Source organism: Propioniferax innocua (assembly GCF_006716235.1).
Classification (GTDB): Bacteria; Actinomycetota; Actinomycetes; order Propionibacteriales; family Propionibacteriaceae; genus Propioniferax; species Propioniferax innocua.
Window position 1 is genome coordinate 460,650 of sequence record NZ_VFOR01000001.1, and the last position, 115,343, is coordinate 575,992.

At 65.5% G+C, this 115,343-nt stretch carries 105 protein-coding genes, 3 tRNA genes and 1 pseudogene (1 of these 109 only partly in view); 59 read left to right on the forward strand and 50 right to left on the reverse strand.

The window, feature by feature from the left end; genetic code table 11:
* Positions 1-584 carry the 3' end of a S9 family peptidase gene (locus FB460_RS02105; RefSeq protein ID WP_142092463.1) on the forward strand. Its footprint begins 1,552 nt before the window's first position, so the window shows 584 of its 2,136 coding nt (coding positions 1,553-2,136); its start codon lies off the left edge, out of view; the stop codon is at positions 582-584.
* A gap of 235 nt (positions 585-819) precedes the next feature.
* The gene (locus FB460_RS02110; protein WP_142092464.1) at positions 820-1,803 is read left to right on the forward strand and encodes a sigma-70 family RNA polymerase sigma factor; all 984 of its coding nucleotides are present in this window, start codon (positions 820-822) and stop codon (positions 1,801-1,803) included.
* Between the two features lie 82 nt (positions 1,804-1,885).
* Here FB460_RS02110 and FB460_RS02115 read toward each other — a convergent pair whose 3' ends face one another.
* The 6 genes from FB460_RS02115 to FB460_RS02140 all read right to left on the reverse strand — a co-directional run bounded on the left by FB460_RS02115 (position 1,886) and on the right by FB460_RS02140 (position 10,485).
* Positions 1,886-2,749: an acyl-CoA thioesterase gene (locus FB460_RS02115; RefSeq protein ID WP_142092465.1), complete on the reverse strand. Its 864-nt coding sequence runs from the start codon at positions 2,747-2,749 to the stop codon at positions 1,886-1,888.
* Positions 2,749-3,648, reverse strand: coding sequence for a PAC2 family protein (locus tag FB460_RS02120; protein WP_142092466.1), 900 nt, complete (start codon positions 3,646-3,648; stop codon positions 2,749-2,751). Before FB460_RS02120 ends, FB460_RS02115 begins: the two co-directional genes overlap by 1 nt.
* A gap of 496 nt (positions 3,649-4,144) precedes the next feature.
* Entirely contained in the window at positions 4,145-8,008 is a 3,864-nt protein-coding gene (hrpA, locus tag FB460_RS02125) for an ATP-dependent RNA helicase HrpA (protein ID WP_142092467.1), read from the reverse strand.
* Between the two features lie 81 nt (positions 8,009-8,089).
* A complete protein-coding gene (locus FB460_RS02130; protein WP_142092468.1) occupies positions 8,090-8,962 on the reverse strand; it encodes a universal stress protein in 873 nt (290 codons plus the stop codon).
* A 129-nt stretch (positions 8,963-9,091) separates the two neighbouring features.
* Entirely contained in the window at positions 9,092-9,496 is a 405-nt protein-coding gene (locus FB460_RS02135; protein ID WP_170209915.1) for a pyridoxamine 5'-phosphate oxidase family protein, read from the reverse strand.
* A 56-nt stretch (positions 9,497-9,552) separates the two neighbouring features.
* Positions 9,553-10,485 (reverse strand): T3SS (YopN, CesT) and YbjN peptide-binding chaperone 1, encoded by a 933-nt coding sequence (locus FB460_RS02140; RefSeq protein ID WP_142093304.1) that lies wholly within the window; start codon positions 10,483-10,485, stop codon positions 9,553-9,555.
* A gap of 129 nt (positions 10,486-10,614) precedes the next feature.
* Between FB460_RS02140 and FB460_RS02145 the strand changes: the two genes are divergently transcribed.
* Complete coding sequence (locus FB460_RS02145; protein WP_142092470.1) at positions 10,615-11,778, forward strand: proline-rich domain-containing protein; 1,164 nt, start codon at positions 10,615-10,617, stop codon at positions 11,776-11,778.
* 113 nt (positions 11,779-11,891) lie between these two features.
* On the opposite strand, the gene tpiA is transcribed toward FB460_RS02145, so the two are convergent.
* The 7 genes from tpiA to uvrC form a co-directional block, all read right to left on the reverse strand.
* The gene (gene tpiA / locus FB460_RS02150; protein WP_142092471.1) at positions 11,892-12,683 is read right to left on the reverse strand and encodes a triose-phosphate isomerase; all 792 of its coding nucleotides are present in this window, start codon (positions 12,681-12,683) and stop codon (positions 11,892-11,894) included.
* A 3-nt stretch (positions 12,684-12,686) separates the two neighbouring features.
* Entirely contained in the window at positions 12,687-13,895 is a 1,209-nt protein-coding gene (locus FB460_RS02155; RefSeq protein WP_142092472.1) for a phosphoglycerate kinase, read from the reverse strand.
* A gap of 146 nt (positions 13,896-14,041) precedes the next feature.
* Complete coding sequence (gap, locus tag FB460_RS02160; RefSeq protein WP_142092473.1) at positions 14,042-15,046, reverse strand: type I glyceraldehyde-3-phosphate dehydrogenase; 1,005 nt, start codon at positions 15,044-15,046, stop codon at positions 14,042-14,044.
* A 128-nt stretch (positions 15,047-15,174) separates the two neighbouring features.
* Entirely contained in the window at positions 15,175-16,155 is a 981-nt protein-coding gene (gene whiA, locus FB460_RS02165; protein WP_142092474.1) for a DNA-binding protein WhiA, read from the reverse strand.
* Between the two features lie 13 nt (positions 16,156-16,168).
* Positions 16,169-17,131: a gluconeogenesis factor YvcK family protein gene (locus FB460_RS02170; RefSeq protein ID WP_246044206.1), complete on the reverse strand. Its 963-nt coding sequence runs from the start codon at positions 17,129-17,131 to the stop codon at positions 16,169-16,171.
* A complete protein-coding gene (gene rapZ / locus FB460_RS02175; protein ID WP_281281818.1) occupies positions 17,128-18,021 on the reverse strand; it encodes an RNase adapter RapZ in 894 nt (297 codons plus the stop codon). Before rapZ ends, FB460_RS02170 begins: the two co-directional genes overlap by 4 nt.
* A 77-nt stretch (positions 18,022-18,098) precedes the next feature.
* Complete coding sequence (uvrC, locus tag FB460_RS02180) at positions 18,099-20,087, reverse strand: excinuclease ABC subunit UvrC (protein ID WP_142092475.1); 1,989 nt, start codon at positions 20,085-20,087, stop codon at positions 18,099-18,101.
* A gap of 115 nt (positions 20,088-20,202) precedes the next feature.
* Here uvrC and FB460_RS02185 point away from each other — a divergent pair, with 115 nt between their 5' ends.
* From FB460_RS02185 to FB460_RS02205, 5 genes are all read left to right on the forward strand, one after another.
* Positions 20,203-20,385 carry a hypothetical protein gene (locus tag FB460_RS02185; protein ID WP_142092476.1) on the forward strand — a complete coding sequence of 61 codons (183 nt, stop codon included), beginning with the start codon at positions 20,203-20,205 and terminating at the stop codon, positions 20,383-20,385.
* 8 nt (positions 20,386-20,393) lie between these two features.
* Positions 20,394-21,026 carry a 2'-5' RNA ligase family protein gene (locus tag FB460_RS02190; protein ID WP_142092477.1) on the forward strand — a complete coding sequence of 211 codons (633 nt, stop codon included), beginning with the start codon at positions 20,394-20,396 and terminating at the stop codon, positions 21,024-21,026.
* Positions 21,023-22,147 (forward strand): class I SAM-dependent methyltransferase, encoded by a 1,125-nt coding sequence (locus tag FB460_RS02195; RefSeq protein WP_142092478.1) that lies wholly within the window; start codon positions 21,023-21,025, stop codon positions 22,145-22,147. The genes FB460_RS02190 and FB460_RS02195 overlap by 4 nt, the downstream gene beginning before the upstream one ends.
* The gene (locus FB460_RS02200) at positions 22,144-22,704 is read left to right on the forward strand and encodes a 2'-5' RNA ligase family protein (RefSeq protein WP_170209916.1); all 561 of its coding nucleotides are present in this window, start codon (positions 22,144-22,146) and stop codon (positions 22,702-22,704) included. Before FB460_RS02195 ends, FB460_RS02200 begins: the two co-directional genes overlap by 4 nt.
* An 81-nt stretch (positions 22,705-22,785) precedes the next feature.
* A complete protein-coding gene (locus FB460_RS02205; protein WP_142092480.1) occupies positions 22,786-23,223 on the forward strand; it encodes a Rieske (2Fe-2S) protein in 438 nt (145 codons plus the stop codon).
* A gap of 12 nt (positions 23,224-23,235) precedes the next feature.
* Here FB460_RS02205 and uvrA read toward each other — a convergent pair whose 3' ends face one another.
* Positions 23,236-26,274 (reverse strand): excinuclease ABC subunit UvrA, encoded by a 3,039-nt coding sequence (gene uvrA, locus FB460_RS02210; protein WP_142092481.1) that lies wholly within the window; start codon positions 26,272-26,274, stop codon positions 23,236-23,238.
* A 243-nt stretch (positions 26,275-26,517) separates the two neighbouring features.
* On the opposite strand from uvrA, the gene FB460_RS02215 reads away from it, so the two are divergent.
* Complete coding sequence (locus FB460_RS02215) at positions 26,518-27,138, forward strand: MBL fold metallo-hydrolase (RefSeq protein ID WP_142092482.1); 621 nt, start codon at positions 26,518-26,520, stop codon at positions 27,136-27,138.
* Positions 27,139-27,155: 17 nt separating this feature from the next.
* Here the strand turns inward: FB460_RS02215 and FB460_RS02220 are convergent, their stop codons facing one another.
* From FB460_RS02220 to rpsA, 5 genes are all read right to left on the reverse strand, one after another.
* Positions 27,156-28,385 carry an MFS transporter gene (locus FB460_RS02220; RefSeq protein ID WP_142092483.1) on the reverse strand — a complete coding sequence of 410 codons (1,230 nt, stop codon included), beginning with the start codon at positions 28,383-28,385 and terminating at the stop codon, positions 27,156-27,158.
* Positions 28,382-30,454 (reverse strand): excinuclease ABC subunit UvrB, encoded by a 2,073-nt coding sequence (gene uvrB, locus FB460_RS02225; RefSeq protein ID WP_142092484.1) that lies wholly within the window; start codon positions 30,452-30,454, stop codon positions 28,382-28,384. The genes FB460_RS02220 and uvrB overlap by 4 nt, the downstream gene beginning before the upstream one ends.
* A gap of 92 nt (positions 30,455-30,546) precedes the next feature.
* Positions 30,547-31,470, reverse strand: a complete 924-nt coding sequence (locus FB460_RS13125; protein WP_211345792.1) for a hypothetical protein — start codon at positions 31,468-31,470, stop codon at positions 30,547-30,549.
* A complete protein-coding gene (locus tag FB460_RS02240; protein ID WP_142092486.1) occupies positions 31,467-32,591 on the reverse strand; it encodes a PrsW family intramembrane metalloprotease in 1,125 nt (374 codons plus the stop codon). The genes FB460_RS13125 and FB460_RS02240 overlap by 4 nt, the downstream gene beginning before the upstream one ends.
* Positions 32,592-32,858: 267 nt before the next feature.
* Positions 32,859-34,319 carry a 30S ribosomal protein S1 gene (gene rpsA / locus FB460_RS02245; RefSeq protein ID WP_142092487.1) on the reverse strand — a complete coding sequence of 487 codons (1,461 nt, stop codon included), beginning with the start codon at positions 34,317-34,319 and terminating at the stop codon, positions 32,859-32,861.
* A gap of 305 nt (positions 34,320-34,624) precedes the next feature.
* On the opposite strand from rpsA, the gene FB460_RS02250 reads away from it, so the two are divergent.
* From FB460_RS02250 to FB460_RS02260, 3 genes are read left to right on the forward strand one after another with little or no spacing between them, the layout of a single operon-like run.
* Complete coding sequence (locus tag FB460_RS02250) at positions 34,625-35,068, forward strand: YbaB/EbfC family nucleoid-associated protein (RefSeq protein WP_142092488.1); 444 nt, start codon at positions 34,625-34,627, stop codon at positions 35,066-35,068.
* 16 nt (positions 35,069-35,084) lie between these two features.
* Positions 35,085-35,936, forward strand: a complete 852-nt coding sequence (locus FB460_RS13130; RefSeq protein WP_211345793.1) for a transglycosylase SLT domain-containing protein — start codon at positions 35,085-35,087, stop codon at positions 35,934-35,936.
* Between the two features lie 45 nt (positions 35,937-35,981).
* On the forward strand, positions 35,982-37,187 hold the full coding sequence (locus FB460_RS02260; RefSeq protein WP_142092489.1) for a C40 family peptidase: 1,206 nt from the start codon (positions 35,982-35,984) through the stop codon (positions 37,185-37,187).
* A 3-nt stretch (positions 37,188-37,190) separates the two neighbouring features.
* Here FB460_RS02260 and FB460_RS02265 read toward each other — a convergent pair whose 3' ends face one another.
* Positions 37,191-37,853 (reverse strand): TetR/AcrR family transcriptional regulator, encoded by a 663-nt coding sequence (locus tag FB460_RS02265; protein WP_170209917.1) that lies wholly within the window; start codon positions 37,851-37,853, stop codon positions 37,191-37,193.
* 133 nt (positions 37,854-37,986) lie between these two features.
* Here FB460_RS02265 and FB460_RS02270 point away from each other — a divergent pair, with 133 nt between their 5' ends.
* From FB460_RS02270 to FB460_RS02285, 4 genes are read left to right on the forward strand one after another with little or no spacing between them, the layout of a single operon-like run.
* Entirely contained in the window at positions 37,987-39,282 is a 1,296-nt protein-coding gene (locus FB460_RS02270) for an acetyl-CoA C-acetyltransferase (RefSeq protein WP_211345794.1), read from the forward strand.
* 1 nt (position 39,283) lies between these two features.
* Entirely contained in the window at positions 39,284-40,609 is a 1,326-nt protein-coding gene (locus FB460_RS02275) for a 3-oxoacyl-ACP reductase (RefSeq protein WP_142092491.1), read from the forward strand.
* A 1-nt stretch (position 40,610) separates the two neighbouring features.
* The gene (locus FB460_RS02280; RefSeq protein WP_142092492.1) at positions 40,611-41,477 is read left to right on the forward strand and encodes a MaoC/PaaZ C-terminal domain-containing protein; all 867 of its coding nucleotides are present in this window, start codon (positions 40,611-40,613) and stop codon (positions 41,475-41,477) included.
* Between the two features lie 58 nt (positions 41,478-41,535).
* Positions 41,536-41,856 carry a hypothetical protein gene (locus FB460_RS02285; RefSeq protein ID WP_142092493.1) on the forward strand — a complete coding sequence of 107 codons (321 nt, stop codon included), beginning with the start codon at positions 41,536-41,538 and terminating at the stop codon, positions 41,854-41,856.
* Positions 41,857-41,888: 32 nt separating this feature from the next.
* On the opposite strand, the gene polA is transcribed toward FB460_RS02285, so the two are convergent.
* Positions 41,889-44,630: a DNA polymerase I gene (gene polA, locus FB460_RS02290; protein WP_211345871.1), complete on the reverse strand. Its 2,742-nt coding sequence runs from the start codon at positions 44,628-44,630 to the stop codon at positions 41,889-41,891.
* Between the two features lie 80 nt (positions 44,631-44,710).
* Here polA and FB460_RS02295 point away from each other — a divergent pair, with 80 nt between their 5' ends.
* Positions 44,711-45,130, forward strand: coding sequence for a PaaI family thioesterase (locus tag FB460_RS02295; protein ID WP_142092495.1), 420 nt, complete (start codon positions 44,711-44,713; stop codon positions 45,128-45,130).
* 3 nt (positions 45,131-45,133) lie between these two features.
* Here the strand turns inward: FB460_RS02295 and FB460_RS02300 are convergent, their stop codons facing one another.
* Entirely contained in the window at positions 45,134-45,703 is a 570-nt protein-coding gene (locus FB460_RS02300; protein ID WP_246044279.1) for an ANTAR domain-containing response regulator, read from the reverse strand.
* Between the two features lie 279 nt (positions 45,704-45,982).
* On the opposite strand from FB460_RS02300, the gene FB460_RS12995 reads away from it, so the two are divergent.
* The 3 genes from FB460_RS12995 to FB460_RS02310 all read left to right on the forward strand — a co-directional run bounded on the left by FB460_RS12995 (position 45,983) and on the right by FB460_RS02310 (position 47,228).
* Positions 45,983-46,150, forward strand: a complete 168-nt coding sequence (locus FB460_RS12995) for a hypothetical protein (RefSeq protein WP_170209918.1) — start codon at positions 45,983-45,985, stop codon at positions 46,148-46,150.
* 202 nt (positions 46,151-46,352) lie between these two features.
* A tRNA-Val gene (locus FB460_RS02305) sits at positions 46,353-46,429 on the forward strand.
* A 184-nt stretch (positions 46,430-46,613) separates the two neighbouring features.
* Positions 46,614-47,228, forward strand: a complete 615-nt coding sequence (locus FB460_RS02310; RefSeq protein WP_211345795.1) for a CueP family metal-binding protein — start codon at positions 46,614-46,616, stop codon at positions 47,226-47,228.
* 1 nt (position 47,229) lies between these two features.
* On the opposite strand, the gene FB460_RS02315 is transcribed toward FB460_RS02310, so the two are convergent.
* The 4 genes from FB460_RS02315 to FB460_RS02330 form a co-directional block, all read right to left on the reverse strand.
* Positions 47,230-47,835 (reverse strand): response regulator transcription factor, encoded by a 606-nt coding sequence (locus FB460_RS02315; protein WP_142092496.1) that lies wholly within the window; start codon positions 47,833-47,835, stop codon positions 47,230-47,232.
* 68 nt (positions 47,836-47,903) lie between these two features.
* Positions 47,904-49,028 carry a sensor histidine kinase gene (locus FB460_RS02320; RefSeq protein WP_142092497.1) on the reverse strand — a complete coding sequence of 375 codons (1,125 nt, stop codon included), beginning with the start codon at positions 49,026-49,028 and terminating at the stop codon, positions 47,904-47,906.
* A 27-nt stretch (positions 49,029-49,055) separates the two neighbouring features.
* The gene (locus FB460_RS02325; RefSeq protein WP_142092498.1) at positions 49,056-50,066 is read right to left on the reverse strand and encodes a CPBP family intramembrane glutamic endopeptidase; all 1,011 of its coding nucleotides are present in this window, start codon (positions 50,064-50,066) and stop codon (positions 49,056-49,058) included.
* A gap of 103 nt (positions 50,067-50,169) precedes the next feature.
* Positions 50,170-50,574 (reverse strand): DUF3052 domain-containing protein, encoded by a 405-nt coding sequence (locus FB460_RS02330; protein ID WP_246044207.1) that lies wholly within the window; start codon positions 50,572-50,574, stop codon positions 50,170-50,172.
* A gap of 219 nt (positions 50,575-50,793) precedes the next feature.
* On the opposite strand from FB460_RS02330, the gene aceE reads away from it, so the two are divergent.
* The 9 genes from aceE to FB460_RS02375 all read left to right on the forward strand — a co-directional run bounded on the left by aceE (position 50,794) and on the right by FB460_RS02375 (position 61,960).
* Positions 50,794-53,562 (forward strand): pyruvate dehydrogenase (acetyl-transferring), homodimeric type, encoded by a 2,769-nt coding sequence (gene aceE / locus FB460_RS02335; RefSeq protein ID WP_142092499.1) that lies wholly within the window; start codon positions 50,794-50,796, stop codon positions 53,560-53,562.
* 72 nt (positions 53,563-53,634) lie between these two features.
* On the forward strand, positions 53,635-54,957 hold the full coding sequence (locus tag FB460_RS02340; RefSeq protein WP_170209919.1) for a histidine kinase: 1,323 nt from the start codon (positions 53,635-53,637) through the stop codon (positions 54,955-54,957).
* A complete protein-coding gene (locus FB460_RS02345) occupies positions 54,954-55,658 on the forward strand; it encodes a response regulator (protein WP_211345796.1) in 705 nt (234 codons plus the stop codon). Before FB460_RS02340 ends, FB460_RS02345 begins: the two co-directional genes overlap by 4 nt.
* A gap of 111 nt (positions 55,659-55,769) precedes the next feature.
* On the forward strand, positions 55,770-56,642 hold the full coding sequence (locus FB460_RS02350; protein WP_142092501.1) for an ABC transporter ATP-binding protein: 873 nt from the start codon (positions 55,770-55,772) through the stop codon (positions 56,640-56,642).
* Positions 56,639-57,433 carry an ABC transporter permease gene (locus FB460_RS02355; RefSeq protein ID WP_142092502.1) on the forward strand — a complete coding sequence of 265 codons (795 nt, stop codon included), beginning with the start codon at positions 56,639-56,641 and terminating at the stop codon, positions 57,431-57,433. The genes FB460_RS02350 and FB460_RS02355 overlap by 4 nt, the downstream gene beginning before the upstream one ends.
* A complete protein-coding gene (locus FB460_RS02360) occupies positions 57,433-58,182 on the forward strand; it encodes an ABC transporter permease (protein ID WP_170209920.1) in 750 nt (249 codons plus the stop codon). The genes FB460_RS02355 and FB460_RS02360 overlap by 1 nt, the downstream gene beginning before the upstream one ends.
* Before the next feature lie 431 nt (positions 58,183-58,613).
* Positions 58,614-59,159, forward strand: coding sequence for a hypothetical protein (locus FB460_RS02365; protein WP_142092504.1), 546 nt, complete (start codon positions 58,614-58,616; stop codon positions 59,157-59,159).
* 245 nt (positions 59,160-59,404) lie between these two features.
* Entirely contained in the window at positions 59,405-59,947 is a 543-nt protein-coding gene (locus FB460_RS02370) for a hypothetical protein (protein WP_142092505.1), read from the forward strand.
* A 207-nt stretch (positions 59,948-60,154) separates the two neighbouring features.
* Positions 60,155-61,960: an HNH endonuclease signature motif containing protein gene (locus tag FB460_RS02375; RefSeq protein WP_142092506.1), complete on the forward strand. Its 1,806-nt coding sequence runs from the start codon at positions 60,155-60,157 to the stop codon at positions 61,958-61,960.
* A gap of 142 nt (positions 61,961-62,102) precedes the next feature.
* On the opposite strand, the gene FB460_RS02380 is transcribed toward FB460_RS02375, so the two are convergent.
* Entirely contained in the window at positions 62,103-62,780 is a 678-nt protein-coding gene (locus FB460_RS02380; protein ID WP_142092507.1) for an HAD hydrolase-like protein, read from the reverse strand.
* Between the two features lie 217 nt (positions 62,781-62,997).
* On the opposite strand from FB460_RS02380, the gene FB460_RS02385 reads away from it, so the two are divergent.
* The 6 genes from FB460_RS02385 to FB460_RS02410 all read left to right on the forward strand — a co-directional run bounded on the left by FB460_RS02385 (position 62,998) and on the right by FB460_RS02410 (position 69,841).
* Positions 62,998-64,206: a PucR family transcriptional regulator gene (locus FB460_RS02385; protein ID WP_246044208.1), complete on the forward strand. Its 1,209-nt coding sequence runs from the start codon at positions 62,998-63,000 to the stop codon at positions 64,204-64,206.
* A gap of 121 nt (positions 64,207-64,327) precedes the next feature.
* Positions 64,328-65,545: an acyltransferase domain-containing protein gene (locus tag FB460_RS02390; protein ID WP_142092509.1), complete on the forward strand. Its 1,218-nt coding sequence runs from the start codon at positions 64,328-64,330 to the stop codon at positions 65,543-65,545.
* Positions 65,542-66,573, forward strand: a complete 1,032-nt coding sequence (locus FB460_RS02395) for a beta-ketoacyl-ACP synthase III (protein ID WP_142092510.1) — start codon at positions 65,542-65,544, stop codon at positions 66,571-66,573. Before FB460_RS02390 ends, FB460_RS02395 begins: the two co-directional genes overlap by 4 nt.
* A gap of 155 nt (positions 66,574-66,728) precedes the next feature.
* Positions 66,729-66,974, forward strand: coding sequence for an acyl carrier protein (locus FB460_RS02400; protein WP_142092511.1), 246 nt, complete (start codon positions 66,729-66,731; stop codon positions 66,972-66,974).
* Between the two features lie 113 nt (positions 66,975-67,087).
* Positions 67,088-68,338, forward strand: a complete 1,251-nt coding sequence (locus FB460_RS02405) for a beta-ketoacyl-[acyl-carrier-protein] synthase family protein (protein WP_142092512.1) — start codon at positions 67,088-67,090, stop codon at positions 68,336-68,338.
* Between the two features lie 51 nt (positions 68,339-68,389).
* Complete coding sequence (locus tag FB460_RS02410) at positions 68,390-69,841, forward strand: acyl-CoA carboxylase subunit beta (protein ID WP_142092513.1); 1,452 nt, start codon at positions 68,390-68,392, stop codon at positions 69,839-69,841.
* A gap of 79 nt (positions 69,842-69,920) precedes the next feature.
* Here FB460_RS02410 and FB460_RS02415 read toward each other — a convergent pair whose 3' ends face one another.
* Positions 69,921-70,415, reverse strand: a complete 495-nt coding sequence (locus tag FB460_RS02415; RefSeq protein WP_142092514.1) for a DUF3145 domain-containing protein — start codon at positions 70,413-70,415, stop codon at positions 69,921-69,923.
* A 185-nt stretch (positions 70,416-70,600) separates the two neighbouring features.
* Here FB460_RS02415 and FB460_RS02420 point away from each other — a divergent pair, with 185 nt between their 5' ends.
* Positions 70,601-71,026, forward strand: a complete 426-nt coding sequence (locus tag FB460_RS02420) for a thiol-disulfide oxidoreductase DCC family protein (RefSeq protein WP_142092515.1) — start codon at positions 70,601-70,603, stop codon at positions 71,024-71,026.
* An 11-nt stretch (positions 71,027-71,037) separates the two neighbouring features.
* Here the strand turns inward: FB460_RS02420 and FB460_RS02425 are convergent, their stop codons facing one another.
* From FB460_RS02425 to FB460_RS02445, 5 genes are all read right to left on the reverse strand, one after another.
* Entirely contained in the window at positions 71,038-71,754 is a 717-nt protein-coding gene (locus FB460_RS02425; protein WP_211345797.1) for a YggS family pyridoxal phosphate-dependent enzyme, read from the reverse strand.
* A 72-nt stretch (positions 71,755-71,826) separates the two neighbouring features.
* Positions 71,827-72,774, reverse strand: coding sequence for a VWA domain-containing protein (locus tag FB460_RS02430; protein ID WP_142092516.1), 948 nt, complete (start codon positions 72,772-72,774; stop codon positions 71,827-71,829).
* A gap of 102 nt (positions 72,775-72,876) precedes the next feature.
* A complete protein-coding gene (locus tag FB460_RS02435; RefSeq protein WP_142093314.1) occupies positions 72,877-73,845 on the reverse strand; it encodes a VWA domain-containing protein in 969 nt (322 codons plus the stop codon).
* On the reverse strand, positions 73,845-74,879 hold the full coding sequence (locus FB460_RS02440) for a DUF58 domain-containing protein (protein WP_142092517.1): 1,035 nt from the start codon (positions 74,877-74,879) through the stop codon (positions 73,845-73,847). The genes FB460_RS02435 and FB460_RS02440 overlap by 1 nt, the downstream gene beginning before the upstream one ends.
* 13 nt (positions 74,880-74,892) lie before the next feature.
* Positions 74,893-76,062, reverse strand: a complete 1,170-nt coding sequence (locus FB460_RS02445) for an AAA family ATPase (RefSeq protein WP_142093315.1) — start codon at positions 76,060-76,062, stop codon at positions 74,893-74,895.
* A 141-nt stretch (positions 76,063-76,203) separates the two neighbouring features.
* Here FB460_RS02445 and FB460_RS02450 point away from each other — a divergent pair, with 141 nt between their 5' ends.
* From FB460_RS02450 to FB460_RS02470, 5 genes are all read left to right on the forward strand, one after another.
* A complete protein-coding gene (locus FB460_RS02450) occupies positions 76,204-77,007 on the forward strand; it encodes a hypothetical protein (protein ID WP_142092518.1) in 804 nt (267 codons plus the stop codon).
* A gap of 13 nt (positions 77,008-77,020) precedes the next feature.
* Entirely contained in the window at positions 77,021-77,845 is an 825-nt protein-coding gene (locus FB460_RS02455) for an HAD hydrolase family protein (protein ID WP_142092519.1), read from the forward strand.
* The gene (locus FB460_RS02460) at positions 77,836-79,107 is read left to right on the forward strand and encodes a glycosyltransferase 87 family protein (RefSeq protein WP_142092520.1); all 1,272 of its coding nucleotides are present in this window, start codon (positions 77,836-77,838) and stop codon (positions 79,105-79,107) included. Before FB460_RS02455 ends, FB460_RS02460 begins: the two co-directional genes overlap by 10 nt.
* A complete protein-coding gene (locus tag FB460_RS02465; protein ID WP_170209921.1) occupies positions 79,047-80,510 on the forward strand; it encodes a glycosyltransferase family 87 protein in 1,464 nt (487 codons plus the stop codon). The genes FB460_RS02460 and FB460_RS02465 overlap by 61 nt, the downstream gene beginning before the upstream one ends.
* Before the next feature lie 13 nt (positions 80,511-80,523).
* Positions 80,524-80,597 (forward strand) — tRNA-Ile (locus FB460_RS02470).
* A 27-nt stretch (positions 80,598-80,624) separates the two neighbouring features.
* Here the strand turns inward: FB460_RS02470 and FB460_RS02475 are convergent.
* Entirely contained in the window at positions 80,625-81,776 is a 1,152-nt protein-coding gene (locus FB460_RS02475; RefSeq protein WP_142092522.1) for an acyl-CoA dehydrogenase family protein, read from the reverse strand.
* Between the two features lie 257 nt (positions 81,777-82,033).
* Here FB460_RS02475 and FB460_RS02480 point away from each other — a divergent pair, with 257 nt between their 5' ends.
* Positions 82,034-82,243 carry a hypothetical protein gene (locus FB460_RS02480; protein WP_142092523.1) on the forward strand — a complete coding sequence of 70 codons (210 nt, stop codon included), beginning with the start codon at positions 82,034-82,036 and terminating at the stop codon, positions 82,241-82,243.
* Positions 82,244-82,269: 26 nt separating this feature from the next.
* On the opposite strand, the gene otsB is transcribed toward FB460_RS02480, so the two are convergent.
* Entirely contained in the window at positions 82,270-83,118 is an 849-nt protein-coding gene (gene otsB, locus FB460_RS02485; RefSeq protein WP_142092524.1) for a trehalose-phosphatase, read from the reverse strand.
* A 48-nt stretch (positions 83,119-83,166) separates the two neighbouring features.
* On the opposite strand from otsB, the gene FB460_RS02490 reads away from it, so the two are divergent.
* The 5 genes from FB460_RS02490 to FB460_RS02510 all read left to right on the forward strand — a co-directional run bounded on the left by FB460_RS02490 (position 83,167) and on the right by FB460_RS02510 (position 87,908).
* A complete protein-coding gene (locus FB460_RS02490; protein ID WP_142092525.1) occupies positions 83,167-84,570 on the forward strand; it encodes an alpha,alpha-trehalose-phosphate synthase (UDP-forming) in 1,404 nt (467 codons plus the stop codon).
* Between the two features lie 273 nt (positions 84,571-84,843).
* Positions 84,844-85,569 (forward strand): Type 1 glutamine amidotransferase-like domain-containing protein, encoded by a 726-nt coding sequence (locus FB460_RS02495; RefSeq protein WP_142092526.1) that lies wholly within the window; start codon positions 84,844-84,846, stop codon positions 85,567-85,569.
* A gap of 115 nt (positions 85,570-85,684) precedes the next feature.
* Entirely contained in the window at positions 85,685-86,827 is a 1,143-nt protein-coding gene (locus FB460_RS02500; RefSeq protein WP_142092527.1) for an LLM class flavin-dependent oxidoreductase, read from the forward strand.
* Positions 86,827-87,453 (forward strand): CE1759 family FMN reductase, encoded by a 627-nt coding sequence (locus tag FB460_RS02505; RefSeq protein WP_170209922.1) that lies wholly within the window; start codon positions 86,827-86,829, stop codon positions 87,451-87,453. Before FB460_RS02500 ends, FB460_RS02505 begins: the two co-directional genes overlap by 1 nt.
* Positions 87,450-87,908 carry a MarR family winged helix-turn-helix transcriptional regulator gene (locus FB460_RS02510; protein WP_142092529.1) on the forward strand — a complete coding sequence of 153 codons (459 nt, stop codon included), beginning with the start codon at positions 87,450-87,452 and terminating at the stop codon, positions 87,906-87,908. Before FB460_RS02505 ends, FB460_RS02510 begins: the two co-directional genes overlap by 4 nt.
* Here the strand turns inward: FB460_RS02510 and FB460_RS02515 are convergent.
* Positions 87,898-89,523: an SLC13 family permease gene (locus FB460_RS02515; RefSeq protein ID WP_142092530.1), complete on the reverse strand. Its 1,626-nt coding sequence runs from the start codon at positions 89,521-89,523 to the stop codon at positions 87,898-87,900. The two genes, FB460_RS02510 and FB460_RS02515, sit on opposite strands and share 11 nt — an antisense overlap.
* Before the next feature lie 172 nt (positions 89,524-89,695).
* Here FB460_RS02515 and FB460_RS02520 point away from each other — a divergent pair.
* Positions 89,696-89,770: transfer RNA gene (locus FB460_RS02520), tRNA-Asn, on the forward strand.
* A 136-nt stretch (positions 89,771-89,906) separates the two neighbouring features.
* On the opposite strand, the gene FB460_RS02525 is transcribed toward FB460_RS02520, so the two are convergent.
* Both FB460_RS02525 and FB460_RS02530 read right to left on the reverse strand, forming a co-directional pair.
* Complete coding sequence (locus tag FB460_RS02525; protein ID WP_142092531.1) at positions 89,907-90,416, reverse strand: hypothetical protein; 510 nt, start codon at positions 90,414-90,416, stop codon at positions 89,907-89,909.
* A 7-nt stretch (positions 90,417-90,423) separates the two neighbouring features.
* Positions 90,424-91,296: a sigma-70 family RNA polymerase sigma factor gene (locus tag FB460_RS02530; RefSeq protein WP_142092532.1), complete on the reverse strand. Its 873-nt coding sequence runs from the start codon at positions 91,294-91,296 to the stop codon at positions 90,424-90,426.
* Positions 91,297-91,503: 207 nt separating this feature from the next.
* Here FB460_RS02530 and FB460_RS13275 point away from each other — a divergent pair.
* Both FB460_RS13275 and FB460_RS13400 read left to right on the forward strand, forming a co-directional pair.
* A pseudogene (locus FB460_RS13275) lies at positions 91,504-91,668 on the forward strand (aquaporin Z); the annotation flags it as partial.
* A gap of 13 nt (positions 91,669-91,681) precedes the next feature.
* Positions 91,682-91,804: a hypothetical protein gene (locus FB460_RS13400; RefSeq protein ID WP_281281830.1), complete on the forward strand. Its 123-nt coding sequence runs from the start codon at positions 91,682-91,684 to the stop codon at positions 91,802-91,804.
* Positions 91,805-91,864: 60 nt separating this feature from the next.
* On the opposite strand, the gene dnaG is transcribed toward FB460_RS13400, so the two are convergent.
* Genes dnaG through FB460_RS02560 form a run of 5 tightly spaced genes read right to left on the reverse strand, consistent with a single transcriptional unit; the run spans position 91,865 to position 98,797 of the window.
* Positions 91,865-93,748 (reverse strand): DNA primase, encoded by a 1,884-nt coding sequence (dnaG, locus tag FB460_RS02540; RefSeq protein WP_142092533.1) that lies wholly within the window; start codon positions 93,746-93,748, stop codon positions 91,865-91,867.
* A gap of 31 nt (positions 93,749-93,779) precedes the next feature.
* The gene (lpdA, locus tag FB460_RS02545; protein WP_142092534.1) at positions 93,780-95,198 is read right to left on the reverse strand and encodes a dihydrolipoyl dehydrogenase; all 1,419 of its coding nucleotides are present in this window, start codon (positions 95,196-95,198) and stop codon (positions 93,780-93,782) included.
* Positions 95,199-95,208: 10 nt separating this feature from the next.
* Complete coding sequence (locus FB460_RS02550; RefSeq protein WP_142092535.1) at positions 95,209-96,801, reverse strand: 2-oxo acid dehydrogenase subunit E2; 1,593 nt, start codon at positions 96,799-96,801, stop codon at positions 95,209-95,211.
* A gap of 1 nt (position 96,802) precedes the next feature.
* The gene (locus FB460_RS02555) at positions 96,803-97,819 is read right to left on the reverse strand and encodes an alpha-ketoacid dehydrogenase subunit beta (protein ID WP_142092536.1); all 1,017 of its coding nucleotides are present in this window, start codon (positions 97,817-97,819) and stop codon (positions 96,803-96,805) included.
* Between the two features lie 15 nt (positions 97,820-97,834).
* On the reverse strand, positions 97,835-98,797 hold the full coding sequence (locus FB460_RS02560; protein ID WP_142092537.1) for a thiamine pyrophosphate-dependent dehydrogenase E1 component subunit alpha: 963 nt from the start codon (positions 98,795-98,797) through the stop codon (positions 97,835-97,837).
* Positions 98,798-99,038: 241 nt separating this feature from the next.
* On the opposite strand from FB460_RS02560, the gene FB460_RS02565 reads away from it, so the two are divergent.
* From FB460_RS02565 to FB460_RS02580, 4 genes are all read left to right on the forward strand, one after another.
* Positions 99,039-100,238: a GAF domain-containing protein gene (locus FB460_RS02565; protein ID WP_142092538.1), complete on the forward strand. Its 1,200-nt coding sequence runs from the start codon at positions 99,039-99,041 to the stop codon at positions 100,236-100,238.
* 49 nt (positions 100,239-100,287) lie between these two features.
* The gene (locus FB460_RS02570) at positions 100,288-101,046 is read left to right on the forward strand and encodes an ABC transporter permease (RefSeq protein WP_142092539.1); all 759 of its coding nucleotides are present in this window, start codon (positions 100,288-100,290) and stop codon (positions 101,044-101,046) included.
* A 92-nt stretch (positions 101,047-101,138) separates the two neighbouring features.
* Positions 101,139-102,152, forward strand: a complete 1,014-nt coding sequence (locus FB460_RS02575) for a hypothetical protein (protein WP_142092540.1) — start codon at positions 101,139-101,141, stop codon at positions 102,150-102,152.
* Positions 102,153-102,167: 15 nt separating this feature from the next.
* Positions 102,168-102,632, forward strand: coding sequence for a hypothetical protein (locus tag FB460_RS02580; RefSeq protein ID WP_142092541.1), 465 nt, complete (start codon positions 102,168-102,170; stop codon positions 102,630-102,632).
* 1 nt (position 102,633) lies between these two features.
* Here FB460_RS02580 and FB460_RS02585 read toward each other — a convergent pair whose 3' ends face one another.
* Positions 102,634-103,770 carry an HD domain-containing protein gene (locus FB460_RS02585; protein ID WP_142092542.1) on the reverse strand — a complete coding sequence of 379 codons (1,137 nt, stop codon included), beginning with the start codon at positions 103,768-103,770 and terminating at the stop codon, positions 102,634-102,636.
* Between the two features lie 107 nt (positions 103,771-103,877).
* A complete protein-coding gene (locus FB460_RS02590) occupies positions 103,878-104,870 on the reverse strand; it encodes a CPBP family intramembrane glutamic endopeptidase (protein ID WP_142092543.1) in 993 nt (330 codons plus the stop codon).
* A gap of 133 nt (positions 104,871-105,003) precedes the next feature.
* Here FB460_RS02590 and FB460_RS02595 point away from each other — a divergent pair, with 133 nt between their 5' ends.
* Together FB460_RS02595 and FB460_RS02600 are read left to right on the forward strand one after the other, a co-directional pair.
* On the forward strand, positions 105,004-106,215 hold the full coding sequence (locus tag FB460_RS02595; RefSeq protein WP_142092544.1) for a sensor histidine kinase: 1,212 nt from the start codon (positions 105,004-105,006) through the stop codon (positions 106,213-106,215).
* Positions 106,209-106,853 (forward strand): response regulator transcription factor, encoded by a 645-nt coding sequence (locus FB460_RS02600; protein ID WP_142092545.1) that lies wholly within the window; start codon positions 106,209-106,211, stop codon positions 106,851-106,853. Before FB460_RS02595 ends, FB460_RS02600 begins: the two co-directional genes overlap by 7 nt.
* A 112-nt stretch (positions 106,854-106,965) precedes the next feature.
* Here the strand turns inward: FB460_RS02600 and dusB are convergent, their stop codons facing one another.
* Positions 106,966-108,099, reverse strand: coding sequence for a tRNA dihydrouridine synthase DusB (dusB, locus tag FB460_RS02605; protein ID WP_281281829.1), 1,134 nt, complete (start codon positions 108,097-108,099; stop codon positions 106,966-106,968).
* Between the two features lie 142 nt (positions 108,100-108,241).
* On the opposite strand from dusB, the gene glsA reads away from it, so the two are divergent.
* Positions 108,242-109,501, forward strand: coding sequence for a glutaminase A (gene glsA, locus FB460_RS02610; RefSeq protein WP_142092547.1), 1,260 nt, complete (start codon positions 108,242-108,244; stop codon positions 109,499-109,501).
* Between the two features lie 102 nt (positions 109,502-109,603).
* Positions 109,604-110,467 (forward strand): CoA transferase, encoded by an 864-nt coding sequence (locus tag FB460_RS02615; protein WP_142092548.1) that lies wholly within the window; start codon positions 109,604-109,606, stop codon positions 110,465-110,467.
* Here the strand turns inward: FB460_RS02615 and FB460_RS02620 are convergent.
* Positions 110,446-111,837, reverse strand: a complete 1,392-nt coding sequence (locus tag FB460_RS02620; protein WP_142092549.1) for a glycine--tRNA ligase — start codon at positions 111,835-111,837, stop codon at positions 110,446-110,448. The two genes, FB460_RS02615 and FB460_RS02620, sit on opposite strands and share 22 nt — an antisense overlap.
* A gap of 68 nt (positions 111,838-111,905) precedes the next feature.
* A complete protein-coding gene (locus tag FB460_RS02625; RefSeq protein WP_142092550.1) occupies positions 111,906-112,202 on the reverse strand; it encodes an antibiotic biosynthesis monooxygenase family protein in 297 nt (98 codons plus the stop codon).
* A 161-nt stretch (positions 112,203-112,363) separates the two neighbouring features.
* Here FB460_RS02625 and FB460_RS02630 point away from each other — a divergent pair, with 161 nt between their 5' ends.
* Positions 112,364-112,783, forward strand: a complete 420-nt coding sequence (locus FB460_RS02630) for a Fur family transcriptional regulator (protein WP_142092551.1) — start codon at positions 112,364-112,366, stop codon at positions 112,781-112,783.
* Between the two features lie 53 nt (positions 112,784-112,836).
* Here FB460_RS02630 and FB460_RS02635 read toward each other — a convergent pair whose 3' ends face one another.
* Positions 112,837-114,483: a dihydroxyacetone kinase family protein gene (locus FB460_RS02635; protein WP_142092552.1), complete on the reverse strand. Its 1,647-nt coding sequence runs from the start codon at positions 114,481-114,483 to the stop codon at positions 112,837-112,839.
* A 43-nt stretch (positions 114,484-114,526) separates the two neighbouring features.
* Entirely contained in the window at positions 114,527-115,270 is a 744-nt protein-coding gene (gene recO, locus FB460_RS02640; protein ID WP_142092553.1) for a DNA repair protein RecO, read from the reverse strand.
* Between the last annotated feature and the right edge of the window lie 73 nt (positions 115,271-115,343).

Consider the following 115,343-nt stretch of genomic DNA (forward strand, 5'->3'; position numbering starts at 1 on the left):
CTTGGTACGACGAGGGCAAACAGCTCTGCAAACGCAACACCTTCACCGACTTCATCGCATGCGCACGCCATCTGATCGCAGAGGGCTACACGAGCCCCGATCGACTCGCCGCCGAGGGCGGCAGCGCCGGTGGCCTGCTCATGGGTGCGGTGGTGAACCTCTCTCCCGAGACCTTCGCCGCAGTGCACGCCGCGGTCCCCTTCGTGGACACTCTCACCACGATCCTCAAGCCCGAGCTGCCGCTCACCGTGACCGAGTGGGAGGAATGGGGTGACCCGCTCCACGACGCCGAGGTGTACGAGTACATGGCGTCCTACACCCCCTACGAGAACATCGAGGCAGTCCAGCACCCGGCGATCCTGGCGACCACGAGCTTCAACGACACTCGCGTCAGCGTCGTCGAACCGGCGAAGTGGGTGGCCCGGTTGCGCGCGACATCCCAGAATGCTCCTGAAGATGTCCTGTTGAAGTGCGAGATGGTGGCAGGGCACGGCGGCGTCAGCGGACGCTACCGGGCTTGGCGTGAGGCGGCCTTCGAGCTGGCCTGGATCATCGATCGGACCGGTGGAACGCACCGGGAATGAATCCGGCGAGCCATGCGTTGATTCAATTGAGCAGTAACGCAGGCATACCCCGACGCGGCCCTGATATAGCCCTCACCCCCACATGGGACACAGGATCACCGCGGAGGGAACCCCGGTCAGACCACGGTCTTAGATTCATCCGACCCCAGCACGGAACCGTGGAAATCAGGGTCTTTCGGGATTCTTTTCGCCACTGGAAGTCGTTGACTGTACGTACGCACGAAAGGAGCCCCAGATGTCCACGAGCAAATCCACCCGGGCCCGAGCGAGTGAAGGAATCGACGGCAAGGATTCCGTCGGCCTCTACTTGGAGGAGATCGCCAAGACACCTCTGCTGACCGCTGCAGAAGAGGTGGAGCTCGCCCGCGACATCGAAGCAGGGCTCTACGCCGAGAAGATCCTGGCTAAGGAGATCACCGCCAAGGAACGCACCGCAGCCGCCCGCACCTACGGGGGCGCCGCCAAACGGGTCACCACCGAGGAACTCGAGGCCCTCGTGGCCAAGGGTGAGCGGGCCCAGCGTCGTTTCACTCAGGCCAACCTTCGCCTCGTGGTGTCGGTCGCCCGCAAGTACGGACGTGCCCAGATGCCGCTGCTGGATCTGGTCCAGGAGGGCAACACCGGCCTCATCCGTGCGGTCGAGAAGTTCGACTACACCAAGGGCTTCAAGTTCTCCACGTACGCCACGTGGTGGGTGCGTCAGTCGATCAGCCGCGGCATCGCCCAGCAGGGCCGCATCGTGCGCCTCCCGGTGCACGTGGCCGAGCAGGTCAACCAGGTCAATGCCGCGCGTCGGACGCTCGAGCGTCGTCTGGGCCGCGAGCCCGAGATCGAGGAGATCGCCGAGGAGCTCGAACTCGAGCCCGACCGCGTGATCGACCTGATCCGTTGGGGCCGCGACCACATCAGCCTCGACGCCCCCGTCGAGGAGGACGGCGACACCTCACTCGGTGACCTCATCGCCCGCGAACCCACTCCCGGCCCCGATCAGATGGTCATCGGCGCCGAGGAGCGTGAGCGTCTCGACGCCATGCTGGAGGATCTCGACGAGCGTTCTGCCGATGTGGTGCGTCGCCGCTACGGCCTCCACGACGGCCGTCAGGCCAAACTCGCCGACATCGGCGCGGTCTGGGGCATCACCGCCGAGCGCGTGCGTCAGATCGAACGTCACGCCCTGGCCCAGCTGCGTGCTCCCAAGCAGACCAGCAGCGCCGCCTGAGCCCGGCAGCATTCGCCTCAGGCAGCAACCGAACCCGAGCAGAAGACCCCGTCGCCCGATGAACACGGGCGACGGGGTCTTCTCATGAGCGGACGCGCACCAGACCTTCCTGCGCCACGGTGGCGACGAGTTTCCCATCCTGGAAGATGCGCCCCAACGACATGCCACGGTCGTTCTGGGCCGAGGTGGTCGTCTGGTCGTAGAGCCACCATTCATCGGCGCGGATGGGCCGGTGGAACCACATGGCGTGGTCCAGCGAGGCGGCCTGCACCTGCGGTGAACCCCAGACCACCTCGGGGTGCGGCACCACCGAAGCAGCAAGCAGCGTCAGGTCCGAGGCCCAGGCGGTGGCACAGCTGTGAATGTGGGGGATCTCCGGAAGTTCACCGTCGACGCGGACCCACACCCGGGAGTGTCCCGCATGGTTCTCAGCCGGCACATGGGGCCGTCCGGGGCGGGAGTCCCCCACCATGCGCACATCCAGCACCCCCCACTCCTGGGACCAGACTCCCATGTCCCGGCCATGTGCGGCCGCGAGCACGTCGACCAGCTTCGGGCACTCATCGGGCTCGGGGGTGGACGGTTTCGGATCCTGATGCTCGAGACCCTCCTCGTGCTTCTGGAACGAGGCGGCCATGTGAAAGATCTCCTTGCCGTGCTGCCGGGCCACGACGCGCCTCGAGGTGAACGATCCACCATCACGGGTCAGTTCGACGTCATAGATGATCGGCGCATCGGTCGATCCCGGACGCAGGAAGTACGAATGGAGCGAGTGGACCGCACGCTCCGGATCGACGGTGCGGATGGCCGCGTTGAGAGCCTGTGCCAGCACCTGCCCACCGAAGGAACGCTGCATGCGCGTCTTGGGGTGCACACCGCGAAACAGCCCGACTTCGATCTGCTCAAGATCCAGCAACGGCACCAGTTCATCCACACGCTGAACCATCAGCGGCCCTCCTCGTCCTTGCGATTGCGTTCGGCCAGGAAACGCTCCAGCTCCGCACCGATCTCGTCGGCGCTCGGCAGGGGGCCGCGCTGTTGGCTCACCTGATCGTCGTACTGCTCCTCGAGCTGCTGCACCACACCCTGGACCTCGGTCGATTCAGCCATCTCCGAATCGATGTCAGCCAGGTTGGTGCGGACACGCTGCTCGAGCCCTTCCAGGGGGAGCTCAAGTCCGGTGATGTCGACAAGGCGTTGCAATCCGGCCAACGCGGCCTGTGGAAACGCTGCCTGGGCCAGATAGTGCGGCACGTGAACGGCCAAGGAGGCCGCGTCGACGCCACGCTGTTGCAGATCCAGATCGATCGCTGCGCCGAAACTGCTGGGGAAATCCATCCGGCCGAACATGACCGGGTTACCAGACGTGTGTCCCTTGTTGGCAGAGATCGTGGTGATGAGGCTCGGCCGGGTGTGTGGAGTCCCGGTCGGCATACCGAAGGCGCTGATGCTCATGCTGATGTCGAGGTCACGGCACAGATTGCGCACGGCAGCTCGCGTCCGCCCCCACTGGTGATCGGGCTCGGGCCCGATGAACAGCACGAACGGACGCCCGTGTGCATCCTCCATGCGGTACATGACGAGCTCGAACTCGTCGATGCCGACCCAGGCGTCGGTGTCGAAGGTCACTGCGGGGCGTCTGCTTCGGTAGTCGTGGAGCTGGTCGAGGTCGAAGGTCACCATGCGGTCGTGCTCGCACTGTGCGAGGAGGTGGTCGCCGATCTCACCCGCCACCGACCCGGCGTCGACGTAACCGTCGAGAAGGTGCATGAACACAGGTCGGGTTCCGCGCAGCGTCTCCCACACCGTGGGTGCCACCTGGTACAGACTGTCGGGATCGAGCATGCGTGCCAATCTACCGCCCCATCACCTTGTGGGCACTCTCCCCGACCGTCGGGGAGGTCTGATCGCTCGGCCTGGTATGGCGGTGTTGTTCCTGACCCGGAGCACAGGTCCGCATCACGTAGTGGCCTCTCGCCGACGGGGCTGCATACATTGTTTTTCGTTGAGGACACATCGTGCCCTCAACTGCACTTTTCAGGAACAGATCCTTGTTCACCGAGGTCAATATCTGTCCGCAATGTTTTTCCATCCATACGGGGGCACGGCGAGTAGGCCGCGGTTGGCCCCAAATCGGGACTGTTTTTCCATCCATACGGGGGCACGGCGAGTAGGCCGCGGTTGGTCCCAAATCGGGGCTGTTCTTCCATCCATACGGGGGCACGAACAAGCCCTGCAAGACACCGCCCAAGCCAACCGATCTCGCAGGTCGAGCCAACCAACCTCGCAGGTCGAGCCAACCGACCTCGCAGGTTGACTCAGAACATGGAGACGCCCCGCGTCAAGGCCGGGGTGCCGCGTCGATCGCCCTGCGGATCCGCTTGCGTGAGACCGGCACACGGGTCCCCAACCGCTGCGCGAACACGCTGACTCGGAACTCCTCGATCAGCCAACCGATCTCCTCCACTTCGAACGGCAATGGCCCCTCAGGGTGGCTCGCGCACAGCTCGGCGTAGAGATCTTCGACGTCCCACACATCCTGGGAGCGCTGGGAGTCCTTGCCATCGGCGGCGTGGACGCGTGCGAGAGCCGCATCCAGATACCGGGGCAGCTGGCTGAAGTGCGGCTCGTCGGTGGCGGCGATGAATCCATCGAACACGAGATTCGCGAGCTGCTCTGTGACATCCTCGGCCATGTCACCCGACACTCCCGCAAGTGCCTGCTGCACCTGTTGGTGGGTCCGCAGCACCTTCGCAGCCATGGCGACGACATCGCGCATCCGGTCGGCGTTGTCGGCACGTACACGGTCACAGAGAGCGGTGAAGGCCGCCTCGTCCCGGATCCGTGCAGGGTCACCGTCGGCCAGCACCAGATCGCCCACGGACTTCAGCCGGGCATCGGCGAGGAGCGTCGGCACATCACGGTATGGGCTGGAGCCAAGGGTCAGCTTGTCCTGATTGGATAGGTGCGCCACGGTCCAGCGCGTCGGGTCCGGGGTGTTGAGCAGCACGAGTCGACGCAGGCCCAATGCATGTTCACGGTCGCGCACGTCACGACGGTCATGCACCACCACCGACACCGCGTCCCCGCGATCCGAGAGCCCCGGATAGCCGGTGACCTTCTGGCCCACCGTCTCGGCGATCTTCCCGAATGTCCACGTGGTGCTGGGTTTCGCCGCCGCCCCCGCGGTGGCCCGTGTCAGACGCTCGGTCAGCGTCGGCCCCAGACGCCGTTGCAACTCACCAAGATCGGTGGAGCGTCCGACCTCGCATCGGTTCTTCGCCGGGTCCACAACGACGAACGTGGGCCGCAGATGGCCGTCCACCTCGCCCCAGGCGTCCTCGGGGACCTGTTCCCCAGTGAGTTCCTGCAGCGCCTGCCCCAGTGCTCGGGGGAACGGGACCGACGGCGGCAGATCAAGCTCTCTCAGTTTCGCCACTGCCCTGGCCGCATGCTCACCCGCGGGCACGAACCGGGTCCGGATGCGCTTGGGCAGGGAACGGAGCAAGGATGTCACCAGCTCATGACGCAGGCCCGGAACCTGCCAGGTGAACTCGGCAGGATCGATCAGGTTCAACTGCGACAGGGGAATCTCAACGGTAACGCCGTCGTGACCGGCACCCGGTTCGAAGACGTAACGCACCGGCAGCGAGAGCGTCCCCTCACCATCGACACGCGCGACCTCCCAGGAATCGGGAAAACCGGTGGCACCCAACGCCTCGGGGTCGCGGACGAGGTCCTCGGGACGGACATCGAGGAGCCCCTGGTCGTCGAGCTTGCGCCACCAGGATGCGAAGTGCCCGCCCGAGACGACCCCCTCGGGGATGCGTGCGTCGTAGAACTCGAAAAGGGCCTCCTCGTCGTAGAGGTCGCTGCGTCGGGTTCGTTCAGCGGCCTGCTGGATCTCGGCGACCACCCCGGCATTGTGCGCCAGGAACGGATACGACGCAGACCACTCCCCCTCCACCAGTGCCCGACGCAGGAAGATCGTGCGTGCCTCGACCGGGTTGACACGCCCGTAGTTCGCGCGGCGTCCCGAGACCAACGGCACCCCGAGCAGCAGCACCGACTCATTGGCGACCACCGACTGACTCTTCGGGTTCCAACGCGGTTCGGAGTAGGTGCGTTTCACCAGGTGCCCGGCCACGGCCTCGATCTGATGCGCCTCGATTCCGGCAACCGTGCGAGCCCACAGACGGCTGGTCTCGACGAGTTCACCGGCCATCACCAGCTCGGGCGGACTCTTCGCCACACTGGAGCCGGGGTTGATCGCGAACCGCACCCCGCGGGGGCCGACGAATTCACGCGGGCCACGACGCCGCTTGCCGCGCCGGTCCTTGCGCTTGTTCTGCTCCACCGGCGCCAACCCGATGTTCGACAGCAGACCCGACACGATCGCGGTGTGGATCGACGCCGGCGAACCGGGCTGCCGGTTGCGCTGCATGCCCAGCTCCGAGGTGATGTCCTTGAGCTGATTGTGCAGATCCTGCCACTCCCGGATGCGAACGAAGTGCAGGAACTCACTGCGACACATGCGGCGGAAGGCGTTTCCGGAGAGTTCGCGGCGGCGTCGGCGCAGATAGTTCCACAGTCGCAGCAGCGCCATGAAGTCCGAGTGGTCTGGGGGCGCCGCATCATCCCCCTTGGGCGCGTTCGGATCGGTGTCCCGTTCGGGATCCTCGATGTCCGCTGACCAGAATCGGCGGTGCATCGCCGTGGCGGCCTCGGCCTGTTCGGTGGGTCGTTCCCGGGGGTCCTGAATGGTCATCCCAGCGACGATGACCATCACCTCGGCCAGACAGTCACGTCGTTCGGCCTCCACGAGCATGCGTGCCATCCGCGGGTCCAACGGGATACGCGCCACCTGACGCCCCACCTTCGTGAGTTGCGGCGTCCGCCCCCGAGTGGTGGTGATCGCCCCCAGCTCGGTGAGCAGACGCAGACCATCGGTCACCTGCGCGCGGTCGGGCGGTTCGACGAACGGAAACGAAGCGATGTCGCCCAGCCTGGCGTCGGCCATCTTCAGGATCACCGACGCCAGATTGGTCCGCAGGATCTCCGGTTCGGTGAACTCCGGACGCGCCTCGAAGTCGGCCTCGGCGTACAACCGGATGCAGATGCCCGGCGCCACACGGCCGCACCGTCCAGCCCGCTGATCGGCGCTCGCCCGCGAGATCGGTTCGATCGGCAGACGCTGCACCTTGGTTCGAGTGGAGTAACGCGAGATTCGGGCGGTTCCCGGGTCGATGACTGCACGGATCCCGGGGACGGTGATGGAGGTTTCGGCCACGTTCGTGGCCAGCACGATCCGTCGGTGTCGGCTGCGACCGAACACCCGTTGCTGTTCAGCAGCCGACAGCCGTGCATAGAGGGGCAGGATCTCGGTGTTCGGCAGATCCAGGTCCGTCAACGCATCGGCGGTGTCGCGGATCTCTCGCTCCCCGCTCAGGAACACCAGGATGTCGCCGGCATCACGAAGTTCATGGACCGCGTCACATATGGCATCGATCTGATCGCGTACGTCGGGAACCTCCGGGACCACCACCGGTTCTGATTCATCGGGATCATCCGACGCCGGCTCCGGGGCGATCGGCCGATAGCGGACCTCCACCGGATAGGTGCGCCCGGACACCTCGACGATCGGGCACGGCCCGTTCTCATCGGCGAAGTGCTCAGCGAAACGTTCGGTGTCGATCGTCGCGGAGGTGATGATCACCTTCAGGTCATCGCGACGCTCCAACAGCTGCTTGAGATAGCCGAGCAGGAAGTCGATGTTGAGACTGCGCTCGTGCGCCTCGTCGATGATGATGCAGTCATAGTGACGCAGATCGCGGTCGCGTCCGATCTCGGCAAGGAGCACACCATCGGTCATCACCTTCACCCGCGTCGACGCCGACGCCTGTTTGGTGAAACGCACCTGATATCCGACGACGTCGCCGATCTCCACCTGCATCTCGTCAGCGATGCGTTCGGCGACGCTGCGGGCCGCCAGTCGTCGCGGCTGGGTGTGCGCGACCGCCGTCAAACCGGCCCGCAGACAGATCTTGGGCAGCTGCGTCGTCTTACCCGAGCCGGTCTCCCCCGCCACCACGACGACGCGATGCTCCTTGATCGCACGCCCGATCTCGTCCGCACGCGCGGCGATGGGCAGCTCCGGATCGAACGTGATGACCGGCTCGGAACCAGAAGGAGATGAAACAGACATGGCCGGACCAGCCTAGTGGTCCGGCCATACCCGGGTGTCCGTCAGCGCGCGTGTGCCGACATCATGCACACGGCGACCTGCTCAGTCCTCGGGACGCACCAGCGCCAATGGAGCGTTGGCGTGCGCCATGAGGGCACGGATACGAGCGCCGGGCGCAAGACCTGGCAGATGCGGGTTGACCCCGAGCACCAGCAGCCCGTACTTCTCGGAACGATGAGTGAGCTCATCGACCGCGTGGCCCTCCACGATGTCGAGAGTGTGCGGCACATCGGGGTATTTCTCGGCCACACGCTTCATCATGTCGGTGATGACCTTCTCCACCGCAGCGATGCGGGCGTCCTCCCCTTCACGGGCATCCCCGGTGAACAGCCCCCGCGGAGGCTGCCAGGCATGGACCGCTTCCACCGCCCATCCACGTTCCTTGGCTTCACGAAACGCCCAGTCCAGCGAGAACTCGACACGCGGACCATCATCGAGCCCGATACCGATCAGCTTGCGTTCGGCGGTCGGTCCGGGCGTCGACGCCGCCGAAACCATGATGACCGGGCAGTGTGCCGTCACCGAGATGCCAGCACTGGTCGAACCCACGAAAAGTCGTTCCAAGCCGCTGATGGCACGGCGTCCCACGATCACCATGGAGGCGTCCTCCGAAAGCCGCGTCAGCACGGCTCCCGGGTTGCCCATGAAGACCTCGGCGTCGAGGTTCGATTCATCCATCCCCATCTCGAGGGCATGTTCCTTGGCTTCGTCAACGGCCTTGCGGCCGGATTCCTGCAGCATCGTCGGGTCGTAGATCACACCCCACGCGCCGGCCAGCACGGCGTCATCCACCGCGTGCACCAACTGGAGACGGCGTCCGCTGTTCTTGGAGGAACGGACTCCGTACTCCACTGCGCGCAGACCATCCTCCGACCCGTCCACGCCGACGATGATCGGTCCTGTCTCATTGCTCATGTGTTCTTCCCTCCCTGCGCCCGACGAACATCGGGGTCCGATGGTCCGGGGCTCACCACGAAGTTTACTACTACGGCTCGTAGTTATCCATACCCCGTGGCCCCGCGGTGATTGTCTGGGACCACCCTCTCATTCACCAGAGAGGACGCGTCCCGATATCTGCTCGACGCTGATCCGCAGCAGCAGGTTACGCTCCCCACCGGCCCAAGGCTCGGGGATGGTCATCGACCGGTCAGCACGTTCTGCCTCGGTGAGCTCTCTGGCCCGGCCGCGCACGAGCACCGACCATGCGATCTGGGTCTCGGTATCGACGTCATCGATCTGGAAGGCCACTGTGACATCGTGCGCCAGTTCCCCCAACAGACCGGTCGGCGTCGTACGGATGATGATCCCGTCCTCCACCACGGCGTGGTTCACCGGAAGAATGGTGATGCCCTCCGAGTTGGCCCACGCGATCCGCCCCACCCCCTGGGCATGCAGCAGCTGCCAGCAGTCTTCCGCCGGAATCGCCTCGAAGTACGTCTTGTCGCTCACTGCATCCATCCTTGCTGACTCCGATGTGGTTGTCATCGTGTTCACCCGGGCTCGGTTCATTCCTCGAACGTCGTACGTCCGCGCAACTTGGCGGCAAGATCATCATCGATGCCATCAGCGACATCGCTCAGCATCCGCACCCCCTGATGCAGATGCGCCGGGACGAACGGATGGGCGAACACCGAGAGCGTCACGAAGACGCGGTCCCGAATGAGCTGGAACTTGACCATTCGCAACTCGCTGTTGAGGTCGGAGAGCACCTCCATCGCGCGCGAACGGCCATCGATGTCATGCACAAGGCACGCGAAGAGAATGATCTCACGGTGATCACTGCTGGCGCGAACGAACAGCATCGTCGAGCCGACGCGGATCGCGATATCGCCCTCGGAGTCGCGCATCGGCCGGTGCCCGAACATCTCGATGAGCTCGGCTTCGATCATCTGATCGAGATGCTCCGGGTTGGCGGGCACCGTCGCGACGACGTCATCGGGTTCGAACTCCGAGTGCCCCTCGATGGGATTGGCCTCGGGCTCCAACACTTCTGCAAGTTGGTCGGGGGCCAAAAAGATCGGGTGCTGTATACCGAAGACGTCTCGCAATGCCGCAACCGCCAGTTCGGCGAGCTCCTGGGAACGCTCCTGGCCCATCTCGATCCAGAAGTTCTCGGTCGCATGCGGCCCGGTGGCCGTGGGCGGCTGCCAGCCGAAGTCCTCCAGCTGTTCGAGCTGTGCTGCGGTGAGCTGATATTCCTCCCCCAGCGTCCCGTTGCTCGCGGCTTCAGCACGCAGCAGGTCTCGCGTCAGCGAGCGGAAACGCACGAAGGGCACCGTGTCTGCGCTGTTGGCGACGCTGCCGATGGTGAGGTCGGAGGTGTCATCCATCATCGAGATGACCTCGGCCAAGCTGTCGGCAAATCGACGCCAGGCCTCCCGCGTACTGCGGTCGAGGTCGAAGTCGTCGTATTCCGGCACGGGCACTCCCTGGTACATGTCTTTCGGCCCCGCGGCCGCTGCCACAGCGAACCTAGCGCGCACCCGATGGGCATGTCCACGAAGCCTCGCCACTGACGCCAGACGTGGCAGACTTGCGGGATACCACATCTTTCACCGGAGGAACCCATGAGCATGAACCCACCACCGGGCGGATGGCAGCCGGGCTTCCAGCATCACAGTGGCCCCGAGGCTCCCGGCCCACAGGGCGCTCCCCCGTTCCCCAACCAGACGGGCCCCGATCAACCTGGCCCACATCAGGGGCCACCACGCACCGAGCAGATGGGCGGGCCGAAGAAGACCCCGAAGGGGCTGATCATCGGGATCATCGCCGCAGCCGTGGTTCTCGTACTCGCCGTCGGCGGCTACTTCATCCACAACGCCGTGCAGACCAAGCGCGCCGAGGAGCGTCGCGCCGAGGCGCTCGCCACCGAGACCGACGCGGCGAGTGCGGCCGTGCAGGCCTACCTCCAGGCCCTCGTCGATGGCGATGCCCAAGCCGCGCTCGACCAGGCGGCGGAAGCCCCCGAAAGCCCCCTGCTGACCGACGAGGTGCTCGACAGCTCGAATGAGCAAGGTGGCATCGAGGCCCCGGCCACGACCGACGCCACCATGAAGCAGTTGGAGGATGACTCGGTGCCGAGCGGCGTGGTCTCGGCGACCTTCATGGTGCAGGGTGTGGAAGCATCCGCCGACTTCGCGGTCACGAACACGCCCGAGGGTTGGCGTCTGGAATCGGTCACGAACCCCGTGGATCTGGGCGATATCGCTGTGAAGGTCAATGGGGTCAAGGCGACCGGCGTCGTGGAAGCATTCCCCGGCACCTACACGATGACCTCGGCCAATGATCGCCTCAAGGTCGACCGCAGCGATCTCAGCGTCCTCGAGGTCGGCAAGGAACTCCCCGCGGACTGGACCACGCAACCCGAGCTCAGCGACAAGGGCCGCAAGGACGTCATCGCCGCGGGCAAGCGTGCGATCGACGAGTGCCTGGCGAAGAAGGAACTCATGCCGCAGGGCTGCCCGATGATTCGGTGGGAGGAGAAGGACGGAATCCGCCTCGACAAGGAAACCCTCAAGTACACGCTCACGAACGATCCCTGGCGCGACTTCGACCCGCGTCTGGCCGCCAATGGCACCGAGGCGACCGGAACCCTCACCACGAAGGTGCAGCTTCAGGCCAATGCCACACAGAATGGCGCCGAGGGAACCGTCGATGTTGGACAGGAACAGTCGTTCACCCTCGTCGCCGATGTGTCCGAGCCCCGGGTGAAGGTGACGTTCACGTTCTGATCCGCGCCGATTCTGATCCGCGACGACACGCGATCCCTGACGACGCAGGAAACGGGGGCAGCGACCAGATGGTCGCTGCCCCCGCTTCTGTGTCGGAAGGACTCCCCGGTCGGTCAGTCGACCGCGGGCAGGTCGTAGAAACGACCGATGGCGGCGAACTCGTCCACCTTCAGCGATGCACCGCCCACGAGGCAGCCGTCCACATCGGGCTGGGCCATGATCGAGGCCACGTTCGCAGCCTTGACCGAGCCGCCGTACTGGATACGGACCGCATCGCCGGTCTCGGCCCCATGCATCTCGGTGACCGCGGCACGGATCGCACCGCAGACCTCCTGGGCGTCCTCGGGGGTCGCGACCTCACCGGTGCCGATGGCCCACACCGGCTCGTAGGCGATCACCGAACGGGCGACCTCCTCGGCGGTGAGCCCGGCCAGTGAGCCCTTGACCTGGGCCACGGTGAAGGAGACCTGGTCACCGACCTTGCGGACGTCGAGACCTTCACCGACGCACACGATAGGCGTCATCTCGGCATCGATGACCTTGCGGGCCTTGGCGGCCACGATCTCGTCGGTCTCGGCGTGGTACTCACGACGCTCGGAGTGACCGACCACCACGTACTGACAGCCGAGCTTGGCGAGCATCGACGCCGAGACCTCACCGGTGTACGCGCCGGAATCATGCTGCGACACATCCTGGGCACCATGACCGAGCGGGAGCTTGTCGCCGTCGATCACGGTCTGGACGGTGCGGATATCGGTGAACGGCGGGATGACCACGACCTCGCACTTCTCGGGGTCGTACTCATGGTCCTTGAGCGTCCACGCGAGCTTCTGCACCAGGCCGGTGGCCTCCACGTGGTTGAGGTTCATCTTCCAGTTACCGGCCATCAGGGGCTTGCGAGCCATGATTCAGGCCTCCTTCGAATCGAGTACGGAAAGTCCGGGCAGAGTCTTGCCCTCCATGAACTCCAGCGACGCGCCGCCGCCGGTGGAGATGTGGCCGAAGGCCTCGTCGGCGAAACCGAGGTGACGCACGGCGGACGCCGAGTCACCGCCACCGACGACAGACAGGCCGTCCATCTCGGTGAGCGCCTGGGCGACGGCCTTGGTGCCGGCGGCAAAGGCCTCCATCTCGAACACGCCCATGGGGCCGTTCCAGAAGGCCGACTTCGAACCGCGGATCACATCGGCGAAGGCCTTCGCCGATTCTGGGCCGATGTCGAGACCCATCTGGTCGGTGGGCATGGCGTCGGCCGCAACGGTCGACGCCGGGGCGTCGGCCTTGAACTCGGGGGCCACGACGACGTCGGTGGGCAGCACGATCTGCTTGCCGAGCTCCTCGGCCTTCGCGAGGTAGCCCTTCACGACGTCAACCTGATCCTCCTCGAGCAGCGAGGAGCCCACCTCGTGACCCTTGGCCTTGAGGAAGGTGAACACCATGCCGCCGCCGATCACGAGCGTGTCGGCCACGCCGAGGAGGTTGTCGATCACCGTGAGCTTGTCGGAGACCTTCGCGCCACCGAGCACAACGACGAACGGGCGTGTGGGGTCATCGGTGAGCTGACCGAGCTTGGTCACCTCGTTCTCCACGAGCGTGCCCGCAGCCGCGGGCAGGAGCTTGGCGATGTCATAGACCGATGCCTGCTTGCGGTGGACCACCCCGAAGCCATCGGAGACGAAGGCCCCATCAGGGCCCACCAGGGCCGCATACTTCTCTGCGAGAGCGGCACGCTCCTCGTCGACTTTGGAGGTCTCCCCCGGCTCGAAGCGGACGTTCTCACAGACCAGCACGTCACCATCGGCAAGCTCTCCGGCGAGTTTCTGAGCATCCTCGCCCACGGTGTCGGCAGCGAGCTTCACCTCGGTACCGAGCAGCTCGCCCAGTCGTGCGGCGGCCGGGGCCAGCGAGAACTCGGGCTTGGGCTCCCCCTTCGGACGACCAAGGTGAGCGAGCACGACGATGCGGGCGCCGGCGTCGCGAAGCTTGGTGAGGGTCGGGAGCGAAGCCTTGATACGGCCGTCATCGGTGATGGTGGTGCCGTCGAGAGGCACGTTGAGGTCGCAGCGCACCAAGACCTTGCGGCCCTTGAGGTCGCCGAGGTCAGCGAGTGTCTTCATGTTCCACCTTTCGTGGTTTCCGAACAATGCCACCGAATCAGTGGCGGGAATCAGTTCTGCGGAAGCCGCCGCAGCGTCACCCGGTGAATGCACGACGGGGCCGCCGCGCTCGGCGGTCGACCCCGTCATGACGTGATGGATTCAGATCAGAGCTTCGAGCCCACGAGAGCCGAAAGGTCCACGAGGCGGTTGGCGTAGCCCCACTCGTTGTCGTACCAACCGACGACCTTCACCTGGTTGCCGATCACCTTGGTCAGACCGGCATCGAAGATGCAGGAGTGCGGGTCGGTCTCGATGTCCTTGGAGACGATCGGGTCCTCGGTGTACTTGAGGACGCCCTTGAGCGGTCCCTCCGCAGCCTTCTTGATCGCGGCATTGATCTCTTCGACGGTGACCTCACGGCCGGCCTCGAAGGTCAGGTCGGTGGCCGAGCCGGTCGGCGTCGGAACGCGGAGCGCGTAGCCGTCGAACTTGCCCTTGAGCTCGGGCAGCACCAGCGACACGGCAGCGGCGGCACCGGTCTTGGTCGGCACGATGTTCAGGGCAGCGGCGCGAGCGCGACGCAGATCCTTGTGCGGGCCGTCCTGGAGGTTCTGGTCAGCGGTGTACGCGTGGATGGTGGTCATGAGGCCCTTGACGATGCCGAAGTCATCGTTGAGCACCTTGGCCATCGGCGCGAGGCAGTTGGTGGTGCACGAGGCGTTCGAGATCACGTTGTGGGCGGCGGGGTCGTAGTCGCCCTCGTTGACGCCCATCACCACGGTGATGTCCTCGTTCTTGGCGGGAGCCGAGATGATGACCTTCTTGGCGCCGGCCTTGATGTGGGCCTCGGCGGCGTCCTTCTGCGTGAAGCGACCGGTCGACTCGATGACGATGTCAGCGCCGACCTCACCCCACGGAAGAGCAGCGGGATCCTTCTCGGCGAACGCGGCGAAGGTGTGGCCACCGGCGGTGATCGACTTCTCGTCGTGGGTGATCTCGCCGTCGAAGGTGCCGAGGATCGAGTCGTACTTCAGCAGGTGGGCGAGGGACTCGTTGTCGGTGAGGTCGTTGACGCCGACGATCTCGATGTCAGCGCCGGAAGCGACGACGGCGCGGTAGAAGTTGCGGCCGATACGGCCGAATCCGTTGATGCCAACCTTGACGGTCATTCCTTGTGACTCCTCTGAGAGACTCATATGTCGAACTGGAAACAACTCTAACGGGCGCGTTATCGGGCCGTGACAGCAGACCGGAAAGCAAGCTGGTCTGGTGCTGGTATGGCCGGTTCCAGCAGGGCTCAGTCGTCGAGCAGATCGGCGCTGAGGCCCGCCTCGGTATCGGGGATGTCGAGCTCGTGAGCACGCTTGTCAGCCGTGGCCAGCAGGCGGCGGATGCGTCCGGCGACCGCATCCTTGGTGACCGGGGGCTCGTGCAGGCGCCCGAGCTCCTCCAGCGAGGCGTGCTTGTGCTCCAGACGCAACCTTCCGGCGGCCAGCAGATGTTCGGGGACATCGTCCCCAAGGATCTCCAGGGCCCGCTCCACGCGCGCTCCCGCCGTCACCGCGGCACGTGCCGATCGACGCAGATTCGCATCATCGAAGTTGGCCAGCCGGTTGGCCGAGGCACGCACTTCGCGTCGGGCCCGACGATCCTCCCACTCCAGTACGGCCTCGTGGGCGCCCAGGCGGGTGAGCATCGCCGAGATCGCGTCACCATCGCGGATCACGACACGATCGACGCCGCGGACCTCCCGTGCCTTCGCTTGGATGTCGAGTCGCCGTGCAACGCCCACCAGGGCCAGCGCGGCCTCCGGCCCTGGACAGGTGACTTCCATCGCCATCGAACGTCCCGGCTCGGTCAGCGACCCGTGGGCGAGAAAGGCACCACGCCACGCGGCCTCGCAGTCCTCGATGGTGCCCGAGACGACGCTCGGCGGCAGGCCACGGGCCGGGCGTCCACGGGTGTCGATCAGCCCGGTCTGTCGTGCCAACGACGCACCGTCCCTGATCACACGCAGCACATAACGCGTGCCACGTCGCAGGCCCGAACCGGAGACGACGATCTTCTCCGACGCATGACCGAACACCTCGGTGATGGTGCTGCGAAGGCGGTCAGCCGCCACCTCGGAGTCGAGCTCGGCCTCGATGACGATCTGTCCCCCGGTGATGTGAAGGCCGCCTGCGAACCGGAGTGTGGATGCCACCTCGGCCCGACGCGCGCTCGTGCGTGTCACCTCGATGGTGGCCAGTTCGCTCTTCACCTGCTGCGTGAGTGCCATATCTCCGTTCCGTTCACAGTCCCATGATTTCCGCGAAGATGGACGCCAGCCGCAGCGGGTCATGCCGCGGTGAGCCGTCACGGACCGCCACATCGGCGATCCACAACTGGGCACCCAGCGAAGCACTGTAGGCCTCGAGATGCGGATCGTCATTCGCGAAGCTCGGATCCGCGAGCACATAGTCGAGCCGGAGCTGCGGCGCATGCTCGGCCAGCAGCTCGATGTGTTGACTCGGCGTGTACCCCGATGTCTCATCAGCCGGACGCAGGTTGAGCGCGAGGATGCGCTTCGCCTTCGTCCGCAGCAGCGCCTGTGCGAGTTCGGGCACCAACAGGTGGGGAATCACCGAGGTGAACCAGGAGCCGGGCCCCAGCACGACGTAGTCGGCGTCCTCCACCGCTGCGATCGCCTCAGGGTGCGCAGGCGGATCCTGAGGTTCCAACCGCACAGCCTGCACATCGGAGGTCGTCCGCGCGACGGCGGCCTGCCCACGAAGCTCGGTGATCTCATCTGGATACGACTGATCATGTCCGATCACATCGGCGATGATCTCCAGCGGGGCCGACGACATCGGCAGTACACGACCACGCGCACCGAGCAGTTCACCCACCATGTCCAGGGCATGAACAGGATCCTCGAGCTTCTCCCACAGACCGGCGATCAGCAGGTTACCGATGGCGTGACCGGCCAGCGGCCCATCCCCTCCGAAGCGTGACTGCAGCACATCAGCCCAGGTGCGACCGGAATGATCATCGCCGCACAATGCGGCCAGGGCCATCCGCAGGTCGCCCGGCGGCAGACAGTTCAGCTCCTTGCGCAACCTGCCCGACGACCCCCCGTCGTCGGCCACGGTCACCACCGCCGACAGTCGGTCGGTGATACGACGCAGGGCCGAGAGCGTGGCGTACAGACCATGCCCGCCCCCACAGGCGACCACGGACGGGAGCTGGCCGAAGGCCATGTCGAAACGTCTCATTCGAGCCCCACATCCCGATGCAGCACCCGCGTCGGCATTCCCAGCTCACGCAGGCGTCGCCCTATCTCCTCGGCCATCGCCGTGCTCCGATGTTTACCACCGGTGCAACCGATCGCGAGCGTCGCAAACCTCTTGCCCTCCTGGAGGTACCCCTCGGCCACCGTCACCATCAACGACTGCAACTGCTGCAGGAAAGGCCCGGCGGATGGTTGCGTCAACACATATTCCCTGACCGGCCGAGTCAGGCCGGTGTGTGCCCGCAACTCGGGAACCCAGTGGGGGTTGGGCAGGAAACGCACGTCGACGACCATGTCGGCGTCGATCGGGAGACCGTTCTTGAATCCGAACGACATCACCGTCAGCCGGAGCTGATCCCCCTCATCCCCGCCATAGGCGTGGCTGACACGAGACTTGAGCTGGTGAACGTTCATGCTGGTGGTGTCGATCACCAGGTCGGCCGCCGCGCGCAGCGTCGAGAGCATCTGCTTCTCCTGCCGCACACCGTCGAGCAACCGGCCGTCATCCTGCAGCGGATGCGGACGCCGCACCGACTCCTGACGTTTGACGATCGTCTCCTCCGATGCCTCCACGAAAAGCACCTCGGGCATCTGCCCGGCCTCTTCGAGCTCGTTGAAGACCCACGGAAGCTCTTCGAAGAGCTTGCGCCCCCGCACATCGAGGATCACACCGATGTTGCCGATCCCCTTGGCGCAACAGTGCTCGTACAGCTGGGGCAGCATCACCGGCGGCAGGTTGTCCACCACATACCAGCCGAGGTCCTCCAGCGCATGAGCTGCGGTCCGCCTGCCGGCCCCGGCCATGCCGGTCACGATGACGAGCCTGCGAGAGTCCTTGGCCTGGGATCCGGTTTCATCACTCGATGTGGTCACGGCCCCCATTATGGGGGCATCGCCCACATCGGGGTCGGAACGGCGGGATATCCGCGGTGAACCGGGACGGGACGGGGTCATCGATCGTCCTCCACGATCTCACCGGTCGCGGTGTTGATGACCGGTCCGGCGGGACGCTCGACGAGTGCGTCGGCCACCGCTGCCGCGGTCGTGGGGCCGAAACCCGGAACCTCCGCGATCTCCTCCACCGTCGCCGCGCGAAGTTTTCGCAGCGATCCGAATCGCTTCATCAACGCCTTGCGGCGCACCTCACCCAGCCCCGGGACGCCGTCGAGCGTTGATTCCAGCATGGATTTCGAACGCCGCCCACGATGATGCGAGATCGCGAACCGGTGCGCTTCATCACGGATGCGCTGCAGCAGATACAGCCCTTCCGACGTCCGCGGCAGGATCACCGGGTATTCCTCGTCCGGCAGCCACACCTCCTCGAGTCGTTTGGCGAGTCCGCACAACGCGACATCATCGACACCGACCTCGTCGAGCGCCTGAGCCGCAGCCGCCACCTGCGGCGGGCCGCCGTCAACCACCACGAGCGCCGGGGCGTAGGCGAATTTCTGCGGCGCACCGGTCGAGGGATCCACCAGCAACGGCCCCTCTGCCTGCGTCGGGTCATTCGTGGCCGACGCCATGGCCTCGCGATCCTCCTTCAGCCGGGTGAACCGACGCGTTATCACCTCGTGCATCGAGGCCACATCGTTCTGACCCTCCACGCCCCTGATCGTGAACCGGCGGTACTCACCCTTGCGTGGGAGACCGTCCTCGAACACCACCATGGAGGCGACGACCTCGGTCCCTTGGAGGTTCGAGACGTCGTAACACTCGATGCGCAGGGGCGCCTCGGGAAGACCCAGTGCCGTGGCGATCTCATCAAGAGCGCGGTTTCGCGTGGTCAGATCGGAGGCTCTCTTGGTCTTGTGCCGCACGAGTGCCTCCTGGGCATTGCGGGCGACCGTCTCGAGGAGGGCGGCCTTGTCTCCACGCTGTGGAACGCGCACCGTCACCTTGGTGCCGCGACGCTCCGACAGCACCGCCTCGATGGATTCGGCCGACGGCGGCAAAGCAGGAACCAGCACTTCACGAGGAATCGCCTCGGCGTCGACCGCCCGCACCTCATCGTTGTAAAGCTGCTGCAGGAAGGTCTCCACGAGCTCAGGGGTCTTGGCGTCGTCGACGCGGTCTGCCACCCAACCGCGTTCACCACGGATGCGTCCGCCTCGGACGTGGAAGATGCGCATCGCCACCTCCAACGGATCCTCGGCGAGGGCGATGACATCGGCATCGGTGCCATCGGGCAACACAACGGCATTGGCCTCCATCGCCCGGGTGAGTGCAGCAAGGTCGTCGCGGAGTTTGCCCGCGCGCTCGAACTCCAGCGCATCCGAGGCCGCGATCATCTCCTTCTCCAATCGGCGCATGATCGGGCGGGTGCGTCCGCTCATGAACTGGCAGAAGTCCTCGGCGATCTCACGGTGCTCCTTGGGCGTGACGCGCCCCACGCAGGGCGCGGAACACTTCTCGATGTAGCCGAAGAGACACGGGCGTCCCGATGCCTTGGCGTTCTTGAACACACCAGCGCTGCAGGACCGCATCGGAAAGACCCGCAACAGGGCGTCGACGGTCTCGCGGATGGCCCAAGCGTGCCCGTAGGGGCCGAAGTAACGCGTCCCCCTGCGTTTCGCCCCTCGCCCGACGTACACACGCGGGATCTCCTCGCCCCAGGTGACAGCCAGCCACGGATAAGATTTGTCGTCGCGATATTTGACGTTGAAACGTGGATCGAACTCCTTGATCCATGAGTATTCGAGCTGGAGTGCCTCCACCTCGGTGTGGACGACCGTCCACTGCACACGCGCAGCAGTGGTGACCATGCGCCGGGTGCGCTCGTGCAGCCCCGCGGGATCGGCGAAGTAGGAGTTGAGCCGCTGACGCAGATTCTTGGCCTTGCCCACATAGATCACGCGCCCATGCTCATCCGAGAACCGATAGACCCCGGGGTCGGTGGGAATCGCCCCCGGGGCGGGACGATAGGTCTGCGGATCTGCCATGCCGACCACTCTCCCATCTCTCACAAACCGGCCCGTCTCTCACAAACCGGCCCGGCACCGATGAAGTGGCTGGCCGGCATGATGCACGACACGATGCACATGACAGCAGGGCACGATGCACATCACACAGGGCACGATGCACATCACACAGGGCACGATGCACATCACACAGGGCACGATGCACATCACACAGGGCACGATGCACATCACACAGGGCACGATGCACATCACACAGGGCACGATGCACATCACACAGGGCACGATGCACATCACACAGGACACAGGGCCGCATGGTTGAGTGACAACATGTACACCATCGCGTGCGAGGACAGGGATCACCCCGAGTGGCACCTGGGCACGCGTCATGCCGCAGTCTGGGCATTCGAGGTGGAGTGGGATCCCGTCCCCGCGCGTCGCGTTCTGGGCGGACTTCTTCCCGGATATCGGCGGCAGCCACACATCACCCTCGCCTACGGAGGTCTGCTGGGCACCGAGTTCGACGCAGCATCCCACGAGCGCGATGTGAAATCTCTGACCGACCTGATGACGCCTGGCTGGTCCCTCACCATCCGGGCCATCGGATGGGGGACCTTCACCACGACGCCTTACCTGGCGGTGGCCGATCCCCAGGGGTGGATGCAGCAGGCCCACGAGGAACTGTGCCGCAATGATCCCCGCAGACGTCTGGACCACTACGTCCCGCACATCACTTTGGGGCACCATGCCGTTCGGCGTCGGCTCACCGAGGTGACCGAAAGGTTGGGCACACTCCCCCACGACGAGAGCTGGCGGTGCGAATCTGTGTCCCTGCTGCGATACGAGACCTGCACGATCGCAGGGCCGCTGACCTGCATCGGTCACGTGGATGCCGCGGGCTGGCACGATGGACCCGCATTCCGACTCGATGAATCACCGACGGAGAACCGAGACACGACGTGACGAATCCGATCACCGATCTGCTGTTGTCCACCGCACGACATGATCCGGCGACCCTGGCGGCGATGGGCGACGGCCCCTCCCGTCTCGTCGTGGTGGACGACCCCGACGGTTCCCTCGCACTGGCAGCAACACAGTGGGGCGTACCGGTGCACGTCAGATGTGCTTCTCGGGCCGCGGCCCTCGCCGTCCAGGCAGCGGTTGCCGGAACCGACATCCCCGTGACCGGTGAATGGCCCGACCCCGCAGAGCACAGGAAGGGATCGGCGTCTGGCCCCACACTCGTGCTCGCGCATCTGCCAAAGTCCCTGCGCGGTGTGGAGTCACTCGCCCATGCCGCCGCCGATCTGGGGCAGCAGACCCCAAAGACCTCGGCCCCTCAGGATGTGGTGCTGGTGGGCGGTGCGCGACTCAAGTACATGACGCCGACCATGAATGAGGTGCTCATGCAACGGTTCGAGCACGTCCACGCCACCCGGGCCCAACGCAAGTCACGGTGTCTTGTCGCATCCGGTCCACGTCCACACGTCGACCGCACACCGATCCAGAACCCCGTCCACGCCGAAGGAGTCGACCTGACGCTGTGCGCCGTGGGTGATGTGTTCAACGGGGCCGAGGCCGATCACGGCAGTCTGCTGCTGCTCGATGCCTTGGCTGACCACGGTCCGGACACACCACAACTGATCCATGACCTGGGATGCGGCAACGGTCTGCTCACCGCGTGGTTGGCGCACAGGTTCCCCGAGGCGCACATCGTCGCCAGCGACGACTCCCGCGACGCGGTCGCCTCGACCCGTGCCACCCTTACCGCCTCGTTCACCGGGCCGCACGAAGATCGCGTCCAGGTCTCCTGGCAGGACCGCGCATCCGACGAGCCTCCGGCGTCCACCGATCTCGTGGTGCTCAATCCCCCGTTCCACCGCGGCGGAGCCATCGACACCGACCTCTCGACCAAACTCATCGACGCCGGTGTGCGCCTGCTCCGCCCGGGCGGACAGTTATGGGTGGTGTACAACTCACATCTTCGGCACCGCCGTCACCTCGAGCAGTACGGTCGCGTCGAACAGATGGCCCGTGACCCACGATTCACGGTGGTGCGCATGACCTATGATCGGTGGTCGTGAGAATCCCCGCTGACCATGACGATCCTGAGAGGACGCTTGTCTCAGCACCGGTGGCGCTGCCCGCCAGCGCCCTGATAATCGAAGTGCCCGAAGCCGGTCCCGTGGTCGACCCCTGGCGAGCCTCGCTCGATGAACTGGCTCCGGTCGGAGTTCCTGCACACGTGACCTGCCTGTTCCCCATCCCCCCCGAGGATGCAATGACAGGACCGGCAAAGATCGCCGATGCCGTCCGTGACACCGGGGCCTTCGATTACACCTTCGACCGTTGCGCATGGTTCGGGCGCACTGTCCTGTGGCTCGCGCCCCAAGACCCGACGCCGTTCCTGCGCCTGACTCATGCGCTGACCACTGCCTTCCCGCACCTTCTGCCGTACGAGGGTCGGTTCCCCGAAGTGATCCCCCACCTGACCATCGGCCACAAGTGCCCCGCCGAAGCACTCGATGACGCCGAACGGGATATCACTCCCCAACTACCGATCCACGGCCGAGCCACTCATCTCAGCCTCTACTCACCGCAGCAAGGCGTCTGGACGCGTCTCCAGTCTTTTCCTCTGTGAACCATCACCCCACCGACGCCCAGCGTCACCACAAAGAAGTCACCACAAAGAACCGGCGTCACCGCCATGGAATGGAGCATCATGAAGCCATCACATCGTCAGGCCCTCGCACGTGCACTGAGCCGCAGAACCGTCCTACGCGGCGCTGGAGCCGCTGGCGTGGCCGCAGCCGGTGTCGGCGTCACGGCCTGCTCCGGCCCCGATGAACACAACCCACGGCTGCCCGATCCCAATGCCCAGGCCACCATCGCCAAATCGGCGGTCCCCGAGGGCAGTGGGGTCATCGTGGGCGAGTTCGTGGTGACACAGCCCGAGAAGGGCGAGTTCGCCGCCTACAGCGCGGCCTGCCCCCACCAGGGCTGCAACGTGACCGACGTGGTCGGCGACACGATCCAGTGTGCCTGCCATGGGTCACAGTTCGCCGTCGCCGATGGCTCCATGACGCAGGGGCCGGCGACCACCGGACTCACTCCTGCCACGGTCACCGAGGACGGCGACGAACTCCAACTCACCGCCTGAGGAAGCGCAGGATCACGTCGTCTTCCTGACCGCCGTCTTCTTGGCGGCGCTCTTCTTCGTCGCCGTCTTCTTGGCGGTACTCTTCTTCGTCGCCGTCTTCTTGGCGGTGCTCTTCTTCGTGCCCCGTTGCGCAGGCTTGGGCGCATCGACGAGGGCGGCGTCCCCCACCGGAACGTTGCTGCCCCGGAGCACGTCGGCCAGAAACTGACCCGTGAACGATTCCGGCACCGCTGCGACCTCCTCGGGGGTCCCCTGCGCGACCACCTCGCCGCCGTGGACACCACCTCCGGGCCCCATGTCGATCACGTGGTCGGCCATCTTGATCACATCGAGGTTGTGTTCGATGACGATCACCGAGTTGCCCTGATCGACGAGGCGCCCCAGCACGAGCATGAGCTTGCGGATGTCTTCGAAATGCAGACCGGTGGTGGGCTCGTCCAGCACATACAGGGTCCGCCCAGTGGAACGGCGTTGGAGTTCGGTGGCGAGTTTCACGCGCTGGGCCTCACCGCCCGATAGCGTCGGAGCCGGCTGACCGAGCCGCACGTATCCGAGGCCGACCTCCGCCAGAGTCTTCAGATAGCGGGAGATCGCCTGGTGGGCCTCGAAGAAGTCGACGGCCTCGGAGATCGGCATGTCGAGCACCTCGGCGATGGTCTTGCCCTTGTACCGCACCTCAAGGGTCTCGCGGTTGTAGCGAGCCCCGTCACAGACCTCGCACGGCACGTACACATCGGGCAGGAAGTTCATCTCGATGCGGATCGTGCCGTCCCCCATGCAGTTCTCGCAGCGTCCGCCCTTGATGTTGAACGAGAACCGCCCCTGCTGATAGCCCCGGACCTTGGCCTCGGGGGTCTCCGCGAAAAGCTTGCGGATGCGATCGAACACACCGGTGTACGTGGCGGGGTTGGAGCGGGGTGTGCGGCCGATGGGCGACTGGTCGACGTGGATGATCTTGTCAACGTTGTCGGCTCCGCTGAGTGAACGGTGGTGCCCGGGAACGCTCTTCGAGCCGTAGATGTGCTTCGACAGTGCGGTGTAGAGGATCTGGTTCACCAGCGTCGACTTGCCCGAGCCGGACACACCGGTCACCGCAACCAGCTGCCCCAATGGGAAGGTGACATCCACATGCTTGAGGTTGTTCTCATAGGCGTCATGGACGGTCACTTCACGGCCCGGTGTGCGCGGGCGGCGATGTGACGGCAGGGTGATCGAGCGCCGGCCCGCCAGATAATCGCCCGTGATCGAATCCGCATTGGCCTCGAGTTCGTTCACCGGCCCGGACACGACCACGTGCCCACCGTGCTCACCGGCGCCGGAGCCGATGTCGACGATCCAGTCGGCCGCCCGGATCGTGTCCTCGTCATGCTCGACCACGATCAGCGTGTTGCCGAGATCACGCAGACGCTTGAGCGTCTCGATCAGGCGGTGATTGTCCCGCTGATGCAGACCGATGGACGGTTCATCGAGCACATACAGCACACCCACCAGGCCCGAACCGATCTGCGTCGCGAGCCGGATTCGCTGCGCCTCACCGCCGGACAACGACCCGGCGGCCCGGGAGAGCGTCAGATAGTCGAGTCCGACGTCCAGCAGGAATTCCAGGCGAACGTTGATCTCACGCAGCACCTGATCGGCGATCTGCTTCTCCCGGCCAGTCAGCTCAAGATCCCCCAGAAACGCTGCGCAGTCCTCGATGGACAGGTTCGAAATCTCGGCGATGTTCTTCCCACCCACGGTGACCGCGAGGGATGCCGGCTTGAGACGGTCGCCATCGCAGGCCGTGCAAGGAGCTTCCCGCAGATAACCGGCGAAACGCTCACGGGCATGATCCGATTCGGCCTCACTGTGCCGACGAAGCACCCACGGGATCACGCCTTCGAAGTTCGCCGAATAGGAGCGCTCACGCCCGAAACGGTTCCGATAACGCACCACGACCGGCTCCCCCAAGCCGTGCAGGATCATCTCGCGCACGTGCTCCGGCAGGGCCTCCCATGGGGTGTCCGTCGAGAAGTTCTCCTTCTTCGACAACGCATTGACGACCTTGCGGAAATAGTCCTGCACATGCACACCGCCCCACGGGGCGATCACGCCTTCCGACAACGACTTCGAAGGGTCGGGGATGACCAGATCGGGGTCGACCTCCAACCGCGTCCCCAACCCCGAACATTCGGGGCACGCGCCGTAGGGAGCGTTGAAGGAGAACTGACGTGGTTCGAGGTCGTCCATCGCGATGTCATGCTCATTGGGGCAGGCCATCTTCTCGGAGAACCGGCGTTCCCGCGCACGGTCCTCGGCATCGATATCGACGAAATCTGCGATCACGATGCCATCGGCCAGACGCAGCGCGGTCTCCACCGAATCGGTGATGCGACGCATCGCCGAGGGTTTCACCGCGAGCCGGTCGACGACCACCTCGATCGTGTGCTTCTGCTGCTTGTTGAGTTTCGGCGGATCTGTGAGTTGGTGCACCTGCCCGTCCACACGCACGCGGGCGAAACCGTCAGTTGCCAAGGAGCGGAACAGGTCGGCGTGCTCGCCTTTGCGTCCACGGACCACCGGTGCCAGCACCTGGAACCGTGTCCCTTCATCCATCGCCATGAGCTGATCCACGATCTGCTGCGGCGTCTGACGGCTGATCGGCTCACCGCACTGTGGACAGTGGGGCCGACCGGCACGTGCGTAGAGCAGACGCAGATAGTCGTGCACCTCGGTGATCGTGCCGACCGTCGAGCGGGGGTTCCGGCTCGTCGACTTCTGGTCGATCGACACCGCCGGTGACAGGCCCTCGATGAAATCGACGTGCGGCTTGTCCATCTGACCGAGGAACTGGCGTGCATAGGCCGAGAGGGATTCGACGTAACGCCGCTGCCCCTCGGCGAAGATCGTGTCGAAGGCCAACGAGGACTTGCCCGAACCGGACAGGCCGGTGAACACGACCAGCGAGTCGCGGGGCAGTTCGATCGAGACATTCTTCAGGTTGTGCTCCCGTGCGCCCTGGACGACGAGGCGATCATGTCCGACACGTGCTGGAGATTCCGCGTTGTTCACGCACACCACCCTAAAGGATTCGAACTGGTTTGCGAGCCCGGCGTGGCCGACGGACTTCTCAACCCTAATCGCGTCCCTTTGGGAGATTCATCGCCGGACCCGAGTGCGGGTCTTTCTTCGTGCCCCGCAGACGTGCATGGTCTGCGCGAGCCGGAGTGCCTGACTGCCGGGACGCCTGAGCGTCCAAATGCCTGACTGCCAGAATATTTGGTCGAAGGAGCACATCCGCTGCGAGGAGGATCCATGACCACCGAACAGATCGCCGACATCACCCTGACCACGACCGTCGTCAGCCAGATGATGAACAACGTCTACCTCCTGGAACGCGGAGCCGATCGTGTGCTCATCGATGCCGCCAATGAGCCAGAGAGACTTCTCGAAGTCATCGGCGACGAGCCGTTGCAGACGGTCATCACCACCCATCGCCACCCGGACCACATCGGGGCCCTCGCCGAGGTGGCCGCTGCCACCGGTGCACGGCTCATCTGCGGCAGGCCGGACAAGGACGCCATCGACGCCGCCACCGGCACCACCTCCGAGAGTGTCTGGACCGGTGACACGATCAGGCAGGGCTCGATCGAGCTCGAGGTCATCGGCCTGGTGGGCCACACCCCCGGAGCGATCGCCCTCGCGCTGCGCACCGAGGGCAACCCCGTGTATCTGTTCAGTGGCGACTCGTTGTTTCCCGGTGGCCCCGGAAAAACCAACACCCCCGGTGACTTCACCAGCCTCATGGATGATCTGGAGACCCGGATCTTCGGAGTGTTCGGGGACGACACCGTGGTGCTCCCCGGTCACGGCGACCGCACGACGCTCGGGGCGGAGCGCCCGCATCTCGGCGAGTGGCGCGAACGCGGTTGGTGATCCGAGCGGGCTGGTGATCAGATCCGGCGTGGCCGCGTGGGGCTCTGGGCGCCGATGACGCACCCGGCGGTCACCGCCAGGGCGCCGGCAGCGACCCCGGGCCAGAAACCACGGGTCGGTTCTGACACCAACATGCCACTCACGGCTGCGCCCAGTGATATCCCGAGGGTGAGAGCAGTCATGGCCATGGTCATCGCTTGGTTGACGCGGGCCTGGGGCGCGACCTGTTCGATCCCACCGAAAGAACTCACCAGTACTGCGCCGACGCCGATCCCGATCCCCAGCGCCACGGCCGCCTGAATCCCTGGGGACTGCACGAACTGGATCATCGTCTCCCCCACGATCATCAGGGCTCCACCACAGATGATCTTCATCGATCGTGACGCCGGGAGCCGCACCACCAGAATGCTCATACAGGCACTGCCGATACCGACGCAGCCATAGATGAGGCCGCTGAGTTCAGGACGCCCCGCTGCGTCGCTGACCGCAGTGAGTGTGGTCTGAGTGGATCCGAAGATCATCCCGACGGCCATGCAGCCCAGCAGGGGCCACACCATGCGGCCCAGCGGAAGCGGCACCCGTACCGAGGTTCCGTCCTGTTCGGAACCCGCCGACTGCGACGCGGTGGGTTGTGGTGATCGGGTGGCGAGAAAGATCCAGAAGATCCCCTCGCCCACCCATGTGAAGCACAGCAACACCCAGAGCGCCGGGTCGGGCCCGAGCAGTCCGACCAGGAGGCTCGCCAACACCGGCCCCACGACGAACGAGACCTCATCACAGGCACCTTCATATCCGAGCGCGACCCGGATGAGCGACGGTTCCTCACGTTTGCGTGCCAACAGCGACCAGTGCGCTCGCGAGATCGGGCCCACCTGTGGATTGGCCGCACCGACCACGAAGGAGCACAGCAGCACCAAGGCAGGCAGCGGCGTCATGGCCACCACAGCGATCAACATGAGCAGCCCCAAAGTCTGGCCGATGATGGCTGCCAACACCACGGGAGCTGGGCCGAACCGGTCTGCAGCTCGCCCGACGATCGGTGCCCCGGCCGCAATACCCAACCCGTTCGCAGCCACGGTGAGACCGCCGAGCCCGAAACCCAGCCCCGAACTGGTCACATACATCAACAGGCCCAGCTGGAGAGTTGCAGCCGGTATCCGCCCGATCGCGCCGGTGATGAGGAAGGGCCAACCTCCCACCTTCACCAGGGATGGTTGGTGGACGCGGGACGCGTCGCCCGATGTCACTTGGTGGCCTCCACCATCTGACGCAGCTCCTTCTTCAGGTCGGCCACCTCGTCACGGAGGCGAGCGGCGAGCTCGAAATTCAGCTCTCCTGCAGCGGCCCGCATCTGTTCGGTGAGGTCCTTCACCAGAGCGGCCAGATCCTCGGTGGGCATGGCCGCAGTATCTCGGCGTTCACGTCTGGCGTCGGGAACCTTGCCGCTCATCCGGCTGTCAGCCATGAGCGATGCCGTGTCGGCCTCCTCACGGTCAAGCATCGCGGTGATGTCGGAGATCTTCTTGCGCAGGGGCTGGGGATCGATGCCGTGTTCGGTGTTGTAGGCGATCTGCACCTCGCGTCGACGATTGGTCTCATCGATGGCCGACTTCATGCTGGGGGTGATGGTGTCGGCGTACATGTGCACCTGCCCGTCCACGTTTCGCGCGGCACGGCCGATCGTCTGGATGAGGGAGCGCTCCGAGCGCAGGAAACCTTCCTTGTCGGCATCGAGGATGGCCACCAGCGAGACCTCGGGAAGGTCCAGACCCTCACGCAGCAGATTGATACCGACGAGCACGTCGTACTCGCCCATCCGAAGGTCGCGCAGCAGTTCGACGCGCTTCAACGTGTCCACTTCCGAGTGCAGATACCGCGTGCGGACGCCGTTCTCCATCAGGTAATCGGTGAGGTCCTCGGCCATCTTCTTGGTCAGGGTCGTCACCAGGACGCGCTCACCCTTGTCGGCGCGTTTCCCGATCTCGGCGAGCAGATCATCGATCTGCCCCTTCGTGGGTTTGATGACCACCTCTGGGTCGACGAGTCCGGTCGGCCGGATGATCTGCTCCACGTATCCGTTGCTGCGTTCCATCTCATAGGTGCCGGGGGTGGCCGACAAATAGACGGTCTGGCCGATGCGCTCGACGAATTCGTCGAACTTCAACGGCCGGTTGTCCATGGCGCTGGGCAGCCGGAAGCCATGTTCCACGAGCGTCCGTTTACGTGACATGTCGCCTTCGTACATCGCGCCGATCTGCGGCACCGACACGTGGGATTCGTCGAGGACGAGCACGAAGTCTTCCGGGAAGTAGTCGAGCAAGCAGTTCGGCGGAGTTCCGGGGCCGCGACCATCGATATGGCGCGAGTAGTTCTCGATGCCGGAGCATGAGCCGATCTGTCGCATCATCTCGAGGTCGTACGTGGTCCGCATGCGGAGCCGCTGGGCCTCCAACAGTTTGTTCTGTTCCTCGAGCTCGGTGAGGCGTTCACCGAGCTCCTCTTCGATTCCCTGCATCGCACGTTCCATCCGCTCAGAGCCAGCGGCATAGTGGGACGCTGGGAAGATGTACATCTCCTGATCCTCGCTGACGACCTCACCGGTGAGCGGCTGCAAGGTGGTGAGCGCATCGATCTCGTCGCCGAAGAACTCGACGCGCCACGCGAGCTCCTCGTACATCGGGAAGACTTCCAAAGTGTCTCCCCGGACGCGGAATGTGCCACGTTCACCGGCGATGTCATTGCGTGAGTACTGGATATCGACAAGGCGGCGCAGCAGGTCATCGCGGTCCCATTCCTGTCCGACCTTCAGCCGGATCATCTGGTCAACCCACTCGGTGGGGGTTCCGAGACCATAGATGGCCGAGACGGTGCCGACGACGATCACGTCACGCCGTGTCAACAGCGAGTAGGTGGCACGGTGCCGCATCCGTTCGACCTCCTCGTTGAGCGAGGAGTCCTTTTCGATGTAGGTATCGGTCTGCGGCACGTAGGCCTCAGGTTGGTAGTAGTCGTAGTACGACACGAAGTACTCGACCGCATTCTCGGGGAAGAAGCCCCGCAACTCGTTGGCGAACTGCGCCGCCAACGTCTTGTTCGGTTGCATCACCATCATCGGACGCTGCAGCCGCTCGGCCAGCCAGGCAACGGTGGCCGTCTTGCCAGTGCCCGTGGCACCCAGAAGCACCACGTTCTGCTCCCCGGCGTTGATCCGTCGCTCCAGCTCGGCGATCGCCTTGGGCTGGTCACCCGACGGATCGAAATCGCTGTGCACCTCGAACGGAGCCAACCGTCGCTGAACCTCTTCCACCGGACGCATGGACACGAGCCTACGCCGGGGCAGCCACTGGACTCCACGAACACGCGTGGCGTGGGCCGTCGATCGGTTGGCCCACGCCACGCGGGAGTGCGTCAGAGTTGGGGATAGATCTGGTTCAGCACATGATCGGGGTCACCGGAATCAAGAACGGACTTCAGGTTCCCTTCCTCCGCCTCGATGAAGGTGATGAGTGTCTTCCCACCTTCTGCTTGGACGACCACGCCGAGAACCTCGACATCGACCGTTCCATCACCGGTCGACACTGTTCCGAATCCGGACATGGCGGCAAGCTCTTGTGTCCCCTGGGTCTCAGTGGTGACTTCGCCGGTCTGCACATTCGTGGCGTTGTCCAGATAGTTGTCCATCTCACTGCGAAGAAGGTTCTCTGGCGAGCGGCCATCGACGGCCACAGCCACGTGCTGCACGGCTGGGACCGAAGGGTCCATCAGCATCACCACCGTGCCGTCGTTCGTCTTCACCTCCCAGCCGGGAGCCGGGTCGAACGACACGCCGCCGACAGAGACCTCACCCGCGTCACCGGGGTTGGGTTCGTCATTGGGGCTGGGTTCATCGTTGGGGCTGGGTTCATCGTTGGGGTCCGCGGGTTCCGTCGGCACCGGGCTGGGTGGGTCGACCGGTGGCGGTGGCGTGGGCGACTCTTTTCCGGTCACCAGCATGAGCACCAGCCCGATGGTGACCACCAGGACCACAAAGCCACCCACGATTCCGAGGATCATGCCCGAGGAGAGACCGCCCTTGGCCGATGGGATCTGCCCACCGGAACCTCCCGGCCACTGCTGATACTGCCCCGGCTGCTGCTGGAACTGCCCCGGCTGCTGCTGGAACTGCCCCGGCTGCTGCTGGAACTGCCCCGGCTGCTGCTGGAACTGCCCCGGCTGCTGCTGGAACTGCCCCGGCTGCTGCTGGAACTGCCCCGGCTGCTGCTGATACTGCCAGCCACCCGGATTCTGGCCTCCCTGCTGCCCCCAGCTCTGGCCCTGATTCCAGTTGCTCATGCTTCCGTCCCCTCATCTGCAGCCCGCGATGCAGTCGTGACAACTGGGCGGCTGACCCGACGCCCGGCCTCATGTACGGCCGTTCCGCACGCGGAACAGAACGTCGACTGCTCCAGCAGCGGCATCTCGCACCGGGGGCAGAAGCCGAGTTCGCCCTGATCCCCGACGCCACTGGCGACCCCCACGCCTTCACGGGCCGACGCTTCGAGCGCCGCTTCCATGAGGCCCACGTGCAGGATGCCCCGCATACGAAGCACGAGGATTCCCAGGACCACCAGCCCCACGATCAACTGGATCGCCAGTGTAACCGCGCGGTCGGAGATGAAGGCGGCCGAGAGAACGATTCCAAGGTTGTACAACACGTTCGCGAGGATGGCCTCACCAAGGCCTCGGGCCCAGCGAAGGGAGAAACCGTCATAACCCTGCCCCAGCCCTGCGAACTCCGCACACGCGATACCGGTCGCTGTTCCGATGAGCAGAGGCTTCACGAATCCCTCGAGGATGACCAAGAAGATCCACAGCCCCACGTCACCGTTCTCGACGAACCCACCGGTCAGCAAGGGCCAGTGCCGCACCAACGTGTCCGCGGCCGCATAGGCGACACCGGAGATGATGCCGAAGGTGACGCCATCCATGAGGTCGTCGAAGCGGGGACGCCCCACGAGGAACAGCGGGCCGATCTGTCTCAGGAGTTCACCCACGACAGGGACCAACAGGATCGCAACCGCCATCCCGACGAGGTCGATCCCACCGCTGAAGCTGGTCGCCGGCGGCAGCAGGCTCCGCACGGCGGCCACGAAACAGCCTCCCAGTGCGGCGGTGAGCACGAACGCCATTCCGGTGACGGGGAGCGGGGCGTCCTTCCACATGTTCACGTCATAGAGATAGACGATGTACACCACGGGGATGGCGAAGGCAGCCAGCAGCACTGCGATCGGCAATGCACCGAAGATCGACGCCAAGAGTGCCGCGGCAAGAGCGATCAACAGGGCCGTGCGGTACGTCTGGGGACGCTGACCGACACCACGAGGCATCACCGTCGACACGATGGCGAACGATGCCACCGGTTCGTCGGGGTTGACTGCGAAGTGGTTGCGTCGGGCCTGATCCTCCGAGCGCATGTCCTGTCCACAGATATGACAATAGTGCGCCACACCCGGCAAACGTGTGTGGCAACGGCGACAGTCCATCGCCTCTCCCCTCCTCGTACGCACCGGCGTCACACGTCGACGCCGATCCACGATTTTCCCACACGGAGGCGCGGCATGTTGCTCCAACGAGATCCACGATGGGGAATTTCTGGTGAATTCTCGAGCTCAGGAATGCCTGGAGACGACTCTGGCCCCGATCCGCACAGGGATCGGGGCCAGAGCGAAGCGAACTGAGGATCAGCCGCCGGTCAGCTTGTCGCGCAGGGCCTGCAGCGCCTCATCGGATGCGAGCGACCCTTCGCCGACACCGGTTTCGGCCGCTTCGGCCGCTGGTGCGGCGCTGTAAGAGGTGTCGGGCGCTTCGGCAGCCTGCTGGTCGGCAGCCTCGGTCTCTTCGACCTGCTTCTTGTGCGCTTCCCAGCGGGCATGCGCCTCGGCGTACTGCTGTTCCCAAGCCAGGCGCTGCTCCTCGTAGCCTTCCTTCCACTCCTGGGTCTCCGGATCGAAGCCCTCGGGGTAGAGGTAGTTGCCTTCTTCGTCGTACGAGGCGGTCATGCCGTACAGCGTGGGATCGAAGTCGTCCGCAGCCATGTCGACGTCCTCGTTCGCCTGCTTGAGCGACAGCGAGATCCGGCGCCGGTCGAGGTCGATGTCGATGATCTTGACCATGACCTTGTCGTTGACGGTGACGACCTGCTCGGGGATCTCCACGTGACGCTCAGCGAGCTCGGAGACGTGCACCAGACCTTCGATACCCTCCTCGACGCGAACGAAAGCACCGAACGGAACGAGCTTGGTGACCTTGCCCGGAACGATCTGGCCGATCTGGTGCAGGCGCGCGAAGGCCTGCCACGGATCTTCCTGAGTCGCCTTGAGCGAGAGGGAGACACGCTCGCGATCCATGTCGACGTCGAGGACCTCGACGGTGACCTCCTGACCAACCTCGACGACCTCGCCGGGGTGGTCGATGTGCTTCCACGAGAGCTCGGAGACGTGCACCAGACCGTCGACGCCGCCGAGATCGACGAACGCACCGAAGTTGACGATCGACGACACGACGCCCTTGCGGATCTGGCCCTTCTGGAGCTGCGTGAGGAAGTTGTGGCGCACCTCGGACTGCGTCTGCTCCAACCACGCACGACGCGACAGCACGACGTTGTTGCGGTTCTTGTCGAGCTCGATGATCTTGGCCTCGAGCTCCATGCCGACATACGGCTGGAGGTCGCGGACACGACGCATCTCGACGAGCGATGCCGGGAGGAAGCCGCGCAGACCGATATCGATGATGAGGCCACCCTTGACGACCTCGATCACCTGACCGGTGACGACTCCATCCTCTTCCTTGACGCGCTCGATGGTTCCCCAAGCACGCTCGTACTGAGCGCGCTTCTTGGAGAGGATCAGACGCCCTTCCTTGTCCTCTTTCTGCTGGACCAGGGCCTCGATCTCGTCACCGACCTCGACGACGTCGAACGGATCGACATCATGCTTGATCGAAAGTTCCTTGGACGGGATCACACCTTCGGTCTTGTAACCGATGTCGAGGAGTACCTCGTCACGGTCGACCTTGACAACGACACCGCTGACAAGGTCGCCGTCGTTGAAGTACTTGATGGTCTGGTCGATGGCCTCGATGAAGGCTTCGGGCGAACCAAGGTCGTCGACTGCGACCTGCGGGGCCTCGAGGGAGGACGTCATGTAGTAGGGCTCCGATTGTGGGACTGTGAACTTGGACTTAGACGCACCGCAGCCAGAGTAAAAGTCGCTGAACGTGGACATCACGGCAATCTGAACCGCCAAGCCGCACGATGAGATCGACGCCTACACGCATACCCTGCTCTTCGAGAGTCGCAGGCCACAGTGCTTGGACAGCGTAACCCGCTTCACCCCACGTGGTCAACGTCCGCGATGATCGCCACTCGACCGCGATCCGGAGAGTTCCGGCGCGATCATCTTCAGCCGTCCGGTCTCGAGCTCCTAATGTCACGAGCGTGGAGAACCGGATGACCCAAGCCCTGCGTGACTCGGCAGCGACACTCACAGACCCTTCCGACCGCCCCGAGGGGTCGGCGGCACAGGCCGCTGGAAAGCCTCTCGAACGCGTGGACGTGAGCGTCGATGCGTCGAGCGGACATGGCGATGTGCGCGTCACCGTGCGCAATGCCCGACTGACGAGCTGCGTCATCACCGATTCGGCTCTCACACTCGACGCCGAGGCCATCGGCAACCTGGTGTGCGAGGCCGTCAACGCCGCCATGGTCGACTACGAGGCCAAGACCATCGAGGCGTTCCAGGCACAGCAGGGTACCGACATGGCCGAGGTGCAGCGCCAGCTCGACGCGGCCAGCCGAGAGGCCGAGCGTGGCATGCAGGAGTACCTGGATCAGCTGCGCGCTCTTGTGGACAAGACCAAGACCCGTACATCGCACGCCCCGAAGAATTCCTGAGCCAGGAGAGCTAGCCATGGACTTTTCCATCAATCCCGAAGGTATTCACCGCTCCGCGATGGAGCTCTCCGACGGACTCGGCGAGCTCACCAACCACGTCGAGCAGTTCGCCAGCAGCTTCAATCTGGGCGACATGTTCGGCGACAACTCGCTACTCGCCGAGATCGGGAACCCGATGTACCTCGGCGCTGTGGATTGGATCCTCCAGTGCCTGCGTTCCCTGGAAGGTGCGCTGGGTGACCATGCAGGCGCCCTCGGTGCCGCCGCCACAGCATTCCAGCGGACCGAGGAGACGAACGCCGCAATGTCTCATCAGATCATGTCTTCGGGCCCGTTCGCCCCGGCACCGAGCCCGGCCCCCATGCCCGCTCCCGAGCCAGCCCCTGCGCCGGAATCGAGCCCTGAACCGGAATCGAACTCTGCACCGGAATCGGCCCCTGCATCTGCCCCCGCATCCACCGGTGGGGACGGCGGTTCACTGCCCGGCGGAGAGATCACCTATGAGGCCACCCCGGAAGTGAAGCAGTGGATCGGCGAAGCACGTCAGATCATGATCGCTGACGGCATCGACCCCTCCCTCATCAACGCCAACGATCTGGCGATCATCGCGATGCATGAGTCCGGCGGTGACCCGAACGCCGCGAATGACTGGGATATCAACGCGCAGAACGGCACCCCTTCGATCGGACTGATGCAGACCATCGGCCCCACGTTCGATGCCCATGCAATGCCCGGACACACCGACATCCATAATCCGGTCGACAACATCATCGCCGCGTCCCGCTACGCGATCGACCGATACGGGTCGGTCTCCGCCACTCCCGGCCCCGCCTCGGTGAACAGCGGTGGCCCCTACCTGCCCTACTGACCGCGTTCGAATCACCACATCTGACACAACTTTCGGAGGACACTCATGTTTGACATCGGTGGAATGATCGATGACGCGGCGGGCAACATCGGCGGCATGGTTGACGACGCCATCGACGATTTCGGCGGCACCATCAGCAATGCCGCTGACGACTTCTTCGACGGCGGCGGCATGGACGCTCTGTCCGGCCCCATCGGCGGTGCCCTGGACACAGCCGTCGATGTGTTCGGCCTGGGTGCGCCGAACGTCAACGAGAACGCACTGACCAGCGCGGCGCACGGCTGGACCTCGTTGGGCGACCACATCTCCGAGGCCCTTGACGTCGGCTCCCACGTGAGCCGGTCCGTCGCCGATGGGAACATCGGCCAGAGCATCACCAGCTTCCTCGACGCTTTCGGCGGCCGCCCGAACAGCCCGCTTCCGGGCGGCGACATGCTCGTGCAGGGCGTGGACGCCGTCGCGGGTGGGCTCTTCGGTGCAGCCGGTGCCTCACACGCCGCCAAGCTTACGGCCGTGATCCAAGGTGTCCAGTACGCCTCCAAGGTGCAGCAGGCGATCGCGGCGGCTCCCGCCACCGGCGGCCAGTCACTGACGCTGATCCCGGGCTTCCGCGAGTTGGCGGCGGGCAATGTGCAGGGCGCAATCGCCACAGCCGCACAGTTCCTCGACGGCGGTTCCTCCGGCCCGGTTCACGGACTTCTCGGCGAACTGTTGCAGGGAACCGGACTCGTCGACCGCCTGGGTGGCCAAGCGCCGACCGCTCCGCCGGCCGGCGGAGCACCTGCACCGACGCCCGCTCCCGGAGTGGCACCTGCTCCCTCCGCTCCCCCTTCGGGCGGGGGCGGTGACGTCGACGGCCTCGTCCAGAGCTACTTGGACCGCCACATCCCCTACGCCTGGGGTGGCGGGCATGGCGCAGAACCCGGACCGACGCAGGGCGTCTCGGACGGCGGTGGCCCTGCCGATGCACAAGGTGACTACAACAAGACCGGTCTCGACTGCTCCGGCCTCGCCCGCGAGTTCCTGTGGCAACAGAAGGGCATCGACATCGGCGCCGGGTCGACCCACACCACGATCAACCAGGGAACGCCCGTCTCCGAGGCGGATCTGCAACCCGGCGACCTCGTCTATCCGAATCCCGACCACGTGCAGGTCTACATCGGTGACGGTGAGGTCCTGGAGGCTCCCCAGTCCGGTGAATACGTGAAAGTCTCCCCCTACGCCGGAGGCGAGCTGCGTCGCTACGAGTGACCCTCAGCGGGGCAGCCCGTCCAACCCATGCCACAGGATCGCCACGAGATCCTGCACCACGGTGTGACGCGGGCGGCGTCGAGGCTCATCGAGCCACGCCTCGGCGGTGACCTGGACCGCCCCGACCATGGCGGTGCTCCACACCCGCACCCTCGCGTCGTCACCGCCCAAGTGGGGCCCGAGGATATCGGCGATCAGTTCGGCGACCCGCTCGGCGATCCCACGAACCTGCTGCTCGGCCACCGAACTCGACACCTGGGGCGGGCTCACCACGAAGCGGTAGACCTCCGGATCCTTCTCCGCCAATGAGAAGAACGCGTCGGTGAGTGACGTGACCACGTCCCGTGGCTCGGCCCCCGGCGCCGCAGCATGGCGCAGGCGTCGCTCAAGGCGCATCGACACATGCGCGGTGACCGCCGCATACAGGCCCACGCGGTCTCCGAAGTGTCGATAGATCGCCGGCTTTCGTGTGCCCGCCACACGGGCGATCGCCTCCAGCCCCACCCCATGACCGTGTCCACGGATCGCATGCAGTGCCGCATCGACCAGTTCGGTACGACGCTGGCGGTTGTGATCGGCCCATCGGAGCGCCCTTCCGTCCTGCGGGGCCTTGTCCGGCGTCGGCGCAGAGCCATCCGACTGTGACCATTCACCCTGCTTCGACATGCCTCGCACTGTATCGCGGTCCACGCCGTATCGCATACGGTGAGTATCAGATACCCTCGGCAGCAGACACGGTGGAACCACCACCGGCCGGGCCCGCCTCGAGCCGGCGCTCGACGACCCCATGGGAGTGAACATGACCAACATGCCACGCAAGGTCGCCATCGTGGGCGGCAACCGAACCCCATTCGCCCGTTCGAACACCGCCTACCGACGTGCAAGCAACCAGGACCTGCTCACCGCCGCCCTCGACGGCCTCATCGCTCGTTTCGGGCTCGCCGGGAAACGTCTCGGACAGGTGACCGCCGGTGCTGTCATGAAACACAGCCGCGACTTCAATCTGACCCGTGAATCCGTCCTCGCCACTGCGTTGGATCCTGCAACACCGGGCATCGACATCCAGATGGCCTGTGGCACGGGGTTGGAGGCTGCGACGACGGTTGCCAACAAAATCGCGCTCGGCCAGATCGACGCCGGTGTCGCCGGTGGTTCCGACACGACCTCGGACGCTCCGATCGCGGTCAACGAGGGGCTGCGTCGGGTTCTGCTCGATCTCGGCGCAGCCAAGACCGCGGCGCAACGCGCCAAGGCTCTCGCCGGCCTGCGTCCCGGGCACATCTCCCCCGTCCTCCCGGCCACCGATGAGCCCCGGACCGGGCTGTCGATGGGCGAGCACATGGCTCGTACCGCGCTGGCTTTCGACGTCACCCGTGCCGAACAGGACGCCATCGCCGCCGCCTCACACCAGAAGCTGGCCGCCGCCTACGAACGTGGCTTCTTCGACGACCTCATCACGCCCTACCTGGGTCTGACGCAGGACAACAACCTGCGTCCGGATTCCAATGCGGAGAAGCTGGCCGGATTGCGCACCGTCTTCGGCGATCCCGAGACCGCCACGATGACCGCCGGAAACTCGACCCCGCTGACCGACGGCGCGTCCACGGTCCTCCTCGCCTCCACCGAGTGGGCGGAGGAGCACAACCTCGATCCGCTGGCGTGGTTCGTTGACGCCGAGACCGCAGCGGTCGACTTCGTGCATGGAGACGAAGGGCTTCTCATGGCGCCGACGCACGCCGTACCGCGGCTCCTGGCACGCCATGATCTCGGGCTCGACGATTTCGACCGCGTCGAGATCCATGAGGCCTTCGCCGCGACGGTGGCCTGCACACTGAAGGCATGGGAGTCCGACACCTACTGTCGCGACACGCTCGGCCTCGATGGTGCGCTCGGCAGCATCGACCCCGAGAAGATCAACGTGAACGGTTCGTCGCTGGCTGCGGGCCATCCGTTCGCCGCCACCGGCGGACGGATCCTCGCCGCCACGGCGAAGGAACTCAATGAACTCAAGCAGCGTGAGGGCGGCACCAGGCGTGCCCTCATCTCGATCTGTGCAGCAGGCGGCCAGGGTGTCGCCGCGATCGTGGAGGCCTGACATGACAGATACCTACACCCAGTTCGTCAACAGTGGTTTCGGACGCTCACTCGCCAAACAACTCGGGCTCCCCGCCCCAGTGCCGCTGCGGCGTCACACCAAGGGTGGGCCGCTGTGTGACGGGCCCGTCGCCGTGATCGGTGAAGGGGAGCACGTCTCCGATATCGTGCAGCTTCTGCTCGACCACGGCATCGACACCAGCACCGACGCCGAAACGTACGGCGGCGTCGTGTTCGACATGTCCGATGCCCGCTCCCCCCGCGATCTCGCACACATGCGTGAGAACGGCGCCGACATCGTCAAACGTCTGGGACGCAATGCTCGGATCGTGGTGGTGGGCACCGACCCCGACCTGCTGGATGCTCCGGCGGAGGTCGCCACGCAGCGGGCCCTCGACGGTTTCGTGCGCTCCCTCGCCAAGGAGTTGCGTTCCGGTGCGACGGCCAACCTCGTCTATGCGCCGGTGGAGCACAACCGTCCGGCGGTCCGCAGCGCTGTGGAGTTCTTCCTCTCGGGACGCTCCGCGTTCGTCGATGGACAGCATGTGCGTCTGGACGAGAACACGCCCGGAGTGAACCTCTCGGCCGATGAGCCGTTGGCCGGCAAGGTCGCTGTGGTGACCGGCGCCGCGCGTGGCATCGGCGCGGCGATCGTCGAGGTTCTGGCCCGCGATGGCGCAACAGTGGTCGGCGTCGATGTGCCTGCCGCGCAGGACGCACTGGCGAAGGTCGTCAACCGTGCCCGCGGCACCTCGCTCGCGCTCGATGTGACGGCCCCCGACGCCGGGGAGCGCATCCTGCAGCACTGCCACAAACGTCATGGTGGTTTCGACATCGTGGTGCACAACGCCGGGATCACCCGTGACAAGTTGTTCGTCAACATGTCGGCCGAGAAGTGGGATCAGGTGATGGCGGTCAACCTCGAGAGCATCCTGCAGCTGAACGAGGTCTTCCTCGGCGACGAGGGGCTGGGCACCGATGGTCGCGTCATCTGTCTGTCGTCGCAGTCGGGGTTCGCGGGTAACCGGGGCCAGACCAACTACAGCGCCACCAAGGCCGGTGTCATCGGGCTCGTGGACACCACTGCCGACATCGCCGCCGACCGCGGCATCACCGTGAACGCCGTGGCCCCCGGGCTCATCGAGACCGAGATGACCGGGCGTATGCCGTTCGCGACCAGGGAGGTGGCGCGTCGCCTCAGCTCCCTGCAGCAGGGCGGTGATCCGGTGGACGTGGCCGAGGCGATCGCATGGCTCGCGCAACCGGCGTCGGGTGCCATCACGGGTCAGACGCTGCGCGTGTGCGGCCAGAACTTCATCGGGGCCTGACATGGGCGACCTGACCGTTCTTCCCGAACCGCCGTCCCTGCCGCGCGAGTTCGCCCGTGCCCTGCTCACGTTCGGACGCGACGGCGTCGACGGAGAGATTCCCGGAACCCTCGTGCAGACGACCACCACGGTGGACCGCGACCGACTCATGGACCACCAACGCCTGTGCGGGTTCAAGGTCAACGACACGTTGCCGCCCACGTACCCACATCTGCTGGGGTTTCCACTACAGGTGCATCTGATGGGCTCAGCGGATTTCCCGCTGCCGATGCTCGGCATGGTCCACGTGTCCAACGAGATCACCGTGCACCGTGAGCTCCATGTCGACGACGAACTGACCCTCCAAGTCGGGGCCGAGGCGATGCGTCCCCACGCCAAGGGGGTGACGGTGGATCTGGTGGCTGCGGTGACCGTGGCCGGGGAACTGGCATGGGAATCACGCAGTACCTATCTGCACCGCTGCACTCCCCCGTCGGACGCCGAAGACCCGGATCCTGTCGAGGCCGCAATGCCCGAACCGCCCGCCGTTCCTGCGGGACCGGCCGCGGCGGTGTGGAAGCTGCCAGCGGATCTGGGGCGTCGCTATGCCGGGGTGGCCGGCGACATCAACCCCATCCATCTGCATCCGTGGACGGCGAAGGCCATGGGGTTCCCACGCGCCATCGCGCACGGCATGTGGACCTATTCGCGGACGCTCGCAGCGCTCGGGGCGGACGGAATCGGAACGTCGCGGGTGTGGTTCCGCAAACCGGTGCTGCTGCCGGGGCGGGTTGCGCTCCACGTCGCCGAGGATCATCGGACCGCAGCACTGGCATCGCCCAAGGACCCCGACAGGATTCACTTGGTTCTGACGCACCAGGCCCTCTGAAGATCAGGCCAGCCGAGGCCGATGTCGGCCAGCGCGCCTCGGCTCGTAGGCTGATGGCATGAAGCCTGCAGAAGATGTCCAGACCGCCCCGATCGCCGCCCTCGGCCTGATCGGCGGCTATCTCACCGCCCGTGAATCGGGCATCCGCTGGCTCGGCGGTGTACTGCTGGGCGCAGCCGGGATCTACGCCGGACGCTCGTGGCTCGCCCGCGGCGGAGTCAAGGATGTGGCGCTCCTGAGCGCCCTCTACCTGGGCGGGTTCGGAGCATCGCATCCGCTGGCCAAGAAGGTCGGTCCGTGGCCGAGCGTTCTCGCGGTGACCGCGCTCTCAGCGGGAGCCGCTGCCGTCGTCTCCGACAGCAAGGCTCCCAACAACTGACCGGACGCCTTCTCGGCCTCCGGCGAGAAGGCTCAGTGAGCGGCGTCGTGCCAGGAACGGCCGACGCCGACGCTGACGTCGAGGGCGACAGCGAGCTCCATGGCATGCCCCATACGGTCGCGCACGATCTGCTCGAGTTGTTCACGTTCCCCGGGCGCCACCTCCAGCACGAGCTCATCGTGAACCTGCAGCATCGTGCGGGATGTCAGGCCGGCCTCGGCGAGGGCCTTCTCCACCTCGAGCATCGCGATCTTGATGATGTCGGCCGCCGAACCCTGGATCGGTGCATTGAGAGCCATGCGTTCAGCCATCTCGCGTCGCTGCCGGTTCGATGAGGTGAGGTCGGGAAGGTAGCGGCGTCGGCCGAGAATGGTCGCGGTGAACTGCGTCCGGCGCGCCTGCTCCACGATGCCGTGCAGATAGTCGCGCACGCCACCGAAGCGTTCGAAGTACCCCTCCATGAGGGCTTTGGCCTCACTGACCTCGATGCCGAGCTGCTGCGAGAGCCCGTAGGCGCTGAGCCCGTAGGCGAGGCCGTAGTTCATGGCCTTGATCCTGGCGCGCTGTTCCCCGTCCACCGCGTCGGGTTCGACGCCGAACACGTGGCTGGCCATCGTGGTGTGGAAGTCGAAGCCCGAGTTGAACGCGTCGATCAGCCCGTCGTCCTCGGACATGTGCGCCATGATGCGCATCTCGATCTGCGAGTAGTCAGCCGTCATCAACGATTCGAACCCGTCACCGACCACGAAGGCCTCGCGGATACGTCGACCCTCCGCGGTGCGGATGGGGATGTTCTGCAGATTCGGATCGGTGCTGGAGAGGCGCCCCGTCGCGGCAATGGTCTGCTCGAAGGTGGTGTGGATGCGGCCGTCGTCGGAAACTGCATCGAGGAGTCCATCGACGGTCTGCCTGAGCCTGATGGAGTCCCGATGGGCCAGCAGATGCGCCAGGAAGGGATGCTCGGTGGTGGCGTACAGGTGCTGGAGCGCTGCGGCGTCGGTGGTGTAACCGGACTTGGTGCGGCGCGTCTTGGGCATCTCGAGTTTCTCGAACAGGACGCGTTGGAGCTGCTTGGGCGATCCGAGGTTGATCTCCTCCCCGAGCACCTCGTAGGCGGCCTGCTGGGCGGCCTGCACCTTGTCGTCGAAGCCGGATCGCAACTCATCGAGCTTGTCGGTGTCGATGGCGATACCGGTCTCCTCCATCGTCGCGAGGGTCCGCTGAAGGGGCAGTTCGACATCGGTCAGGAGCCCGAGCTGTTCGCGATCGGTGAGTTCGTCCTGCAGGGCGAGGGCGAGATCGATGATCGCCCGGGCCCGGATCATGGCGTCCTCGCGTTCCTGCTCGAGCTCGGCGTCGTCGGCGAAGAGCGCGTCCTGCGTGGTATCGGTGGCACCGGCGTTGTTGAGGCGCAGTTCCCGCTTGAGGTGACGCATCGTCAGATCAGCCAGATCGTAGGTGCGTTGATCCGGTCGCAGGATGTAGGCGGCGAGCTGGGTGTCGCACGTCAGGCCGCGCGGATCCCATCCTCGGGCGCGCAGGGCGTGGAGCGGCCCCTTGCCGTCATGGAGGGCCTTCGCCCGTGTCTCATCGGCGAACCATTCGGCCAGGGCGGCGTCGTCCTCGGGTGACAGATCGGTCAGGTCGATCCATGCTGCGGCCCCGGCGGCGGTGGCCAGGGCGAGCGAGGTGGCGTCGCCTGTTCCGCGACCCCAGGTGCCGGCCACGGTGAGCCCGACCGTGGCATCGGCCGTGGCGTTTTCGGTGAGCCAGTCGGCGACCTGACCGGTCTCCAGCGTCGTGCCGTCGATCTGGAAGCCGCCCTGGGGTTCTTCGTCCTCATTGGGCAGCGCTTCGATCAGACGGTCGCGCAGGACGCGGAATTCGAGCGCGTCAAAGAGTTCGTGTGTGGCTTCGCGGTCCCAGTCTCGTCGTTCGAGGTCGGCCAGGGTCACCGGCAGGTCGAGGTCACGCACCAGCGCGTTGAGGCGTCGGTTCGTGCGGACCTGCTCGATGTTCTCGCGCAGATTGTTGCCCGCGACTCCCTTGATGGAGTCGGCGTGGGCGAGAATGCCGTCGAGCCCGTCGTACTGGTCGATCCATTTGGCGGCCGTCTTGGGCCCCACCTTCGGAACGCCCGGCAGGTTGTCGGAGGTCTCCCCCACCAGAGCCGCGAGTTCGGGGTATCGCGCGGGCGGGACGAGGTACTTCTCCTCCACCGCCTCGGGGGTCATGCGCGCCAGATCGGAGACGCCCTTGCGCGGATACAGCACCGTCACATGGTCGGTGACGAGCTGCATCGCATCACGGTCGCCGGTGCAGATGAACACGTCCATGGGTGCCGAGCCCTTGGACGCCGAGGTGGCCAGCGTCGCGATGATGTCGTCGGCCTCGTAACCCTCGAGTTCCACATGGACGATGCCCAAAGCGTCGAGGACCTCTTTGATGAGCGCGACCTGACCACGGAACTCATCGGGAGATTTCTCCCGCTGCGCCTTGTAGTCGGGGAACTCCTCGGAACGGAAGGTCTGACGCGAGACATCGAAGGCCACCGCGAGGTGTGTTGGCTGCTCGTCGCGGAGCACATTGATGAGCATCGAGGTGAACCCGAAGACGGCATTGGTGTGCTGCCCGGTCGCGGTGGCGAAGTTGTCCACCGGCAACGCGTAGAACGCGCGGTAGGCCACCGAGTGCCCGTCGATGAGCAACAACCGGGGCTTTGCGTCACTGCTGGTCTGGCCCCTGCTGGTCTGGGATGCGTCTGCTGAGTCCACCACGTCGTCGATGGTAGCGAGAGGCACCGAAAGATCTGGGAACCCTGCCCAAAGCCACGCGATCCTGCCAGACTGTACAGATGATTCCTGACTGGTACGCCTCGGGCGAGGCTTTCCCCCACGATCGACTCAACGAGAAGATGGGTTTCGAGGCCATCGAGGTCTCCGCCGAACGAACGGTCGGCCGCATGCCCGTGGAGGGCAACACCCAACCGATGGGTATCTGGCACGGTGGCGCAACGTGCGTCCTGGCCGAATCGCTGGCGTCGATCGCCGCCTTCGCACATGCCCGGGAGCACGGCAAGGTCGCGATGGGGGTAGAGATCAACGCGACCCACCACCGGCCCGGAACCAGCGGGTGGATCACCGGCGTGGCCACGGCCGTTCGGCTCGGTCGACAGTTGGCGACCTACGAGGTCGTGCTCAGCGATGACGCCGACAACCGTGTGGCGACCGCGCGTGTGACGTGTGTGATCGCCGAGGCGCCGAAGCGCGGGTGAGCGTCAGCCCTTCTTCGCCTTCTTGGCGTGATCGATGACGCCTTCGGCGACCTCGCGCATGGTGCGGCGCATATCCATGGCCGACTTCTGGATCCAGCGGAAGGCCTCGGCCTCACTCATGCCGTACTGCTGCTGCAGCAGCCCCTTGGCCTGATCCACGGCCTTGCGGGAGGCGAGTCGCTCCTCGAGGTCCTCGACCTCGTCCTCCACAGCGCGAATCTCGGCGTAACGGGCCATGGCGATCTCGATGGCCGGCACGACGTCGGACGCGTCGAACGGCTTGACCACGTAGGCCATGGCACCGGCCTCACGGGCACGCTCCACGAGCTCACGCTGCGAGAAGGCGGTGAGCATGACCACCGGGGCGATGCGCTCCTCGGCGATGATCGATGCCGCTGCGATGCCGTCCTGCTTGGGCATCTTCACATCCATGACCACGAGGTCGGGCTCGAGCTCGCGCGCCATGGTCACGGCTGCTTCACCGTCGGCTGCTTCGCCGACCACGTCATAGCCCTGCTCCTTGAGGAGCTCGATGAGGTCGAGTCGGATCAAAGCCTCGTCCTCGGCCACCATGACGCGCGGACGCTTCTCGGATTTGGTCGTGACACCGTCCTCATTGAGGGCATCGGTCAACGGCGCCTCGTCGGGCATGGGGATCTTGGGCTTCTCTTCGGATGCAGGGGTATCCGGTTCACTCTTCTTCGACGTCACGAAGCCATTGTTCCCCACGAGTCAACACGGAACAAACCAGCATATACCAGTACGCCACTGGTCCCATGGGATCGTTCCCATGACGCATCCCCACGAAGGACCGACCAAAAGTGTCAGCCCCCCCCCTGAGATGCTCAAGACATGGAGACATCTTCGCTTCCGCCGAACTCGATATTCGGACGGTGGGCCAAACCCGGCCCTGCAGATCAACCGCACCCACTCATCGACATCACCGAAGAAGACCTCGAAGAAGAACGCCGATACAACGAGTGGCTCTCCGAAGTCACCGACCCCAAACGTCACACCTGACCCCACACCCGAGCAAACCACACCTGTCCGGAAAACCGGGTCAAGCTCCCATCTCCGCACACGCGGAGATTCGTCCCCCTTCTCGCCATCGGGTTGCACGCAGCCACGCTGCGGCCACAGTCGCAATTCGCAACTTGCCTGAATCCCACACCTTCAGAAAGCCCCTCTGGGGAATGGCGTCTCTAGTACACTCTCCCACTGCGGGCGCATAGCTCAGTTGGTTAGAGCACCTGCCTTACAAGCAGGGTGTCGGCGGTTCGAGTCCGTCTGTGCCCACCAATGAAGTCGGCGGTGCCTCTTTACGGCATCAGACACCACACAATCGACAGCAGTGGCACACAGGCCCTGCACAATCAGGCACCGCCACCTCGAGAAGTCCTCGAAGCCCGATGCGAGAATCCCTGTGGGCAGGATCACCCAAGGGGAATACCCGTATGGGGTATCCCCCTAATACCCTAGAGACATGCGCAATCGATCCATCGCCTCAGTCGCCGCCGCCTGTGCATCCATTGGTGCCCTCATGCTCACTGGATGCGGAACAAGCACTCCCACAGCCGAGCAGTCCACCTCTTCCAACGCCGCCGAGGCCTCCGCCGCCGATCAGATACTCGCTCCCCTGGGGCTTGCAGGCGAGGATGCCGAGCAGGTCATCGAGGCACTCGACAGGACTCCCCTTGCCGAACGCCCCGAGGACACGATCGCTTCGGTCCGCCACAGCGAGCTCGTGCTGCAGAACCAGAGCACCGAAGCGACCCTGCCAATCGAGGGCGACAAGCACTACCTTTCGGTCGCGCCGTACGTTTCGCAGACTCACGAGTGTCATTTCCACAGCCTCACCACGTGCCAAGGCGAGCTGGCCAACACCCCGATCGATGTCAAGATCACCGATGCGCAGTCTGGTGACGTATTGATCGACAAAACCATCACGACCTACGACAACGGCTTCTTCGGCGTATGGCTCCCTCGTGACATCAGCTACGAGCTGACGATGTCGGCCGACGGCAAATCCGCCGTCGTCCCCGGGGCCACAGGCCAGGATGACCTCACCTGCATGACCACTCCGGCCAAGCTGACCTGAGTCAGATCCAGCCTTTTTCCTTGGCCCGCCTCACGGCTTCATGCCGGTTCCGCACGCCGAGCTTGGCCACGGTCGACGACAGGTAGTTCCGCACCGTGCCCGGTGACAGGCTCGCCCGGGCAGCGATCTCATCCACGGGCGCACCCTCGGCCGCCAGGGCCAGCACGTCCGCTTCACGCGCAGTGAGCGGTGAATCCCCCGCACCGATCGCCTCGGCGGCCAACTGCGGGTCGACGTAGCGTCCGCCCCCGGCCACCGTTCGCACCGCCGACGCCAACTCCGCAGCGGTCACCGTCTTCGGAAGAAACCCGCGAACCCCCACACCCAGAGCCTGCTTGAGATACCCCGGACGGCCGTGCGAGGTGACGATCAGGCACCGGCACGATGGCATCTCCTCCGCCAGGATCCGGGCCACCTCAATGCCATCGGGCTCAGGCATCTGCAGGTCGAGCAGCGCCACATCCGGCTCGTGCTTGCGCGCCACGGTCAGGGCTTCCCCACCGGAAGCGGCCAGGCCCACCACGTGCAGGTCGTCCTCGAGTTCGAGCAGACCGGCGAAAGCCTGCCGGATCAGCGTCTCGTCCTCGGCGAGCATCACCCGGATCATCGTTCCTCCTGCCTCAGTCCCAGTCACCACAGCGCCAGTCACCACAGCGCCAGTCACCACAGCGCCGGTCACCGCACCTGCGCTGTGACCACGAACCTGTCCCCTTCATGTTTGCACTCCACGACGCCACCAATGGTCTCCATACGCTCACGCATGCCTGCCAGACCACCGACGCCGGGTTTCATCGGGTGCGGTGCGTCATTGCTGATCACAAGGCGGCTCGACGTCAGCTCGATCTCCACGCGCCTGGCGTCCGAGTGACGAAGGATGTTGGTGACCCCTTCACGCAGAACCCAGGCGAAGGTGGACGCCACCTGCGGGTCCTTCACCTCAACAGTCGATGTGTCACACACGATCCCCGCCGACTCCAGCACCGCGCGGGCGCCACTGACCTCGGCGATCAGATCCAGCTCTCGGTAGCCACGGACCACCTCACGCACCCGCTCGCCCGATTCATCGGCCAGCGCGTGGATCGCTCGCATCTCCTGCTCGGCCCGCTCGTTCCGGCCCCGACGCGTCAGCTCCGCAGCCAACTCGCTCTTGACCGCGATCGACGCCAAGGTCTGGCCGAACAGATCATGCAGGTCGCGTGAGATCCGGGCCCGCTCCTCGCTGGCGGCCAGCCACCCTGCCGCGTCGCGGGCCTCCTTGAGGTCAACCATCACCCGCAGCATCCAGGCCGCGATCCATCCGGTGAACACCATCGCGGCGATCACCGGCCCCCACAGGAACAGGTTGAAGGGTTCCGTGGGCGTCACACGCACCAACAAGATCGCCAGGGCGAACACCACCCCGCCTGCCACGAACGCCAGAGCCAATGCCCCCTCCATTCGCAGCCCCAACGCAACCAGGGTGAGCATCACTGCGATCGGGACGACCCACATCGACGACTCCACCCGCCACCAGAGCCCCGCAAGAACCCCGACCGACGCCACCGTCACCACGGTGATCATCATCAGCGGGCGGCCCATCCCCTGCCACGGTCGCGGCCGGACGCAGGCGTCCAACATGCGCTTGCAGAACCATCCCGACACCACGGTCAGAGCCACCACCACGGGCAACGAGACCAGTGCCCTGCGCGGATGATCCACAGCCGGGAACAGCAGCAGGAACAACGGCAGGCCGACCACCGGGTACACGCACCAACGCGCGTACTGCTCGAACTGGTGGGGGTCGGTACGACGATCGTGCATGGACACCATGGTGCTCGATCCGCGACCTCAGTGCGTGACCGGTTCCTCCGCAGGAACCGTGCGCTGCACCGGACGACGCTTCGTGATGATCCACGTGACCGCGGCGGCAGCCACCATGAGGCCGATGTACGGCAGCATCTCCAGCCCCACTTCCGCCTCTCCGCGCGTGGCCAGGCTGTCGGCGCCGTCACCGACCATGAACGTCCCGGCGGCCATGAGGACGACGTTGTGCACCGAGTGGATGAGCGCAGGTACCTCGATTCCCCCGGTACGCCAGGCGATCACCGCGAGCGATGCGCCGAAGGTGAAGTAGTACAGCAGCATCATCGGTTGGAAGGCGAAGTGGGCCAGCATGAACAGCGCGCTGCTCAGCACGAGCCCCACCACAACCCCCACGGCTCGGCGACGCCCCGCCCACGAGGCGAACCCACGGTTCAGCAGTCCGCGGAACAGGTATTCCTCACCGGTCGCCTGCAACGGGGTGGTCAACAACACCACTGCGGCCAACAGCCAGTCGACCAACGCGGGTGCCTCGAGCTCCACGAACACCAGGTTGAGCACACCGACCACGAGCCAGACCGGCACGACGATGATGGCGGCCCGACCCAACAGCGACCATCGGAATCGGCCCATCACCGAATGGAGATCACGGCTCGGCCCATACAGCAGGCGCTGCACACCCAGGCTGATCAGGATGCAGCTGCCCCAGGACAGATTGAGAGCGAGCATGGCCGCAGGGGTCACCATCCGGCCCCCGGTGAACTGCGGGAAGGCTTCGTCAAGGGCCCAGGCGCCCACGCTCAGCGTCAGGTTGACCAGGGGGAAGCCCACGACCACCACCAACAGGGCGACGAGTGGACGCCACCATCCACGACGCCGCACAGCCACCGGATAGGTCGTCCCGACGATGTCGTCATCCATGGCTCGCGGACGGATGTCACTGACGCCGGATGAGGGTTCCTCCGGCGTCCGGTACTGCGTGGGCAGGGTGTCGTGGGGCGTGTGATCGGACGGGGGCATGTGCTGTGTCGAGTTCATGACCCCAGCCTCCCGCCGCTTCGGACGCTTCCCCCGTGCTGCGCATCACCGATCTGTGTGACACGTTCACGGCCATGAGGTGACAGATGTCATCTGCTGTCGGTCAGCGTCGACGCGGACGCTCCAGTTTCACCGCGGTCCAATCCGCCGAGAGGTTGGCCGCCGTCGAGGTCCGCGACAGTCCGGCGGTCGTGGCGGCTTCGCTCAAGTCGGCGGGATCCACGTGCTCGGGGCGTCCGACCTTCGGTGTCAACACCCAGACGAAACCTTTCTCGTCCAGGTCGGTCAGAGCGTCGACCACCCCGTCGGTCACATCGCCGTCGTCCTCACGCCACCACAGCAGCACCGTGTCCACGGCCTCCACCGCGTCCTCGATGAGCTCACCGTCGATGGTGTTCTCGATCGCCAGACGCAGATCATCATCCACGTCATCGTCCCAACCGAGCTCCTGCACCACCATGCCGGCGGTGAATCCCGACCTGCCGACCAGTTCCATGATCGGGGACATCTCGCCCGATTCCTTCACACTGCCGGCTCCCTGCGCCGACGAGGCCTCGCCTGCCACCAAATCCTCACTTCCGGTATGCGGGTGATTCTGCCCTTGCAGTCTGGCATGAATCGCCCCCTGAGTGCGATGTCTTGGGTGGCGATGAGAGTATTACGACGCACACCGGATCGGCACCCCACGCTCGGCCGAGGCCGGAACGACACATGGTTAGGAGATCGCATGGTTGCAGGTGAACGCCCCGCCATCAATGCACAGGGAACGGCGAGTCAGCTTCCCGACATCGACCCGGAGGAGACGCAGGAATGGCTCGATTCGTTCGACGCCATGCTCGAATCCCAAGGGCAGAATCGCGCGCGGTACCTGATGTTGAAGATGATGGATCGCGCGCGTCAGCGTCACGTGGGTCTCCCGGCGTTCCGCAGCAGCGACTACATCAACACCATCGCGACCGAGGACGAGCCATGGTTCCCCGGTGATGAGGAGATGGAGCGTCGTTTCCGTCGCATGATCCGCTGGAACGCGGCCATCATGGTCTCCAAGGCCAACCGTCCCGGTCTCGAGGTCGGCGGCCACATCGCGTCCTACGCCAGTGCGGCGACGCTGTACGAGATCGGCTACAACTACTTCTTCCGCGGCAAGGATCACCCCGGTGGCGGCGACCAGGTGTACGTGCAGGGCCACGCGGCCCCCGGCATCTATGCCCGCTCCTACCTTCTCGGCCGTCTCGATGAGAATCACATGGATGGGTTCCGCCAGGAGAAGTCGGCAGGCGCCGGCATGGGTCTCTCCTCCTATCCGCACCCGCGGTCGATGCCCGACTTCTGGGAGTTCCCCACGGTGTCCATGGGCATCGGCCCACTCAACGCCATCTACCAGGCCCGGTTCAATCGCTACCTGCAGGACCGTGGCATCAAGGACACGTCCGATCAGCACGTGTGGGCCTTCCTGGGCGATGGCGAGATGGGCGAGCCCGAATCGCTCGGCGCCATCGGTCTGGCCGCCCGCGAGGAGCTCGACAACCTCACGTTCGTGATCAACTGCAACCTGCAGCAGCTCGACGGCCCGGTCCGTGGCAACGGCAAGATCGTCCAGGAACTCGAGTCGTTCTTCCTCGGTGCCGGCTGGAACGTCATCAAGGTGCTGTGGGGACGCGACTGGGATCCCCTGCTCGCCCAGGACACCGATGGCGTCCTCATCAACAAGATGAACACCACGCCCGACGGCCAGTTCCAGACCTACACCACCGAGAGCGGCGACTACATCCGTTCGCACTTCTTCGACGACCCACGTCTGCAGAAGATGGTGCAGGACTACACCGATGACGAGCTCACAAAGCTCTCCCGCGGTGGCCACGACTACCGCAAGGTGTATGCCGCCTACCACGCCGCACTGCACCACAAGGGTCAGCCGACGGTCATCCTCGCCCAGACGGTGAAGGGTTGGACGATCGAGGCCCTCGAGGCGAAGAACGCCACCCACCAGATGAAGAAGCTCACGAGCAAGGATCTCAAGGCCTTCCGTGACCGCATCAAGCTGCCGATCCCCGATTCCAAACTCGAGGATCCATACAACCCGCCCTACTATCACCCGGGCATGGATGACGAGGTCATCCAGTACGTGTTGGGTCGACGCCAGAACCTCGGCGGATTCCTGCCACGTCGCAAGGTGGCTCCACGCAAGCTGGAGCTGCCGAAGAAGAAGCTCTACAAGCCCCTCCTGACCGCTCCCGAGAAGGGCAAGCAGCCGCCGAAGGTGGCCACCACGCAGGCACTGGTGCGTCTGCTGCGCGATCTGATGAAAGATCCAGAGTGGGGCAAGCGCGTCGTGCCGATCGCACCGGATGAGTACCGCACGTTCGGCATGGACTCGATGTTCCCGACCGCGAAGATCTACAGCCCGCACGGGCAGACCTACGAGTCGGTGGACCGCAAGCTGCTGTTGTCCTGGAAGGAGTCGGAGCAGGGCCAGCTCCTGCACGAGGGCATCTCCGAGGCCGGCGGCCTGGCTTCGGCCACCGCCGCGGGTGCTTCGTACTCGGTGCACAACGAGCCGATGATCCCGTTCTTCCTGTTCTACTCGATGTTCGGGTTCCAGCGCGTCGGCGACTTCATCTGGGCCATGGCCGACCAGCTCTCGCGCGGTTTCCTCATCGGTGCCACCGCCGGACGCACGACGCTGACCGGTGAGGGCCTGCAGCACGCCGACGGGCACTCGCCACTTCTGGCGGCGACCAACCCCGCGGTCGTGCACTACGACCCGGCCTTCGGCTTCGAAGTGGCGCACATCGTCAAATCGGGCATGAAGCGCATGTACGGCTACGGAACCGACGAGGATCATCCCAACGGCGAGGACGTCATCTTCTACCTCACCGTGTACAACGAGCCGGTCCCCCAGCCGGGGCCCCCGGAGGATCTCGACGTCGACTCGCTGCTCAAGGGCATGTACCTGTACCGCCCGAACAGCAACAACGGCGACGCCAAGACCCAGATCCTGGCGTCCGGCGTCGGTCTGCCGTGGGCGCTGAAGGCGCAGGAGATCCTGGCCAAGGATTGGCACGTCGACGCTGCGGTGTGGTCGGTCACGTCCTGGAACGAGTTGCGCCGTGAGGCCGAGGAGGTCGAGAACTGGAACTTCAACCACCCCGGTGACGATGCCCGCGAGCCGTTCATCACCTCGTCGCTGAAGGGCACCGAGGGCCCGGCGGTTGCGGTGAGCGACTACCAGTCGGCGGTGCAGAACCAGATCCGCCCGTGGGTGCCGCAGCCGATGACGACGCTGGGTGCCGACGGCTTCGGCTTCGCAGACACCCGTCCGGGTGCGCGTCGGTTCTTCCAGATCGATGCCGAGTCGATCGTGGTCGCGACGCTCATGTCGCTGGAGCGGGAGGGCAAGTACCGTTCCGGTGCCGCCCAGGAGGCTTACGACCGTTACCAGGTGGGCGATCCCACCTCGACGCACGGCGTGCCCCAGGAAGGTGGCGACGCCTGAGCCGCGCCATGACCCGGTGACTCATCCCGTGGCATGAGGCATCATCACCGACGCCCGATCCACAATGGAGGCATGTCCTCCTCCGTGGGTCGGGCGTCGGCGTCTCTTCAGACGCCCGCGTCGGGTCGTGTCTCGCTGCTGGACCGTGCTCTGACATGGTCGTCGCGTCACCCGACCCTCGTGGACGCCGCCACGGCCCTGCCATGGACCGTGCTGGCCTTCATGGGCCCACCCATCTGGGTGGACACCGAACGTTGGCAGGATCTGGTGTGGGCCGCGTCGTGCGCGGCGTTGTTCCTGACGCTGACTCTGCGGCGACGCCGACCCCTGGCAGCGGTGGCCGGGCTTCTCGGGATCGGAGTCGTCCATGTGGTGACGCTCGGGACCTACAGCTTCCTCGCCGTCATCACAACGGCCTGGGCCGGATACTGCATCCATCGACGACTGGCGCGTCGGGCCCGGTCCGTGGCCACGGCGGTCCTGTTCACCGGCACCGCGGTCGCGGCGCTCCGGTATTCACCGGAAGTGGTGGCACTGCCATGGATCGAACGTTGGCCGGTGGTGCTCATACAGTGGATGGGAGCCGGATTCTTCTGCCTTCTGGGAACCGTCGCACGCAAACGTGACGAGGAGGCCGATGCGGCTCTCGAACGTGCACTGGCCGAGGAGCGGCAACGGACGCAGGAGTTCCGACTCGCGACGCTCGGCCAGCGGACCCGCATCGCACGCGAGATGCACGACATCGTCGCGCACTCACTCGGTGTCATCATCGCGCAGGCCGACGGGGGCCGTTACTCCCCCGACGCCGACGACGCGCGTACGGCCCTGTCCACGATCGCGGAGCTGGGCCGCGAGTCGTTGGGCGAGATGCGGTCACTCGTGGCGGTTCTCCGCACGGACGATCCACGAGGGACCGGCCCGACGCCAGGTGTCGACGACCTCGAGGCTCTCGTCGATGACTACCGTGCCGCGGGTCTGGACGTGCGTCTGCGGTGCAGTGGTCTCGGTGAGGTTTCAGGTGCGGGTCCGGAGGCGGCGTCGGCGCCGGGTGACATGTCTGTGGCTCGAGCGTCGTTGTCCCAGCCCGTTTCGCTGACCATCTATCGCATCGTCCAGGAGGCCCTGACGAACGTGCTCAAACATGCGTCGGGAGAACCTGTGGCCGTGACGGTCCGGGGCCTCGACGACGTGGTGGAGGTGCAGGTGTGGAACCGGTTGGCTGCCGATGATGATGCAGGACGCCGAGCAGATCCGCACACGCCCGACGGAGTCGCCGGGTTCGGTATCACCGGGATGCGGGAGCGGGTCGCGATGCACCATGGGACTCTCCAGGTGGGCCCCGGAGCCGGCGGCTGGGTGGTTCTGGCCCGGGTGCCCCTCCGGGTGGCGTCATGACCGCGGAGACGAAGGTGATCCGCGTCGGGCTCGCCGATGACCAGGAACTGTTCACCCACGGCGTGGCCATGGTCGTGAATTCACAGGACGACCTCGCCGTGGCGTGGCAGGCCGCGAACGGGCGTCAGGCGGTGACGTGCAATGCCCGCGACCGGGCCGATGTGGTGTTGATGGACGTGCAGATGCCAGAACTCGATGGCATCGCCGCAACGAGTCGGCTGCTCGACACCTCGCCGGAGACGCGTGTCATCATGCTCACCACCTTCAACTGGGACGACTACATCACGCAGGGGCTGGCGGCAGGGGCGTCGGGATTCCTGTTGAAGGACACCTCCCCCGAAGACATGTTGCGAGCCATCCGCACGGTCCATGCCGGCGACGCGGTCATCTCCCCACAGGCGACGAAGCGGCTGATCGAAGGCATGCGCCCGATGCTGGGCGTCGACACCGAACCGAGCCGGGACAGGGCCACGCGACGCATCCTGGACGAGCTCACGCCACGGGAGACCGAGATTCTCGTGGCGATGGGCAAAGGGTGGAGCAACAGTGAGATCGCCGCACGCCTGTTCATCTCGATGCCCACGGTGAAGACCCATGTCTCCCATGTGCTCGCCAAGACCGGATCGCGCGACCGTGTGCAGGCGGTGCTGTTCGCGTTCCGCCAAGGGCTCGTCTCGCGTCGCGACCTGTTGGAACCCTGACACCCCGAACCCTGACACCCCGAGCCCTGATGCCGTCTCATACCGGGGTATGGCGCCAGAACCATGCGTGAAGCCGAGGTGCGTCGAGAATCCGGACGCGACTGTGGAGCCATGGACATCATCACAACTCAGGGCCTCACGAAGGCCTATGGCGCAACGAGGGTCGTCGACGGTCTCGACCTGCGGGTGCCCCAGGGATCGGTCTTCGGTTTCCTGGGCCCCAATGGTTCGGGGAAATCGACGACGATGAAGATGCTGCTCTCGCTCGTGCGTCCCACCAACGGCAGCATCGAAGTGCTCGGAACCCCCATGGGCAGGGGGAATGGTGACGGGGATCGGGGCACTCGACGGCGTGTACTGGGCCGGATCGGATCGTTGATCGAGGCCCCATCGGTGTATCCGCACCTCACCGGGAACGAGAACATGCGGATCCAGCAGATGATCCTCGGCCTCACCGAGGCGCAGGTGCGGCGTGCCCTCGAAATCGTGCGCCTCGACACCGCGGGTCAGAAACTCGTCAAACAGTATTCGCTGGGGATGAAGCAGCGTCTGGGCATTGCGATGGCGATCGCCCACCAGCCGGAACTCCTGATCCTCGATGAGCCCACCAACGGGCTCGACCCGGCGGGCATCGAGGAGATCCGGGAGCTGCTGCTGGAGCTCGCGGGTGAGGGCGTCACGATCATGGTGTCGTCGCATCAGCTCGCCGAGATCGAGCGCATGATCGACACGTTGGCCGTCATCGACCATGGCCGGCTCATGTTCCAGGGCACCAAGGCGGAACTGTTCCAACAGGCGACCCCTGACCTGTTGATCACCACCGATGCCGGAGTCGTGCGACGCCGGGACGTCCCGGCCGATGCGACCCCCTATGTGGTCACCGAATTGGTTCGAGCCGGCGCACGGATCCATGAGGTGCGTCGGGAGCAGCAGACGCTGGAGGACATCTTCATCGAACTCACCGGACGCGGAGGTGCGTTGTGAGCGGGCGGAGTACCTCGTTGCCGGGCTTCGGAAAGGCCGTGCGGCTGGAGTACGCCAAGATGCGTCGACTCCGCACCTCACTGGTGCTGGGAGCAGTGCTGCTGGCGACCATCCTGTTCGGAACGATGCAACTGTTCGATGCCGATCACCGCGCTCGGATCAATGAACCGAACACGATGCACTGGGAGTTTCTGCTGCTGACCGGTTACAGCTCGACGAAGGCCCTGTTCATGCCTCTGTTGGCTGCGGTTCTCGCGTCACGCCAGGTGGATATCGAGCACCACGGAAACGGATGGCTGCGGACGTCGATGTTCGGTGTGACTCCCGGACGACTGTGCACGGTCAAACTCCTCGCGCTGATGCCCCTGGTGGTGCTGAGCACTGTCGTGGAGATGTCGGTTCTGGTGTTGGCGTCCAGAGCAGCGGGTGCGACGACACCGCTGCCATGGGTGCAGTGGCTCTGGTACGGCGCGGTGGTCGTGATCGTGACGCTGGGAGTCGTGGGACTCCACCTGTGGCTGGCCGCACGGGTCGAGAGCCAGCTCGTGGGCCTCGGCGTCGGCGTCCTGGGCGGATTCCTCGGGTTCTTCTCGATGCTGATGCCGCCATGGTTCGCGCACCTGACGCCCTGGGGCTACCTGGCGGCAGGGCTTCCCTATCAATTGTCGCCAACCGGCGACGCACCCCTCATCGCCATCCCCCTGCCGTGGGGGTCCATGGCCCTGTTCTGTTGCGTGATGCTGGGCGTACTGGCCCTCGCACGCGTCCGTCTCGACCGAGTGGAGATCTGATGAACGTCTGGAAGGCCGAACTGATCAAACTGCGGCGCGCATCGGCATGGGTCGTCGTGCTCGTGGTGCCCGTTCTCGCCGTGGTGATGGGAACAGCGAACTTCATCCTCAACGCCGGGGTACTGACGCAGTCCTGGGCGAGTCTGTGGGGGCAGATCACGCTGTTCTACGGGCTGTTCTTCCTGTCGCTGGGCGTGGCCACCCTGTGCTCGGCGCTGTGGCGCGTCGAACACCGAGGCGTCTGGCCCCGGCTCATGGCAGGGCCGGCGCGGGCGTCGAGCATCGTGACGGCGAAGTTGGGGGCAGGCTTTCTGTTGGTGGCCGCCATGCAGGTGCTACTCGTGTTGGGAACGTGGTTGGCCGGTTCCCTGGCCACGGATCTGGATCCCTGGGCGCTTCCGTGGAGCATCTGGGGGAGTGCCGTGGTGACGCTCATGGCGGCGACCGCGGTGGTCGCGCTGCAATCACTTCTGTCGATGGTGTGGAAGTCATTCACGGCCCCGGTGGCCGTGTGCTTCCTTGGGGTCGTGGCAGGGATCGGAGCGTTCTACGGAGACATCGCCGGGTTGAAAACCGTGATCCCCCAAGCGCTGCTGGCTCGTGCCGCGACGCTCGGCAGTGTGACAGTGGGAGACTCGGGCGCGCTGAACCTCTCAGGGACCCTGCCGATCATCCTGCCGTCGCTCGTGCTCACCGGCCTGTGCATCGCACTCTCCACAGCGGTACTGCAGCGTCGCGATGTGGCCTGACGCGGCGCGGTGTGAACGTCTGACGCGGCGCGGTGTGAACGTCTGCACGGCGTGAAGCGGGGCTTCGGGGCATGAGTCTGATGGTGGCGAGCGAGAAACGCCGAAGCCTCGAACCGTGCGAGGAGCGCATTCCCGGCCGGATACGACAGGCCCCAGCGGCCGACCGAACCGTCGCCGCGCCCGGGAAACATGGTCTACCCAGAAGCGTCGGAACCGGGCAGAATCAGAGCCAGCATCCCTCTTGCCCCATAGGACACGACATGCCCCCGCGCCCATGCCCGCTGCCCTGTTCCGATGCCCACGAACCGACCGATCGTTCCCTGCCACCCCCGGATCATCAACAAGACCCCGCCCGCCTTCGAGACCGACGGAGACCGCGGAATCTCGTGACCCGAACAAGACACTGCGCCACGATCCTCACGACCCTCATCGTGAGCACCGCAGCCCTCACGGCATGCACCCGTGCGGAAGCAGAACCTCCAGTCGCGCAGACACCTTCTGAGGCCTCTCCCACCACTGCGGTGACCTCGACGCCCGGGCCTGCCAAGGCCACAGTGAAACTCACCGAAATGCCGGAAGACCCGGAAACACAAGCCGTCTTGATGGCATATGCGCGGTTTGAGCACGCCATGCAGAACATGGCCATCACCGGCGCCAGTGATGAGAGTGTCGACAGCGCACTTGCCCTCGTAGAACCTGACAGCGATGCAGAAAAGGTCGTCCAGCAGATGACTGTGCAATACGCAGATATGGGGCCCCGTCAAATCTCAGGAACCTTGAATGTCACGTACTACGACGTCGTGGATCAGTGGGACAGCACCATCCAGCTGTCGTTGTGTCTCGACGGAACTGGCATGACGCCAGTCTCAGGTCCTCCTCTACCGCACTATTTAGAGTCAACACCCGCCATGACCAAAACTAAGTCCGGATGGGTTGTCACGTATTACCGCGCCTACCAAGCAGACAAGTGCGAATGAACCAGCCAACAACACGGCTCATCTTCACCGCCATAGCCAGCACATCCCTCGCGCTGATAAGCCTTGGCCTAGTTGACCAGTCAGCGCACTCGGCAAGCTGCCACTCCCCTATGCCAACAGCCGGCAACGCCACCGTCGGCTGTTCCACCGAGGGTTCAGGTGGATCCAGCAAGCCACCGCAACGGAAGTCGCCTGGGCGTCAGCGATCTGCTCCGAAGAAGCAAGCTCCGCAGTCTTCCACCGGGGTGTCAGAGCCAGACCCATGCGTCACTCCGGTGTACGTCGGCATCGGCAAGATCACCTGTTTCATCCCTGATGAAGTCCCCCAACAGGCTGCTGCCCCGAGCATCACTCCGGAACAGGCAGCACAGCACGCTCTGGCGTCCCTTCAGCTTCCCGAACCTTCGGTGACCTACACCCCCAGCCCTCGCGTGAACCCTTGGGGCAAGCATTTCATCGGCGTGCCCTATCGCTATGTCGTCACCGGAGTCTCTGCACAGTCACTCACTCACAGCGAGCAGGGCATCACCATCGAGATGACCACCACCGATCCCGTCATCACGATCGACCACGGCGATGGCACCATCCAGCAATGCAGCACCACACATGCATGCACGCACCGCTATCAAGACCCGGGCACCTACATCACCACCGTCACCGCTCATTGGAGCATCACGTGGGAGGCTCTCGGGCAAAGCGGGACGATCACCACCACGACCACCTCCAGCAGCCCGCCCACCCGCTATCACGAGATCCACACGCTTCTCACCGAGCCGAAACAGAACTGACCACACCCAGAGGTCCGAACAGCCCCGACCACACATCCGCCCTCAGCCATCTCGACACCACTTCAGGGCAGTTCGACACCGCTTCGGGGCAGTCGCGACGATCATCCAGAGGCGCCCTCGCCACCTCCCGGAAACTTCCGCCCCACCAAAAAGAAGATTTCGAACACAGGGCCGAAATCTGTCGTACCCCCCTGTCATAGTCGAGGCATGGACACACGCATCACCGACACCTCCTCGGCGTCACTCCCCTTGGAGCTGACGCCGGTCGGTGCTGCACTCACCGCGATCGACGCGGCCCTCGAACAGATCCCCACCGATGCCCGAAGCTGGCAGCTCCTCACCACTGAACAGGCCCGTCAGGCTCTCAGCGCCCTCTACGCGATCGAGCAACGTACCCGCGGCTTGGTCGATGCAGGCCTTGCCGCCGCTGAAGCACAGGCCTGGACCGATGACATCGGGTTGGGCACAGCAGCCTGGCTTCACAGTCACAACGCACAGAACCGACGCGCCTGCGCCGGGCGCGTCAGGCAGGCCACGGCCATGACCCGTCATCAACCTGTCGCGGAGGCTGTGACCTCTGGTCATATGTCGATCGAGCAGGCCCGCAGTGCCACCACCGTCCTTGACGAACTTCCCGCCGAGCTCGGGCCAAACGAGACGGCCCGAGCAGCCGAGACACTCGTGACGTTGGCAGCCGATCACGACCCGAAGTCATTGGCCGGGCTCTCACTGCATCTTCTCGAGGTCGCATGCCCCGACCGTGCCGACGAACTCGAAGAACAACGGCTCCTGGAGCAAGAAGCCCGCGCCGCACGAGAACGCGAACTCCATTTCAGCGATGACGGTCACGGAAGCGTCCGTATCCGCGGCAAACTACCCGTGGCCGAAGCATCCGGTCTCCGCACCGCCATCGACGCGCTGGCCCATCGACGACGCGCCGAACTTGCCGACGCGGACCGACATCACCGACGCCTTCCGTTCGAAGATCCCCAAGCCGGGTTGGACGCCAGCGACCCAACACCGGAGCCAACGTCCTGGCAGCAGGACCAACACGCGCAATCCTTCCTGGATGCCTCACTCGCACCCGACGCCGGCGCCGGGCCATCGACGCTCATGGCTCGTTGTCGAGCCGATGCACTGCTCGAGCTGGTGTCCATCGCCAACAACCACGGCGACCTCCCGGCCCATGGCGGAGACCGCCCACGTGTGGCGATCACCATCGGTCACAACCAGCTGACCGGCGCAACCGCCGGATCAGCCGAGCTCGAAGACGGCACTCGCATCAGTACCGCCAAGGCACGACAGATCGCCTGTGACGCCGGCGCTCTCCCCGTGGTGCTCGATGGCCCCGGCATACCGATCGATGTCGGTCGGGAACAGCGCTTCTACACCGGTGCCGCCCGTCTGGCCGTACTCACCCGCGACCAAGGCTGCGCGTTCCCCGGATGCGATCGGCCACCGAAGTCCTGCGACATCCACCACATCGTCCCGTGGTGGGCAGGTGGTCGCACCGATCTGGCCAACGGGGTCACCCTGTGTCCGCACCATCACGCGCTCGTAGAACCCCGGCCACCCCACAAACCCCCACAGCAGCCTCTGCCGGACATACGGCATCACCGTCACCCACCACCACAGTCGGCGGCATCACTGCAACCGACAGCGCCTGAAAATACGGTGCTTCCCGCCGAACCACTTATCACTGTCACCTCAACCACATCTGCTGATTCGCCCCGACCGGATCCACCAGCCAGCCCTGTTCCACCAGCCAGCCCTGCCCCACCAGCCAGCCCTGTTCCACCGGTCGCAGTGAATACCCGAGTCGAAGACGACACCCGACGCTGGCGTGTCCGCATGGGTTCGTCGGGGCTGCCGGAGTTCATCCCACCTGCCACTCTGGATACGAGCCAACGGCCACGCCAACACGCCCGCTTCCGTCTGCGGTCACGCCGCACCAGGTCAGCACCGCCGGTTCCCGAAAATTCCGAGCCCCGAACGAGGAATGGGCCACCGTGAATAGTCGTGCCGAGTAGTCGCGCCAAGTAGGCATACCAAGCAGTCACGAGGAATGTGCCACCGTGAATAGTCGCGCCGAGTAGGCATACCGAGCAGTCACGCCAAGCAGGCACACCGAGTGGTCGTGCTCGCCAGCGTCGCGTCAGAACCGGGCGCGTTCAGCGTTCCAGAAGTCGTGGGCCGTTGCGTAGCGAGGGAATCCCCGGTCCTCGTCCGGTTCATGGCCGTATCCCCATTCGGCGTAGGCGCCACGCATCCCGTGTGCCAAGGCGCTGTCCATGTCGTAGTGGCGGTCGCCGATCATGACCGCATCGCGGGTATCGATGCCAAGCGCGCGGAGATCGTCCAGGCAACGTCCGACGATGTCCGCCTTCACATGATGTCCATCCCCTGCTGCTCCATCGACCACGATGAATCGCGCTTCGAGCCCCTTCTGCGCAACGATGCGGCGGGCCACCACCTCGGGTTTGGATGTTGCGATCGCGTGCACGTGCCCGGCGGCGGTGGCTGCGTCGATCACGTCGAGGACGCCGTCGAACAACGGGGCCGAAGCGATCTCGGCGTGTGCTGTTCCAGCGCGATAGGTCGCAATCACCTCGTCGACCCGTTCAGCGGGAACGCCACACCAGCGAGGCAGGCTCTCCGCCAAGGGAGGCCCGACGCAGCGGGACACGGCCTCCGGCCCGGGGTCGAGGAGTCCGCAGTCCGTGATCGCGTCGCGTATGCCCCGCATGATGCTGGGCCCGGACTCGATCAGCGTCCCATCCATGTCCCACACGAACACCGGCCTCTGCTGACCCTGCCCCTTCGACAACGTCATCCTCTTCTCCTACACCAGCGACCCGACGACCGTCACACGGCTGAATCGAATCACACCCCACGAGCCCCACGCCCACGGCCCCTGAGCCTCTGGACTCATCCACCACTGATCACGCAGGCACCACCAACCACATGAACCACTGCCCACATGAACCACTGACCACAGGCACCGCGGGACGCCGAGTCACTGCGGGTCAATGCCATCTAAGATGCCCCCCATGTCCACGTCCCGCGTCACCGCCCACGGCCGGTCGCGTCCGCCCGCGCTGTCGGCACGCACGCGCGCGTCGGTGACAAAACGTCTCCGCACTGTGGCGAGCGCGATGGCGACCGCGACGACGGTCGCGATGGAGCAGCGCCTGACGTGGTTTCCCTCCCTCGACGCCAACACACGTTCGTGGGTGAGCGTGCTGGCCCGCAATGGCATCGACGCCTTCATCGAGTGGTTCGCCGACCCTGATTCCGACGCCTCCCCCGGCGATGTCTTCGCTGCCGCCCCACCCACTCTGGCGCGCAGTATCAGCCTGCATCAGACCGTGGAACTCGTCCGGACCACCATCGATGTGATCGAGGAGCAGGCCCACGAATTGATGTCTCGCAGCGACCGTCCCCCGGTGCTCGACGCTCTGCTCCTCTACAGTCGCGATCTCGCCTTCGCCGCCGCAGAGGTCTATGCCCGGGCGGCCGAAACCCGAGGGGCATGGGACGCACGCTTCGAGGCGCTCGTGGTCGACTCGGTCGTCCGTGGCGAGGCAGACGAGACCGTTCTCTCTCGTGCATCGGCGTTGGGGTGGCAGACGACCGGTGCCGTGGCAGTCGTCGCCGGTCAGGCGCCCTCGGTGGATCTCCCCCACGACGGCAACCTCCTACGCCGCAGCGGCCGCCGCCATGGTCTGGACCTGCTCTCCGCGGTACAGGGCGACCGACTCATCCTGATCGCCGGCGGCACCGCCATCGACGAGGGTCAGCATCTGGCTGCGGTCGGGCACCTGACCGAGCATTTCGGCCCGGACGCCATCGTGGTCGGCCCCGTCGTCGACCACCTCGTCGACGCCCACTCATCTGCCCGCGAAGCTCTCTCCGGCCTGCGCGCGGCCGTGGCCTGGCCCACCGCTCCACGCCCGGTGGCCACCGCCGATCTTCTCCCCGAACGAGCCTTGAACGGTGACGGTCACGCGCGTCGCCACCTCGGGCGTCACCTCTACGGTTCCCTGGTGGACGCCGGGGGTGCCCTGCTCGAAACCCTCGTGGCATTCCTGGATCAGGGTTCATCGATTGAGGGAGCCAGCCGTGTCCTCTTCGTGCATGCCAACACGGTGCGCTATCGGTTGCGCCGCATCCACGAGGTCACCGGTTTCAATCCCACTGACGCCCGCGAGGCGTACGTCCTCCAAATGGCCGTGACGCTGGGACGTCTGCTCAGCTGAGCTGCTTCACACTCACAGGTCCGCTTGGCAAGACCGTTGTGGAAACCCTACAAACCTCAGCAGCAAGTTTGGGAGGGTCGCTTGGCGCCGATCCGGTGTCGCCCTTGGAAGAGTGGCATCCGTGCTTGCAATCGTCTGCCCCGGACAAGGGGCCCAAACCCCAGGATTCCTCTCGCCATGGCTGGAGGATGACGCCTTCGCCACACGTTTCGAGTGGTTGGCGACGGTCGCCGGCATCGACCTCGTCCATTACGGAACCGAAGCTGACGCCGAGACGATCCGTGACACGGCCATCGCCCAGCCACTGCTGGTGGCCGCCGGGCTCGTGACGAGTCTCGCGCTCTTCCCGAGTCCCGCCGACGCCTTCCCGATGATCGGTGTCGGGGCCGGCCACTCGGTCGGCGAGATCACCGCCGCAGCGGCCGCCGGTGCACTCACCGCGGAGCAGGCGATGGTGCTGGTCCGTGAGCGCGGAAGAGCGATGGCCGAGGCCAGCGCCGTCACGCCCACCTCGATGATGGCCCTCATCGGTGGGGACGCCGACGAGGTCCTCGCGGCCATCGAGCGTCACGGAGCCACTGCCGCCAACCACAACGGCACCGGTCAGATCGTGGCCGCCGGCACCGTCGAACAGCTCGAGGCTCTCGCCGCTGACCTGCCACGACGCGTCCGCGGCATGCAGCTCAGCGTCGCCGGCGCATTTCACACCGAGCACATGGCCCCGGCCGTGTCACACCTTGACCGCCTCACCCGCGCCATCTCGACGCACGATCCGCGCGTCCGGCTGCTCTCCAACCGCGACGGTGCCGTCGTCCACAGCGGACGCGAAGTGCTCGACCGCATCGTCGGTCAGGTCGCCCGTCCGGTGCGCTGGGACCTCTGCATGGAGACCATGGCCGACCTCGGCGTCACCGGCCTCCTGGAGCTGCCCCCGGCTGGCACGCTGACCGGTATCGCGAAGCGCAACCTCAAGGGCGTCGAGCTGTTCAAACTGAACACCCCCGACGAACTCGAGGAGGCCACCGCCTTCGTTCACCGGCACGCCGAACCCTCCGGCGGCGAAGAACTGCACAACAACCCGGCCTGGCGCCTGGTCGTCTCTCCCGGAAAAGGTCAGTTCGAACGCACCGAGGGCCTCGAGCCGGGCAGCATCCTTCCGCCCGGCAGCACCGTCGGAACCGTGGCCAACTCCCGGGGCGAGAGCGCTGTCGAGGCCCCCCGCGGTGGCGTCGTGGTGGAGATCCTCGCCGAGGACGGCGACCCGGTCAGCCCCGGGCAGGCCCTCGTGCGTCTGCACCCGACCGCCGAAAGCACTGGCCACACCGAGGTGACACGATGACCTCCCCCAACGCTCCGACCGCCACCTCACGAACGCACCGTGCGCCCCGCGTTGCTCTCAAAGGTTCCACCGGGTCACCCTTTGCACGAGTCCTCGGTTTCGGCTCCTACCGGCCGCGCCGCCGCGTCGACAACGAGGAGATGTGCCGCATCATCGACTCGACTCCCGAGTGGATCGAGCAGCGCTCCGGCATCATCGAGCGTCGCTGGGCAAGCGATGACGAAACCCTTCTGCACATGTGCACCGAGGCCGGCAAGATGGCCATGGAGCGCGCCGGCATCACCGGTGATCAGGTGGGTGCGGTCATCCTCGCCACCGTCACCTGGCCGGTTCGCACGCCCGCGGGCGGCCCCCAGGTGGCCGCGGCCCTGGGTGCGAACGGCGCCCCCGCCTATGATCAATCCGCCGGTTGCGCCGGTTTCTGTTATGGGCTGACTCAGGCCGAGGGTCTGGTGCGCTCCGGCGCGGCCGAGTACGTGGTGGTGATCGGCGCCGACCGGCTCACCGACATCACCGACTTCCAGGACCGCAGCTCGGCCTTCCTGCTGGCCGACGGTGCGGGAGCCGCGGTCGTCGGGCCCAGCGACACCCCGGGCATGGGCCCGGCAGTGTGGGGTTCGGACGGCGAGGCTTCCGGCGTCATGGGCATGACGCCCACCGCCGACGGCAGCGAGCTGAAATTCCACATGCAGGGCCGCGACGTGTTCAAGTGGGCCTGCACCTATGTGGCCCGCCAGTCAGCGGAGATGCTCGAGAAGGCCGGGATCGGACCCGAAGATCTCGACGTGTTCATCCCGCACCAGGCGAACAATCGAATCATCGACGCCATGATGCGGACTCTGCGTCTTCCCGAGCACATCACCGTTGCCCGGGACATCAAATATCAAGGAAACACATCTTCGGCATCGGTGCCTCTGGCCATCGAGCGCCTCTACGATGACAACCTCGTCGAGAGCGGCCAGACCGCACTGATAATGGGCTTCGGTGCCGGGCTCTGCTATGCCGGTCAGGTCATTCAACTGCCCTGAACACCCAACTGCCCTGAACACCCAACTGCCTGACGTATTTCGACCCGCTGGCGGCCCCGCTGCCAGCAGTACAACTCAACACAGCCATCCACATCATCAAATCCTCCGAACCTTCATCACCGAAGGTGTCGGACTCCACCACGAAAGGAACCACCATGGCCACCACTGAAGAGATCCGTTCCTCGCTCGCCGAGATCGTCAACGAGGTCTGCAACGTGCCTGTCGAGGACGTGCAGATGGACAAGTCCTTCGTCGACGACCTCGACGCCGACTCGCTCGCCATGAACGAGATCATCTACGCCGCCGAGGACAAGTTCGGCGTCGAGATCCCCGACGAGGAGTCCAAGAACCTCAAGACCGTCGGCGACGCCGTCGCCTACATCGAGAACCATCAGGGCTGATCCCCTGCACGGCGGGGCCGGATCGATCCGGCCCCGCCACTCTGGCGCCGGCATGGCGCCCCCCATCTCCCAACTTTTCCCTCCCCTCACTGCTTCGTCAGGAAGGAACGCTGATGTCCCGTACGGTCGTGATCACCGGCATGGGCGCCACCACCCCGCTGGGTGGCGATGCCCCGAGCACATGGCAGGCTCTCAAGGTCGGCACCTCCGGCGTCCAGGCTCTCACCCACGATTGGGCCGAAGGCCTCCCGACGAAGATCGCCGCACCATGCGCCGTCGAACCCGATCTACCGCGGGTCGAAGCCCGGCGCATGGATCGCGTCAGTCAGCTCGCCGTCACCGCTGCCCTCGAGGCCTGGGGAGACGCCGGTTTCGCGGTCGGTGAGGACAACGACGTCGACGGGGAACGTCTGGCCGTCAGCTGTGGCACCGGTATCGGCGGGCTGCAGTCGCTCATCGGCAACTGGGATGTGCAGAAGGAGCGCGGTGTCCGACGTGTCTCCCCCTACGCCATTCCTCTGCTCATGGCGAACGCCCCGGCGTCGAACATCGGTCTGCGCATCGGCGCCATGGCAGGCCTGCACACGCCGGTCTCGGCCTGTGCCTCCAGCAACGAGGCCCTCGCCCAGGCAGCGGACATTCTGCGTCTGGGCCGTGCCGACGTGGTCGTCGCCGGCGGTGGCGAGGCCGTCATCCACCCATTCACGATGGCCGGCTTCGGCCAGATGATGGCGCTCAGCCGCCGCAACGACGAACCTCAACGCGCCTCACGTCCGTGGGACGTGGACCGTGACGGCTTCGTTCTCGGTGAGGGCGCGGCCTTCTTCGTCATCGAGACGCTCGAACACGCACAGGCACGCGGCGCCAAGATCTACGGGACCATCGCCGGTGCAGGCCTCAGCGCCGACTCACATGACATGGTCCAGCCCGACCCGAGCGGTCGCGGCCAGATGCTCGCCATGCGGCGCGCACTCGCCGAGGCCGAAATCGATGCTTCCTCCATCAAGCACGTGAACGCCCATGCCACAGCAACCCCGCAGGGCGATATCACCGAGGCAAAGTCGATCCGCGGTGTGTTGGGCGATGGCACCGAGGCCGTGGTGACCGGCACCAAGTCCATGACCGGTCACCTGTTGGGCGGTGCCGGGGCCATGGAGTCCCTGGCCACCGTCATGGCGCTCAAGGACCGCACAGTGCCTCCAACGATCAATCTCGAGAATCCCGAGAGCGACCTCGGTATCGATATCGCCGCCAACACCGCCCGCGACCTGCCAGCCGGCGACCTTGCCGCCATCAACAACTCGTTCGGTTTCGGCGGGCCCAATGTGGCGCTGTGCTTCACCAACGAGAACGTGACCGACTGAGCCTCGCTCCCCGCGCACCTCGTCATCCCGCTCATTCACTCAAGGAGTCCCATGCCTGACGCTTCGGCCCCCGACACCACCGCTTCCGCCCCCGCGAAGCCGGTGAAGCCCCCGAAGCCCCCGCGCGAAGAGGATCCCCGCAACCCGAATCACCGACTCGCGGCGCTCTTCGACGACGGGACCATGGAGCTGCTGACCCCCGACGACGGCTCGGGAATGCTCGCGGCCAAAGGCATGATCAACGGCAACCGCACGGTTGCGTTCTGTTCGGATGCCACCATCATGGGCGGCGCGCTCGGTGTCGATGGATGCAGGGTCGTGGTCCGTGCCTACGAGCAGGCGCTCGTGGATCGCATTCCGGTCATCGGCATCTGGCATTCCGGTGGCGCCCGTCTGGCCGAAGGCGCTGCATCACTCGATGCCGTGGGCCAGATCTTCAATGTGATGACGCGGGCCTCGGGAAAGATCCCGCAGATCTCGGTGGTGCTCGGTTTTGCCGCCGGCGGTGCCGCCTACGGACCGGCTCTGACCGATGTGGTCGTCCTCGCCCCTGAAGGCCGTATCTTCGTGACCGGGCCGGACGTGGTTCGTTCGGTCACCGGCGAGGATGTCGACATGCTCCGTCTCGGCGGTCCCGACACCCATGGACGCCGCTCCGGCGTCGTCCATCTGGTGGCCGACGACGAGGCCCATGCCTTGGAGCACGGGCGTCAGCTCGTGGAACTGTTCAGTGAACAGGGCACGGTGGGTGAGGTCGTCGACACCGACCTCATGGCACTCCTCCCCGATTCCCCCAAGCGCGCCTACGACGTGCATCCGCTCATCGAAGGGCTCCTCGACGAGGGCACCGCGCTGGAGCTGCACGGACGTTGGGCACCGAACATCGCCACCGTCATGGGCAGGCTCGGTGGACGCACCGTCGGTGTGATCGCCAACAATCCACTGCGTCTGGGTGGATGTCTCGATTCGCTCTCGGCGGAGAAGGCCGCCCGGTTCGTGCGCCTGTGCGACGCGTTCGGCATCCCTCTGATCGTGCTGGTGGATGTGCCCGGGTACCTTCCCGGTGTCGGCCAGGAGTGGGACGGTGTGGTACGCCGTGGCGCAAAGCTGCTGCACGCCTTCGCCGAGGCGACCGTGCCCCGTGTGACGCTGGTGACCCGCAAGGCCTACGGCGGCGCCTACATCGCCATGAACGCTGCATCATTGGGCGCGACGCGCGTCTTCGCCTGGCCCGATGCCGAGATCGCGGTGATGGGGTCGGTGGCGGCCATCCGAATCCTGCACCGACGCAAACTCGCCGCCGTGGCCGAAGACATGCGCCCGCAGCTCGAGGCCGAACTCGCCGAGGAACATGAGCGCATCTCCGGTGGTGTGCAGCGAGCGATCGAGATCGGCGTCGTGCATGAGCTCGTGGAGCCGACGCTCACCCGCTCCACCCTGGCCAGCACGATCGCGGCCCACGACTACGGCAACCGCGGGCAGCACACCAACATCCCGCTCTGACGCGCCGCATCCACTGGACCGACGAGGCGGCTCAGCGCAGATTCAGAGCAGCGCAGAGCAGACTCAGGTCGGAGCAGGCTCAGACCACCTTGTGGAGCCAGCGGACGGGAGCGTCCTCGCCGGCGTGGCGGAAGGCCTCGAGTTCGTCATCCCAGGGCCGCCCCAAGAGTTTGTCGAGGGCGACGCGCAGGGGCTCACCGCCTGCGGAGTCCTCCAACATGGCGGCCTTGATGCGGTCCTCGTGAACCATGACATCGCCGAACTCACCGGTGGTGGCGCGGAACACCCCGAGCGATGGCGTGTAGGCGTAGCGTTCGCCCTCGGCGTCGGCGCTAGCTTCCTCGGTGACCTCGAAACGCACGCGTCCCCATCGGGAGAGGGCGCTGCTGATGGCGGCGGCGGACCCGGTCGGCCCGCGCCATGCATATTCGGCCCGCTGACTGCGGTCGGCCGGTTGTGGCGTCCACTCGAAGTTCACGGGGACACCAAGTACGCCGCCCACGGCCCACTCGATGTGGGGGCACAGCGCTGACGGCGTCGAGTGGATCCAGATCACTCCGGTGCCACTGCTCATGTGTGTTCCTCCTCGTCGGCGTGAGTTCAGCCTTCCCCTGCCTCCTCACACACGGGTGGAACACCGCCATTGTGCCTCAGACCCGGCAGGAAGCGAAACCTGCTTCGATGCAGGCCTCCGGATGCTAGACTGGACGCCGCCAAGAGGTCGACGCCAAAGAGACACCGACGGCAGCAGGAGGCACCATGAGCCGGGCACCACGGGACGCCGCCACAGTCCCCACCACCGACGCCGAGCCTCCCCTCGTCCTCTACGACGCCGACTGCGGTTTCTGCACCCGATGCGCCGCGTGGGTGGAGCGTGCGCCGTTCGCGGTCCGTCTCACGTCGCTGCACGAGACGGATCTCCCTGCACTGGGCATCGATCCTGACCGGGCGTACCAGGAGATGCCGGTGCTCTGCGCGGACGGGTCAGTGCGTTGGGGGCACCATGCGTGGGCGAAGATCCTCAGTACCGGTCCCCTGCCCACGCGGATCCTCGGACGGGTTCTCGACAGCCGCGTGATGGAGCGTCCCGCCCATACGGTCTATCGCCTCATCGCACAGAACCGCCACCGCATGCCCGGCAGTGACGGGACCTGCGCGGTGTCGCGTCCCGTCGGGCAGGAGTGATCAGGCCGACGTCACGTGTAGTCGCGGGCGCCGAAGATCGCCGTGCCGACGCGGACCGTGGTGGCGCCGTGGGCGATGGCGAGTTCGAAATCCCCTGACATCCCCATCGACAGATCATCGACGCAGCCGGTGACCGTGTCATCGTCGCGGAGCCGCTGCTGCACATCGACGAGGCGGTCGAAACATGCGGCCACCTCGCTCTGGTCCTGGGCGCGGTCCCCCGCGATCGCCACGGTCATCAGACCGGTCAGGCGCAGCCGGTCGAAGGCCGCCAGTTCACGGGCCAGCGTCAGTGCCGCGTCGGGTTCGACGCCGAACTTCTGTTCCTCACCGGAGGTGTTGACCTGGATCATCACATCGAGCGTGCGGTCCTCGGTGTCGAGCCGTTTCTGGAGCTCCCGGGCCAGTGCGACAGAATCCAGTGTCTGGAGTTCATCGGCGAAACGTGCCACGAACTTGGCCTTGTTGCGTTGCAGGTGTCCCACGATGCTCCATCGGGCGTCGAGGCCCTGCTCAACGCACTCGGTGGCCTTCGCCTCGGCCTCCTGCACCTTGTTCTCGGCGAGCATCAGGCCGGGCTCATGCCTCAGGAGTCCGGAGATGTGATCCACCGGCCACGTCTTCGCCACCGGCAGCAGTCGCACGGATCCCGGTTCGCGTCCGGCCTTCCTCGACGCCTCGGCGACCCGTTCGGTCACCTCTTCGTAGCGTTTCACCACGCCGTCCATCGCATGCTCCTTCATCAACGACACGACCTGCCTTCCCGACACGACCGTGGCACCAGATGCCTTCGCTTCGGGTCAGGGCCAGCGCGCGGCCAGCGACACCATTCCGAGTGATGCGAGGATCGCGAAGGTGAGCCCGAAACCGACGTACCGCGCGGTCACCTCACGGTACTCCTTGGCGACGCCGGCGCTGCGGGCGATCTCACTGAACGCCTGCGTCAACTGCTCGGCCGATTCCGCCACGAAAGCCTGTCCGCCACCGGCGTTCGCGATCTCGCGGAGCTGCTCGGGGTTGACCGGCACCGGGATCGTCTGGCCGGTGTCGGGGTCGCGCATCGTTCCGGAGGTCGTGCCGTAGGCGATGGTGTGCACCGGCACGTGTTGTTCCTTCGCGTCGGCCGCGGCGGTGAACGGGTCCCGCCCGAAGCGGCTCTCACCGTCGCTCATCACCACGATGGTGGCCGGCACCGGCCGATCGGGGTGGTCGGGGTCCGGCGGCACCTGGGCGAGGGAATCAAGGCCCTCGTAGATGCCTTCACCGATCGCCGTGCTGGGACGCAGACGCAGACTGTCCACGGCGTTCCGGGCTTCCTGATGGTCGTTCGAGGGGCCGGAGACCAACGACGCCTGACGGGCGAAGTCGACGATCGCAATGTTGAAGCCATCGGGCATCTCGTCGATGAAGCCGTTGGCGGCATCCTTGGCCGCCGTGAGTCGGTCGGGCGCCACGTCGGTGGCCTCCATCGAATACGAGACGTCGAAGCACAGCACAACGGTTGCTCGTTCCACAGGCACTTCCACCTCGGCCTGGGGGCGGGCCCAGGCCGCCAGCATCGACGCCAGGCTCAGCACCGAGAGCAGGACCACCACGTGCTTGACCCAACCGCGTTGACGGTCGAGCATCTGCTGCAGATCCTTCTCGGAGTGGTCGTTGCGCCATGCCAGCAAGATCACGTAGAGGAAACCCAGGGCCGGCACGAGCAGCAGCCACCACAGCCGCTCGGGATTGGCGAATTCAATCACGATGGCCTTCCTCTCCCATGTCACTTCCGAATCGGGGAACTTCGCGTCCGAATGTTCTGGGTCCGGGCGTTCTGGGGACTCGTCGTTGCGCGGTGTTGTGTGTCATGGCCATCGCACCGCCAATGAGATAGCGGCCAACGCAGCGAGGACGGCGAACCCGAACCCCCATCCGACGTACTGCGCGGTCACCTCCACTTCCTCGGTCCGGTGCCCCACTTCGGAACCGATCTCGTCGAACACCGCATCCAGTTGCTTGGCGTCGGCGGCCTCATAGGATTTTCCCTCGGTGGTCTGCGCCACCTGCTCCAGTTCCTCCTTGTTGACCGCCACCTGATGGCGTTCCCCGTCGAGATCGACGAATCCGGTCTGGGTCCCATAGGCGATGGTGTGCACCGGGACCCCCGCCTCCTTGGCGAGATCGGCCCCCTGCAGGGCAGGGCGTCCGCTGTTGGACTCCCCATCGCTGAGCAGAACGATCGCGCCGGGAGCGATGTCCTCGGATTGCTCCCCATCGCCACCCGGTACTCGTCGCAGCGCGTCCAGGCCCAACGCGATCGCCTCTCCCACGGCGGTGCCGTCCTTGAGCTTCAGGGCGTCGATGACGCGGGTCGCTGCTGCTCGGTCGGTGTCCGCGGAGAACCGGATGCCGGAATTTCCGGCCATCTCCACCACGGCCACGTTCATGTTCGGGGGCATGGATTCCACGAAGTCAGTGGCGGCGGTCTTCGCCGCGTCCAACCGGTTCGGTTCGACGTCGGTGGCCCCCATCGATTGGGAGGTGTCGATGACCACCACGACGGTGGCTCGCTCCACCGGGACCCTGGCCTCGGCCGATGGTTTCGCGAAGGCGATGGTCAGGGCCGCCAGCGACAACATCGAGAGGGCGACGGCGAGGTGGCGTCGCCACTGCTTCTGCGGACGCATGACCGCCGCGAGCATCGAGGTGTTCGTGAACCGCATGCCCCGACGCCCTCGCCGCCGCATCGCAATGATGTACAGCGTCACGAGCAGGGGGATGACCAGCAGCCACAGCAACCGGCCCGGGAGCTCGAATGTCGGGAACCAACCCATCAACGGCTCACTCCTCGGGGCGGGGCATGCAGGGTGCTGGCAACCCGGCGGTAGGTGAGCACGAATCGCGCGATGTCATGCACCCAGTCTCTGTCAGTGCGCAACTGGATGTGGCCGACGCCGGCCCGCCGCAATGCGATCCGGATCCGTTCACGCTGCGCGGCCGAGGCCTGGTTCATCCGACGCCGGGCCGCGGGATCGGAGGTGTTCACGTACTGCTCGAAGTCTGTCTCCGGGTCGCGGATGAGGATCTCCCCCACGTTGGGGAACTCGAGTTCGCGTCGGTCCACGACCTCCACGGCCAGAACCTGGTTGCGGACCGTGAGCCGTCGGAGGGCGCGTTCCCACGGGGGTTCCACATTGGGGTCGAGTTCCTGGTCGCCGGGTGTCAGGAAGTCCGAGACGACCACGCGCATCCCGCGTCGACGCTGTGTTCGGGCGAGTTGTTCGATGCCCTCGGGAAGGTCGATCGTTCCCTTCGCATGATCGGGGACCATCGGCTCGTTCAGCATGGAGCGCAACAGCCCGTAGAGGGCGTTGCGTCCGGAGCGGGCCGGGAGGCGCTGCACCTTCTCGGGCCGCATGATCATGCCACCGAAGCGGTCGCCCATCTTCTGGCTGAGGAAGCCGATCGTCGCGATGGCGGCGATGCCCAGGTCTCGTTTGGTGACGCCCTCGGTGCCCCAGTTCATCGACGGGGTCACATCGAGCATGGCCCACACCTCCAACTCGCGGTCGGAGACAGTGTCACGCACGTGCGGCACGGTGGTGCGGGCGGTGACGGCCCAGTCCATCATCCGCACGTCGTCCTGGCCCGGCTGATAGGTGCGGGCGTCATTGGTGTCGCTGCCCGGCCCGGGAAGCAGCCCCAGATGGTCACCTTGGAGGAACCCCTCCAGTCGACGCACCACGGCGAGCTCGAGTCGGCGCAGCGCCGCTTCGGGTGCCAATCGGTTCAACGGCACCGTGGGCGCGGTCGGGACGCCCACCACCGACGCGAGGGCTGCGGGCGTCTCGGATTCGGGACGGCTCATGCACGACCCCCGATCAGTTCGGTCGGTACTGCTGCGGGTTCTGCCCGGGCGGCGGGAACTGTGCGAGCTGCTCCGGCGTCGGCTGCTGCCCCTGCGGCGGATAACCCTGCTGCGGATAGCCCCCCTGCTGCGGATAACTCTGCTGCGGATAGGGCTGCTGCGGGGCCGACGGCTGGTGCTGCGGCTGTTGCTGACCCTGATCCCACACCGGCGTCGGCGCCGGAACCATGGCGACCACGCGCTCGATCACCTGCGTGGGATCGATGTTGTCGGCCACGGCGTCGAAACCGAGCACGAGACGGTGCGCCATGACGTCCTTGGCCACGGCCTGGACATCGGTGGGCAGCACGTAGTCACGTCCGTGGATCAGAGCGAGGGCGCGCGAGGCGTTGACCAGGCCGAGCGTCGCACGCGGCGAGCAGCCGATCTGAATGACCGGGTCGAGGTCGGGCATGTTGAACTCGGCGGGGGTTCGCGTCGCCAACACCAGCCGCACGATGTATTCGGCGACGTGCTTGTGCACGAACACGTCGGTGGCCATGCCCTGGAGCTGCTTGACCAAGTCGGGGTTCAGCACCGGTTGGGGCTCGGGGGTCCGCTGGCTCATGCGGCGCAGGATCTCGAATTCCTCGTCACCGGCCGGATACGGCACGTCGACCTTCAGGAGGAAGCGGTCGCGCTGGGCCTCCGGAAGCGGGTAGACGCCCTCGGACTCCACGGGGTTCTGCGTCGCGATCACGATGAAGGGATCTGGCGCCGGGTAGGTCTGGCCACCGAGCGAGACCTGCTTCTCGGCCATCAGCTCCAGCATCGCCGACTGCACCTTGGCCGGGGCCCGGTTGATCTCGTCAGCGAGCACGAAGTTCACAAAGACCGGGCCGAGTTCGATCTCGAACCTCTCCTGGTTCGCGGAGTAGATACGCGTACCGACGATGTCGGAGGGCACGAGGTCGGGGGTGAACTGGACGCGGGAGAAGTCGCCGCCCACGACGGTGGCGAAGCTCCGCACCGCGAGCGTCTTGGCGACGCCGGGAACGCCTTCGAGCAGACAGTGTCCCCTGGCCAACAGCGACACCATGAGCTGCTCGACCATGTGCTCCTGACCGACGATCACTCGCTGCACCTGTTCGATGGACGTGCGCAGCAGGTCGGACGCCTGCTCCGGTGTCATCTGTGCGCCCATCTCGGGGGACTCCGTCACGCCGCCTCCTGCTGGATTCGTCCTGATTCGTGGATCGTTCGGCACGTTGCCGTGGGAACCTTACCCAACGTGGTGGCGCGAACACACACGATCGTCGGCGCGGCGGTGGCACAATGGCGCTCGATGCCCGAAGTGAACCTCGCCCCGCTGCTGCCGTCCGACCCGCCACACATCGATGAGTTCTGGCTCGACGCACGCCTGCACGCCAGCCCGTCGGGTGTGGTGTACATCGCCCATGGTCGGGATACCCGCGTCCGGCTCATTCTGCTCAGCGACGGCGCTGCCAACGACAAAGCCGCCCGCGACCGGTTCTCAGGGCTCATCAATGGCCTGCACATCGACGAGGTCGTGGCCCGTGGCGGGCACGATCAGGATCAGGGACGTCTGGGGCGACGTTTCCGGGCCCCCAAGGACTCCCCTCTCCCGGCCGATTCCCAGGAACTCGCGCCGTGGGTCGCGATGCCGTGGACGCGGGACCCACAGGAGGTCGAGCAGGTGCGCGAGATCCTGCAGGGCGTCGAGTTGGAGGATGTCGTTCAGCCCGATGCCGAGGGCCCCGACTACGAGCACTACTGGTTGAAGAACACCAAGGCGGGCCGGACGCGGACCTTTCCCCTGCCGTGGCCCGGTCGATCCGACCGCGCGGGGTGGCTCAGCATCCTGACGTCGTGGCTGCTGATGTTGCTGTTCGCGGTGCTCGCCCTGCTCATCGCCTATCTGTTGTTCCGCGAATCCGATCCGGTTCCCGAGCCGTCCCCGGTACCTCAAAGTGGCGAGCCGACCCCATCGTCGACAGCCAGCCCCTCGGACACCGCCTCCCCGAGCGAAAGTCCCGAACCCAGCGAATCCCAGAGCCCGTCGGATTCGGCCAGCCCGACCCCGTCCGACACGGCCGAGGGAACGCCGACGCCGCCGTCCCGTCTGTGATTGACTCACCTGCATGACTCTCCGGCCACGTCTGATCGTCAGCGATCTCGATGGCACCTTCCTCGACCCGATGGGGCAGGTGACCGCCATCAATCGTGACGCGGTCGTCGATGCGGTCGACGCCGGCATCGGTGTGCTGCTGGCCACCGGGCGTCCTCCCCGTTGGCTCGGTGTCATCGAGGATCTCCCCGTCGGCCATCCGCTCGTGATCTCCAGCAACGGCGCCCTGTTGTGGGATCTTCAGGAGCGACGCCCCCTCATCAGTCACCCGGTCGACGCCGTGGTTGCCCAGGACGCCATGGCCGCGATCCGTGACGAGCTGCCCGAGGTCACCTTCGGCGTCGAGATCGGAATGCGTTTCGGGCACGAACCCGGCTGGGACTGGTTCGAGGAGGCACCGGTGGGTGACGCCTTCTTCACCGCCACCGGAACCGATCTCGTCGCAGAACCGTTCGTGAAGTTCCTCGTGCAGCACGTCGGCCTGCCCAGTGATCCCCTGGCAGCCACAGTGGAGCAGATCGTCGGTGATGCGCTCACCGTGACGCATTCGAATTTCCACTCCTCCATCGGCCTGCTGGAGGTCTCCGCCCCCGGCGTCAGCAAGGCGACTCTGCTTCAGGAGTGGTGTATCGACCAAGGCATCGATGCTGCGGATGTGGCGGCGTTCGGTGACATGCCGAACGACCGCACCATGCTGGAGTGGGTCGGGCAGCCGCACATCATGGAGCAGTCACACCCCAGCCTGCATTCGGTGGTGGGATCCAGCGGGCGTCCGGCGGTGCGTATCGGTTCGAACGCCGCATCCGCGGTGGGGGCGAGGATCCGCGAGTGGCTGTGACGAAGGGGCAGCCTTCGGGTTTCTGGCCCGCGTGTGCGGCATACCTGTTCCCGATGCTCGCAGCTGTCATGGCAGGCATGCGCTCCAGTGACACCTCACCATGGGGCATCGCTCCGATCACCGCCGACTTCCGTGTTTATGTGGTGGCCGCCCGCGTCCTGCTGGAGGGTGGCGATTTCTACGCCCCCGTCCCCGGTGTGTTCCCCTACATCTATCCCCCGCTGGCAGCCTTGTTGGCCACGCCATTCACCCTCGTGCCATGGGTGGCGGCCCAGACGATCTGGTTGGCGTTGCAGGGCGCCTTGGTCGTACTGGTCCTTCGTCGGTTGGGACTGAGCCTGACCGCGGCCGGTATGGCCGGTGTCGCCGTGATTCTGCTGCTGGCACCATTCGGCTCTGTCATGGAGCTGGGGCAGGTGGGTGTGCTGCTGCTGGCACTGGTCGTGCTCGACCTCATCCGTCCTGCGGAAGATCGGCGGCGTCGTCTCCCGGCAGGGATCGGCCTCGGGGTCGCGACCGGTATCAAACTCACCCCCGCTGTGTTCATCATCCACCTCTGGTTGATCGGACGCCGTCGAGATGCAGCGGTCGCGTCGGGTACGTTCCTCGCCACGGTGGCGCTGGGGCTCGCGGTGGCCCCGACTCGGGCATGGGGCTATTGGTGGCGGCTGGCGATGGGGGATTCGGGCGCGAACATGGATTCCAGCGGATGGCTGTTCAATCTTTCCGTCGTCTCCGCCACGCAGAGATTCTTGGGGTTGGAGACCGGTAAGAGCGTTGGCCTCATGCTCGCCCTGATTCTCCTCGTGGTCGGACTGGCCGCCGCAGCTCTCGCGCATCGGCGCGGTCAATCGCTGCTGGCTCTGGGCGTGCTGGGCCTCACCAGCAGCTTGGCGAACCCCATCGCTTGGATCCACCACCTCGTATGGGTGCTGCTTCTGATCGCAGCGCTGCTTCCCGCCGCTTTCACCACGGACTCGTCAGGCAAGCACGCCGATGGCCCCACTTCCGAGGACCTTCCGAGCCCCATGCGCTGGCTGGTACTGCTGGTGACGATCTGGATGTGCACACAGCCACAGCTCACCATCGGCGGCGCGCCACATGCGGTCGAGGAGATCCATGGTTACACCGCGTGGGAGAAGACCCTCGCGGCCATGCCGGATATTCTCGTGGCCGTACTTGCCGTCTCGGTGCTTGTGTGGTGTCTGCAGATGCAGCGCGACGCGACCCGAACCCGACCGATGGAATCCGACGTCTCGTGAATGTGGTCAAGGTCCTGAAGAACCTGCTGTGGACGCTCGTCCTGGCCGTTCCTCCGCTGTTCGCGGCGCTCTGGTCCGGAGCGACCGCCATCGCGAACGGCGCCTTCAGCCCGTGGTCACCGCAGATGATCGACATGGACGTCTATCGACGCACGGCCGAGATCTTTCTCGTCGGCGGCGACATCTACAACGTCCCGGACGAGTTGCCGTTCATCTATCCCCCGGTCGCAGCACTGCTGTCCCTGCCGTTCACCTGGTTCGAGCTGGCCACCACGCAGCAGCTGTGGCTCGTGGTGAACGCCCTGTTCGTCATCGCGATGGTGCACCGGCTGGGGCTCACCGGTTGGCGGTTGTCGCTGGCGTCGGCCGCAGCGATCCTGATGATCGAACCCCTGCGAACCACGCTGGGCTTCGGTCAGGTGAACATCGCCATGACCGCATTGGTGTTCCTCGACATCGTGCCCGGCCCGCGGGCTCTCGACCGGCTTGGATTGCCGCGTCTGCCGCAGGGCTGGCTCATCGGTATCGCCACCGCGATCAAGCTGACGCCCGCACTGTTCGCGGTGTACCTCTTCTTCTCCGGCAAGGTGAAGCCCGCACTCGTGGCGTTCGGTTCGTTCTGCGTCGCGACGGTCGTCGGGTTCGCATTCCTGCCGCAGGCGTCGATGACGTTCTGGACACGGCTGCTCGAGGGTGACTCGGGCATCAACACGGGCCTGAAGTACTTCACCAACCAGTCGGTCATCGGCAACTACATCCGGTTCTCCAAGGAGAATCCCGATCAGATCCCGTCCGAGGGTCTGCTACTCGCTGTGCTCGTCGGTGCCGTCGGACTCGCCGCGGCGATCCTCTGGGAACGCAACGGTCACCGCACCTTCGCCGTGACCCTGTGTGGATTCACGACGCTGATGATGTCGCCGATCTCGTGGAGCCACCACTTCATCTGGTTCCTGCCCCTCATCGCCTTGGCGCTGCGGGACAGCGACCTGCCCAAGCCCCTGCGTATCGTCGCCATCGGGTACGGCATCTGGGGTGCGCATGCACCGTTCAATGAGTTCGGTGACTACTACGTGTATGAGAAGCCACTCGATGAGTTCGAGTTGACCCCCCTCTCCCTGCTCGTGGACGCCGGATCGATGATCATCTGCATCGCAATGTTCGTGCTGGCCTTCGGGTATGGGCTCGTCGAACGGCGTCGCCAAGGCTATGGCTGGCTTCCCCTGACGCTGCGCGCGACGGAGAAGAAGCGCGCCGGCTTCGAGGCCCGGGAAAGCGACGACGCAGAAGCCGATGCCGCAGGAGCTGCTGAGCAGGACTCTCTCGCTGGGCGGAACCCCGCCGACGAGAAGCCCGATTCGGACGCGGATACGAAACCGGCCGCACCACGCGGCACAGGGCGTTAGAATCGCGTTCTCCGGGGCGTTAGCTCAGCTGGTCAGAGCACGGGACTCATAATCCCTTGGTCGCGGGTTCAAGCCCCGCACGCCCCACGAAAGCCCGGTGGAGAGCCAGTTGGCTCACAGGGTCCGCGCAACGAGTTCCTTCATGATCTCGTTGGTGCCGCCATAGATCTTCTGGACCCGTGCCGACGCATACATGCGGGCGATGGGGAATTCGGTCATGTAGCCGTAGCCTCCGAAGATCTGCAGGCAGCGATCGATGACGCGACACTGCACGTCGGTCGTGTGGAACTTCACCAGCGAGGCCCCCGCGGCGTCGAGGTCTCCTGCGATGTGGCTGGCGATGCAGGCATCGAGCATGGTTCGCGCCGCGAAGGTCTCCGCCGCGCATTCCGCGAGGACGAATCGGGTGTTCTGGAACCCCATGAGGGGCTGACCGAAGGCCGTGCGCTCCTTGGCATAGTCCCGTGCAAGACGCAGTGCCCCCTCCGCGGCCCCGACGGCCTGAACGGCGATGGCCAGACGTTCCTGTGCGAGTTGCTGCATCAGCTGGCCGAACCCCTGCCCCTCTGCGCCCAAGAGATTGCCAGTCGGCACACGGCAGTCGGTGAAGGACAGTTCGCGGGTGTCCTGCCCGTGAGCTCCGATCTTGTCGAGCACCCGCCCCCGTTCGAACCCCTCCAGGTCCTTGGTCTCGACCACGATGAGGGACAGCCCCTTGCCTCCGGGTTCGTCGGAGGTGCGAGCGACCAGCACGATGAGGTCACAGTGCGTGCCGTTGGAGATGAACGTCTTCGATCCGTTGATCACGTACTCATCGCCCTCGCGGCGTGCTCTGGTGCGGATCTGCTGCAGGTCCGACCCGGTTCCCGGTTCGGTCATGCCGATGGCGCCGACGAGATCGCCGCTCGCCATGGCCGGCAACCATCTCTGCTTCTGCTGTTCGGTGCCGTAGGCGAGGATGTAATGGGCCACGATGGAACTGTGGACGACATTCGCCCAAGCATCATCGCCGACGCGTCCCTGCTCATAGGTGAGGACGGCCTCATGGGCGAAGGTTCCCCCGCTGCCGCCGTATTCCTCCGGGATCGACAGACACAGCAACCCCGCCGCCCCGGCCACACGCCACAGGTCACGGTCCACCGCGCGCTGCTCGGACCACCGCGCGAGGTGGGGAACGACCTCCTTGTCCAGAAAGGTCCGCGCCAAGGTCTGGACATCGTCGAGGTCATCGGTCATCCACACCGGTCGGTGGGTGTCGAGAATCATGGATCGCTCTCCTGCTCGTGATGCTGTGGCGCTGGGATCAGTCGTCGGCATCGTCGCCTTGGCTCATCCCGGGGCGTTCACCAAAGTATGGAGTGGGTCACATTCTGGCACCTCCTGTCGTTCTCCAGGCAACGACCTGACCTCCCGGATCTCGGAGCTGCTCCAACCAGAACGCAATCCGCTCGTGGATACGCGGTGATACGAGCTCAACGGAGCACAGATCGATGCCCCGGCCACTGCACCCCTAAAGTTGCGCCATGACTCTCACGACACGGCTCCTGCCACTGGCGATGGTGGTGGCATGGGTCTTCGGCCTCGTGGTCCCCTGCTGGACGGCGGCGCGGGCGACGGGGCTCCCGACCGGCGGCATGAGCGTGGCCGCCCCCACGATCAGTTCGCTCACATGGCTCGCAGGATGTGCCGCCCTGTTCGTGGCCGGGGTCTGTTCCATGAGCCAACCGTCCTGACCCGGCAGGGCCGCAAAGCCTGCCTGTTATTCACTGACCTTGGCTGCGAGTGCAGTGAACAGGTCGGCGACAGCCGGCACATCAGGCACCACGAGGTCGGCTTTCTCCACCACGGGATGATCGGCATCGGCGGCAACCGCCACCGAGAAACCGGCCACCCCCGGCTCACCGCCCGTCTCCGCCGACCGCAACGATCGAACCGCCTCGAACGCCGGCAGGTCTCCCAAGTCGTCGCCGCAGAACACGACGGTTTCAGCTGCGTTCTCAGCCACCAGTGCCCGCAGGGCGTCCCCCTTGTCGACGCCTCGGGCACGCACCTCGAGGATGTTGTGACCGGGCTCCAGCCTGAGGCCGAGGAGTTCGGCGAGTTCAGCCACCGGACCCCGGATCGCTTCCATGGCAGCGGCCGGGTCACTGGCCCGACGCGTGTGCACTCCGACGGCCCGGCCCTTGTCCTCCACATGGAGATCGGGCCAGCCGGCGTCGGCCAACAGCTGGGGAAGCTTGACTGCGAACTCCCGTACCGCGGGCGGATCCTCGGGCAGATCGAACTGGCCGGTGGCGGCATCCCACCTCTCGACGCCGTACTGCCCCAGCACCACCAGGCGCTTCAACGCTGGGTGCTCTCCGAAGCGTCCCAGCCGGACAGCCGTGTGCACGGGACGTCCGGTGATGATCGCAACGTGCGCGCCGGCTTCGGCGAGGGCGGCCAGACCAGCCACTGCACGCGGATCAGCGCCGGCGGCCTCGGGGTCGTCCACGAGCGGGGAGATGGTGCCGTCGAAGTCGGTGGCCACCAGAGCCCGGGAGGGGTCTGCGAGGAATCGGTCAAGGGCTTCTCGGGCCGGGCCGGCGAGATCATCGAAGAGGCTCATGGGTCCACTGTCACACAGCCACAGTAAGATCCGGGCCAGGAGGGGTTCATGAACAACCAGTTCGAGAAACGTTCCGATTTCGTCGTGGTCGCCAACCGACTCTCCGTGGATCGGGTGGTGGCCGATGATGGTTCCGAGACCTGGCGCACCTCGCCCGGCGGCCTCGTCACCGCGCTGGAGCCAGTCATGCAGTCACGCAGGGGCAGCGCCTGGGTGGGCTGGCCCGGTTCGCCCGATGAAGAGCTCGAGCCCTTCGTCCACGACGGGATCCAACTCGTTCCTGTGTCCCTGTCCGCACAGGACGTCACCGAGTATTACGAGGGCTTCTCCAATGCGACGCTCTGGCCGCTGTTCCACGACGGTGTCGCCTTCCCCGAATACCATCGCGAATGGTGGGACGCCTACGTACGCGTCAATCGCCGTTTCGCCGAGGCCGCTGCCGCAGTGGCTGCAGAAGGCGCGCAGGTGTGGGTGCAGGACTATCAACTGCTCCTGGTCCCCCGCATGCTCCGGACGCTGCGTCCCGACCTGTACATCGGTTTCTTCCTGCACATCCCCTTCCCGCCGATGGAACTCTTCGTGCAGCTCCCGTGGCGGGCCGAGATCCTGGACGGTCTGCTCGGCTCCGACCTGGTCGGTTTCCAGATCGCCGGCGGAGCGAGCAACTTCATTCATCTGGTCTCCGAACGTCTCGGTTACCCGACCGGTGACGACACCGTGACACTCCCCGACGGACGTGTCTGCGCCGCCCGCGCCTACCCCATCTCCATTCCGACGCAGCGTTTCGCCGACCTGGCAGCCGACCCCGCCGTCCAGGAACGTGCCCGCGAGATCCGCGCCGAACTCGACGACCCCGAGCTGTTGTTCCTCGGCGTCGACCGGCTCGACTACACCAAGGGCATCAAGCACCGTCTCCGCGCGTTCGGCGAGCTCGTCACCTCCGGCCAGCTCGACCCGGACAGGGCCGCCTTCCTGCAGGTGGCCACACCTTCGCGGGAACGCGTCGAGGAATACAAGATGCTGCGCGACGAGATCGATCGCATCGTCGGGCGGATCAACGGTTCGGTCGGCCGGATCGGGCGCCAGCCGGTGACCTACCTCCACACGCATTACCCGCGTGAAGAGATGGTCGCGATGTACTCCGCCGCCGATGTCATGGTGGTCTCGCCACTGCGCGATGGCATGAACCTCGTGGCCAAGGAGTACATCGCCTGTCGGCGCAATGGTGACGGCGCACTGGTGCTGAGCGAGTTCACCGGCGCGGCCGATGAACTCAGCGAGTGGACCTACTCCATAAACCCGTACGACATCAACGGCATGAAGGCCACGATGCTTCGAGCCGCCACGGACGCTCCCGAAGAACGCCAACGCCGGATGGCGGCACTGCGTGAGCAGGTGTTCACCCATGACATCGACCGCTGGGCCGAATCCTTCCTCGCGGACATGGGCTGACCTCCCGCCGCTTCAGACCCCGCTCTTCAATCAAGCGCCGCCGTGCGCCGAGGAGCCGACACACGCGCCGAGGATCGGTGCGGTGGCGTCGACCAACAACACCGGCGCACCGGGGTGCAGCATCGCCGAGTCGATGGCGCTCAGGGAGATGGAGCTCAGGGAGTCGGGGCCACCGCCGCAGTCCCGCCAGCGATGACCACCAAGTCCGTGTCAGCCACGCTGTCCTCCGGTCCGGGTCAAACCCACAGCCGAGCTCATGGAAGCATTGGTGCCATGACAACACACATCGTGGCAATGGGTGGCGGGGGTTTCTCGATGTCGAGCGACAAAACAGTCACCAACCTCGACCGTTACGTGATAAATCTCTGCGACGAACCGCACCCCATGGTGTGCTTCGTACCCACGGCTTCGGCCGATGATCCGGCCTATGTGCGCCGTTTCTTCGATGCCTTCGCACCCACTGGCGTCCGCACCTCGGTGTTGACGCTGTGGGAGAACGCCGCCGATTCGGTGAAGCAGGCCGAGGAGGCCGACATCCTCTATGTCGGCGGTGGCTCCACGGTCAACCTGCTCGCGCTGTGGCAGGCCCACGGCGTCACCGACATGATCAAGCGCCGCATCAAGAACGGGAACCTCGTTCTGGCCGGACTCTCGGCCGGGGCCAGCGCCTGGTTCGAAGGGTGCACCACCGACTCCTTCGGAGCCGACGCCCTGCGCACCTGGCGCGGTGGCATGGGGCTGATCAACGGCAGCTTCTGCCCGCACTACGACGGTGAGGCCGAGCGCGCTCCCCTGTTCGCGAACTCGATCGCCACCGGTGCCCTGCCGGACGGTTACGGCGTCGAGGACGGTGCGGCGATCCACGCCATCGACGGTGAGATCCATCGCTTCATCGCCGAACGCCCGGGCCCGAAGGTCCACCGTGTCTACGGCATGTTCACCCCCACCACCAGTGGCGTCGTGACCGAAGAACAACGGACGCGTCAGGTGCGGTTGTAAGACTCCCTGCCCCGAGGCCCTCGGTTTCCACAACTTGATATTGGTTCAATATTTAACTAATATGGTCGATTGTCGAACCCGAGCTCCGCGTCGCGGGCAGAACGAAGAGGCCCTCATGGACATCGGAATCTTCACCATCGGCGACGTCACGGTCGATCCCACCACCGGTCACGCTCCGAGCGAGCACGAACGGATCCAGAACACCGTGACGATCGCCCGCCACGCCGAGCAGGCGGGCCTGGATGTGTTCGCCACCGGACAACACCACAATCCGCCCTTCGTGGCCCCGGCCAACCCTCCGATCCTGATGGCTCATCTGGCCGCCATGACCGACAGCATCCGGTTGAGCACCGCCACCACCCTGATAACCACCACCGACCCGGTGCGCATCGCCGAGGACTATTCCTACGTGCAGCATCTGTCGCTGGGCCGGGTGGATCTCATGTTGGGGCGCGGCAACACCGGACCGGTCTATCCGTGGTTCGGCAAGGACATCCGCGCTGGAATCCCGCTGGCGGTGGAGAACTACGCCCTGCTGCATCGCCTGTGGCGTGAGGAGTCGGTGGACTGGAACGGCCGCTACCGCACTCCCCTGCAGGATTTCACCGCGACTCCTCGCCCACTGGACGACGTGGCACCGTTCGTGTGGCACGGCTCCATCCGCTCACCGGAGATCGCCGAGCAGGCCGCCTATTACGGGGACGGGTTCTTTCACAACAACATCTTCTGGCCCATGTCCCACACCGCACGCATGGTGAATCTGTACCGCCAGCGCTTCGAGCACTACGGCCACGGTGCTGCCCATCAGGCCTTCGTGGGCTTGGGCGGCCAGGTGTTCATGCGACGCACTTCCCAGGACGCGGTGCGTGAGTTCCGCCCTTACTTCGACAACGCACCGGTGTACGGCCACGGCCCTTCGCTGGAGGAGTTCACGGCCCAGACGCCGCTGACCGTCGGAACGCCCGAACAGGTCATCGAGCGCACACTGTCGTTCCAGGAGTGGGCCGGTGACTACCAGCGTCAGCTCTTCCTGATCGACCATGCCGGGCTACCGTTGAAGACCGTGTTGGAGCAGATCGACATGCTCGGCGAGGATGTGGCACCGGCGCTCCGCAAGGAGTTCGATGCACGGCGCCCCGCCGACGTACCCGATGCCCCAACACACGAGTGGCTCGTGGAGCGTCACCGAGCAGGCAAGGACCCGGCTCCCGGCGGACGCCCCGGATCCCCCGCCGTGAACGAACGCGAAGGAGAATGATGCGCCTCACCGCCGTCTGGACCGGTCTCAGCAGCGAGTCCTCCACCACCAGGCTGACCGAACGCCTCATCGACGCCGCCGTTGCATCGGCCCGGACGAATGGCATCGACCCCGTGGTCACGCGCATCAACCTGCGTCGACTCGCCACGGGTCTGGTCAACATGACGGTGACGCCGACGCCCGACCCGGAGTTGGAGGAAGCCTTCGAGGCGGTCCAGCAGGCCGATGCGGTCATCACCGCGACCCCCATCTACAAGACCGCTCCGGTGGGCATCCACATGCTGTTCTGGCAATTGGTCGACGAGGGTGCGCTCGCCGCCACGCCCGTCCTCCTGGCAAGCACCGGCGGCACCCCGCGTCATTCCTTGGCGGCCGAGAACACCCTTCGACCGATGCTGGGATACCTCAAGGGTCTGGTCATCCCCACTTCGGTGTTCGCCGCCACCGACGACTGGGGCGACCCCGAGGATGCGACGAGACTGACTCGCCGCATCGAGACCGCCGCCGCGGAGCTGATGGCTTGGGCCTCGGGGAGCGTCGGCGGAGGCGTCCGTGCCGACAAGACCGCAGATCCCCTGGATCCCGCCGGCGTCACGCCCTTCGAGCAGATCCTGGAGCAGCGATGACCGACCGACCGCTGTTGGCGGAGAACCGCACCCTCGATGCGTGGCGTCGGTATTTCGAGGCTTCCCAGCTCCTCATCACCCGTCTGGACGAGGCGCTGCGCACCGAGACCGGCAGCGACCTGGGCGAGTTCAACATGCTGGTGAGCCTGGCCGAGGCCCCCGAGCGGACGCTGACGCTCAGTGCACTGGCGCGCCGCGTCGTGTTCTCCATCCCGCGGATGAGCTATCGGGTCAACCAGCTTCTCGAGCGCGGGTGGGTGACCAAACGTGCCTGTCCGAACGATGGCCGCGCATCGGAGGTGACGCTGACCGACGCCGGGCTGGAGCGGTTGCGTCACGTCGGTTCAGTGCATCGCGAGCACATCGCCCAGATCTTCGACGCCTCTCTCGACCTCACCGAGGCCGAGACCCTGGCCGAACTCACCGAGAGGATGCGCGCACGGCTCACCCCATGAGGGAGAACACCCACGTGGCCAGCGTCATCGTGGTGAGGGTGATGAGTACGATCCCGATGAGGTTCAGCCACAGGCCACCGCGCACCATCTGACCGATGGTCACATAGCCTGAACCGAATGCGATCGCGTTGGGCGGCGTCGCCACCGGCAGCATGAACGCACACGTGGCGGCGAGCGCCACGGGGATCGCCAGCAGCATCGGATGCATGCCCAAGCCGAGTGCCACACCTCCGGCGACGGGGAGGAACGTCGCGGCGGTGGCTGTGTTCGACGTGAGTTCGGTGAGGAACAGGATCGCTGCGGCGAACACGACGACGAGGATGACCAGGGGGACGCCACCCAGGCCGGCTGCACGCTCACCGATCCAATCGGTCAGTCCGCTGTCGCCGAACTGGCTCGACAATGCCAGACCACCGCCGAAGAGCAGGAGCACGCCCCACGGCAGCTTCACCGCCGAGTCCCAGTCGAGCAGTTTGACGCCGCGTCCGGACCCGGAGGGCAGGATGAACAGGATGAGCCCCACCGCCATCGCGATCACCGAATCGGCCTTGTTCAGGTCAGGGAACAGGAACGGCACCGTGATCCACGACACTGCCGCGAGGATGAAGATGATGAGCACCATCACCTCACCGCGGGAGATCGGCCCCAATTTGTTCAGCTCCTCACGCATGAACTGACGCCCACCGGGCAGATGGTCGATCTCGGGCTTGAACAGCACCTTGGTCAGCAGGAACCACGCGATCGTCATGAACACGATCGCGAGCGGAACGCCGACGAGCATCCACTGGCCGAACCCGATGTGGATGTCATGGTTGTCGGCCAGGTATCCGACCATGAGGGTGTTGGGTGGCGTTCCGATGATGGTGCCCAGCGACCCCAGCGAGGCCGCGTAGGCGATGCCGAGCATCAGCGCGGTGCCGAAATTGGACTTCTTGACCGTCGCGAGGGCGTCTCCTGCTCCCGCCTCGGGATCATCGGCGCCGCCGGATGACTCGGCCTCAGGTTCTGCATCGGAATCCAGTTCCCCGTCGGTGAGCTTGTTCACCAACAGCACCACCGAGACACCGATCGGCAACATCATGACCGCCGTGGCGGTGTTGGAGACCCACATGCTCAAGAATCCGGTGGCGATCATGAACCCTGCGATCACCATGGAGGGCTTGCTGCCCATGAGCAGCACCGTGGCCAGTGCGATGCGTCGGTGCAGGTTCCACCGCTGCATGGCCAGGGCCAGCAGGAAGCCGCCCATGAACAGGAAGATGATGTTGTTGCCGTAGGAGCCGCCGACATCGTCGAACTTCACGCCGCCGAAGATCGGGAAGGCGACCAGCGGAACGAGCGCCGTGGCCGGGATGGGCAACGCTTCGGTCATCCACCACACGCCCATGAGTACGGCGGTGGCCGCCGTGAGTTTCGCTGAATGCGCGACCTCTCCCATGAGGAGATAGACGATCACCGCACCGAGGAGTCCGCCGAAGAACCCGGCCCAGCGTACCTGCATGGTCTTTCGCTCGACCGGCTCCGCACGTTCACCCGGGGAGCGTCCATCGACCTCGGCGGGTTTCCCCGTCGATCGATATTGCCGGAGATGATCTCCTGTTGGTTCGGGCTTCATGGCATTCCCCCACGTCGTCGTGTACTGGCCCTCGGTGTGGCTTGACTGGCCGATCATAGGGCTTGGTGAGCGTGAGTGCCATGATCTGCGGTGGAATCGCAAGACCAGATCGCATCAGCTCCCGCGATTGAGCATCCATGGATGGTTCTGCTACAGTCGTGCATCGCGCCGATCCCCGGTAGCTCAACGGCAGAGCATTCGACTGTTAATCGAAGGGTTACTGGTTCGAATCCAGTCCGGGGAGCCATGGAGGAAGCCGGCTCTGACTTGCCGAATGCAGGTCAGAGTCGGCTTTCTGTTTCTCCTGCATCATCTGTGCATCACTACATCATCTGTGCGTCATGAACCAGCGGCCACTCGCGTCCGGCTCACTCATGCTGGGCTCACTCATACTGGGCCCGCAGTGCGGCGAGTGCATCGTTCAGCACCGCACGGTTCTCGGGAGTGTCCTTGGTGCCGCGTCCCAGCGTCGCTGTCCACACGATGGGCGCGGAAGGATCGCCCGGGTCCCGACGCCCCGCCACATCCCCACCGTTGCGGGTCTCGGGGATCTCGACGTGCTCGGCGACGAGGATCGAGGATTCGACCAGTTCCTTGAACACCAAGGGGATGTCTCTCGGATCGCCGTCGGGACGGAACGTGGCGGTTCCGGTGGAGTGCTTCCATTTCAGGGTGCGCAGGTCGTTGTTCCAACTGCCGTTCTCCACCTCCGGCCAGCGCCAACGCTTCCACTCCCCCGGCTCGCCGACGAACAGCCCCGCTCGGCTGAGGACGCACCAACGTCCTCGTGCGTCCCGGCCCCAGGCCAGTGCCCGGGCAGCGCCACCACCGATCTCGGTGAGGGATCTCTGGACGTCACGGTCCAGCCGTCGACCACGCAGTGCTTCGAACATGACTCCATCATGCCGCCTCGGGCAGGACGCGCAATCGAGCGAGGGCGGACTGCTCGAGGCGTCGACACCGACGTTTCGACATCCGCAGCCCCGCCGCCACTGCCTCCAGTGAGCGCGGCGGCTCCCCATCCAACCCGAATCGACGCCGGACGACCTCACCTTCATCCTCCGGAAGTGTCTCGATGGCCGAGGCCACCCACGCATACAGACGCCGGTCGTCGGCACCGGGGTCAGGACGTCCCGGAAGGACGTCGGGCACGATGTCATCCAGAGACAGCGGCGGGGCGTGAGCCACCATCTCGCTGACCCAGGTGAGGGAACGACCGGTGCGGGCAGCCAGTTCCTCGAGGCGGGGCCGACGTCCCTGCTCCTGCTCGAGCTCGACCTCCACCCGTTGGAGCCGACGCAGCCCCCGAGCGGTGTGGCGTCCAAGGCCACTCTCGCGACGCACCGCATCGTCGATGGCCGCACGGATCCACGAAGAGGCATAGGTGGCGAAGCGGACGCCGGCGTCAGGGTCGAACCGCTCCATGGCCTGAACCAGACCGAGGAATCCCTCTTGGACGAGGTCATCCACAGAGCCGCAGAAGCGGTGTGCGGCACGGTTGGCGAAGTAGAGCACCAGGCCGAGGTTTCCGGTCAGATAGCGTTCACGCGCCCGCTGCCCCTCGGCCACGAGTATCCCCAGCTCGCGCCGGGTGGCGGTACTGCGCAACTGTCCATCGAGAGCGGCGGCGGCCAGCGTTCCGATCTCGATCGTTCTGATCAGCTCGTCCTCCTCGCTCTGGGTGAGCGACTGATCCTGTGACCATCGGTAGGTTCCAGATCCGCTGCGGTCGGCGGAGACGTCGGTGGCTGTGGGCAGGTGTGTGATGTCCATGCCGACATGTTCATGAGTTCGCACGTGCGCCACACCGTCGTGAGGTGTGGATGTGGAGTCATCCCCTGGACAACACCGGGATCATCACGGCGTCACAGGACAACATCTGCCCACGGATCATGATGGTTCCACGTTCAACAGTTATGGTTCTTGCGTCGGTCACTTCCCGTGGCGACAGTTTCGAAAGGTTTCACCATGTCACCCACCATGCCTCAACGTCTCTGGGCCGAGCTTCTCGGTACTTTCTGGCTCGTGTTCGGCGGTTGCGGCTCCGCTGTGCTGGCAGCCACCGCAGTCACCGACTCCAATTTCCCCGTTGGCATCGGCTGGGCGGGCGTCTCGCTCGCTTTCGGCCTCACCGTGCTGACCGGCGCCTACGCGCTCGGTGTTCCTGCTCGCCCCGGTGGTGGGCGCCCTGATCGCGGGAGCCACCTACTCAGTCCTCACCGGCGACAAGGGTGAGGACGAGCTGGACGCCGAGAGCGAACGCGCAGCCATGAAGGGCTGATCTGCCTCCCTGCTCATCACGAGCAGGGCATCACAGCACGACCTCCGCGCCCGCGGATCGTCAGTCGTTGAAACCGACGCTGGCGGTCTGCAGGCGCGTTCGTCGTTGTTCGAGTTCCAGCAGCTCGCCGAAGCGGCGACGATACTCGTCCCCGCCCTCGATGGGGTCGGTGCGCTGCAGCCACGATTTGAGGTCAGCGATCTGTCGCAGAACCGTGAGCAGCCGCAACTTGGCCGCATGTGTGGCGAAATAGCGGGCATCGGGCTCGTGCAGGATCGGCTCCACAGCCAGTTCGACGATGAGACCGGCCACACCCGGATCTTCGGTGAGGTCACGCATCCCCGACGCCCATTCCCGCACACCTGTCGTGGCCGCTTCGCGAGCGGCTTCGTAGACCATCTTGTAGGCATCGGCGGTGAAGTCGTCCGCTTCGATGCCGTACCACGACGCGTCAAGCAGCTCGGGATGCTGGATGAGCAGTTTGAGGGTGTCGCGTTCCACCGCGAGTTCCCGAACCCCGGGGGGCGGAATGGGCACGCCCCGCCTGCTCGGCTGCTCGGGTTCGGGGCCATCTCCCTTGACAGGCTGTGAACGTCTGCGTGGTTCCGGTTCCGGGCGGTCACCACGACGCTGTGCGCGGGCGATTTCACGACGGACCTCATCCATGTCTATCCCGATGAGGCCCGACAGCTCACGGGCGTACTGCCCCACCAGACCCTTGTCACGCACCGAGGTCACAAGGGGCGCGGCCGCCCGCAGTGCTGCGAGGCGTCCGTCGGCCCGATCGAGGTCGAACTCGGCGATGGTGCGTTCCATCACGAACCGGTACAGCGGGATGCGCTGGCCGATCAGGTCACGCACAGCCTCATCGCCGTGTTGCAGGCGCAGGTCGCAGGGATCGAGCCCGTTGGGTTCCACGGCCACGTACGTCTGTGAGGTGAAGTTCCGGTCGCCCTTGAATACCTTCATGGCCGCAGCCTGACCGGCAGCGTCACCATCGAAGGTGAAGATGACCTCGCCGTTGAAGGCGTCATGGTTACCCATGAGCCGTTGCAGGAGTTTGGCATGGTCGTCACCAAAAGCGGTGCCGCACGAGGCCACTGCCGTGTCGACCCCTGCCAGGTGGGCGGCCATCACATCGGTGTATCCCTCGACCACCACAGCCTGGGCCTTCTTGCCGATATTGCGCCGGGCCAGATCCAGACCGTAGAGCACACTCGACTTGCGGTACACCGGGGTGTCGGTGGTGTTGATGTATTTGGCGGGCATGCGGTCGTCGTCGAAGATGCGGCGGGCACCGAACCCCACCACGTGACCGCCGGAGTCCCGGATGGGCCACAGCAGGCGTCCCTGGAAGAAATCCCAGCCACCGTTCTCCCGCACGAGCCCGGCCTTGATCAGAACACTGGAGGGGAACCCCTGTCGTTCCAGATGGTGACGCAGGTCCCGGCCTCCTCGCGGGGCGAAGCCGACGCCGAAATGCTCAGCCGCCTCACGGCTGAACCCTCTTTGATCCAAGAACTGACGCCCGGCGAGCGCTGCCGGCGTCATGAGCTGGCGTTCGAAGAATTCCGCTGCGGCCTGATTGGCTTCGAGGATGCGGGTCCGCAGCCCGGGTTCAGTGCGGTGACCACCGCCATCGGTGTAGCGCAGTTGGACGCCGACCTTGTCGGCCAGCATCTCGACGGCCTCCACGAACGACAGGTTGTCGATCTTCTGCACGAACGTGATGACATCGCCGCCCTCACCACAACCGAAGCAGTGGAAGAACCCTCGCGAGGGAGTCACCTGGAACGAAGGGGTCTTTTCGTCATGAAACGGGCACAGCCCCTTGAGGGTTCCGGAGCCGGCGCGCTTGAGCATCACGTGCGCACCGACGATGTCGTCGATACGCGCGCGGGCCCGGACCTCTGCGATGTCCTCGTCGTTGATCAGTCCGGCCACACGCGGAGTCTACCGAGTCCACCTACCGGATTCACAAGGAATTGACCGGGCGACCGAGTGCCTTGAGAACCGCTTCGTGCACCACTTCCGAGCGAGTGGGATGGGGAATGATCGAGCGAGCGAATTCCGCTGCCGTCATCTGCGCGGTATGGGCGACACTTATCATCCCGATCAGTTCTGTGACCCCGGCCCCCACAAGATTCGCGCCGACGAATCGTCCAGAATCCCTGTCGATCGTCACCTCTGCGAACCCGGTTGTCTCCCCTGCCCCCAGGCAGCGGCCATTATCGGCCATGGAGACCTTCCCCGTGGCAACGTCATACCCGCGACGTCGCGCCTCGGCTGCCGAGATCCCGATGCTGGCCACCTCCGGGTCGGTGTACGTGCAACGAGGTATCCACTCCTTCCAATCACCTGGTTCCGGCACTCGGCGGACGCCAGCCAATGCATCCACACATCGAATGGCTTCGGCGGTGGCCTTGTGCGCCAAGCAGGGTCCCCCGGCCACATCACCGACGGCATAGAGACCCCACACGCCGGTTTTACCGGCATCGTCGGTGATGATCGACCCGTCACCCCGCAGGATGTCGAATCTCTCCAGCCCCAGCCCGCTGGTGTTCGCCTGGACCCCCACTGCCAGCAACATGGCGTCACAACCGGACCGCTGCCGATCACCGGCCGAGGTCTCCCACTCCACCATGATCGATTCGGAGTCGGACTGGTCGACCCCCACGATGGTCGCATCGGCAGCGGTCACGATGCCTCGAGAACTCAAAGCAGCGTCCACCACCTCCGAAACAGCAGCTTCTTCGGCGGGAAGCACTGCCGAAGCAGCCTCGAGCAGGGTGACTCTCGAGCCCAGTGCCTGATAGATCGACGCGAACTCCGAACCTATGGCGCCAGATCCCACAACCACGAGTGAGTCGGGGATCCGGTCTGGGATGAGGGCTTCACGATAGGTCCACACACGGGAATCACCCATGTCGATCCCATCCAGCTGGCGAGGCTTCGCCCCGGTGGCCACGATGATGTGATCGGCCAACAACCGCATGGTCCGGCCGGGGGATGTTTCCACCTCCACCTCTCCCTTGTCCACCACACGAGCAACTCCGTTGACGAGTTCCGCGCCGTGACCGGCGAGAAGTCCGGTGACACCGGAGGCAAGCTGCGCCGAGACGGCTCTGGAATGAGCCACGACATCAGCGATGGACACCTCCGGCTCGCCGTACCGCACACCATGTGGGGCAGACTGCATCCCACCGCGAATCAACTCGGCGGTGTGCAGAAGACTCTTGGTGGGGATGCACCCCCAGTTGAGGCAGATCCCGCCGGGAGCATCCCGTTCCACGATCACCGTTTTCAGCCCCAACTGCGCTGCACGGATCGCCGCCGGGTACCCGCCCGGCCCCGCGCCGATCACGACGACATCACATTCACGAACGTCGGACATGATGCACTCCTCAGGCGAAGATCAGGCTGGGCGTTTCCAGAAGACGCTTCAGCTCGCTGCAGTACCGCGCAGCCATGGCGCCATCAATCACCCGATGGTCCGAAGACAGGGTCAGCGGCAGCAGTGTTCGAAGCACCGGCGCACCATCGTCATCAGGTACGAACTCCCGGCTCCCACCACCGACCGCCAGGATCGCCACCTGGGGTGGATTGATGATGGCGTCGAAGTGCGAGATGCCGAACATCCCCAGATTCGACACGGTGAACGTACCGCCCTGGAACTCCTCGGGCGTCAACGTTCCCGCCTTGGCCCGTGTGGCCAGGTCCGTCACCTCAGCAGAGATCTCGGTCACCTTCATCTGATCGGCTCCACGGACGATCGGTGTTATCAACCCCTCGTCGGTCGAGACCGCGACCGACAGATCCACATGCTCGAAGCGCATGATGGTCTCGGTGGCTGAGTCGTACTGAGCGTTGATACCGGGGACAGCCACAAGAGCCTGCGCCGCGGCCGCCAACACCAGGTCGTTGACGGTCAACCGCGCATCGTCACGATGCTCATTCACTTCGGCGCGAATCGCCAGGAGAGCATCGATCTGCGCGTGGGTCGTCACTCGGAAATGTGGCGACTGCTGGTAACTCTCCTGCAGACGACCGGCGATGACCTTCCGCATCGCGCTCATCGGCTCGCGGTGAACAGGATTCTCCTGTTTCCCTGAAGCCGATGGTGCCGGATCACCCGCGGACAAAGACTCTGCTGCCCCGCCGCTGGAGAACCGAGCCACATGCCCCAGCACATCACTGCGTGTGACGCGGTCGGCACGGCCCGATGGTCGGATCTCGTGAAGATTCACCCCGTGCTCTGCAGCGAGCCGTCGAGCGATCGGAGTGGCCGCCACCTGTGAATCATCAGCACGGACACCGACCCGGCCAACCCGCGGACGGTCATTGCCGAAGGCCACGTGTCCGCCTTCGGCAGCGATCGCCTTCTGGACATCCTGCACACTCACGCGGCCACCACGTGCAGTCGGTGTGATACCGGCGAGCATGATCCCCATCCGCTCGGCCAGCCTCGACGCATGGGGGGTTGCAGGGACAGGCGATTCATCACGACCCCGGAACCGTTCGGGGATTCGAACGTCATCGACGTCACCACTGCCACCGGCAGGAGCGGCAGGAGCGGCAGGGGTCGATGATGTCCCCTTCGTCGACGTGGTCGGCGCCAGATCACGGGAGCCTTCCTCGGACGCTCCGACGCTCTCAGCCGGTCCTGTCTCCTCAGCCTTTCCCGAGTCATCGGGGGCCGGGGCAGCACCGACACGAGCGTCGATGTAGTCCTGAATATCACTGTCGGACACGTCCGCATCAGCGATGACGCCGACGAGCGTCCCGACCGGATGGGTCTCGCCTTCCTGCGCCAGCACACGTCGCAGGATGCCCGATTCGACGGCTTCCAGGTCGCCGGCGATCTTGGAGGATTCAACGCTCGCCACCGCGTCCCCGGCCGACACCTCGGAACCCTCGGCCACGAGCCAGCCGACGAGCGTCCCCTCGTCCATCGTCATACCCCATTTGGGAATCTCGAGTGGGTGGATCGATGACATGTCAGGCCTCCACGACTGCTCGGATGGCTGCTGCGATCTTCTCCGGGCCCGGAAGCCAAGCCTGTTCCAACGGTGTGGAGAACGGGACCGGGGAATGCGGTGGCACCACCAGTTGGATGGGAGCCTTCAGTGAATCGAAGGCCTGTGATGCGGCCAACGCAGCCACATCATGGGCAAATCCACAGCGTGCCGCAGACTCATCGACCACCACGAGTCGACCGGTGGATGCAACCGATTCAAGGATCCCGTCCTCGTCCAGCGGCGATGTGGTCCGAGGGTCGACCACCTCCACGCTGATGCCTTCCTCCTTCAGCTCATCGGCGACCTTGATCGCATCGACTGCGGCCTTGGCCAACGCCACCACCGTCACGTCGGTTCCCTCACGCGGATAGGCGGCGACACCCAACGGCAGCGTGTAGGACGATTCGGGAACATCGACCTTCAGGTCGTACAGAGCCTTGTGCTCACAGAACAGAACGGGGTCATCATCCCGGATGGCCTCGAGCAGCAGCCCCCTCGCGTCATAGGCATTGGAAGGGACGACCACCTTGACACCGGCGGTGGAGGTGAAGATGTTGTACGGCGAGTTCGAATGCTGAGCTGCCGCACCGACGCCCGCGCCGATGATCCCGCGCACCACCAACGGTGTCCGGGCCTTGCCGCCGAACATGTAGCGGAACTTCGCGGCCTGGTTGTAGATCATGTCGTAGGCGACGCCGAAGAAGTCCATGAACATCAGTTCAGCCACCGGCCGCAGACCGGTGACAGCGGCGCCTGCGGCCATGCCGACGATCGCCGATTCGGTGATCGGTGTGTCGATGACCCGGTCATCACCGAACTCGGTCCACAACCCCTGTGTCACGCCGAAGACGCCGCCGAAGGCCTCCACGGAGGTGTCCGGGTTCGTTCCCCCCTTACCGCCGCGGAGGTCTTCTCCGATGAGGACGACATCGGAATCGGAGCGCATCGCATCGGCCAGAGCCGCTCGGATGCCTTCACGAAAGCTCATCGTTGTCATGGCTGAGTTCTCCTGTCAGTAGGAGACGTAGACATCGGTGTCCACGTCGGAGGGGTCAGGAAGGGCAGCAGCGCGCGCAGTGGCGACGGCTTCATCAACCAGTTGTCTACTGGCTTCGACGATCGCATCGAGTTCGGCTCCATCGACACGTCCATCGACACGCTCGCGGAACTTCGTCAAAGGATCGGTCCGAGCCTTCATCTCCTCGAGTTGTTCGGGAGTGCGATACAGCGTCTGGTCTCCTTCGAAATGGCCGTAGAAACGATTGCACGTGGCTTCGATGACCGATGGCCCACCGCCGGAACGGGCTCGCTCGATCGCTTCACCAGCAGCCTCGTGCACCGCGAAGAAGTCCGACCCGTCGACCGACACTGCGGGGAGGCCAAAACCCCCTGCACGTTCGGCGATGCTGTTGGCGCCCACGGCGAATTCCGATCCTGTCGCTTCGCCCATCCCGTTGTTCTCGAACACGAAGAGGACCGGGAGCTGCAGCACCACCGCCATGTTCATGGCTTCGAAGGTCAGCCCCTGGTTCGAGCCCCCATCGCCGGTGAAGGAGACCGCGACATTGCCCTCCCCTTTGTATTTCGCAGTGAGCGCGGCACCCACCGTGAGCGGAGGTCCACCGCCGACGATGCCATTGGCCCCCAACATGCCCTGCGCAAGATCGGCGATATGCATGGACCCGCCCTTGCCGTGGCAGAGCCCTTCCTTGCGTCCGAATATCTCGAGCATCATCCCGGTGATGTCACAGCCCTTGGCGATGCAGTGACCGTGGCCCCGATGCGTCGACGCGATGGAATCTGCAGCCGTCAAGTGCTCACACACTCCCACGGCGATGGCTTCCTCCCCCGCATACAGGTGAATGAAGCCGGGTATGTCACCCCCGGTGTTCTCTTCGTGCAGCCTGTCCTCGAATGCCCGGATCTCTGACATCTTGCGGAAGGCACTGAGCAGCTGTTCAGTGGACAACTCCATGTCTCAGACCTCACTTCATCGTGATGAACGTTCCGACCCCGCTGAGGGAGTCGCAGGTTCAGGGGACGATAACGAGTCGTGCAGCACCCACTCATCCCATCTGGGTCCGAGGAGCCTGAAATCCTGCTGCAACAGGCTTTCCGACGCTTGCAACGAGGTGCAACGCTCTTTTCCAGCCCCATGCACGACGCCTGTAGGTGGCGTAGAATGACAACCCCGGAAAGCCACGCGGGAGGTTGCAATGCCGCATCCGTCTCCAGGAGAACCGGCTCTGCTGTTCGATGAGGACCCTCAGGCATACGCCGATCTGCTCGCCACGTTGCACTCGGCACGCCGCAATGGTCGACGCCTGCCTGCCCGACCACGCCCGATCATTCAACACTCATGGAACCGAGTGCAGCGCATGGGCCTGCCCGTTGACCACCGTGATCCCGATGTGGACGAGCGCACCGTCGAGGCCGAACATGACGCGCTCAAGGAGGCCCACCGAGCAGGGGCCTCCCAGCTGGAGAAACTTTTCCATACCGTTCTGGCAGGATCCATCGATGGTTCAGGCCTCGTGGGGGTCCTCACCACGCGAGATGCTCGAGTACTGGATCGTTGCGGTGACTCCTCAGCACTCGCCCGAGCCGACCGCATCGGGTTCGTCCACGGCGCGCGCTGGTTGGAGAGCTCGGTGGGGACCAACGCGATCGGCATTGCAGCCCGCTTGGGCAGACCGGTTCAGGTGCATGGCCCCGAGCACTGGTGCCTCGATCAACATGGGTGGTCCTGTGCCGCGAGCCCGGTTCGAGATCCCGCCACTGGTACCCCGATCGCAATGCTCGATGTGTCCGGTCCCGTCCGAGAAGCCCATGCCGCGATCCTCGCACTGGTGCGGTCATTGGCCGCGCAGGTGGAGCTGACGCTGAGAGCGAGCCACGTGGAGAACCTCGAGAGGCTGCGCTCACGGGCCATGCCACTCATCCAAGGGATCACCGGGATGTGGGTGCTGTGTGACCGCAACGGCTGGGTGGCGGGGTCGAATATCGACCTCGGTGTCGATCGGGTGTCGTTACCGGACGATTCCTCCTCCGAAGTGGTCCTCGTCCCTCGTCTCGGGACGTGTCGACTTCAACGGGCAGACGATGTCGTCCTCATCACCCACGGCGCTCGGTCCACCCGTCATTTCTCTTTCTCCCCGTCCGAGCGTCGGCTCGATGTACACCTCGACGGAACAATCAGCGCGTACACGCTCTCAGCACGCCATGCCGACATCGTGCACGCCTTGCTCGATTCCTCGTCTCCGATCACGGGCGTGGAGCTGGCCTCCGCCGTGTGGGGCGAAGCACCGATCAGCCAGGTCACTGTCCGCGCTGAACTCAGTCGGCTACGTCGGCGCTTCCCAGGCCTGATCTCCGCTGCTCCATACAGGTTGCTCGCTCCAGTCGAGGTCGTGTGAGCCACGGGCCGGAAAGCATGGAGGGTGGACAGCCGGATAAGGTCATGGCGTGACAGTGAACTTCGGATGGGGCCTCGGCGTGGCCCTCGTCGTGCTCACTGGACTTGTGGTGGCCGTGTCGATCGGATTCCGACTCAAACTGACTCGGGATGTGCTCATTGCTGCGTTTCGGGCCACGGTCCAGTTGGCATTGGTGTCTCTGATCATCGCCGGCGCAGTACAGAACGTGTGGTTGGCGATCGGTTTCGCCTTGGTGATGTTCGCCGTCGCGGTGCGCACGACCACCACCCGCGTGAAAGCACCGGAGACGTGGCCGTGGGCCGCACTCGCCATGGCCGCCGGCGTACTCCCGGTACTGGCCATTATCTTCCTGTCCGGGGCCTCCCCCTTCACCGGTGCTGCGATCATTCCGATCGCCGGCATCATCATCGGCAACACCATGAACGGCCACACCCTCATGGGACGCCGCTGCTTCGCTGCACTGCGCGACGACATCGACACCTACGAGGCTGCGCTGGCCATCGGCCTACCGCGCAGACAGGCGGTCGCGCTGGTGCTGGAGCCGCATCGGACCGAAGCGTTGATCCCGAACATCGACACCACCAAGACCGTGGGGCTGGTGACGCTGCCGGGTGCCTTCGTGGGCGTGCTGCTCGGCGGCGGTAGCGCCATCCAGGCCGGCGCAGCGCAGCTGCTGGTGCTGTTCGGCATCATGGCCACGCAGTTCCTCACCGTGAACGTCGCCCTGTGGCTCGTGGGCCGAGGCAAGGACCTCCCCGAGGATCTCCGCACCCGGCTCCGGCCCTGAGGAGATTTCCGAAGTCGAACGCCTGGGCCTCGGCCCTTTCGCTGCCTACAGTGCGTTCATCCATGCGAGGTTCCCGTACGTGAGGACAGGAGATGCCCAAGATCCCCAGTCGCCTCGGCGGCTTCATCGTGAAGCACTGTGGGGACTACTTCCGAACGGTGCGCAAACTGGATGCTCCCGGCCCCAGGCCACGTACCCGACCCAACTCGGTGGATGCACCCGGCGCGACGCCCTCGCGTCACCGCCCCGACGCTCCCTCGGGCCGAACGCCACAACAACAGCAGTGGGACGACGGACTCACGCGCCGCCCCGATGGTCGCACGACGCATCGCAACGACCCGCCGGGAACCTACCGCGACCGCAACGGCCGGCTGCACGACGACAAGGGCCCCTTCACCAAGGACCCCAACCCGCGGCCTTCATCGGACAAGCCCATCGACCATCGGGCCCAACGCGGATCCCCCGAGAAGCACACGGTGTCCGATGACACGTGGAACTCGAACGTGTCCAAACGGGAGGATCTACAGGGCGCCAACACTTCAGCGCGCCAGGAGTACGACGAGATCAGCCGGGAGCTCGGAGTCTCGGACATCTCACCCAGCGACGCGCGCAAGATGACCCCCGAGGAGGCACGCAGCCGCGGCCTCACCGACGACCAGTATCAGGACCTCAGGGGTGCTGCCGAGACCGAGGGAGCCGCCTCGCAGCGCCTCCGCAACCACAGCGAGGACATGGGGCATCAGGCGACCCAGGACGTCATGCGACGCCGCGGTGAGGAGCCGATTCCCAGCAGTGGCCGCGGATCAGGCCGGTTCGACGAGATGTCGATCTCACGCGACGCCCAGGGCAACCCGACGAGCCTCAACATCTACGAGGCCAAGGGTGGCGATTCACCCCTGGGTGCGCGGGACACACCGCATGGGCGAGCCCAACAGGGCAGCCCCGAGTACCTGAGCGATGTGATGCAACGCGATCCAGACCTGCGCGACTTCCTCCAGCGCAACCCGGACATCGCGGAAGGACTCGCCAGTGGGAAGATCAATGTGCACTACTCTGAGGTCCGAGCCCACCCCAGCAGGGACGTCACCATCACGCCCTTCCAGTGACCGAGGAGACCGATCGTGGCAACCATCCTGACATCCTTCTCGCGCGAAGCCCTCAGCGCGTTCTGCGCGGCCGGGCGGGCGACCGACTGGGATGCGACGCCGGAGACCAACACCGCGTTGTACGAGCGAGAGTTCGGGTGGACACACGTGGCCCGACGCCGCTGGATGACTCCCGAGGACATGACCGTCAGCGTCATCTCGGCGGGTCGGTTCCTCTATTCGCTACGTGCCCGGCACACGGCGTGGAGCCCTGACACCGACTGGGACGACCCCGAGGTTGCCGCTCGACGCGCCGAACTCATCCCCGTGATCACCGAGATCGTCGGGGTCGAGGGTCGCCCACGACGCGACAAGGACGACATGGTCCAGGACCGCTGGCTGCTGGACGGGGGCCGTACCTCCCTGTGGCTGCGTGAGGACTCGTTGGAGTACGTCGGCCCAGAGAACACCCAGGCCGACAGCAAGCTCATCGGCGAGTGAATCACTCCCCCGGTTCGCTGTAGTAGTCGATCGCCTTGGGCAGACGATCACGGTGCCATCCGAGCTCGCGCACCGCGGTCTCGAAGGCGTATCGGTCGGTCATCCCGCTGATCCAGGTCACGACCGCACGAGTGGCGTCCGCGCTTCCGGGCTCGACGTCGGGGCGCTGCGGCAGCCGGTGGGGCTGACCCGTGTAGTGCTCCACCAACGACGTGAGTACGTCGACCACCGACCGGGCCTGTTTCACTGCCGCGGGACGGGTGTAGATGCGCTCATAGTTGAATCGACGCAGGGCCGCGAGTGCCCCGGCGGTCTCGGGGTCCATGCCGATCTCGCCATGTTCGGCGACGCACCTGATCACGGCGCGCACGAAGGTCCCGAGCTGCTCCCTTCGCGTCGCACCACAGATGGCGACGACCTCTTCAGGCAGTTCCTCGGCGGACACGATGCCGGCGTGGATGGCGTCCTCGAGGTCGTGGGCGCAGTAGGCGATGCGGTCGGACCACGAGACGATCTCTCCCTCGATCGTGGCGGGTGCCGGGCGTGACCACGAGTGGTTCCGGATGCCGTCGAGGGTCTCAGCGCACAGGTTGAGCGATTCCAGCGACACATTCGCTCCCCAGGGGCCGTGGTCGTATCCCTCGTCGAGGAACTGGTCGAAGGCGTCCTCACTCGCGTGGCCGCCGGGGCCGTGGCCGCAGTCATGCCCGAGGGCGATGGCATCGGCCAACGCGACATTGGCCCCGACACCGCGCGCGATGGACGTGGCGACCTGCGCGACCTCGAGCGCGTGCGTCAGCCGTGTCCGCTGGTGGTCGCTGGGGTGGACCAGTACCTGTGTCTTCCCGGCAAGTCTGCGGAACGAGGTGGAATGCACGATGCGGTCCCGGTCGCGCTCGAAACACGTTCGCAGGTCATCGGGCTCCTCCTCCCGGGCACGGTTCCCCGCACCGTGCGCCAGTGTCGCCCCCGGACGCAGCGTCGCCGCCTCGTGCTCCTCACGAGCGAGGCGTCCATACTGCGGGCGCGCCTCGATCGACGCGTCCGAATCCCGGTGTGCCCGCACGATGGACGCCTCGGCGGTGTGTCCCGCCATGGTGTCGGCCCATTTCACGGTGCGCGGCAACAACTCGGCCATGACGCCTCCTCCTGTGCTGGTCGCATACTCGCCCCTTGACGCGAACCACCCTAACGAGGGGGTCCGACAGTTTCGTGCGCCGCGCACGCGTCACGGCAGGAGAACCCTCACCCACGTACCGCGGTGAACCGCCGACTCCAACGGTGACGCCACATCGTCTCCACGATGACGACCATGAACACCATCGAGAGGATGTCAAGCAATGCCGCTGACCAGGGGATCACCGTCTGGTCAGGGTCCGCGATGCCCAGCAGGCCCAGGGCGGAGACCACCATGTTGTTGACCGCATGCCAGGCGATGGCCACTTCCAATCCGCCGGTGCGCCACACCATCCACGCCGCGGCTCCGGCGAAGCAGGCGATGCTCAACAGGCCGGGGCCGTCGTACTCATGGCCGATGGTGAACAGCGGCACCGAGATCACCACGCCCCAGAGGGGATGTTTGAGCCAGTGTCCCAGCGCCTGGGGCAACAGCCCGCGAAAGACGTACTCCTCGCCAGCCGCCTGCAGCGGAATCACCGCAAGAACCACGAGGATCGCCCACCACCGCGCGCTGTTTCCATCGCCTGCAGGTGAGTCCATAAAGGCCCCCACGCCGATGTAGAAGCCGACCGCGACAAAGGACGGCACCAGCGCCTCCACCAGCAGTCGCCACCGGATCTTCCCCACCACCGAGTCGAGTCCTCCGCGGCGTCCGGCTCGTGCCACCGCCCACCTGCAGGCCGGAACCGCCAACGCCAACATCCCCAACATCAGCACCGCTGAAAAGGGATCTCCCATCGACACCGTGTCCGAGGCGAATCGGTCCATGTGACGCCCCACGGTCGAGCTGATGCTGCCGATCACCGTGAGTGTCACCAGGGCAACGGTGAGCAGGCCGATCCAGGCCCCGGCGGCCAATCCCAGCATCAGCAGGGGCCGCCACCACTGGCGTCGAACACCACTCAGCCGGTGGAACCGCATCGGAGCCTCGTCGGAACCCGGCTTCGGTTCCGCTGAGGAGGCGTAGAGCGTATCGAGTTTGGAACTTCCTCCTTCGTCGTTGTCGCGTTCGAAGGCCATGGCCGTTCGACGGGGATCGGTCGGTGTCTCGTTCGTCATGGTTCACATCATGCGGCGACGCGAGCCGCGGTGCTGTCACCCGACAAGCCGTTCCTGATCATCCATGGTTGATCGGGTATGTCCATCCTTCGGCTGACACCGGAGGCCGCATGGTGCTTCTACTGTGGAGGTCGTGAATGAATCCAGCACCCGAGGCCGAGGGGCACGCCTGCTCCACTGGGTGGCGTCACGATGGCGTCTATGGATGGTGGCCGCCTGCTGCTGGTTCGCCGGCATGATCTGTTTCGGCACGGTGTGGTCGCTGGAGTACCCGAATCTTGATCTCGTCCCGACCAGCGAGCGCGGCGTCGTGGCCACCAGGTTGCTCCTCGATGCCCTTCTCGGGCTGATCGCCTGTCTGCTGCTCCCCCGCGTGCTCTCCAGACGCCGTCCGTCCCGGGCCAACGGCACCCTGGCCCTCGGGCTGCTGGCTGCGTCGGGGTTCTCCAGTTGGTCCGCTCCCGCGGCTCTGCTGGTGCTGGTGGTCGTGGCGTCCTGGCTGGAGTGGCGCTGGCTGATCGCGGCTGCTTCGGTCACCATCGTCTCGAGCGTCGTGGTGGAAATGCTCTTCTCCAGCCGCTACCCCTTGACGCTCCTGGAAGCCACCCTGGGCATGGTGGTGATGCTCGGCGTTCCCCTCGTCGTCGGCCGAGCCGTGGGGAATCGACGCCGCCTCATGGAGGCCTACCGTGAACGCGCGGAGGCCGCCGAACGGGAACGGGATCAGGCCGTGGCCCGGATCCGCGCCGAGGAACGTTCGGCGGTGGCCCGGGACATGCATGATGGGTTGTCCCACCGGTTGTCCCTGATCTCACTGCACGCCGGAGCGCTCTCGTTCCGCGAGGACCTCACCCCCATCCAACTGCGTGACACCGCTGCGACGATCCAGTCCACGGCCCTCGAGGCGGCCGAGGAGCTGCGTCAGGTGCTGATGGTCCTGCGCACCGACGACGACCGGGAGCAGCCACACGGTATGGATCAGCTGCACCGCCTGGTCGAGGATGCCCGTGCCCGGGGCAGCCGTGTGAGCATCCGGATCGATGAGGGGTTGCCGCTGGACGATCTGACGCCCATGGCCTCGGTGGCGCTCGCACGAGCCGTCGCCGAGGGGCTGGCCAATGCCGTCAAACATGCCCCCGAATCCCCCATCGACGTCACCGTCACCGGTGTCGACGATGGCGTGCTCGTCTCGGTGACCAACCCGCTGCCGGCGCAACCGCACACATCCCTGCCGGGCGGTTACGGGCTGGTGGGGCTGCGGGAAAGGCTCGAGACCGCCCATGGGTGGCTGGACGCGACAGCCACGGCAGACCGTTTCCGTCTGCGAGCATGGGCGCCATGGTGAAGCTCCTGTTGGTCGACGACGAGCCTCTGGTGCGGGCGGGCCTGCGTCTGATCCTCGACGGCACCGAGGGCATCACGGTGGTGGGAGAAGCCGCAGACGGGCTCGGCGCGGTGCAGTCGGTCGAGTCCCTGCGTCCTGATGTGGTGCTCCTCGACATCCGCATGCCCGGTATGGACGGCATCGAGGCCGTGCGGCGCATGGGTCTTCGCGAGAACGGTCCGGCGGTGCTGATGCTGACCGCATTCGACACCGAGGCCTTCGTCGCCCAAGCCCTCCAGGCAGGCGCTCATGGCTTCCTGCTCAAGAGTTCACCACCAGAAGAACTGGTGGACGCTGTCCTGGGTGCTGCAGCCGGAGACATCAGGTTCAGCCCCGCCGTGCTCCAGCGGGTGGTCGCGCTGGCGTCACGTGCGGCCACGCCACCGGGACCGGACCCGACCGAACACTTCAGCGATCGCGAGACCGAGGTGGCCCGAGCCATCGCCGAGGGGTCGACGAACGCGCAGATCGCCGAGGAACTGTTCCTCTCATTGGCGACGGTGAAGACGTACGTGAACCGGTTGTTCGAGAAGACCGGGGCGACCAACCGGGTGCAGCTGGCGCTCCTGGTGGAACGCTCACGGCAACGACGTCGGTGACGCCGTGACGCGTCGCTCAGCAACCACCCATGAGGATGCCGAAACCGCGCAAGCTCCGTGGTGAGGATTCGTGCGGGCACGTTACCGCAGAGAGGCTCAGGAGCCATCGGATTCAGCCCCCGGAGACGTCGCTCTCGGCGGCGGCGAGATCCAGATCCATCCCGCAGGTGTCGGCGAGCCAGCCCTCGGGCATCACGACGCGCTCGCGGGGGCTTCCCTGGCGTCCGCGCGGTGAGCCCAGCTCCTGCCTCGGGTAGGGGGCGTCCGCGTCGAGTCGGGCAAGTTGGGCGTCGAGGTCGGCGAAGGACGAGACGAGGCCGAGCCCGCGTCGGATCTCACCACCGACGGGGAAACCCTTGAAGTACCAGGACATATGCTTGCGGAGGTCGGTGAGACCGCGTTCCTCCCCCATCAGATCGGCGAGGAGTTCGGCGTGGCGTCGCACCATGGCGGCGACCTCCCCGAGGGTCGGCAGGTGCTGGACACGGCCGCCGGCGAACGCTTCGGCCAGGTCACGGAACAGCCAAGGACGTCCGAGGCAGCCGCGGCCCACGACGACGCCGTCACAGCCGGTCCGCTCCACCATGTCGAGTGCCGTGGTGGCCTCCCAGATGTCACCGTTGCCGAGCACCGGGATGTCCACCTCACGCACCAGGTGGGCGATCGAATCCCAGTCGGCCTGCCCGGAATAGGCCTGCGAGACGGTGCGCCCATGCAGCGCGATCGCCGCCACCCCGGTCTCCTGGGCGATGTGTCCGGCGTCGATGTAGGTCAGGTGGTCGGCGTCGATGCCCTTGCGGGTCTTGATGGTGACCGGGACGCCGTACGCATCGGCTGCCTCGACCACGGCCGAACAGATCGCGCGGAGCCGATCCCGTTTGTAGGGCAGGACGCCACCGCCGCCCTTGCGCGTCACCTTCGGTACCGGGCAGCCGAAGTTGAGATCGATATGGGCCACTTCGAAGTCCTCGCACAGGATCTTCGCGCCCTGCCCCATCACTTCGGGGTCGACGCCGTAGAGCTGCACCGAGCGCACCGTCTCGCCGGGGTCGAACTGGAGCATCGAGAGCGTCTTGGCGTCGTTCTCGATGATGCCGCGGCTGGTGATCATCTCGCAGACGTACAGCCCGGCGCCCTGTTCGCGGCAGAGCTGCCGGTAGGCGGGATTGGTGATGCCGGCCATCGGGGCGAGCACCACGGGAATGTCGACGCGCACCTCTCCGCCCGATGGCGCACGCAGCACCAGCGGCGCAGCAGCCGCCCCAGGGCCTGCAGATGGTGCGCGGTCCACGTTGGTGTCTGGCTCGAGGGAAGTCACCCGCCGAGTGTAGATGCTGAGTCCGGCGTCGACCGTTAGCGTGGACCTGCCACACCCCACAGGAGGCCCCATGCGTACCCCCGTGTTCGATCTTCTCGATCAGCTCGTGGATTCCTGCCAGGACAACAGGGACGGTCAGGTCGCCCAGTACATCCCCGAGCTTGCTGACGCGGACCCCGAGAAGCTCGCGCTGGCCCTGTGCACGCCGGACGGCCGGGTGTACACCTCAGGCGATGCCGAGCACGAATTCACGATGCAATCGATCTCCAAGCCTTTCACGTATGCACTGGCGCTTCGGGACCGAGGGCTGGACAGAGTGCTGCAGTCGGTCGATGTGGAGCCCTCGGGCAATGCCTTCAACGAGATCTCGCTGGACTCACGTGGACGGGCCAAGAACCCCATGATCAACATCGGCGCGATCACCACGTATGCCCTTGCCGGTGACGATGACATGACTGCCGGAGACCGACTCGAGCATGTTCTGGACGGGCTCTCACAGTTCGCCGGTCGTGAGCTGTCCGTCGCGGAGGACGTCTACCAGTCGGAACTTTCAACCGGATGGCGCAACCTGGCTCTGGCCGCGTTGATGAAGGGCAACGACCTGCTCGTGGGTGAGCCGCAGGATGCGATGCACGGATACACCCGCGCCTGTGCGATCAACGTCGATGCACGCGATGTCGCGGTCATGGGGATGACGCTGGCCACCGGCGGCGTCAATCCCCTGACCAAGAAACGTGTCATACCCCAGTGGGTCGCACGTCAGGTGCTGTCGGTGATGACAACCTGCGGCATGTACGACAGCGCCGGTGACTGGCTCTCCCGCGTCGGTATCCCTGCCAAGAGCGGGGTCTCCGGTGGTGTCCTGGGTGCGCTTCCGGGTCAGGTGGGCATCGGTGCCTTCTCCCCTCGCTTGGACAGGTTCGGCAACTCCGTACGCGGCGTGAAGATCTACGAACGGCTGAGCCACCAGTTGGGGCTGCACATCATGAACACCCCGGCCCCATCGATCGAGGCGGTGGGACAACGCTCCCACACCTCAGACGGGTATCGACTGATCGATCTTCAGGGCCGCTTGACGTTCGCCACGGCCGAGATGGCTCTCCGTCATTTCCAAGCGATCCCGCCCGGACGCGATGACGTGGTCGTCGACTTCTCGTTGGTCCCGGCCATTCCACGGGTGGGCGCGATCATGATCTTGGAAGGACTTCGTCGCCTTCGTGCGGACGGTCACGCCGTCATCCTCGTCGACCCCCATGGACGCGTGGAACAGCACGAAGAAGCCGACGAGACCATCGCCACACGCATCGTGGATGCGTTGGATGATGTGTGAGAGTCACCATCGTGCGAGGCATGCACCTGTTGCTCCATCACTCGATTGCTGAAAGCTTGAGGGACACATACTTCGAATAGCTATGCAGTGTCAGGAGCAACGATGCCCCGGTCAACCGTCGATGTCAGTCATGCCCTCGCCACGGTGCTCAATGGAACACGCGTGGTTTCCACCGCCATCAACCTTCCCGGTCCGGTCACCGCGCATCGGCTCGCAGCGCTCGGTGCCGAGGTCATCAAGGTCGAGCCGCCCACGGGCGATCCCCTCGCGTCCATGGCGCCCATCTGGTACGACGAGCTACGTCAGGGGCAACAGGTGGTGCGGTTGGATCTGAAGTCCGACGAAGGTCGCGCCAGCCTGCATGAGTTTCTCGCGGACGCACGCGTCCTCATCACCTCGATCCGGCCGAGTGCTCTGGACCGTGTCGGTCTCGGCGATCTCGACGAGCGTCACCCCCACCTGCTGCATGTGGAGATCGTCGGAGACACCACAGAACCCGACGACGCCGGGCACGACCTCACCTACGAGGCACTCGCGGGACTGGTGGAACCACCCCAGCTGCCGCAGGTCCCGTTGGCCGATCTGCTGGGTGCCGAGCAGGCCATCACCGCGACTCTCGGTGGTCTTCTGGGCGGGCTCACCGGCCCGCTCCGCGTCGGCCTCGGAGACGCGGTGCGCGGCGTCAACGCCAGCGTCCGCTCCGGTCTCACCGGACCGGGGAGCCTGCTGGGCGGCGCCACCTGGCGCTACGACCTCTACGCCACCGCCGACGGCTGGGTCGCGCTCGCGGCTCTGGAACCTCACTTCATCCCCCGGACGCTGACGATGCTCGGTCTCGACGTCGAACCGGCCGACCGTTCACCGGTGGAAGACGCCTTCGCGGCCCGCACCACCCAAGAGTGGATGCGGGCCGCGAAGGAATTGGACGTTCCGTTGGCTCCGGTTCAGCAGCCGAGCAGTCGCTGACCCAGGTAGCCGGGCACCTGGTCGAGCGCGACACGCTCCTGCTCCATGGTGTCGCGATCACGGATGGTCACCGCGTCATCTTCGAGGGTGTCGAAGTCGACGGTGATGCAGAACGGCGTACCGATCTCATCCTGACGACGGTAACGGCGACCGATGGCCTGCGCGTCATCGAAGTCGACATTCCAGTGTTCGCGCAGCGTCGCCGCCAGATCGCGGGCCTTGGGCGAGAGATCGGCGTTGCGTGACAGTGGCAGCACCGCAGCCTTGACCGGCGCGAGGCGACGATCGAGCTTCAGCACGGTACGAGTGTCAGTACCGCCCTTCGCGTTCGGAGCCTCCTCCTCGGCGTAGGCGTCGACCATGAAGGCCATCAGCGAACGCGTCAACCCTGCCGACGGCTCGATCACGTACGGCGTCCAGCGCTCGTTGGCCTGCTGGTCGTAGTACTGGAGCTGCTTCTCCTTGCCGGAGGCCTTGCCATGCGTCGACAGGTCGTAGTCGGTGCGGTTGGCGACGCCCTCGAGCTCACCCCACTCCGAGCCGGTGAAACCGAAGCGGTACTCGATGTCGACGGTGCGCTTCGAGTAGTGCGACAGCTTCTCCTGCGGATGCTCGTAGTGACGCAGATTGTCGCGGTCGACGCCGAGCTCGACGTACCAGTTGGTGCGCTGTTCGAGCCAGTACTCGTGCCACTCCTCGTCCTCGCCAGGCTTGACGAAGAACTCCAGCTCCATCTGCTCGAACTCGCGGGTGCGGAAGATGAAGTTACCTGGGGTGATCTCGTTGCGGAACGACTTGCCGATCTGGCCGATGCCGAACGGAGGCTTCTTGCGCGCGGTCTGCATGACGTTGGCGAAGTTGATGAAGATGCCCTGGGCAGTCTCCGGGCGCAGATAGTGCAGGCCCTCTTCGTTGTCGATGACCCCCAGGTAGGTCTTGAGCAGACCGGAGAAAGCCCGCGGCTCGGTCCACTTGCCGGGCTTGCCGGTCTCGGGGTCGGGGATGTCGGCCAGGCCGTTCTCGGGGGCGTGGCCGTGCTCCGCCTCGTACTCCTCGATGAGATGGTCGGCACGGTATCGCTTGTGGGTGTGGAGCGATTCGACAAGCGGGTCGGTGAAGGCCTGCACGTGGCCTGACGCCTCCCACACCGCAGTGGGCAGGATCACCGAGGAGTCAAGGCCCACCACGTCGTCACGACGCTGGACCATGGTGCGCCACCACTGACGCTTGATGTTGTCCTTGAGTTCGGCGCCGAACGGCCCGTAGTCCCAGGCCGAGCGGGTACCGCCGTAGATCTCACCACACGGGAAGACGAAACCTCGCTCCTTGCACAGGGCGATGACCTTGTCGAGTTTGCTGGTGGTGGCCATGGAATTCCTCCCGAACGTGACGCGCACGGGCACCCGGCTGGTACCCGTGTGGCACGACACTAGCGAACTCAGCCACCCGCGCGCGGGATGTTCTCACCCACGCGTTCAGGAAAGTCATAGGCCGACGCCTCATCGACAGCCTCCGACAGCAGCGGCACCACCACGACCTTGGACTCATATCCCCCCAGTGCGCGCCGATAGGAGCCGACATCCTTCCACCGCATCACCAGCGCCCACAGATCGGGCTCATCAAGGTTCTGCACCACATCGGCACCTTCGAACCCGGGCTTGGCGGCCAGGACGTCCACCGCCGGCTGCAACCGGCCTCCGAAATCGGCTCCGCCACGGAACCTCAGTATCACCATCACCGACACCACCGCCCTTCTCGTTCGACCCCGACGCAGGTCCGGCAGCCATCATCCCCTCGCCGCATCTCGGTCTCCAGTTTTCCCCGCACCGTATCCGGCGGCACCCCGCCGCACTGTGATCCACGCCTGATCGAGTCTTCAGTCGTATGCTGGAGCGTATGGTCTCCACAACCCAGAACCCCCGTTCAGCCCCGCAGCGACGCACGAAGCAGCGTGCCGCTGTGGTCGAGCTGTTGCGCGAGGTCGATGAGTTCCAGACCGCGCAGCAGATTCATGACCTCCTGCGCTCCCGCGGCCATTCGATCGGTCTTGCCACCGTCTACCGGAATCTGCAGGCCATGGCCGACGCCGGCGAGGTCGACGTGCTGCGCACAGACACCGAAGCGTCCTACCGACGCTGCACCGACACCCACCATCATCACGTGGTGTGCCGTGAATGCGGCAAGGCCGTCGAGGTCGAGGGCCCCGAAGTGGAGAAGTGGGCACATGACACCGCCATCGCCCACGGTTTCGTTGACGTCGACCACGTCATCGAGATCTTCGGACGATGTGTCACCTGCGCCACCGACGCGTCATGAGCGATGCTCCGAGGCTGACCCCGCGATGGCCCGCAGCCTGATCGGCTGAAACCTCAGCCCCGGATCGCCTCCAACCACCGCACGACTGCGACCGCACCGGGATCAGGATGCCCCTTGGCGCGATCACCGAGGTAACTGGAACGGCCGCGGCGGGCCGCCACGTCGGCGGTCTCCCGAGCCCCGGTTTCGGCAGCCGAAAGGGCCGCGTCGAGCCCGGAGGCGGAGGCCTCCGCTGCGGGCTGCAATGCGTCGACCATGGTGCGGTCCCCCGGCCGAGCACCACCGAGTTCCATCAATGCTTCCGCCCCTGCGTGGAAGGCATTCGGCCAATCGGCGCCTTCGCTCAAGGCTTCGGCTGCTGCCCAGAGCCCGGCCGCGTAGAGCGGGCCGGATGTGCCCCCGATGTCACGACGGGCACAGGCCGACAGACCCCGCAGCTGCGTCGCGGCGTCCCCTTCCACGGGCGAAGCCAACCACGCACGGGCGCCTCGGGAGAGTGCCTGCCCCAAGTCGCCGTCGCCCACCTCACGGTCGAGTGCGGTGAGTTCGTCCTCCACCTCGAGCAGACGCTCGCAAACGCGCTGCAACACCCCCGCCATCGCTTCGTCGTGCGTCCCCGCGTCAGCACGGTGATCTTGAACGGTGGGCGGCACCGGAACGCGTCGGAGCTGTGGCGCTTCAGCGCCCGGGCTGCCCGGCCACGCCAGCGAAGCAGTCGGCGCGTCGAGAAGGCCCAACAACTCATCGTCAACGCCCAACACGCTGACCGAGGCCCCCGCCATCTCCAGACTGGTCATCACCGGGCCCTGCCACACCCGCTCCACGATGATGCCGGAATCCGAAAGCCGCCGATGGGCGGCGCGGGCCATGATGTTGATCTCCATCACCGATGTACCGCCACAATCACCGACCAGCAGCACGACGCGATCCCCTGCGGACAGTTCCCGGTCACCGACGATGCGGTCGATCATCTCCGCAGCCACATCATCGGCTGGACGCAGCCGCTCTCGTGAGACTCCCGGCTCACCGTGGATCCCGAGACCGAGTTCCATCTCGTCCTCGGCCAATTCGAAGCCCGGCTTTCCGTTGGCGGGAACGATGCATGGGGTGAGCCCCACGCCCATGGTTCCGACGCTTCCCGCCACGCGCCGGGCGGCGTCGGTCACCTCGGCAAGGGTTCCACCCCGTGCGGCGACGGCACCAGCGGTCTTGTGCACGAGCACCGTGCCGGCGAGCCCGCGTCGGCCCGCATTGTCGTCTTCGTCGGAAAGTGCGACGTCATCGGCGACGACCACCATCTCGACATCGAGCCCCTCGGCCCGCGCCATCTGCGCGGCCAGTCCGAAATTGAGACGGTCACCGGTGTAGGACTTGACGATCAGCAGACATCCGGCGTCACCGGTCACCGCACGAATCCCGTCAAGGACCGCGTCCACGCTCGGCGAGGCGAACACCTCGCCGGAGATCGCCGCGGTCAACATGCCATCGGCGACGTACCCGGCATGGGCCGGTTCGTGACCGGCGCCACCGCCCGAGATCACCGCGACCGGCACGCTGGAGCGGTTGTCATCGGTGACGACGCGATCGACGCGGACCGCGATCGTGCGATCCTCAAGCAGTGCCAGACCGGGTTGGACGAGCGCGAGCCCTTCGAGCAGCTCGGTCACGGCTTGGTCAGGACTGTTGATGAGCTTCTTCATGGCACAACGCTAAATCGTGGCATGGTTCGGCGCTCCAGTGGGGTCAACTCCAGTCGACGTGCATCAACGAGCGCAAGCCGCGATCCAGGTGCCACGTGACGAACGCCGAGGTGAGTTCATCTGCCTCGCGGAGAACCACATCGGGCACACCCCGGGTGGCCTTCCAATCACCGGTCAGCAATGACCCCAGCAACGCCAAGGTCTCAGGACGCGGACGGGTGGCACCCGGCGGCCGGCAGGAGACGCACACCGAACCACCCGATGCCGGAGAGAATGCCCGATGCGGTCCGGGCTCACCGCACACCGCACACGCGGTGAATGAGGGGGCATAACCGGAGATCGCCATGGCCCGCAGCAGGTAGGCATCGAGCACCATGGAGCCGGGACGCATCCCATCGGGGGTGCCGTGGCCAAGCGTCCGCAGTGCCCCCAGAAGAAGTCGGTACTGCGCAAGAGCGGGCTCCTTCTCCTCGGCCACGAGACGATCCGCGGTCTCGACCATCACCTGGCCCATGGTCCAGCGCCCGAAGTCTCCGACGAGGGGACGCGCGTACTGGTGCAGCGAGACCGCCTGCGTCACCACGTCCAATGATCGTCCCGTGGCGAACTGCACATCGATGTGGGAGTAGGGCTCCAACCGCGCACCGAACTTCGACGAGGTGCGCCGGACCCCACGCGCCACCGCTCGCACCTTGCCGTGATCGCGACACAGCAGCGTGATGATGCGATCCGCTTCACCCAGCTTGTGGGTGCGGAGCACCACGGCTTGGTCACGGTAGGTCGGCACCGGCCCATTGTCTCCGAGAACAGCGAAACAACCGGGACCGGCACACCTTTCCCCTGGGTCCCTGCCCCGCTTC

What these genes read in the sequence shown, in the direction of transcription:
- FB460_RS02130 (WP_142092468.1), bottom strand. Translation starts at nt 8,962, where the DNA reads ATGAGCAATGAGACAGGACCGATCATCGTCGGCGTGGACGGGTCGGAG.
- FB460_RS02450 (WP_142092518.1), top strand. Translation starts at nt 76,204, where the DNA reads ATGCCCGAAGTGAACCTCGCCCCGCTGCTGCCGTCCGACCCGCCACAC.
- FB460_RS02455 (WP_142092519.1), top strand. Translation starts at nt 77,021, where the DNA reads ATGACTCTCCGGCCACGTCTGATCGTCAGCGATCTCGATGGCACCTTC.
- FB460_RS02490 (WP_142092525.1), top strand. Translation starts at nt 83,167, where the DNA reads ATGAACAACCAGTTCGAGAAACGTTCCGATTTCGTCGTGGTCGCCAAC.
- FB460_RS02600 (WP_142092545.1), top strand. Translation starts at nt 106,209, where the DNA reads ATGGTGAAGCTCCTGTTGGTCGACGACGAGCCTCTGGTGCGGGCGGGC.
- FB460_RS02345 (WP_211345796.1), top strand. Translation starts at nt 54,954, where the DNA reads ATGACCGCGGAGACGAAGGTGATCCGCGTCGGGCTCGCCGATGACCAG.
- FB460_RS02350 (WP_142092501.1), top strand. Translation starts at nt 55,770, where the DNA reads ATGGACATCATCACAACTCAGGGCCTCACGAAGGCCTATGGCGCAACG.
- FB460_RS02575 (WP_142092540.1), top strand. Translation starts at nt 101,139, where the DNA reads ATGCCCAAGATCCCCAGTCGCCTCGGCGGCTTCATCGTGAAGCACTGT.
- FB460_RS02425 (WP_211345797.1), bottom strand. Translation starts at nt 71,754, where the DNA reads ATGGACGGCGTGGTGAAACGCTACGAAGAGGTGACCGAACGGGTCGCC.
- FB460_RS02590 (WP_142092543.1), bottom strand. Translation starts at nt 104,870, where the DNA reads ATGACGAACGAGACACCGACCGATCCCCGTCGAACGGCCATGGCCTTC.
- FB460_RS02360 (WP_170209920.1), top strand. Translation starts at nt 57,433, where the DNA reads ATGAACGTCTGGAAGGCCGAACTGATCAAACTGCGGCGCGCATCGGCA.
- glsA (WP_142092547.1), top strand. Translation starts at nt 108,242, where the DNA reads ATGCGTACCCCCGTGTTCGATCTTCTCGATCAGCTCGTGGATTCCTGC.
- FB460_RS13125 (WP_211345792.1), bottom strand. Translation starts at nt 31,470, where the DNA reads ATGAGCAACTGGAATCAGGGCCAGAGCTGGGGGCAGCAGGGAGGCCAG.
- FB460_RS02420 (WP_142092515.1), top strand. Translation starts at nt 70,601, where the DNA reads ATGAGCCGGGCACCACGGGACGCCGCCACAGTCCCCACCACCGACGCC.
- FB460_RS02185 (WP_142092476.1), top strand. Translation starts at nt 20,203, where the DNA reads ATGCACATCACACAGGGCACGATGCACATCACACAGGGCACGATGCAC.
- FB460_RS02340 (WP_170209919.1), top strand. Translation starts at nt 53,635, where the DNA reads ATGTCCTCCTCCGTGGGTCGGGCGTCGGCGTCTCTTCAGACGCCCGCG.
- FB460_RS02565 (WP_142092538.1), top strand. Translation starts at nt 99,039, where the DNA reads ATGCCGCATCCGTCTCCAGGAGAACCGGCTCTGCTGTTCGATGAGGAC.
- tpiA (WP_142092471.1), bottom strand. Translation starts at nt 12,683, where the DNA reads ATGGCTCGCAAGCCCCTGATGGCCGGTAACTGGAAGATGAACCTCAAC.
- FB460_RS02115 (WP_142092465.1), bottom strand. Translation starts at nt 2,749, where the DNA reads ATGGTTCAGCGTGTGGATGAACTGGTGCCGTTGCTGGATCTTGAGCAG.
- FB460_RS02265 (WP_170209917.1), bottom strand. Translation starts at nt 37,853, where the DNA reads ATGTCGAAGCAGGGTGAATGGTCACAGTCGGATGGCTCTGCGCCGACG.
- FB460_RS02155 (WP_142092472.1), bottom strand. Translation starts at nt 13,895, where the DNA reads ATGAAGACACTCGCTGACCTCGGCGACCTCAAGGGCCGCAAGGTCTTG.
- FB460_RS02500 (WP_142092527.1), top strand. Translation starts at nt 85,685, where the DNA reads ATGGACATCGGAATCTTCACCATCGGCGACGTCACGGTCGATCCCACC.
- FB460_RS02635 (WP_142092552.1), bottom strand. Translation starts at nt 114,483, where the DNA reads ATGAAGAAGCTCATCAACAGTCCTGACCAAGCCGTGACCGAGCTGCTC.
- FB460_RS02240 (WP_142092486.1), bottom strand. Translation starts at nt 32,591, where the DNA reads ATGCGCTCGGAGGATCAGGCCCGACGCAACCACTTCGCAGTCAACCCC.
- otsB (WP_142092524.1), bottom strand. Translation starts at nt 83,118, where the DNA reads ATGAGCCTCTTCGATGATCTCGCCGGCCCGGCCCGAGAAGCCCTTGAC.
- FB460_RS02530 (WP_142092532.1), bottom strand. Translation starts at nt 91,296, where the DNA reads ATGGACATCACACACCTGCCCACAGCCACCGACGTCTCCGCCGACCGC.
- FB460_RS02400 (WP_142092511.1), top strand. Translation starts at nt 66,729, where the DNA reads ATGGCCACCACTGAAGAGATCCGTTCCTCGCTCGCCGAGATCGTCAAC.
- FB460_RS02395 (WP_142092510.1), top strand. Translation starts at nt 65,542, where the DNA reads ATGACCTCCCCCAACGCTCCGACCGCCACCTCACGAACGCACCGTGCG.
- FB460_RS02630 (WP_142092551.1), top strand. Translation starts at nt 112,364, where the DNA reads ATGGTCTCCACAACCCAGAACCCCCGTTCAGCCCCGCAGCGACGCACG.
- FB460_RS02480 (WP_142092523.1), top strand. Translation starts at nt 82,034, where the DNA reads ATGACTCTCACGACACGGCTCCTGCCACTGGCGATGGTGGTGGCATGG.
- FB460_RS02560 (WP_142092537.1), bottom strand. Translation starts at nt 98,797, where the DNA reads ATGGAGTTGTCCACTGAACAGCTGCTCAGTGCCTTCCGCAAGATGTCA.
- FB460_RS02315 (WP_142092496.1), bottom strand. Translation starts at nt 47,835, where the DNA reads ATGATCCGGGTGATGCTCGCCGAGGACGAGACGCTGATCCGGCAGGCT.
- FB460_RS02475 (WP_142092522.1), bottom strand. Translation starts at nt 81,776, where the DNA reads ATGATTCTCGACACCCACCGACCGGTGTGGATGACCGATGACCTCGAC.
- rpsA (WP_142092487.1), bottom strand. Translation starts at nt 34,319, where the DNA reads ATGACGTCCTCCCTCGAGGCCCCGCAGGTCGCAGTCGACGACCTTGGT.
- FB460_RS02525 (WP_142092531.1), bottom strand. Translation starts at nt 90,416, where the DNA reads ATGTTCGAAGCACTGCGTGGTCGACGGCTGGACCGTGACGTCCAGAGA.
- FB460_RS02515 (WP_142092530.1), bottom strand. Translation starts at nt 89,523, where the DNA reads ATGAAGCCCGAACCAACAGGAGATCATCTCCGGCAATATCGATCGACG.
- FB460_RS02375 (WP_142092506.1), top strand. Translation starts at nt 60,155, where the DNA reads ATGGACACACGCATCACCGACACCTCCTCGGCGTCACTCCCCTTGGAG.
- uvrC (WP_142092475.1), bottom strand. Translation starts at nt 20,087, where the DNA reads ATGGCAGATCCGCAGACCTATCGTCCCGCCCCGGGGGCGATTCCCACC.
- FB460_RS02510 (WP_142092529.1), top strand. Translation starts at nt 87,450, where the DNA reads ATGACCGACCGACCGCTGTTGGCGGAGAACCGCACCCTCGATGCGTGG.
- aceE (WP_142092499.1), top strand. Translation starts at nt 50,794, where the DNA reads ATGGTTGCAGGTGAACGCCCCGCCATCAATGCACAGGGAACGGCGAGT.
- FB460_RS02325 (WP_142092498.1), bottom strand. Translation starts at nt 50,066, where the DNA reads ATGAACTCGACACAGCACATGCCCCCGTCCGATCACACGCCCCACGAC.
- FB460_RS02320 (WP_142092497.1), bottom strand. Translation starts at nt 49,028, where the DNA reads ATGCACGATCGTCGTACCGACCCCCACCAGTTCGAGCAGTACGCGCGT.
- FB460_RS02250 (WP_142092488.1), top strand. Translation starts at nt 34,625, where the DNA reads ATGACCCAAGCCCTGCGTGACTCGGCAGCGACACTCACAGACCCTTCC.
- FB460_RS02385 (WP_246044208.1), top strand. Translation starts at nt 62,998, where the DNA reads ATGTCCACGTCCCGCGTCACCGCCCACGGCCGGTCGCGTCCGCCCGCG.
- FB460_RS02435 (WP_142093314.1), bottom strand. Translation starts at nt 73,845, where the DNA reads ATGGGTTGGTTCCCGACATTCGAGCTCCCGGGCCGGTTGCTGTGGCTG.
- FB460_RS02120 (WP_142092466.1), bottom strand. Translation starts at nt 3,648, where the DNA reads ATGCTCGATCCCGACAGTCTGTACCAGGTGGCACCCACGGTGTGGGAG.
- FB460_RS02440 (WP_142092517.1), bottom strand. Translation starts at nt 74,879, where the DNA reads ATGAGCCGTCCCGAATCCGAGACGCCCGCAGCCCTCGCGTCGGTGGTG.
- FB460_RS02215 (WP_142092482.1), top strand. Translation starts at nt 26,518, where the DNA reads ATGACCACCGAACAGATCGCCGACATCACCCTGACCACGACCGTCGTC.
- FB460_RS02625 (WP_142092550.1), bottom strand. Translation starts at nt 112,202, where the DNA reads ATGGTGATACTGAGGTTCCGTGGCGGAGCCGATTTCGGAGGCCGGTTG.
- FB460_RS02285 (WP_142092493.1), top strand. Translation starts at nt 41,536, where the DNA reads ATGAAGCCTGCAGAAGATGTCCAGACCGCCCCGATCGCCGCCCTCGGC.
- FB460_RS02140 (WP_142093304.1), bottom strand. Translation starts at nt 10,485, where the DNA reads ATGTACCAGGGAGTGCCCGTGCCGGAATACGACGACTTCGACCTCGAC.
- FB460_RS02330 (WP_246044207.1), bottom strand. Translation starts at nt 50,574, where the DNA reads ATGTCCCCGATCATGGAACTGGTCGGCAGGTCGGGATTCACCGCCGGC.
- FB460_RS02205 (WP_142092480.1), top strand. Translation starts at nt 22,786, where the DNA reads ATGAAGCCATCACATCGTCAGGCCCTCGCACGTGCACTGAGCCGCAGA.
- FB460_RS02505 (WP_170209922.1), top strand. Translation starts at nt 86,827, where the DNA reads ATGCGCCTCACCGCCGTCTGGACCGGTCTCAGCAGCGAGTCCTCCACC.
- FB460_RS02275 (WP_142092491.1), top strand. Translation starts at nt 39,284, where the DNA reads ATGACAGATACCTACACCCAGTTCGTCAACAGTGGTTTCGGACGCTCA.
- FB460_RS13130 (WP_211345793.1), top strand. Translation starts at nt 35,085, where the DNA reads ATGGACTTTTCCATCAATCCCGAAGGTATTCACCGCTCCGCGATGGAG.
- FB460_RS02190 (WP_142092477.1), top strand. Translation starts at nt 20,394, where the DNA reads ATGTACACCATCGCGTGCGAGGACAGGGATCACCCCGAGTGGCACCTG.
- FB460_RS02415 (WP_142092514.1), bottom strand. Translation starts at nt 70,415, where the DNA reads ATGAGCAGTGGCACCGGAGTGATCTGGATCCACTCGACGCCGTCAGCG.
- FB460_RS12995 (WP_170209918.1), top strand. Translation starts at nt 45,983, where the DNA reads ATGGAGACATCTTCGCTTCCGCCGAACTCGATATTCGGACGGTGGGCC.
- FB460_RS02615 (WP_142092548.1), top strand. Translation starts at nt 109,604, where the DNA reads ATGCCCCGGTCAACCGTCGATGTCAGTCATGCCCTCGCCACGGTGCTC.
- gap (WP_142092473.1), bottom strand. Translation starts at nt 15,046, where the DNA reads ATGACCGTCAAGGTTGGCATCAACGGATTCGGCCGTATCGGCCGCAAC.
- FB460_RS02380 (WP_142092507.1), bottom strand. Translation starts at nt 62,780, where the DNA reads ATGACGTTGTCGAAGGGGCAGGGTCAGCAGAGGCCGGTGTTCGTGTGG.
- FB460_RS02295 (WP_142092495.1), top strand. Translation starts at nt 44,711, where the DNA reads ATGATTCCTGACTGGTACGCCTCGGGCGAGGCTTTCCCCCACGATCGA.
- FB460_RS02170 (WP_246044206.1), bottom strand. Translation starts at nt 17,131, where the DNA reads ATGAGACGTTTCGACATGGCCTTCGGCCAGCTCCCGTCCGTGGTCGCC.
- FB460_RS02585 (WP_142092542.1), bottom strand. Translation starts at nt 103,770, where the DNA reads ATGGCCGAGTTGTTGCCGCGCACCGTGAAATGGGCCGACACCATGGCG.
- FB460_RS02270 (WP_211345794.1), top strand. Translation starts at nt 37,987, where the DNA reads ATGACCAACATGCCACGCAAGGTCGCCATCGTGGGCGGCAACCGAACC.
- FB460_RS02110 (WP_142092464.1), top strand. Translation starts at nt 820, where the DNA reads ATGTCCACGAGCAAATCCACCCGGGCCCGAGCGAGTGAAGGAATCGAC.
- FB460_RS02260 (WP_142092489.1), top strand. Translation starts at nt 35,982, where the DNA reads ATGTTTGACATCGGTGGAATGATCGATGACGCGGCGGGCAACATCGGC.
- FB460_RS02310 (WP_211345795.1), top strand. Translation starts at nt 46,614, where the DNA reads ATGCGCAATCGATCCATCGCCTCAGTCGCCGCCGCCTGTGCATCCATT.
- FB460_RS02550 (WP_142092535.1), bottom strand. Translation starts at nt 96,801, where the DNA reads ATGTCATCGATCCACCCACTCGAGATTCCCAAATGGGGTATGACGATG.
- FB460_RS02555 (WP_142092536.1), bottom strand. Translation starts at nt 97,819, where the DNA reads ATGACAACGATGAGCTTTCGTGAAGGCATCCGAGCGGCTCTGGCCGAT.
- FB460_RS02495 (WP_142092526.1), top strand. Translation starts at nt 84,844, where the DNA reads ATGACAACACACATCGTGGCAATGGGTGGCGGGGGTTTCTCGATGTCG.
- hrpA (WP_142092467.1), bottom strand. Translation starts at nt 8,008, where the DNA reads ATGTCTGTTTCATCTCCTTCTGGTTCCGAGCCGGTCATCACGTTCGAT.
- FB460_RS02410 (WP_142092513.1), top strand. Translation starts at nt 68,390, where the DNA reads ATGCCTGACGCTTCGGCCCCCGACACCACCGCTTCCGCCCCCGCGAAG.
- FB460_RS02280 (WP_142092492.1), top strand. Translation starts at nt 40,611, where the DNA reads ATGGGCGACCTGACCGTTCTTCCCGAACCGCCGTCCCTGCCGCGCGAG.
- FB460_RS02620 (WP_142092549.1), bottom strand. Translation starts at nt 111,837, where the DNA reads ATGGCCACCACCAGCAAACTCGACAAGGTCATCGCCCTGTGCAAGGAG.
- uvrB (WP_142092484.1), bottom strand. Translation starts at nt 30,454, where the DNA reads ATGCGTCCGGTGGAAGAGGTTCAGCGACGGTTGGCTCCGTTCGAGGTG.
- FB460_RS02445 (WP_142093315.1), bottom strand. Translation starts at nt 76,062, where the DNA reads ATGGGCGCACAGATGACACCGGAGCAGGCGTCCGACCTGCTGCGCACG.
- FB460_RS02405 (WP_142092512.1), top strand. Translation starts at nt 67,088, where the DNA reads ATGTCCCGTACGGTCGTGATCACCGGCATGGGCGCCACCACCCCGCTG.
- FB460_RS02145 (WP_142092470.1), top strand. Translation starts at nt 10,615, where the DNA reads ATGAGCATGAACCCACCACCGGGCGGATGGCAGCCGGGCTTCCAGCAT.
- whiA (WP_142092474.1), bottom strand. Translation starts at nt 16,155, where the DNA reads ATGGCACTCACGCAGCAGGTGAAGAGCGAACTGGCCACCATCGAGGTG.
- FB460_RS02300 (WP_246044279.1), bottom strand. Translation starts at nt 45,703, where the DNA reads ATGGTGGCCGAGGACGAGGCTTTGATCCGACTCGACCTCATCGAGCTC.
- lpdA (WP_142092534.1), bottom strand. Translation starts at nt 95,198, where the DNA reads ATGTCCGACGTTCGTGAATGTGATGTCGTCGTGATCGGCGCGGGGCCG.